Below are 115,343 nucleotides of genomic sequence, written 5' to 3'. Positions count from 1 at the left end.
CGTTGATTCATTGCGCCAAGCAGGCATGCCGGATGACGTGGTGAATCTGGTCTTCGGTGTACCGGTCCATATATCGCGGCATCTGCTCAGTTCACCAATCGTGAAGGTCTTGACTTTCACGGGTTCAACCGCAGTTGGAAAACAGCTGGCCAGGCTTGCCGCGAATAACTTGCAGCGTTGCATTCTTGAACTCGGTGGCCACTCGCCGGTCATTGTGTGCGAGGATGCCGACCTGGCAAAGGCCATACCGGCAATTTCAGAATACAAGTTCGAGTGCGCGGGCCAGAGCTGCAACGCGCCCAGCAGGATCCTCGTCGCTCGGCCCCTCTACGGGGAATTCCTGTCCCGGATGACGGAAGCGGTCCGCAAGATTAGGATCGGCGCGCCAGACGACCCTGCAACGGAGATGGGACCGATGGCAAACGCGCGGCGAATCGAGGCCATGCAGCGTCTGACCAAGGATGCGGTCGATCGCGGCGCCCGCGTCGAGACGGGTGGAACCCGCCTCGACGGACCGGGCTTTTACTGGCCGCCAACCATCCTCACGGGCGTGYCGAAGGATGCCAGAGTGCTTCATGAAGAGCCGTTCGGACCGATCCTCACCGTGGCTCCGTTCGATACGCTCGAAGAGGCCATCGAGGAAGCCAATGCCACCGATTACGGCCTGGCCGCGTATTTGTTCAGTGGCGCTGCCGAAGCGCAACAGAAGCTGATTAACGGCCTTTCGGCGGGCGCTGTCAGTGTGAATTACCTGAAAGGGGTTTCAGCGGATGCGCCTTATGGAGGCGTCAAACAGAGCGGCTATGGATATGAAGGCGGCGAGCAGGGGGTGCGGAGCTTCCAGATCCTGAAAATGGTCAACGGCCTCGGCTCATTTGGATGAGATCCGGTGGGAAATAGAACACGGACCATCGCCGGCAAAGACATCACAAGGAGCGTGGCAGACGCCCTTCAGTACATCTCGTACTACCATCCTCCAGATTATATCCGCTCTCTTTCGCAGGCCTACGCGCGCGAACAGAGTCCAGYGGCGAAGAATGCAATAGGGCAGATTCTGCTGAACTCCCGCATGGCGGCCTTCGGGCGGCGGCCGATCTGCCAGGACACCGGCTTTGTGGTGGCCTTCGCGAAGGTCGGCATGGACACCCGCATCAAATCAAGGGTCAGTTTCGCAGACCTCGTGAATGAGGGCGTCCGTCAGGCCTATCTCGACCCTGACAATCCCCTTCGGGCATCGATCGTTGCCGATCCGCTCGCCGGACGGGTCAACACCCGTGACAACACTCCAGCAGTCATCCACGTCGACCTTGTACAAGGGAACCAGATTGAGATCACCATCGCCGCAAAAGGCGGCGGATCGGAGAATAAGGCACGCTTTACCACCTTGAACCCCAGCGGCTCTGTTTCCGATTGGGTGATTGACAYGGTCTCGACGCTTGGCAGTGGGTGGTGTCCGCCCGGACTAATCTCCGTTGGCATCGGTGGTAGCGCTGAAAAGGCGATGCTGCTGRCCAAGGAAGCCATGAACCAGCCCATCGATATGGCGGAATTGATCGCCAGGGGCCCTTCAAGCGCGGAGGAGGCACTGCGGATTGAGCTTTATGAACGGATTAACGCGCTGGGCATCGGCGCCCAAGGCCTTGGTGGCCTGACGACAGTCGTCGATGTCAAGGTTGCGACCTATCCTACCCATGCGGCGTCCAAGCCCGTGGCGCTCATTCCGCAATGCGCCGCCAACCGGCACCTCAAGTTTACCTTGGATGGCTCTGGACCAATCAGGCTGGAGCCGCCCGATTTGTGCGAATGGMCAGAGATTGGAACTGACGAATTGAGTCCAGCCGGCGTACGAAGAGTCAACCTCGGCGCGTTGACGAAGGAAGAGACGGCATCGTGGCGCTGTGGTGAAACGCTCCTTCTGTCCGGAAAGATGCTGACAGGCCGTGACGCCGCCCACAAGCGAATGGTCGAGTTGATCGACGCCGGCAAGCCGCTTCCGTTCGATCTGCAGGGACGCGTTATCTACTATGTTGGACCCGTCCGCGCGGTGAGAGATGAGGTCGTCGGTCCGGCTGGCCCAACAACCTCCAGCCGCTTGGACGATTTTACGGACAAGGTGCTCGCGAAAACCGGGCTTTTCGCGATGGTGGGCAAAGCGGAGAGAGGACGGGCTGCCGTCGAGTCGATCGTAAGACACAAAACGCCATATCTCATCGCAGTGGGCGGGGCTGCTTACCTGATATCAAAATCAATCAAGTCAGCGCGGCTCATTGCCTTTCAGGATCTCGGCATGGAAGCAGTCTATGAATTCGAGGTGCAGGATATGCCCGTCATCATGGCTGTCGATGTTGAGGGAAACTCCATTCACACTTCCGGGCCTCTTGAGTGGCGCAAGCGCATGGCGGCCGACAGTATCGCACGCAATATCGGCGTTTGAGCCTTCCTGGCCTAGGCTCGGTTTGTTGGCATCATTTCCATGGTCGACGACGCGATTAGCTAGAAGCAGAAGGCTATGAACTCGAAACTCAATCCTATGCGCCTGGACGCCTGGGATCTCCGGATTCTTTCGGAGATTCAGTCGGACGGTCGGATTTCAAAAAGCGAGCTTGCGAAGCGCGTCCATCTTTCGGCGTCGGCCTGCTCGGAGCGGCTCCGTGCACTCGAAGCCGCAGGCATTATTGAAGGGTTTTACGCGCGGCTGAGTCCGGCTCTCGTCGGTGGCATGGTCTTTGTCATGGTGGAGGTCGTGTTGGATCGTCATCGCCTCGAGGACCAAAGACATTTCGAGACTGCGATCCAACAATTTCCGGAAATCCTGGATTGCTGGGCCATCGGGGGGCGGATCGATTATCTGATGCGCGTCGCAACCCTTTCCATGGCTACCTATCAGGATTTCATGGAGAGATTGCTGCAGGCAGGTCTAGGGATCGATCAATATTATAGCCTTGTCGTGACCAAACCCGTGAAATCCAATGCGCCGATTCCTTTGTCTTCGCTAACGCAACGGTAAACTCCCCAGGCCCTTGTTTCCACGGGATTGGATCTTCATTCCGCGAATTCCGTGGCTAAATACGCGCATTCCCGTGAAACACAAAGGGACGCTTCCCTTATAAGAGGCGGCTGGTCGGCGTCTCCTCAGTCGAACGCGGCAAGAGGATGATGCCGCCGAGCAACCCGGAAATCAAGCAACTGCGAGAGAAGGATCGAAGCCTATGGCTCCGAAAGAGAAGTTCAAATTCAAAATCGAAAACGAAAATTACGAGTGGGACAACCAGTTCATAACCGGCGCTGAAGTGCGAGGCTTAGGCCCTGGCATACCAGATAGCATGGATCTTTATGTGAAAAGGCCGGGCCAGCCCGGTCAGCCGGTTGGGCGCGGTGACTCAATCGATTTGCTGCCTCCGGGCATTGAAAAGTTCTACGCYCAGGACGCTAGTTCCGAAGCCGGAAATCAATAATGCCCCTGTTGTTCGATWCTGACTACGAGATACTTCACAAAGCTGGCGTGGAATTTGAGGAAGAAGACGGCGCCCGTTTTCTTATATTCAAGAATTTTCCGCTGCCGAAAGACATCTATATGGTAGATGAAAAGCCCGCCGATGCGGTCGATGTGTTGTATGTAATTCCGCAGAATTACAATAGCTCGGGCGGGGACATGTTCTGGGTTCACCCGCGCCTCTATCGGGCTGATGGAAAGCCAATACCAAATACTGGCGGGCCTCATCCCAATGAGGATTCGCGTACGCACAACGGCCTAGTGTTCTGTCGGTGGTCCAGGCACTGGCATAACAATCCTTGGAAACCAAAAGTCGACAACATCAAGACAATTATGGACCGGATCTCATGGGCGTTCAAGTACCCTGACGCGAGGCGCTCATGAACGGACATCGCATTTCAATTACCGGTTCTTTCGACGGCAGACTGAAGAGCTGGCTGACGGGGCATCTGGGCGGTCACGAACGGGGCGCTCTGGTTCTCTTTCGCAAGATGGACAGGACTGTATCGGGTCTGCCTGCGTCTACACGTTTTGTGGCCGTTGATGTGATTGAGATGGACGGTGACTGGGTGTTGGACAGCTCCCCGGTTCACTTGCGCATTAATCTGCGCAAGTTTCAGGATATCTACCTTCGTTGCGAGCAGGAACGGCTTGAGTTGGGATTCGCACATAGTCATCCAGGGGGGATGCTGGGTTTCTCCACGAAAGATGATCAGAACGAACAAAGCATTCTGAGGGGATACGCTGGCTGCAATGGCCCTGAAGTATCGCTTGTTGCGATGATTTTGGCCGACGGACAGTGGCGTGCAAGAGTTCGGCCGGGTGCGGCTCCTCAGTGCGTGACTGACGTCCGRCATGTCTGTGTGCTCGGGACGGAGTTCGCAGTTCACATCAACGAGACAGGCRACGCTGTGCCATCGGAACTRCTAAGGCGTCAAGAAGCTGCCTTTGGCGAACCATTCAACGAGAAGCTCAGATCGTTGCGCGTAGCAATCGTCGGAGGTGGCGGAACCGGGTCTTCAGTCGCCACTCTCGTCGCCCGCGCGGGTGTAGGCGAACTCATCGTTATTGATGGCGATTTGCTCGAAGAAACCAATCTCAACCGCGTCCGCGGATATCGCCGTTGCGATGTAGGCGAGAGCAAAGCGGCCACGTTAGCGCGATACATCCGCGATCTGGGCCTGATGCTGACGGTCGTTGCGATTGAGGCGTATGTGAACGAGTCTCCAGAAGCGGTCGATGCGATTTCCAGCGCCGACCTGGTGTTCGGCTGTACAGACGATGTCGCTGGAAGAGAAGTTCTCAATCAAGCAGTGTACTATTACTGCCAAGGGCTTATCGACTGCGGGCTCACCGGCAATATTGGTGTTGACCAGGAGCGTCAGCCGTACCTACGTGACCATAGAGGCCGGGTTAGCACAGTTCTTCCCGAATCTGGTGGGTGCTTAAGATGCCAAGGCGTCGTCACCGAGGAAAAGCTCAGTTACGAGAGTGCACTGAAGGCGCGTCCGAATTTGGTGGAGCTGGATCCAGAGACGCTCCGGGAAGAGTACTATCTGGTCGGGGGCGGGGAGCGGGCGCCCGGAGTCGGCCCCTTCACCAGCGCGACTGCCGACATGGCCGTCGCGGCATTGTTTGATCTGGTGCGCCCCTATCGGCAGCTTCCGAGCGACATTCGCCGCGACAATATATGGTACGACTTCGTGCATATGATAATTTACAGCAATATGCCCAAGGACAACACAGATTGTTTTTGCTGCGGTCCAAACGGTTTATTGCTCGAACCCGAGAATGGCTATCGGCTCAGAATGCCGTCACTCGGCCAGCTGTGTTGATTCACATGTGGTCTTGGYTGTTAAGATTCTTGCAGTGGGTAGAGGAAATCATTCTCGGCCCACGCAGTCCACAAACGTACGAGGACCGAAATCCTTCTGACGCACCACCCGCGGACATATTTTTCGCGCGCAGTGATGTGGTTGAAAAAACGCCTTCGAATGACACGGTTCGGCCGGGACAGTTCATCAGCGTCGTGCACAAAGGTCGACCATACTGGGCGCTCTTTAGGTGCCCCTGTGGGTGTGGCGATGTGATTTCGTTACCAACGCATCCGCCACATAACCCCAGGTGGCGCATTGAGGTGAGCGTGGAGGGCCGGCCAACGTTGCATCCCTCTGTTTGGAGAACCAAAGGATGTCTAAGCCATTTCTGGATTAGCGAGGGAAGGGTCTACTGGTGTGACGACACGGGAGCCGAGCCTCGGCGAGCCCGATCAGACCTATATGAAAGAAAAATTTAGAGCGCGTCCTGGAGCGACTGCGATGTGACGACGGCCATGCGGCGCTAGCGCGGTCACACTACTGCGGAAGAGAGCCGCAAGCTTAGGAGCTGCACCGCGGRCCAGAAGCGCCATGTCACCCCGRCCATCAAGGCCAGGTGCGGCGCCACTCGGCCATCGAGTCCGTGACCGGCCACATCAAGGCCGAGCACCGGACAGGCAGCAACTATCTTGCCGGCCCAGCCGGCTGGCCTTCAACGCCATTCTGGCCATAGCTGGCTATAATTTGTCCCTCGTGCTCTCAGGTGTTCATCGCGATGAGCATCCCCGTGGCCGCAATTGCGAATGCATTCCATTCGTCCCGACGAAAAGTTTGTGCGCTCGGCAACGAGAGCAATCTCGTAAGCTCGTAAGCCAACTGAGACAGTGCAGTAACGGGTACGCCAGCTACACGCAATGACGACTGGGCCAAGCTGCGTCCACCGGAAATTCGATGTTCGTGGCTCCCAGCCAAGGCCCAGAGCTCGCAACTTAGCAAAACTGTGCGTAGATTGTTGAACAGCGCCCGTCCGCTCCGCCACCAGACATTGCTTTGACCGGCACGAAGCGCATCGTGGTGGCGTCGCCGACCCGGCGTCGCGGTCGTCGTGCTTGTTCGCTTTCACATATGGCCGAACCTATTCCGACGACGCGAGGGACGCCATCGGGCAGATTCTGCTGAACTCCAGCACGGTGGTCTACGGACGGCGCATCTCGTACCACCATCTCCCGACCATATGCGGTATCTTCGCTGACATACGCGCGCGAACAGAACCCGGCAGCGCCCCCATGCAATAAAGGGCCGGTTTCGCTGATCTCGTTAATGAAGGCGTCCGTCAGCAAATCTCGACCAGCGTTCGCGTGACCAAACCTATGGATTTCAATTCACCAATTCCCATGCCCGCGCTAAGGCGACGGTAAACGTCGAGGTCGCGTCCCCACAGGTGGTGTAGCTGGGCGGTAGCGAAGCCGCTCGCGAGCGCGCCCTCAACAGCGCTGTAGCGAGCGAGCGGCGTAGCGGCGGTCATCGATGTTCCCCGGTAAGGTCGGGTTGCTGAGWCCAACCTGATTCGAAGGAACCACCGATGACCGACGACATGATGAACCTGCGCACGCTCGTGGAGAAGACCCCCGACGCCGATATCTTGCGCGAGATGATCGGCTTTGCCGCCGAGCGGCTGATGGAGTTGGAGGTGGGTGCCGCGACCGGCGCCGGCTATGGCGAGAAGAGCGCGCTGCGTTCCGCCCAGCGCAATGGCTACCGCGACAGGGACTGGGAGACGCGGGCCGGCACGGTCGAGCTGCGCATCCCCAAGCTGAGGAAGGGCTCCTACTTCCCCTCGTTCCTGGAGCCTCGCCGCATGGCCGAGAAGGCGCTGACGGCCGTCATCCAGGAAGCCTATATCCAAGGCATCTCGACCCGCTCGGTCGATGATCTGGTCAAGGCGATGGGCATGAGCGGCATCTCCAAGAGCCAGGTGTCGCGGCTGTGCGAAGAGATCGATGGCAAGGTCAAGGCCTTCCTCGAGCGGCCGATCGAGGGCGATTGGCCATACGTTTGGATCGATGCGACTTATCTCAAGGTGCGCCGCGGCGGCCGCATCGTCTCGGTCGCCGTCATCATCGCCGTGGGCGTCAACAGTGACGGTCGGCGCGAGGTGCTGGGCATGGAGGTTGGCACCTCCGAGGCTGAACCGATCTGGACGGAGTTCCTGCGCAAGCTCACCCGGCACGGCCTGCGCGGGGTCAAGCTCGTCGTCTCCGACGCCCATGAGGGCATCAAGGCGGCGGTCACGAAGGTGCTCTYAGCCACCTGGCAGCGCTGCCGGGTCCACTTCATGAGGAACGTGCTGGCGCATGCCGGCAAGAGCGGCCGCCGCGTCGTCTCGGCCTTCATCGCCACCGCCTTCGTCCAGGAGACGGCCGAAGCCGCAAGCGTGCAATGGCGCGCCGTGGCCGACCAGATCCGGCCCAAGGTGCCGAAGCTCGCCACCATCATGGACGAGGCCGAGTACGACGTGCTCGCCTACATGACTTTCCCGAAAGAGCACCGCGTCAAGCTTCACAGCATCAACCCGATCGAGCGTCTCAACGGCGAGATCAAGCGCAGGACCGAGGTCGTCGGCATCTTCCCCAATGATGAGGCCATCGTCCGTCTCGTTGGCGCGTTGCTGCTCGAGCAGAACGACGAATGGGCCGTGCAGCGCGCCAGATACATGACGCTGGAAACCATCAGCCAGATGAGCGATGATCCGCTCATCAGCCTGYCCGCAGTGRCGCGCTGATCATTCCGGCCCATGCCGGAGAGCACGGCGACCAATGCCGTCAGCTACACCACGCCAGTGGGCACGATCAACGCCGAGGGCTTGGTTTCCACGGCTTTTGATCGCGATTCCGCGAAATTCGCCGACGAATGATGTGCATTCCCGCGAAACTGGAGAGGCGTTTGCGGTATGGTAATTGCTAAGGAGGCGGCCTGCCGAGTGCCCTCCGCCAATCCATCGCGAGGAGATGACTATGCGGTTGAGCAATCTGGGAACGGAGCAACTCAGACAAARGGATCGAAGCTTCGTCTTTCATCCGTCTACGCATCTGGCCAAGCACAGCCGAGGCGAGACTCCAAATCGGATCATGGCCGGTGCAGAAGGCGTGTACATCTGGGATACCGAAGGCCGAAAGAGCCTCGACGGTTTCGGTGGGCTCTACTGCGTCAACATGGGATATGGCTGCACGGAAATTGCCGAGRCCATTGCCAGGCAGGCGCACGAATTGCCGTTCGCCCATGTCTATGCAAGWCAAGGAACAGAGCCAGTCGCCCTCTTGGCAGAGGCTGTGGTCGAGTATTTTGGTCAGAACATGCGAAGGGTCTTTTTCGGCCTCTCCGGTTCCGACGCCAACGAAACCAACATCAAGCTGGTCTGGTACTACAACAACATTCTAGGGCGTCCTGAAAAGAAGAAGATCATCTCGCGACATCGCGGTTATCACGGGTCTGGGCTGGTCACAGGGAGCCTGACGGGCCTTGCCTTCTTCCATAATTTCTTCGACCTGCCGTTGGATCTGGTGCGCCATACCACGACGCCGCACTATTATCGCCAGGCGCATGACGGCCAAAGTGAGGAGGCGTTCTCCCGCCGTTGTGCCGATGAACTTGAAGCCCTCATCCTCGCTGAAGGTCCGGAGACGGTTGCGGCTTTTATAGGCGAGCCGGTGCTTGGGACAGGTGGTATCGTCCCGCCTCCAAAGGGATATTGGACAGCCATTCAAGAGGTGCTGGATAAGTATGATATCCTTCTCATCGCCGATGAAGTGGTTTGCGRCTTCGCGCGAACCGGTGAGAAATTCGGTTCCCACCTCTATGGCATGCGGCCGGACTTCGTGACCATCGCCAAAGGGTTGAGTTCGGCCTACCTGCCCATCTCCGGATCAATCATTGGCGACCGCGTCTGGTCGGTCTTGGAACAAGGAACAGAGAAGCACGGCGCCCTCGGCCATGGCTGGACATATTCGGGTCACACGCTTTGCGCTGCGGCCGCGCTCGCCAATATTCGACTCMTAAAGGAAAGAAATATTCTGGAGCATGTACGCGATGTCGGACCATATTGGCATGYACGTATGAATGCCGAACTGGCGGGACACCCTATCGTCGGTGAGGTTCGTGGTGTCGGAATCCTCTCCGCCGTAGAGCTTATGCGAGATCCAAAGCAGAGGATACCGTTTGAATCCGATCTTCAGGTCGGCGTTCGCGCCGCCGCTGCTCTGTTCGAGAACGGTGTCATCGGTCGCGCCATGCCGCACGGCGATATCCTCGGCTTTGCCCCGCCTTTGATCATAACCCGGAAGGAGATCGACATAATCGCCGACGCAACTGCGAAATCGATCGAGACGACCTATCGCGCGCTGAAGGCCGAGAATGGGATATGAACAGAACGCTGACGGAAGCGAGCCCCGGCTTCGACGCCGTCTCGGGTAACCAATGTGGTGGTGCCTGGGATGAACTTTCCCACGGACCAGACATTTGACGTCAGGCTGGCATTAGAACTGGTCGCCCATTGATGTCCCATTGGTGAAGACGGGTTGATAGTGCATTTCACGCCGAGCCGACCGAAACTGCTAAACTTGAAGCCGTCAGATTCTAGAGCATGCTTCAGACTTCGATCGCAAGCGGTAACCAAATCAGTTCTRCCGCCGCTGTCCTGTTGCCCAACGACCGGGGCGTTTGTGCGGCGCGCCCTGYCGGTGTACCTCCCCGCCGGCAGGGCGCCTTTGTTGACCCGCTGTATCTGCGTGATTGTAGCGCGTCCGGCAATCGACAGTTCGAGAAGGAGGTCATCTGCATATCCGGATGGCACATCGAGCTTCGATATTTCCATTCACCATGGYAACCGCCCACAATGGCAGCTTCGGACCCGCGGCTTACGGCAGCCGGCGTCGAGGTCGCAGGCACCTCTTTTCATATGATCGAAGGTCGGGAGAGTAGTCACCGCGGTCAATTTTCTCCAGCGTCGAATATCTCGGGGCGAGCCTGCTCGCCGTGGCTGCTAATATAAGTCCCAGGTTTAATTGAAAACAGCCGCAGGAGAAAATGCAGCTCGTCTTCGAAACTTTGCTGGATCAGTTGTCTTTGAGCGTTGATGAAGTCGAATAACGCACTGACCAGCGCCGCCGGCGCCTTCGACATTCCCGCATTCGCCTATTTCTCTCTGGTGTCTGATCGCGTCACAAAACCCAGGCTGATATCGAACTATCATTCCGGCTGGACGTCGCACTACTTGCGCCACCAATATGAAAGGATCGACCCAGTCATAGAATGGGCAAGATGCAGCGAATGTCCCTTTCAGTGGGGACCGGGATTCGGCTATGCCGGCATTTCAACACGACAGCAACAGCATTTCGATGAGGCTGCCGAATTTGGCATCTGCTGCGGATTGACGATCCCACTTGTCGATCGCCGCGGCRGTGCCGCTGCCATGACCTTCGCGGCAGACAGGCTCGATCCGACCTTCCTGCGCACCGCCGAGCAATATGAACAGGCGCTCGAGATTATGGCGATGTGCTTTCACATCTCTGTTCGCCGCAAGCTTTCAGGTGGTCTGGCGGTGGATGGTGTTTCGCTGACGCCCCGTGAGTACGAATGCCTGCAATGGACGGCGAGGGGCAAGTCCGCCTGGGAGATCGGCTGCATCTTGGGGATCAAGGAGCGTACGGCCRCTTTCCATCTGGACAATGCCAAGAAGAAGCTCGGCGTGCGCACCAAAACTCAGGCGGTGACGCTCCTGGCCTCCTCACGATCATCAATCCTCTGAGGAACAGAATCCCTCTTTGATCTACCTGCGCAAAATGCACAGGCAGTTGCGGCATGAAGGTTCACCTCCAATGGCAGGCTCATACGTGTGAGGAGACCATCACGATTGAGCGTATTTGGCGCGCGAGAGCTTCAGAAAAATRCCCCTTCAGTGTCCTTGGCCTGTGATGTTGGCATAGGTGGCGCCGAGGATAACCGCGGCAAGGTCGCTATCGGGCCGGATGCAAACCCTTGTCTCCGCCACCACCGTCATGGCACAGGCGAAGRCTCTGTGGATATGCCGTCGTGCATCTTTGGTCCATTTATCGGCTGGATGATTGCTATTCAAACAATCAATTTTACCGACCTAACCAGATCCCATTAGAGGATCCTGAATTACAGCGCGTTGGGTATCCTCGTCGTGATTGGTGCGTCGACTGAGGCTGCCGGAGAGAAGTCGGCGACGGTATGTGCGGGATTGTTGGTATCGTTGGGCAACAGCCCGTGTCGGAGYGGCTGGTCGACGCCTTGAAGCGTCTGGAATATCGCGGCTATGATTCCGCCGGCGTTGCGACGATCACCGGGGGTGCCTTGCAGCGCAGGCGCGCTGAGGGCAAGCTCGTCAATCTCGAGACGAGGCTGAAGGCAGAGCCGCTGAACGGCACCATCGGCATCGCCCACACGCGCTGGGCAACCCACGGAGCTCCAACGGAAGGCAATGCGCACCCGCACTTTACCGGCGGTGTGGCCGTCGTGCATAACGGCATCATCGAGAATTTTGCCGAGCTGAAGGAGGAATTGACAGCGGCGGGAGCCGAGTTCCAGACCGACACCGACACGGAGGTCGTCGCGCATCTCGTGRCAAGACACCGCCAGGAGGGCATGGGGCGGGGCGAAGCGATGCATGCCATGCTGAAACGCATCAAGGGCGCCTACGCGCTCGCCATCCTTTTTGAGGATGATCAGTCGAGCATCATCGCAGCGCGCAACGGACCACCCCTGGCAATCGGCCACGGCGACGGCGAGATGTTTCTGGCATCCGACGCGATCGCGCTTGCCCCCTTCACGAATGAAGTCACCTATCTCATAGACGGCGATTGGGCCGTAATCGGCAAGGGGGGTGCCGATATCTTCGATTTCGACGGCTACCCCGTAGAGCGTCCGCGTCAGACCTCGATGGCCGCGGCTTATCTGGCCAACAAGGGCAAACATCGCCACTTCATGGAGAAAGAAATCTACGAACAGCCTGAGGCCATCGGCCATGTGCTCGCCCATTATGTCAGCTTGATAGAGAATCGCGCCGATGCAGTTCCTAGCTTCGATTTTGCCGGCATTCCGAGCCTGGCGATCTCTGCCTGCGGCACCRCCTACCTCGCCGGACTGATCGGAAAATACTGGTTCGAGCGCTATGCTCGCCTGCCAGTCGAAATCGACGTTGCGTCCGAATTTCGCTACCGCGAGATCCCGTTGTCGCCCCAGTCTGCTTCTCTTTTCATTTCGCAATCTGGYGAAACCGCCGATACGCTGGCCTCGCTGAGATACTGCAAGAAGCTTGGACTGAAAATTGGTGCGATCGTCAATGCCGCCGAATCGAGTATCGCTCGGGAGGCCGACGCGGTCTTCCCGATCCTTGCCGGCCCGGAGATGGGCGTCGCCTCCACCAAGGCCTTCACCTGCCAGCTCGCCGTTCTTGCCGCRCTTGCCGTCAGCGCCGCCCGGACCCGCGGAACGATAACCGAAAATGAGGTGCAGGCGCTGGTCCGGAGCCTTGCCGAAATGCCGCGCATTATGAGCCAGGTCCTGAACAGCGTCCAACCTAAGATAGAGCTTCTGGCGCGCGCATTATCCAAGTATCAAGACGTCCTCTATCTTGGCCGTGGCACCAGTTTCCCATTGGCGATGGAAGGTGCGCTCAAGCTCAAGGAGATTTCCTACATCCACGCCGAGGGCTATGCGGCGGGTGAATTGAAGCACGGTCCGATCGCATTGATAGACAAGAACATGCCGGTGATCGTCATCGCGCCATTTGATCGCTTTTTCAGCAAGACAGTCTCCAATATGGAGGAAGTGGCCGCCCGTGGAGGGCGGATTATCCTCATCACCGACGAAAAAGGAGCAACCGCATCGAAGCTCGACACGATGCACACGATCGTGCTGCCAGCTGTAGACGAGATTATCGCGCCGATGATATTCTCGCTGCCTCTACAGCTTCTTGCCTATCACACAGCGGTCTTCATGGGCACAGATGTCGACCAGCCGCGCAACCTCGCAAAATCAGTCACCGTCGAATGATTGCGATCATAGCCGTCCGTCGGAAATGCACTCCAAGTGACGAAGCGCGTCGCACCGGGACTTGGATTTCGACGAGATGCAGATCAGCGTACCCGGTAGGGGGATATATCTTCAGATCTATCGATTGTGGGCGACCCCACCGAATTCAGCCACGTGCGTTACTTGTCGGTGCCAAGTGCGCATGAGACCGAAAATAAAGGTGTTCGCGATCACCGAAAAGTGAAGTCGGATTGCCTGATGCCGCGCGCCTGGAGATCGCCGCGAGCGCCATGGCGCCAAACGATTGTTGTCCGGAAGATGGACTCRACAAGGAATGCCGGCCGTAGCATCCTGCTCAAGCGGYAAAGTCCGTCATCACCGGCGGGTCTAAGCACCACCATTTCAGCCTTCACGACCAGCGCCATTGAGCTCCGGGGATTTGGGCGCCAGYCCCTGGCACGCCCCTACAGCAGCCCGGCTTGCTCGGCCTCGCTGCGCAGGTTCTGGCGCGGGCGCGGGCCGATCTGCTGGATCACCAGCCCGGCGGCCAGCGAGCCGAGGTCGCCGCAATCCTTGAGGCTCCGTCCGGTCGTGTAGCCGTAAAGGAAGYCGGCGGCGTGGAGGTCGCCGGCACCGGTCGTGTCGACCAATTCCTTGATCTTTGTCGCCTGGATGGTGACGGTCTCGTCGCCGCGCACGATGACCGAGCCTTTTTCGGAACGGGTGACAGCGGCTATTTTGCAATCCTTGCGGATGGCGGCGAGCGCTTCCTCGAAGGAAGCGGTCTGGTAGAGCGACTTGATTTCGTGGCTGTTGGCAAAGACGATGTCGACGGTGCCCGAACGCATCAGCTCGAGGAATTCGTCGCGGTAGCGGTCGACGCAAAATGAATCCGACAGCGTCATCGACACTTCGCGGCCCGCCGCGTGCGCCAGCCTGGCCGTCTGGCGGATCGCTTCCTTGGCGCGCGGCGGATCCCACAGATAACCCTCGAAATAGGTCACCCTGGCGCCGGACGCCTTGTCGGCCTCGACATCCTCGGGACCAAGCTCGACGCAGGCGCCGAGATAGGTGTTCATCGAACGCTCGCCGTCCGGCGTCACGAAGATCATCGAGCGCGCCGTCGACGGCCGGCCTGTAAGCGGCCTGGTGTCGAAGGCCACGCCCTGGGCCTGGATGTCGTGCGTATAGATTTCGCCCAGAGCGTCGCTCGACACTTTGCCGAAGAAGGCGGCCCGTCCGCCGAGGCTGGCGACACCGGCGGCGGTGTTGCCGGCGCTGCCGCCGGAAGCCTCGATCGCCGGGCCCATGCGGCTGTAGAGCAGTTCGGCGCGTCTGGCGTCGATAAGGTTCATCACGYCCTTGATGATGCCGTTGGTCTCGAGAAAGGCCTCGTCGCACTGCGCGATGATGTCGACAATGGCATTGCCGATGCAAAGCACGTCATATTCCGGCATCAAAATCTCCGCCAACAACCCACCCGGCTATCTGGCATGCCGGCCGGGCGCGATCAGTTGGGATGGGCTTTCCGCATGCCAATCTATTCGGCACGAGTCTCGCGGCGCTGCGAGCCTTGCAACGCGCCGTAAATGGCCGCCTCTCCCAGCCAGCCTCAGGCTCTTCGCACGCGACGTGCTCATAGGTCGCGGCTTTGTGAGCGGAAATAAATGCACCCGGCTTGACCTCGCTGACCTCAAACAGCCTCTGGGATTCCTACCATTTTAGCGATTTGGTGTTGCAAAGCCTCTGTGAATTTTCTGGAAGGATCTGTTACAACGCTCAACCGAAACGCAACGCTATGCCGGAGAGGATCCGCAGCGGTAGCGGGTTGATGGTGCCCCGCGATGGGGCGGTGCAAAACGGCTATTTGACCGGTTTGCGCTCCGGCGTCTGGCTGGAGTTGATTAACCGGGTCATGAATAACAGGTGCCCACCTTGCCTTGTTAGACAGAGCGCGCGCAGYCCGAGGGGGATTGCTGGCTTGACGGTGCAGCGCCGGCAAAGTCACGCGACTGGCGCGACCATTTCCGGTCAATCTCGCCAACGCGGCAGCGCGATAGGAAAATTCCCTACTCTGCTGCCGCTCGGGCGCAACAGTCCTTGTTAGGGGGACGCTTGTCGGGCGTCTGTGGGATGTTCCAGATATGCACCATGGATGGCTTTTTGGCCTCGAACAGTCAGACACGAGCGTAAGCCTTCATTCGTCTAATCCCTGGCCTCCACAGCATTTCCGACTTTTGGTTTACGCCAGCGACGTCGATCGAATGGGAACATAATGTAATCCCGCACGGTCAGCGGCTCGGGCTGGTTTCGCATGCCAACCTCCGGCCACTCATTCTTTTTTGGCCAGTATGCCGTTAGAAAAACCGTATCCCAGAGGGTTGTGAAAAACCCATAGTTTCGGTGCCGGTGATCCGCTTCCATCGAGTGGTGGATGCRGTGGAATTTGTTGTCGCCAATGATATAGCGAAGCGGCCCAAGATTGATGCGGGTACTGGAGTGCGAAAGATGGGCCTGGAACGTAATCAGCGTCATGGCAACGATGGGCACCACGCCAGATTCAAAATGGATCACAGCGAGTGGCAGTGCTACCAGCGCCGCGTAAACGAGTGGTTCGGAGATGTGATGATTGCAATTCCATGCCGTCAATTCGCGGATCGAATGGTGCGTAGCGTGAAGCCGCCAGAGGAATGGAACAGCATGCTGAGCCCGGTGCATCCAATAGTAAAAGAAATCGCCAGCAATCGCGACTAAAACGCCGGAAAGGRCCGCCAATCCACTGCTGACGATTGCGTTGTCAGAGTGGAGCAACGTTGCGAAGTTGATCGTTACCAGCGGCTTTACTCCTAGCCACGCCAGACCAACAGCGAAGAAGTGCCAAACAAACGCACCCAATCCGAGCCGAATAAGCCAATTCCGCACGCCTCGAGCGTATGAGGCAAGACTGTATCGATAGRCCGGGAAGGTGAACTCCAGCGCGGCGCAGATGGTGGCGAAGACCACCACCAGCTCGAGCGAGTCCACGAAGATCTGCGATATATGATTAAAATCGAGAATTTGCATTTGTTTGCTCCGGCGAATCGTTCAAGCTGCGCGAGCTTCAGGTCGGAACATCGAGGCAGTCATTTTCGTCATCAGGGCGAATCCAATCGTTAGTAGATCTCCGGCAYGGCCCGATAAATTCGAGGTCGGCACCCGAATTTGTATCCGCGCAGAAAGTACCAATTGCACGAAGCGGTCATGCAACTTGCTTTTCGTGCGCATTCAGCGGTGATTATTGCGTCGGTACGCGGGGCATCGCGGGAGCGGACTATGCGGGGTTCTCCTGGATTGGTAAAATCGATTGTTTGGATGAGACGTATCCGTTTCCTAAATGATCGGAAAAGACCCTTGGGCGAGTTGGCTGCCCGAGGCGACAGACTATGCGTCAGTGTTGCGGCGGCAACTTGCCACGGCAAAGAGCGTTGCAAAAATCACCGTAAGCGTCACGAGCCCCGCACCGTTGAGTAGTTGGTCGACAGAGGCAGGTCAGATGCGGGCTGCATCGTGACGCTCACAAATCAGCAGCTCGGCGCGCAGGGTGTCGACGAGGATCATCGCGACTTGCCAGCGCATTGCTTTCGGGAAAATCCGCGTCGTGCGCGATGATTTCGACAATGGCTCGCCGATTTAAAGCAGGTCACAATTCACCATCGATGGCTTTCTTGGTCCGCCAACGGACCCCGGCTTTCTTCCATGYCGGCCGGCCGAAGTCTTGTCATAGACGGATGTTGCAGCGTCCTTTTGGCGCCGGATTTCAAGGTGCGGCGAGCCCTGCCTCGCGCCGCAAGTCGTCGGCTCTGTCAGTCCTCTCCCAGGTAAACTCGGGCTCTTCGCGACCGAAATGACCATAGGTCGCAGTCTTGCGGTAAATCGGGCGTAACAGATCAAGCATCTTGATAATGCCCTTCGGTTTGAGGTCGAACAACTCAGGAATGAGCTGCTCGATCCTTCTTTCCTCGACCCTTGCTGTCCCGAAAGTATTGACCATGACAGAAACCGGACTGGCCACGCCGATCGCGTAAGCAAGCTGCACCTCGCAGACGTCCGCGAGTCCGCTTGCCACTATATTCTTCGCGACATATCGGGCGGCATAGGCAGCCGAGCGGTCAACCTTGGATGGGTCCTTGCCTGAAAAGGCGCCGCCGCCGTGACGTCCCATTCCGCCATAGGAATCGACGATGATCTTACGTCCGGTAAGGCCGCAGTCGCCGCGGGGCCCGCCGACCACGAACCGCCCTGTTGGGTTGACCAGAATTCTGATGTCTTTCGTTTCCAGGTCGGTCGGCAGGACCGGCTTTATTATYTCCTCAATGACCCCCTCGCGAACCGTCTCTTGCGAAACCTGCTCATTGTGTTGCGTCGACACGACGATGGTATCCAGGGCGACGGGGCGCAATCCCTCATAACGCACGGAGACTTGGGATTTCACGTCAGGGCGCAACCAGCTTAGCTGTCCGGCCTTGCGGACATCCGCCTGTCTTTTCGTCAAGCCGTGGGCGAGTTGGATCGGCAACGGCATCAAAGTATCGGTCTCGCGGCATGCATAGCCGAACATGAGGCCCTGATCTCCCGCTCCCTGTTCGAGATCCTGCCCTCGACCCTCGTCAACCCCTTGGCTGATGTCGGGCGACTGCTCGGTGAKGGCATGAATGACGGAGCAACGCCGGCCGTCAAAGCCAACCGCCTCATCGTCGTATCCAATATCAACAATCGTATCACGAGCCACTTGGCCGTAGTCGACCGTCACATCGCTGGTAATCTCGCCAGCCAGAACGACGGTTCCTGTCTTCACCAAGGCTTCACATGTCTTCACCAGGGCTTCACAAGCCACGCGTGCCTTCGGATCGAAGCGCAAGACTGCGTCGAGAATTGCGTCCGAGATGTTGTCGGCGAGCTTATCCGGGTGTCCCGCGCCAACCGATTCGGAAGAGAAAACGAACTGCCTAGCCATGAAATGCCTCGCTTCGGGTGTTGGAGTTTGCATGGGCATTTTTCTTAGCCCGCTTTACCTGTCGGTGATGCCCGGGACCTCGAACGCAGCGCATAAGTCRGCGACGTCTTTTCGCACGCTGGCATGAACATCCGGATCGTTGGGCTGGCGACAGACCAGGTCAATAAAGGCAGCGATTTGCGCCATTTCCCCCTCGCGCATGCCCATTGACGTCACTGCTGGCGACCCCAAGCGAATTCCGCTTGTAACCGCCGGATCGCGCGGATCCCCCGGCACCATATTGAAGTTCGTAATGATGCCTGCCTTTGATAATCGCTCGGCATAGGCCTTGCCCGACAGTGGTCGATCGCGCAGGTCAAGGATGAGCATGTGATTGTCGGTCCCGCCGGTAACCAGGTCATAACCTCGCTCAAGCAGCGCCTGGGCCAGAGCCTTGGCGTTCTTGACGGTCTGTTGCCCGTAGACACGAAATGCCGGAGTCGCCGCTTCCTGTAAGGCGACTGCTAGCGCAGCGACAACATTCATATGTGGCCCGCCCTGCAGGTGAGGGAAGACCGCGCGATCAATCCGCCTGGCGAGATTGTATTTGCTTTTGGGATGACAGAGCGCCTGATAACGGTCCTCATTCTTCGACAAAATGAATCCACCGCGGGGGCCGCGGATCGACTTATGAGAGGTGCTGCTGACGACGTCGCAATGGCGCACGGGATTCGGATGAACTCCTGCCGCAATCAGGCCGCTGATGTGGGCAATGTCGGCCACGAGATAGGCGTTCGCCTCCAGAGCAATTTCTGCCATTGCCGCGTAGTCAAAGACACGCGGATAAGCAGTTCCGCCGATCCAAATGAGCCGCGGCCGTTCCCGCTTAGCTGTGTCGCGCAAGAGGTCATAGTCAATTTGCTGGGTCTTTTCGTRTAGCCCATAGGGGACTCGTCGGTAGTYGGTTCCGGAAAAGTTGATAGYCCAACCATGGGTCAGATGACCGCCTTCCGGAATGGGCAAGCCCATGACTTTGTCGCGGGGCTTCAAAAGCGCGCGATAGACAGCCTGATTGGCCGGCGAGCCGGAATAGGGCTGGACGTTGGCGTGCTCGCTTCCAAATAGCCTCTTCAAGCGCTCGATGGCGAGGTTCTCAAGCTCATCGACGATCTCGTTTCCCGCATAGTAGCGCGCACCGGGGTACCCCTCGGCGTACTTGTTTGTGAAAATCGACCCGGTCGCTTCGAGCACTGCCGAGGAGGCAAAGTTCTCAGAAGCGATTAGTTTGAGCGTCGTGCGCTCCTGTCGCTCTTGTCTCAAGAGCAGTTCGTGAACGCAGCTATCAACCGAGGCTAAGGAAGAGCGCCCATAAGAGTCCGGCTGCGCGATGGCGCGCTCGGTAGAGTTATCCATCATATGCTCGCGCTCCAATTGGGTCGATTTATTTTTCGATCAAGCAGGCTGTCCCCTTCGGCTGCTCGTTTTGTATCGCTTCGAGTCGTTGTAGGTCTCGTTCATGATGGCCATCGCAGTGGGGCAGGAGATCGACTAGCAATTGGACCAGACCGTCGTCCTTATCTCCTGTTTTGAGTTGGTAGGAGCGCCACGGGCGCTGTTCGTCGCAGCAAAGAAAGTCGGCTCTGGCGAGTAGCCGGACGTGTCGCACAACGCGATCGTGACGCAGATCCAAAATGTCTGCCAGCTCGCAAACTGTTAGATCCGCATGCGCGCAAAGGCCCAGGATTCGAAGACGATCAAAATGCGCTGCCGCCCGTAGGCGACTGACCAGTGTCATCATTGTTCTGCATCAAACCGCATGGAAAGAATGGACACTCGTTGCACTGAATTTGTCATTGGGCGTTCTCCGCAGACCAGCAACTTTCGAACCGAAATTGTCTCGCTGCTTATATCGCAGGCCGGACGCTTTCGACGGTCGCGTGGATGCGTACTTATTTCCACGCATGCAATTTTTTCGAACCGACAGTGATTGAGTTGGAGCAACCATGACGGGAGCTCTTCTTGCTATTGCCTTTAGTTCTAGATTTCGTGCGGTTCGGCGGTCGCAGAATAGGAAGGACCGCGGTTTTGAGTCCTCTGGCTGGCCTGATATGTTGAGATAAACCTACCATTCTTCGCGATTTCGGTTTGCTAAGAGTCTATGAATTTCTTTGAAGAAACTGTTGCAATGTCTGCTCCCCGAGATGCCGCTCAAGATGGGCCGACTCGCATGGTTTCAAACCAATGGGGCACCGTCGCCTGGTTTCAAACCAATGGGGCACCGTCGCATAGTTTCAAACCAATGGGGCAACATGGTAGGGATGGAAGAATGCCAATAACACCTTGCTTCGAAGCGCATCGATCGTGGTACGGGCCTGCGGCTTTTTGATTTTGAAGACGTGCTCGACAAGATCGGGCCAGCAGTCGCAACCGCGCTGAGATGAACGCATAAGGCGTGAAAGCGCTTGATGGTGGTGCCTTCGTTACGCTCCAGGCAGCGTGCCCATAGACGCCACTTCGACGACGTCAAGYAGAATTGCCAGCCCGACGCCGCATGCAGTCAGGATGAGGCCGGCCATGAAAATGCGGTTGGCCCGTTCGTAGACGTGGCGTCGCAGTGAACTCATGTCGAGCAACAGCGACAGCGCCCGCATCTGCGAGGCTATGCCGACCAGGATTGGGACCACTGCGAACAGGTCGTAAAGTCGCCACGGAACCGGGTTTGCCGCCCAATGTGTGACGAAACCCAGCGAAAACGCCAGCAATATGCCGACGACGGTGATCGTGCCGTTCCGGAATACGGTCTCGATCGGTTCTTCCTTGGGGTTGTGCTCGTCCAATTGTCTCTCTCTGCAGGTCTGCGCAGTCGTCGCTCAGGCGTGAACTTGAAACCTAGGTTCCTTCGAACGCTGGATTTTGCGACTTCGGGCTGGCGGCGTCATCGGGATCGATCAATGAGTCCACCTATTGATACGGGAAATGAGCAAAACTAAGTCGGCATGGGCGCAATGCTGACGAAGGGTGCCAGTTCCGAGCGGGCCGCTATTGGCGCGCGGTGCGGAGGGCAACGACAGTTCAGTCTGACGGTATCCTAGTCAGTGGCATTGAGGCCGACGAGGAAGCGGCAGGCGGCATCATACAGGATATGATCCGATTGGAAGTCCTGGGGYGTGGCCATCATTGATCAGGAGTGCCTGCCAACCTCGGTGCCAGCTCAGGAGCTCAATATACGCCCGCCACCTTGCTCAAATTCTGCGAACCTCAAGGATCGCCGCCACTTTTGTATCGTTTAGGACAGCGATTGCGGTCGGCTCCAAAACCGGCGTCGTATGGGCGCTGCCGTGAAGAACATTTGCCATAGGGCATCCTCAGCCTTACGACTGAGGTTTGACGATGCACCATCATGCTCGAGGACTGCACGTCTAGCTCCCGCCGCTTATTGTCGGCCGAACCGAGAATCATTCACCAATCGACGAACCAGAGCCACAAAAGCGGTCTGGATCCAGATGCTTTCGTCATGAGGCAACGGGCCGGCGACCGTAATCCTTCGAGGCGAAGCAGGGGCGACTATTGCGAGCMCGATCCTCACACGGGGTTCTTCGAAATCTTTTCGAAGACAAGAAGCTTGGCCTGGAGCACGGCTTTCTCRATCGAATCCCCGATCCCCAGATACGCCGCTATCGCGCTGGCCAGGATACAGCCAGTGCCGCGCATCGATCCGGCAAGCCTGGGCATGTCGAAGCGGATGGGTTCCCGGCCGCGGCTCAACAGGATATCYGTGGAGCTCGGCCCCTCCGCGTGGCCGCCCTTGATGAGCAGCGCCTGCGGCCCTTCCGCAAGCAATCGCCTTTGCTGCCGCAGCGCGTCATCGTCGCCCGCGGCCAATTCCGAGCCGGTCAGCACCGCCAGCTCAATGAGGTTGGGCGTGACCAAGCGGCAAAGCGRCATGAGATCACGCTTCATGACGTCGATCGCACTCGATTCCAGCAGCGGCCTGCCTGACGAGGAAGCCAGCACCGGATCGAGGATTGCCGGCGTGCGCGGATTTTCGCGCAGCACGGCGGCGACGGCAGCGATGATCTGCGCAGTTGCGAGCATGCCGATTTTGATGGCCGCCACCGCGTTGGCCTGCAACGCCGCCCGCATTTGATYGGCCACCAGGCCGGGTTGCATGTGACGGATATGCCCGACGGCGTGGTGCGTCTGCACCGTTACGGCGGTAACAGCAACGCAAGTGCGCAGGCCGATTGAAGAGATCGTTTCGATATCGCGCGCAATTCCGGCACCCCCGCTAGAATCCGATCCGCCAACGACAAGCACATTCAGGTTTTGACTCAGCGCCATTCCTCCGTCTTTTCGATCCATTGCGCGGTGCGCGCTTCGGGATCTGGGTTCAGCGTTATGTCCGTCACCACCGCCGCGCTGTCGGCTCCGGCCTCGAAAACACCATCAAGCCGCTCGGGATTGAGACCGCCGATGGCGACCAGCGGAATGGGTGCGACGGCGTCCTTCCAGGCGCGAACCCTTTCGAGCCCCTGCGGCGCCCATTTCATCTTCTTCAGGATGGTCGGATAGACGGGACCAAGCGCTACGTAGTCGGGCCTGGCTGCCAGCGCCGTTTCCAGTTCGGCATGATCGTGGGTGCTCAGTCCGAGCCTGATGCCGGCCGCTCGTATCTGCTGGAGGTTGGCGGTTTGCAGATCCTCCTGGCCGAGATGGACGAAGTCGCAGCGCTCCTCGATCGCGAGGTGCCAATGATCGTTGACGATGAGCTGGCAGTCATGTCGTGCGCACAAGGCCTTTGCCTTGCGGATTTCCGCCCGCAGCCTGTCCTCGCCCATGTCCTTGATGCGAAGCTGCACCAGCCTGACGCCGAGCGGCACCAGCCGCTCGATCCAGGCGGCGCTGTCGACGATCAGGTAGAAGGGATCGAGCTTCATGAAAATACCGCCTTGCCGATTGTAGGCGTCGATGGCACGGCGACGTYGCGCGGCTCGAGCAGCCCCGAACAGAAGGCTTCGCGACCGGCATCGACCGCCTTGCTGAAAGCCCGCGCCATGCCCACCGGATCGGCAGCCTTGGCGACCGCCGTGTTGAGGAGCACGGCGTCAAAGCCGAACTCCATGACGGTTGCCGCGTGCGACGGCCGTCCGAGCCCCGCATCGACGATCAGCGGAACGTCGGGGAAATGCCCGCGCAGCGCGCGCAGCGCCATGATGTTGATCGGTCCGAGCGCCGAACCGATCGGCGCGCACCACGGCATCAGGACCTTGCAGCCTGCCTCCAGCAGCCGCTCGGCGACGACGAGGTCGTCGGTGGTATAGGGGAATACGTCGAAACCGTCCTCGCTAAGGATGCGTGCGGCCTCGACCAAGCCGAACACGTCGGGCTGCAGCGTGTCGTGGTTGCCGATCACCTCGAGCTTGATCCAGGACGTGCCGAAGACCTCGCGCGCCATCTTTGCGGTCGTCACGGCTTCCTTGACCGAATGGCAGCCGGCGGTGTTGGGCAGCACCCTCACACCGAGCGAGCGGATCAGCGACCAGAATTGTTCGCCGCCCCTGCCGCCTGCCATTTCCCGGCGCAGCGAGGCGGTCACCACCGAGGTGCCCGATGCCTTGACCGCTTCGGCAAGGATCGCCGGCGAAGGATATTGGGCGGTGCCCAGCAGCAGGCGCGAGACAAGATTTGTCCCGAGAAGATCAAACATCGGCTAGCCTCCCTGCATGGGCGACAGGATTTCGATCCGGTCGCCCTCGCTCACCCGGCATTCCGCCCGTTCGGCCGCGGGCACGACGTCGCCGTTGAGCGCGGTGGCGAGCCAGCCGCCCTCGTAGTCAAGCTCCTTCAAAAGGGCGGCGAGCGTCGTCGCCTCCACCTCAAGCGCTTCACCATTGACGATCAGCTTCATTTTTAGACTCCAAGCCGACAGATCAATTGTCGGCAGATGCATTGAAGAGAAGGCTGGCAGCCTGCTGAGCCATAGCAGGTGAAAGCAGGAAACCGTGCCGGTAAAGACCGTTGATCGTGATCGTGCTGTCCTTCCAACGCTCCACCCGCGGCAGATTGTCGGGATAGGCGGGACGCACGCCCACTCCTGTCTCGACGATTTCAGCCTCGCCGAACGCCTGATGCAGTGCGTAGGCCGCGTTGAGGAGCTCCATCAGCGAACGGGCGGTGATCGGCCCATCGTGGTCGCTTTCGATCATGGTCGCACCGACCATGAAGTGATGATCGGCCCGCGGCACGATATAGATCGGATGGCGCGGATGGAGGAGACGCACGGGCCGGGCAAGCGAGACATCACGTGTGCGCAGGAGCAGCATTTCACCGCGCACGCCGCGCAGGTCGTCGTCGCTTCGCGCGATGCCCGTGCAGTCGATCACCTGATCGAAGTCGGAACAGGCAATTTCGCCTGCCTCGAGGAGAAATACGACGCCCATGGCGCGGAGCTTGCCGGCGAGGGCTTCGAGAACCCGCCGGGGATCGAGATGAGCTTCACCGGCAAAGAAGAGTCCCTGGCGGAAGCGGCCGGCAAGATCGGGTTCGAGGGTGGCAATCGCCTCTTCGTCGACGGACTGACAATTGCGCGTACGAGCCGCAAAGCGGGCAAGCTCGGAGGCGTCGCGCGCATGGGCGACAACGAGAGTGCCGGCCCTTGTCACGAGTCCGGGCAGTGCCCTTTCCCACCAGTCGGCCGAAGTTATGCCGAGCGTGACAACCGCCTCCTCGGCGCTTTCGCCTTCGCACCAGGGGGCGAGCATGCCGCCGGCGAGCCAGGAGGCATTGCCGCCTATCCGGCTGCGAATTTCGGCAACCGTGACCGACGCACCACGCGCGGCCAATTCATGGGCGGCGGTGAGGCCTGCCACACCGGCGCCTTTGACAAGGACGCGGCACATGGCTCAGTGCCTCTCCTGGTCTTTCTGCGCCAAAGCCTGTTCTTCCGCTCCGGGCGTTTCGACCGGCATGTAGAGATCGCCGCCTGCGCGATATTTCTGCGCCATTGCCGCCATCCCCTCCTTCTGCGCTTCCGCGCGAATGTCGTGGGRGATGYGCATGGAGCAGAATTTCGGCCCGCACATCGAGCAGAAATGGGCCAGCTTGTGCGCTTCCTTGGGCAAGGTCTCGTCGTGGAACGAGCGCGCCGTCTCGGGATCGAGCGACAGGTTGAACTGGTCTTCCCAACGGAACTCGAACCGTGCCCGCGAAAGCGCGTCGTCGCGGATTTTCGCCGCGGGATGCCCCTTGGCAAGATCCGCTGCGTGTGCAGCAATCTTGTACGTGATCACCCCGGTCTTGACGTCGTTTCGATCCGGCAGGCCGAGATGTTCCTTCGGCGTCACGTAGCAGAGCATGGCCGTGCCGAACCAGCCGATCATGGCCGCGCCGATGCCGGATGTGATGTGGTCATAGCCCGGCGCAATGTCCGTCGTCAGCGGCCCCAGCGTGTAGAAAGGCGCTTCGCCGCAGACGGCGAGCTGCTTGTCCATATTCTGTTTGATCTTGTGCATGGGCACATGGCCGGGGCCCTCGATCATCACCTGGCAGTCCTTTGCCCAGGCGATCTTCGTCAGTTCGCCAAGCGTCTCCAGTTCGGCGAATTGGGCCCGGTCATTGGCATCGGCGATCGAGCCGGGACGAAGGCCGTCACCGAGCGAGAAGGAGACGTCATAGGCTCTGGCGATATCGCAGATCTCCTCGAAATGCTCATAGAGGAAGCTTTCGCGGTGATGGTGCAGGCACCATTTCGCCATGATCGAGCCGCCGCGAGAGACGATGCCCGTGACCCGGTCGACGGTCAGCGGAATGTAATGCAACCGCACGCCGGCATGGATGGTGAAGTAGTCGACGCCCTGCTCGGCCTGTTCGACCAGCGTGTCGCGATAGACCTCCCAGCTCAGGTCCTCGGCAATGCCGCCGACCTTTTCCAGCGCCTGGTAAAGCGGCACCGTGCCGATCGGCACCGGGGCGTTGCGCACGATCCATTCGCGGATGTTGTGGATGTTGCGCCCCGTCGACAGATCCATGACGGTGTCGGCGCCCCATCGGATCGCCCAGACCATCTTTTCCACTTCTTCGGCCATCGAGGAGGTGACGGCGGAATTGCCGATGTTGGCGTTGATCTTCACCAGGAAATTGCGGCCGATGATCATCGGCTCGCTCTCGGGATGGTTGATGTTGGCGGGAATAATCGCACGGCCGCACGCTACCTCGTCGCGCACGAATTCCGGCGTGACGAAATCCGGGATCGATGCGCCGAACGCCTCGCCGTCCTGTTGCAGCGTGCCGCGCAGGATCTCGCGGCCGAGGTTTTCGCGGATGGCGACGAATTCCATCTCGGGGGTGATGATGCCCGCGCGCGCGTAGGCGAGCTGGGTGACGRCCTTGCCGGCTTTGGCCCTCAGTGGACGGTTGCGGATCGGAAATTCCCGCGTGAGACGCTCGCCTGCCGCAAATCCGTTGTCCTCCGGCCTGACATGGCGGCCGTCATAAGATTCGACATCGCCGCGCGCTGCGATCCAGTCCTGCCGAAGCCGGGCAAGACCCTTCTCGATATCGGTTCCGATCGCGGGGTCGGTATAGGGGCCTGACGGATCGTAGACCGTCACCGGCGGCTCGCCGGCAGTCGGGTGGACCGCGATCTCGCGCATCGGCACCCTGATCTGCGGATGAAGGATGCCGGATTTGTGGATCTTCCGCGAAGCCGGCAACGGCCCGGTCGACACGGTCGGGGTCAAGGCATTCATTTGAGGCTCCTTTGCTCGTTGCATTGGAGACCCAGTTCTGTGCCGGAAGGATGAAAAGACGCTTTTGGTCGACCTGCTTGAGACAGTCTTCGGGCATGAACGCCCGCAAAGCGCTTGCACCGTCCCTACGCCAGTATGAACTGGATCAGGTTCAACGGGTCACTGCGCCGCAAAGCCAGCAGTATCTCAGCCCCTTGCCGGGACTCCCCTGGTGAATGCTTGCGAATTGACCGGGCCAGCGCCGCTTTGTCAAGCGCCTTCAGGCAGCGGGCAGACCGCGGCGCTGATCGGCTGCTGATCAAACTGCGGGAAARGTTCGCGCATAAGGCGGCGACAAATCGCGCGCACGAGTAGAGGGCGGGGAAGGGATAAGAAGATTGTCAAATCACCGGACTGAAAGTTCGGTGCTTGCGATGATCACGCCTTCAATCGGCACCAAAGGTTTGCGCGTAGATCTCCTCGATCCGCTCTGCCTCGTCATTCGTCAGCGCGGCGAATTCCTTTTCGCGGGCGCGGTTCGATAGCTGGCCGCCGTTCTGGTAGAGGAAACGGAAGAGCAGATCGATCAGCCGCTCGGGCATGTCGATAAAGGCATCCCCATGTTGCCGGAACTGATCGTAGCGCTGCAGAACGCGGTTTCGTTGGGAAGATCCCGTTCGATGGTTCGTGGAACGCAGGCATAGAGGAATTCGGCGTGCGGGCGCCGCCGCCATGAAAATTGGGCTCTTCTCTCGAATTCCTGTTCAAACCGGCCAGGGATATGAAAAATGAACCTACTCCCTGAAAATTGATGCTCCAAGCCAGACTTTGCCGAAAATGGATTCTAGAACCTTCCTGAGATCTGCGTGTTTCGCCCGGGTCGCTGGCCAAGGAATGGAGCCTTTCGTTTGCCGACATCGAATTCGTGAATGCCAAGCCGGTCGGTTCGAGGCTCGGACTGGCGGTGCAGCCGAAGTTTTTCGCAGCCTTCGCATATTTCGCCACCTCGACGGCTGAGGTTCCCGGCAAAGCGGTTTCCTACCTGACTGACCGCCTAGCGTTGGCGAGACCGATTTTGACGGTCACGATTTTTCAGGGCGCTCGGGACGTCGCCATTGCCCGGAAATACTGCGTCATCTGGGTTGTCGGCGCATCTCGGTCGGGTCGGYCCGCAGGTGGATTTCCGTGCTTTGGAGGCTGGCGCGTCCGAGCCAGAGCGAGACCTTACGGACATCCCGGTCGCCTGCAGCGTGTGCATGGCACAGGTGTGTCTCCTATATCGATCGAGACATAGGAGACACAGCGCTGCCATGGAGTTGCTACAGGGGCGGGCGTCGATTGCTCTGTCATTGCCCTGTGGCTGGCGCCATAAGGCGATCGAAACGGCGCTGACGTATTTTCATGCACATCTTGAACTGAAGGAAWCCGCCCTCGCAAGCTGAGGCCGTACGAACGCGTCAAGGCCGAGCGATTTCGAGCAAACGACCGGCTTGCGGAATTCCTGTATGCCCTTTGAGAATGAGAACTGTGCCGAGTGTCGACCACCATTTCCCCGCTGGGACTGGCCGGGAGCGCGCGCGGACCGTCCCCATCAGAAGAGGCGCTCGGCATAGTTCGACGGTCGGCATAAATCTGCATTAGTGCCGTCGATCCTTAGCATATCTGACCAGCACGCTCGCCGCCATCGCGAAAGCAGACCCGGCCAAAAGACTATCGGCGCGGGAGAGGGGGCCCATAGGGAAAGCTGGTTTGAAGTTATTGGTTTTTACTAAGTATGGCTACGCAAATAGCGGAATTTGCAAACCTTGAGTTTGGTTTGAATATGTGCTATTTTACTAAGTATGATTAAGCAAAATGACGGAAAGCTAAACCAGCTAGAACGCACCTTACCCGAGGGCCTCATTGTCGATGCGGGCTGGATGGAGCGTCACGGCTATTCAACCAGCCTGCGCAGCCAATACGTCTCGGCGGGATGGCTGGTTCAGCCGGCGCGTGGCACCTACAAGCGGCCCCTTGGCGAATTGACCTGGGAAARGGTCATGGTATCTCTGCAAAAGCTGCTCGGAAGCGATCTGATCGTAGGCGGGCGCACCGCCCTAGATCTTCAGGGATTCAGCCACTACGTGTCAGCGTCCGGCCTCTCGAAGATACATCTATATGGCACCAAGGCGCCCCCCAGCTGGCTTGCAAAACTTCCCCTGAAAGAGACGTTCCGGTTTCATCGCTCACAGGTTCTGTTCAAATCGGCTACTGGCTCGATACGCGAGCTACCGGGATCGTCAGACTGGCCTATGAAAGTCTCGACGACCGAACGTGCGCTGCTCGAATTGCTGGACGAGTTGCCAAACCGCGAGAGCTTTCACCAAGTTGATATGCTCGTCGACGGCCTGCGTACATTAAGTCCGAAACGGCTCCAAAGCCTTCTTGCCGACTGCAAGAGCGTTAAGGTCAAGCGRCTATTTTTCTGGTTTGCCGAGCGGCACAATCATGTCTGGCTCAACCAGATAGATCGCGGTTCCCTCGATCTCGGCACGGGCAAACGTATGCTCGTCAAGGGCGGAAAGCTCGATCCGAAATATCTCATAACAATACCGGAGGATATCGGTGCCCCTGTCTGAACAATATCAGCGCCAGGTGGCACTGCTCGTCGAGGTCATGCCATTCGTGGCCGGTGAAAAAGAATTTGCCCTGAAAGGCGGAACAGCCATCAACCTTTTCGTGCGGGATATGCCGCGCCTGTCTGTTGATATCGATCTGACCTATCTGCCTGTCGCGCCAAGACCGGAGTCACTGGCTGCAATCGACGCTGCAATGAAACGCGTAGCGACAGCGATTCGCGCCGCGCTGCRCGGACTGCGGGTAACTGAAGTGGAGAATGTCCGCGAAAAGATCGTGACCAAGCTGACGGTTCAAAGACCCGATGCGCAGATTAAGATCGAAGTCACCCCGGTCTTGCGCGGCTGCGTCTTTGAACCAACCGTGCGCTCAGTATCACCCGCCGTGGAAGCCGCCTTCGGATATGCCGAAACACATGTCGTCTCATTTTCCGATCTCTACGCGGGCAAAATAATGGCGGCGCTCGACCGGCAGCACCCGCGTGATCTCTTCGATATTCGCGATCTGCTGGCAAACGAAGGGATCGATGATGATCTGCGCCGCGCCTTCGTTGTCTATCTCATCAGCCATGACAGGCCGATTTCAGAGGTCATTGTCCCGCGCCGCAAAGACATTGCGAAGGAGTTCGAGCAAGGGTTCGATGGCATGACGGCAGAGCCTGTGGCTCTTGTTGATTTGTTGACCGCACGCGAAATGTTAATCGCTACCGTAGTGGGAAGCATGCCAAAGGATCACAAAGACTTCCTAATTGGATTTAAGCGTGGCGAACCTGATTGGTCGCTGCTGAACGTGGACGGTGCTGAAGCGCTGCCAGCCGTGCGGTGGAAGCAGATGAATTTAGACAAGCTCCCGCATGAAGCCCGTGAGAAACTAGTGGCTCAACTCACGGCGGTGTTGAACCGTGGCTAGAGGCTGTTTGCGCCGGTTGATCGGATGGATGTGCATGACCGCGGAAAGAATCAAACCTCAGATGAAGGACAAGGAACTGACCGAGTTCGCGACACGGTTCCTCACCGCGTATGCCGCTTCCGCTCAGAGTGGTAATGGCGACCCTGCAAACTATGAAGGCAAATCGGCCTTATTCATTAGGTCCGAAGGTCCGGGTGGTATCGTCGAAATAACCGACGGGATTGCCCAGGCCCAGGGCGGCTTCGTCCACCGCGCCGCCACGTTACTAAAATCCAAGGCCGGTCACGAAAAGGCAATATCCGAGATTGGGATAGACCATGCACATGACTTTATCGCAGGGGATGGGCCGGTTCAGAATGCGGTAACCGCGATGATCAAGGCGGTGTTTGAACAGGCGGACGCTTCGTTCGAGTATTTGGCACCAAACTACCTGATAAAGCTGGACCCTGCGGCGGTATAAAAATGGCGCACCCGACAAGAAGTTGGGATCTCTGCCTTCGGAGGGCAACTTGGTTTCAGTAATGCTGGACGGGTCGGGATTCCCCACGGTCGAACGCCGCCATGCGGCGGATCGGTGACGAACCCACGTGCAACGACGTATCTGAGCCGACGGCGACGCTGGACTTCCTTGCAGGATCGACAGGCTCATGCATCCCGCGGTATGAGCGCCCGAGCATGAATGTCGCCCGCAGAATCGCCCCATGTCCGGATCTCGAACGTCATCCGRCCTGTGGTAGAGGCTTCCAATCTCGCCTTGCGGCGCTCAATTAAGCGGATGCAACTCTTCGTCCTTTAAAACGAGCGTTGGAAACGCAGGATGCCGCCGACGCTGTTGTTTTTGTCAGCGTTAGTCCAGTTCACGTTGGAAGGATCCACCATGCCGACCCCGAAGTCGCCGCAGTGGTCATAGTCGACCTCGGCAGTGACCGTGAAATCTGGAATGAGCGTATAGGCGACATTCATAGCGACACCATAGTTCTTGAGCTGATCACCCGAGACCTGAAGGTTGAACGAAGTCGTCTCGTTGAACTTGTAAGTGGCGCYGGCCCAGAAAGCCCAGTTGCCGCCCCAGGTTTTGTAGAAGCCGCGGCCGTGAGCGTCGATTGCGTTAGTGGAATCGTCGTTGAGCTTGCCATTGGAGCCGTAGCCGAACATTCCGAATAGCGACAGCTCGTTGGCGACATTGACGTCGACGCGGACTTTGCCGGCGACCGATCCGTAGTTGCTATCATAAGCAGCAACACCGGTGATCGCGCCCCACTGTTGCGTGTATTTCAGRCCGCCGACCACGTGCGGTACGTAGCTATCGATGGTGYCGGCCACGCCTTCGCCTTCTTCGAGCGAGACCACGGCCGAAAAGCCGTCACCGGCGTCAAAGTAGTACTGGATGACGTTGGTTTCGAGATCACCGTAGGGGACGAGCGTCTGATTGAGCACGTTGCCGGGATAGCCAATAAACATGTCGAAGGCGGACCAGTCCTTACCGATTCGAAGGTCGCCAAGCTGAACCCAGGCGAAAGTCAGGCTGAGATCTCTATTGGAGGCATAGTTTTGAGTACTGCCCGGATCCGAATAATCGTTGAGGTTACCAAAATCCATGTGGGTTTCGGTATAGGTCTTCAACGTGCCGAACTCGGTTTCCCGGTTCGTCCAGGTCTTCACCGTGAAGCGGGCATTCTTCTTCCAGGTTGCATTGGTGCTGCCGTCCTCGTGGTCGGTTGCCTTTRCCCCATCCAACGAGCCGACGTCACCCAAGGCGATGTCATAGCGGACATAGCCGCCGATGCGCAGGCAGGTTTCGGTGCCTGGGATATAGAAGAAGCCTGYGCCATAGACGTCGCAGATCTTGACGTATTCGCCCGCGTCTGGCTCGGCGTCGACGGCGCGGGCATCGGAAACGGCAATGAGGGTCGCAGCTGAGCCGAGAAGAAGACTCGTGAAGTTCATTTGATCTCCGTTCAAACATATAAAAGAGGAAGGACGTCGAAGAGCGGACCCTCCGCTTGTCCCTGCGATCTAAAAATGAGGCGCAATGCGCTGCGCCATCCGCAGCGCGACGAACCAGTCATGGCAACGGCCAAACAACAAAGGCGATGAAGCTAAATCATATTTAGCAAATAATATTGGCATTTATTAATATGTGAATTTCTGCAATACAGCACTGTGAATCCACCCTTTTTGAGYCAACCGCCAAAGTTAGATCCGCCAGTTGTGGGAGACCCTCACAACGACTTCCACAGTTGCATACGCAAGTGATGTGCCATCCTGGCGATGCAGCTGCGGCTTGACGCTCGATTTGCCGGCGGACCTTGGTTCGCGCTCCCTTCTCATTTTGCCTTGAGATCAAGCCGCGCACGAAAAACGCCAGGAGTTGGATGGTTCGCGTGTTCGATACGCGACAGGTATCGTTCAAAGGCGACAGCTTTTGTTTGTTGTGAGCTTCGATGAATGAGACATCATGCGGTGACACCGCTCGGTACGTCAGGTGGGTGCCGCACGACGTTGACATAATGGTCATGAGCGAGACTGGGCATGTGAACCTTGCGGTGAGGCCCAGGCCATAAGCGTCATTGCCGTTTTCTCGACTCAACTGAAGGCCAAGGACGAGGGGATCGAAAACGGTCTTGTTCGCATACGGGCGGCAGCACCGCTTCGCGGTACGCGGTTGCTGTCRCATTCGTTGCTTTTCTCGACCGRCTCGCCTTAACGAGGCATGAGTGCAGGGAACCAGYACGACTGCGAACGCCCGAGAACGGGCGCTGCCAACGTGTCGAGCGCCTTTGACCTCGCAGGGCAGGCGCTCTGCTTGGYTGCCCGTGTTACAATCCTTCGTCCGGCTACGGTGACTGGGTTTAAAGGCGTGTGCGTTTGCACACGAGCCTCACGGCTGCCGTACTCGTTCGCCGGACTCAGCCTGCTGCGAAATCGGCTGCGTTTGATCATCCAACAGGACTGCGATTGTCCAACGGCAACTTGGCGCTGGCGGTGCTTTCTCAGTTGAACTTGATGCTAGCCTGGCCGAACACGCCGTAGCGTTCAACCTCCCAATGCTGGATCGCCGGGCTACCACCGCCCGGCGTCTCCTCGAAATGAGCGGCGCCAATAGCTGACGCGCGCCAGTAGCGGCCGCCGAAGCCGATGTTGAACAAATCCGTGACTTTGTAGTTCAACATTGCCTCGAATTGGACGCCATTCCCGTTCCCGTCCTCGGGAATCGGATTGATCTCTGGGCGCAGATGGTGCTGATCCTTGCCGTCAAGCTGCGTGAACAGCACTGCGACGTCACCGGAAAGGCTGAGTCGTTCGGTGAGTTGCGTCTCCCCGGCCAGGCCGAGTCGCAGCGAATGCCAATCGTTATCCTGGCTGATGACGCCCAWATTGTTCGTAATGGCTGGTACGCAAATCCCCGGATTGGCCGCCTGCTGCGCGCAATGGATGGCATGGTAGCTCTCGTTCCAGAAATTGTATCCGACATAAGCACCCATGCGGTAGCGCGGCGTGTTCCAGAAATTATATCCGAGGTCGGCGGTGAAATACGTGATGCGACCGTTGTGCTGATCCGACAACGTGCTCGAATAGGATTTGATGGACAAAGAGGGGTGCACGAAATCTTCGTCGGTAAGAGAACCCTTGGGGATCCCGCCCGCACTGAGGAAGCCCTTGACGAAGATGCCAGTCGGATCGTGGGTCGCGTTGAGGAAGACTTCGCCCGATAGGGCATCGAGATCGTTGTATGTGAGCCGCGACACCATCTCCGCGCCGTCGACGTTGTAAAGTTCCTTCGATGCTTCGCCGTTACTGTACCAATAGCGTAGCCCGCCCTCGAATGAAAAGACCGGGGCCGCTGCGTCGGCTCGCACTGTCGGGTCGGCGAACACCGCGCCGTCGGCAGCGGCCGCACTCGCTGACAGACCGCAAAGCGCGACATAGGTTATAAGCACTCGCCGCATCGGCAGATTCTCCTTTGTGTTGATTTTCGGGTTGGTCGCGGACGTCCTAAAATTGGCTAGGTTGGACCGACTGCACAGTTGGTCTCCAGGCGAGAGGATGGTTGTGGCAAAGTGCCTGTGCAGCCCTTTGCCCGGCCATTGCTTGCAGTGCGGCCGCTTRCTTCTTCTGCATCGGGAGGTCCTACGGTACGGCCTGATCCCAGCAGGCAGCATGGTGCGAACATTGAAACACTCTCCGCGAGACGCGTTTAGCGACACTCGAAGCAACATGCGTGCCAAAGAAAACTCTTTAGACGCATGTCAATCGAGTGGCGCATGTCCGGCATTTGTCGCGCCTCGCACAATGTCAAAGCACCTGTCGCAAATTGTCGATGAGAGGCTTGCGGCATGAAAGCTCTTCAATTTCTGAGGAGCTTGTGACCTTCAAGGACAGCCTGTTCGACCGACCCGCGAATRCCACGCCGCCAGGTTCCCAAGGTCGGAGCCACGGCGCGGAAACCCCTCGCGTAAGTCCGGCGCCCCCACTGTGAAAACGCCCGCTGGGCGCGACCAGCGACCCCGGCTCGTTTGTCTGGATCGAACCGATGTGGTGTCGGCCGGGTCAGGTTCTGGTTCCGATTATTCGCGCGCAACGGAATCGTCCGTTGGCTTTTTGATCCGCATCAGTCCACGTCGGTCAGCATGCTTGAGCATGGCTGTTGCCACTCGCGTCGCCAACCGTGACTTCCGGCTCGCGAACGTCCGATGAGGCATCTCGCCCCTTCGGCGTGCTGACAGCTAATATATGAAGGAAATATCGACCGGTTCCCGTCAAATTCCTGCAAGGAATTCGACAAAAATGCCGACGCCGCTTTACCCACAAGGCGCGGAGAATTGGTAACTAATTGAAATTTAAGCCATCGCTGCATCTGGCATGACGTTTGCTCTCTGCCGTTTAACATGTGAAGACGTTATAAGAAATATAACGCGTGTTCGATTGGATTTTTATTGAATGTCACAAAAACAAACACGGAATGGAGCAGGACGATGGAAAGTGTCATAGCAACAGCAGCTTTTCTTATGGTGTCGACATTAGCGTTCGCATTTGATGTAAACGAAAACGATATGCTAAGTATTGATGCTCGCAGGGATACCAAGACGTATCCTTGCGGCCGCGAGAAGACACTTCCATCTGTTAAATGGGAAAGCGGATGCGTCTTCGTCGATGACTTGCCGCACGTTCAATCCGGCCTGCCTGTTGTGATGTACATCTGACAGCTATCCCGGCCCCAGACGCAATACGCRCCAAATACCCTTTTGCGCAGTGCCTAGCATGGTGCCGGCCCGAACCTTGGTCCAGCGCTTACGCGACAAACCTCGAGCGTCCCACCGGGAAAATCACCGGGRCCATGATGGTCGGAAATCCTGAGTCAGTCCATCTCTTGAAACGTGAAAGGAGCAAAACCAGTTCGGCACGCGCGCCATGCCGCAAAAGTCGCGCGAACCCAGGATGGCCCTGAGGGGCCGGGTCCGGGGAGTCTCTTGCAATCTGTTTGTCCAAAAGGAGAACGACATGAAGTTCCGTCCATTGCATGACCGCGTACTCGTCCGTCRCATCGAGGCCGGCGAAAAGACGGCCGGCGGCATCATCATCCCCGACACGGCCAAGGAAAAGCCGCAGGAAGGTGAAGTCATCGCCGTCGGCCCAGGCGCTCGCGATGAGAGCGGCAAGCTCACCCCCCTCGACGTGAAGGTYGACGACCGCATCCTGTTCGGCAAGTGGTCCGGCACCGACATCAAGCTCGACGGCGAAGACCTGCTCATCATGAAGGAAAGCGACATCTTGGGTGTGATCGAGGTTCCGGCCTCAGCCAGGCAAGCCGCGTGACCGAAACTGACCGACACAAACAGTCGACAAGAACTGCCTATTCACAGGAGTGAACCAATGGCTGCAAAGGAAGTGAAATTTCATTCTGATGCCCGCGAGCGAATGCTGCGCGGCGTCGACATTCTCGCCAATGCGGTGAAAGTGACGCTCGGTCCGAAGGGCCGCAACGTCGTCATCRACAAGTCGTTCGGCGCCCCGCGCATCACCAAGGACGGCGTCACCGTCGCCAAGGAGATCGAGCTCGAGGACAAATTCGAGAACATGGGCGCGCAGATGGTGCGCGAGGTCGCGTCCAAGACCAGCGACATCGCCGGCGAYGGCACCACCACCGCCACGGTGCTGGCGCAGTCGATCGTGACCGAGGGYGCCAAGGCAGTCGCGGCCGGCATGAACCCGATGGATTTGAAGCGCGGCATCGACAAGGCGGTGGATGCGGTGGTCGCCGAACTCAAGACCAACGCCCGCAAGATCACCAGAAACGACGAGATCGCCCAGGTCGGCACCATCTCGGCCAATGGCGATGCCGAGATCGGCCGCTTCCTGGCCGAGGCCATGGAAAAGGTCGGCAACGAAGGCGTCATCACCGTCGAGGAAGCCAAGACGGCCGAGACCGAGCTCGAAATCGTCGAAGGCATGCAGTTCGACCGCGGGTATCTCTCACCCTACTTCATCACCAACCAGGACAGGATGCGCGTCGAGCTCGAAGAGCCCTATGTGCTGATCCACGAGAAGAAGCTTTCCAACCTGCAGGCGCTGCTGCCGGTTCTGGAGGCCGTGGTCCAGTCGGGCAAGCCGCTGCTGATCATCGCCGAGGACGTCGAGGGCGAGGCTTTGGCCACGCTGGTGGTCAACAAGCTGCGCGGCGGGCTGAAGGTCGCCGCCGTCAAGGCTCCGGGCTTCGGCGACCGCCGCAAGGCCATGCTGGAGGACATCGCCATCCTCACCGGCGGCACGGYCATCAGCGAGGATCTCGGCATCAAGCTGGAGAATGTTACGCTGGAAATGCTCGGCCGCGCTCGCAAGGTGGAGATAGAGAAGGAAAACACCACCATTGTCGACGGTGCCGGCCATAAGGACGAAATCAACGGCCGCGTTGCTCAAATTAGGGCGCAGATCGAGGACACCACCTCCGACTATGACCGCGAGAAGCTGCAGGAGCGCCTGGCCAAACTCGCCGGCGGCGTCGCGGTGATCCGTGTCGGAGGATCGACCGAAGTCGAGGTCAAGGAGCGTAAGGACCGCGTCGACGACGCGCTGCACGCCACTCGCGCGGCGGTCGAGGAAGGTGTCTTGCCGGGTGGCGGCGTGGCACTACTCAGGGCAGCAAGGGCGCTCGACCATGTCGTTCTCGACAACCCCGACCAGAGGACCGGTGTCGAGATCGTGCGGCGCGCCATCGAAGCTCCCGCTCGCCAAATCGCCGAAAACAGCGGGGCGGAAGGCTCCATTATCGTGGGCAGGGTTCGCGAGAAGCCTGAGTTCGGCTATGGCTGGAACGCCCAGACCGGCGAGTATGGCGACCTCTTCGGCCAAGGCGTGATCGATCCCGCCAAGGTCGTTCGCACGGCGCTGCAGGACGCCGCTTCCGTAGCCGGCCTGCTCGTCACCACCGAGGCGATGGTGGCCGAGAAGCCGAAGAAGGAAATTCCCGCCCCGCCGATGCCAGGCGGYGGCGGCATGGATTTCTGACGAGGCCCACTTTCTTTCTTATCGTGGGAGAGGGCGACCTACCTTACCAATGGTCCATTCGCCCTCYTCCAGGCGTCGATTCCACCCTCGATATGGCAGGCTGATGCGAGGCCCTGATCCTGGGTGGCCTGCACCGCCATGGCAGAACGCTCGCCGAAGGCGCAGTAAAGCACAAGCCGCTTGCCGGTCGAACGGACGAGCTCGTGCAACACGCCGCCGGGAGCGATGTTTTCTTGCAGCCTCGGGTAAGGCACATGCAGCGACCCCGGAATAATGCCCTGGCGTTCGCGCTCGCAGCGCTCGCGCAGGTCGATCAGCGCGACATCCGGCTTGCCTGCCAATAACAAGGCTTCGTTGGCATTGGTCGCCMAGCCGCGCCGCGCGATCTCGTCCTGGTGAAGCCCGACCTTCATGTTGGCCGCCACGGCGACATCCATCATCTTCGGATTGGCGAGCTTCAAATTATTCATGATCTCGACATATTCGTCGACTGACTTCACCTGCAGGCGCGGGTTGAAGGCCTTCTCCTCGCCTATGGTCGAGACGGTATCGCCCTTGTAGTCATGCGCCGGGTAGACCAGCGTGGGGTCCGGCAGCTTGAGCAGGCGGCTGAAGATCGACTCGTACTGGTGGCGCGCATCGCCATTCGGGAAGTCGGTGCGGCCGGTGCCGCGGATCAGCAGTGTGTCGCCGGTGAACACCCGGTCGGGTAGGACGAAACTGTAGGAATCATCGGTGTGGCCGGGCGTGTAGACGACGTCGAGCACCAGCCCCTCGATGGTCAGCCTGGTCGCCGTCGGCAAGCCGCATCGATACCACGTCGGCCTTGGTCTGCTCGCCCATCACCGATGCATCGCGTTTTGTCGCGCTGCACRCCAAGGCCGGTGATGTGGTCGGCATGGAGATGCGTGTCCACCGCCTTGACCAGCCTCAGGTCGAGCTCACGCACGAGCTGGAATAGAATTCAACGCAGGGCGGCCGAGCCGGAAGGGCGCGTTGGATAACGCCAACAATGACGATGGCCAAGTGGGGAAGGCCGGCGGGGGGGCAGCGCCCTAGGCATGCRCATGAAGTTTCATTTAACTTCAAGGATGGTGTCCGGCTGGTTTTCATCTCTTCCAGCGATGAACTGCGCCACAGCCTTGACCTGAAGAGAACGGGCCTGCTGAGTTTGTCGGGTTCCGCGGGGCGTTGGCGCCCGGCGCTCACGGTGCGGCCGGCTCGAGGGCGCCGGCGAGACGGCGGAACAAATCGGCCTCGGGACAAGCGGYGGCCAGGGCCAGACGGATGCGCGAGACAGTTTCGGTGACGCGGGCGAGGCTGAGCCGCAAAGGCGAACACGGCATTGGAGAGCTGATGGGACTTCGGCACCGCGTCGCGCAGGGCGAGCATCAGCCAGAATGCGGYGGTGTGCAGGACGAGGCGAACCTGATTAGCGCTCGGCGAGCGGCAGGAGGTGCGGTCGGAGGCAAGCTGGCTCTTGTGCATCTTGATCCGGTTCTATGCCGGGCCGCGGGCGCAGTGCCGCCACTGGCCGTCCGGTCGGGTGCAGTAGACCTTGAGCGACGTCACCCCGTCGGAATGACCAAACACCAGCGCGATCGTCCCCACGTAAGCCGCAAATCCAGTTCACTCGCATCGATCCTGCTCGATGCGAGGTCGGGATAAATATTGGTCCCGGGTCATTTCATAGTATCGGCATAGCTTTCCTTCATACAATCGGTCTCCTCTATAACGCAACCCTATCTTCTTGGCCGCGCTCTCGGCTCGGGCGTTGCCTTGCTCAATAAACCCAATGATCTTTTCTTTCGTCGAGTTATGCAATGCATGCGCAATTGTGAAGTGCGCAGCCTCCGGTCCCAGACCCCGTCCCACCTTATCTTGAAAAAATACCCAGGCAAATTCGAGATCACCAGTGTCCTGGTAGTCGCAGAGGCCACAGCGCCCGATAAAAACCGGATCACCATCGAGCTTTTCATAGACCATCCAGTAGCCAAATCCGTTCTTGCGCCACTGCGCCAATAACCAGCCGAGCCACTTGTGCACCGCTTCGGCCGTCTGCGGCACATTTCTGTAGTTTAACTTCTGAACCAGCGGATCGTTGTGCAGCTTGATCAATTCCGCTTCATGTTCGGGTCGCGCAGAAGTGAGGATCAAACGTTCGGTCTGACATATAGTCATCGCTATTCTCCCTGGCCATACTATCGAACGAACGGGCCTGATTGGTTCAAGGAGAGGGCTGCTGGAAACCCATCTCGTTTTGATCTGCCGAGCCGAGTGACGGGACGAATGGACCCATGAAGGTGAACCGTTGACCCCAACAACCAACGGTAGGATGAGCATCGCGATCGCTAGCGGGAAACTTCAACCTGCAGCCGCCTACCATTGGAAACCACCTGCTAGTAGACGCCGTCTTAACCTTAGATTGTTGCATCAAGATCCGCCATGCGAGATAGTATCGGGTGCCTGCGAGTCGGAAGTGGCCACTTTGTCGAAACGTTGTAAAAGCGACACTGCGTATCTCTGGTTTTCCCCGGTCCAGTGCTGCACCGGTGCCAATCCATACTTAGCGAACATTCCATGAAAGTGCGGAAGATGCACTTTTCGCATGATTTCCGTCCGAATCAGCTCGCCTTCCTTTAGATGAAAGGAAAATTTCAGTTTTTCAAGATTGATAAACTGGTCCTGCATCGCCTCTAGATGGCCCTCCATGCGATGCAGGCGCTTATTATGAAATGCGATATGTCGAAACTTCAATAGATCGAAGTCTCCACCAAATCGCCAATTTAGGTGCCGAAGAACACACAGGTTTGCTAAAACTGCGCTCTGATTGTTATAGGCTGCCTCCAAGGTACCGGATTCCTTCTCTAAATCTATACCGAATAAGAAATAGTCGCCGTCCTGTAAACAGGCCTGGACCGACCMGAGGAGGTCATGCAATTCATCATCATACAAATTTCCGATCGAGGCCCCGAGAGAGATCAAAAGTTTTGGACCGGTGAGGGCGGCAGCTTGTTCCAGGCCGGTCTTGTAGGTTCCGAGGATCCCTGTGAAGTGCACATCCGTTGTCGCTGATAAAATGTTTTCAAATGCCCTCTCCAACATAGAGCGATTGATGTCGATGGCAGCGTAAGAAATTGGACCGAAGGCCTCCGCGTAAGCGTCCATCAGTAGGGTGGTCTTCTCCGCATTTCCAGATCCTAACTCGACAAGAGCAACATGGCCTGTGATATCCGCGATTGTCCTTGCATGCGTATGAAGTATGCTCCGCTCATCACGAGACAAATAATATGAGTCCTCCCGACAGAGGCGGTCGTAGAGCGCAAATCCGATATCATCATAGTAGTACATGGAACTTATGAAGCGCGGTGTTTCAGATAACGACGATACCAACACGTCGCCACGAAACATCGTTGCCTCTGAGACATCGGCGCCAACGATCTCATACCGATTGACTTTGGTGGGGTCGGGTTCGTCTGGAAGTGTGCGGAGCATGGATATAAACCCTCAAAAAATTGTGGCGCTCGAGATGCTGCTCTAGAAGGACCTGCCTATGTCAATACTCGTCCTTCAAAAGCTGTGCCAATACCACAGAGCGATTTTTTGCGGCGGGTCATCCATGTTATTCAATGGCTTAAGCTAACTATATCATAAGGATGGTCGGGCGCTACTGTGTCGCGACCTCGACAAAGWCGACAATAGGCGGTCGACTTTATGATGTTCTCAATTTGCTGATGGGGCGTCCAATCGCAGAGATAGCGGTGYAATCCCGCCAGTGGGGCTCACGGGCTTGTCGGCCGGTGAGCGCGCGCTTTTTGGAACGAGGGCGTTGATCCGCGTATTGGACAGATCTATTAAGTGAAAACGTTACATGGAGTTTTCAGATGTTGAACATTTGTAATTCTCGCGTAAGCATAATGCAAATAAAAATAACGGGAATGCGAGAGATTAATATGTTAAAGGCCTTCTGCGACGCGGCGAAGATGCGCGTCGTTACGGGCAATGGATAAAGATAATGTTGATACAGAATCACCCCAACTCCCTAGTCGTTTTTGAAAATCTCGAGTCGAACGTCCGATCGTATTCGCGATCATTTCCTGTAGTGTTCAGGAAAGCTGCCGGGGCTATTCTGGAGGACGAGGAGGGTCGGGAATTTGTCGACTTTCTCTCGGGAGCGGGAACTCTTAACTACGGCCACAACGATCCCGACTTCCTAAATGATGCCATTAAATACCTGAAATCCGGAGGAATCGTTCACGGCTTGGACATGGCTACCTCAGCCAAAAGAGAGTTTATGGAGTGTTTTGACGACATTATATTGCGCCCCCGTGGTCTGGCCTATAGATTTCAATTTCCAGGACCTACTGGCGCCAACGCCGTAGAAGCCGCTTTGAAGCTCGCACGCAAGGTCACTGGACGGAACAGTATAATTTCCTTTACCAACGGCTTTCATGGGGTAAGTTTGGGCGCCCTTTCGGTAACGGGTAACCGGTATTACAGAGATGTAAGCGGCCTTCCTCCAGCTGGCGTAGTATTCATGCCTTATGACGGCTATTGGGGAACCGATAWCGACACATCKGRCTATCTAGATAGAGTGCTCGCTGATGCAAGCAGTGGCGTCGATCTGCCCGCAGCCGTTATTTTGGAGACAGTCCAAGGTGAGGGCGGCATACGTCCTGCTAGTAGAGGTTGGCTTGAGTCGATCGAGCAACTTTGCAGAAAATACGACATCCTTCTGATTATTGACGACATTCAGGCAGGTTGCGGACGAACAGGCGGGTTCTTCAGCTTCGAGTTTGCTGAATTGAGGCCAGACATGGTTTTGTTGTCCAAGTCGCTTAGCGGCTGCGGGTTGCCGCTCTCTCTTTTGCTCCTCAAGCCTGAACTAGATGCTTGGCGGCCGGGCGAACACAATGGAACTTTCAGAGGCAACAACCTTGCGCTGGTAATGGCAACCGCCGCCCTTCAAAAGCATTGGATAAATGAAAAGCTGTCCAACGATGTAACGGAAAGAGCGCGCATCCTGAGCGACCGCCTGCGGGATTTGGCTCAAAGCACCGAAGATCACAACTTTTCCGTGCGTGGACGGGGCATGATGTTAGGGCTTGATTGCCACGCCGGGAAACTTGCCGAGAAGATCGCCCGCAGCGCCTTTGAAGGTGGCCTTGTGGTAGAACGATGCGGCGCAGAGGACGAGGTTATCAAACTGCTCCCCCCGTTAACCATCGATAAACAGGCGCTTCAACGGGGTCTGGACATTCTGGATGCGTCTGTGCGCTCAAACGCTTAGCTCTGCCTTGTCTCGGGAGCGCAGAGCTTTCATTTCCAAGGCCGTGGTCCATCCCCCGGGTTCGCCATACGACTCGGAAACTTTTCTTGACATCATATTTCGGAAGCTGCATCATACCTGTATACAGGTCACGTGCTCCTTACTGTCTTAAGCGGAGCCGTCGGCGCCTTGTTTCTCGCGATCTGCGTCAGAAGGCGTCTGCCAGGCCAAGTGGAGAGGAATAGGCGCCTAATGAAAATCAATCGCATATCGGTCTACGAAGTCGTAGCGCCGTTTCCTCAGGGCTACAGCCTATCGCGAGGCAGGACTTGGACGTCCTTTGACAACACGATGGTTAAAATCGAGACCGATGCAGGCCTCGTGGGGTGGGGTGAAGTCCAGACGGTCGGGGCAAATTACTTGCCCGCGTTTGGTAAGGGTGCGGTTGCTGCGATCGGTGTGCTTGCTCCGCATTTGATTGGCGAGACCCCCCTTCAGCTCGATCGCATCAATCATCTAATGGATAACACTCTCTATGGCCACCCATATGCCAAGTCGCCACTCGATATGGCTTGCTGGGACATTCTCGGTAGGGCCACAGGAATGCCACTTTGCGAGCTCTTGGGCGGAAGGTTCGATGGAGGCCTTGACCTGATGGCCTGTCCGTATTTCGGGTCACAGGAAGAAATGTTGGCTCTGACAGAAGAGCTTCGGGCGCAGGGTTATCGGCGGCTTTCCGTGAAACTGGGTGGCGACGTAGCCGAGGACGTCGCCAGACTGCGTGGCATCCTCACACTGGCCAAGCCGGGCGAAGAGTATTATGCGGATTGCAATCGCGGTTGGACGCGTGATCAAGCACTTCGTGTGCTTCGCCAGATCCGAGATCTTGATGTCTACATCGAGCAGYCGTGCGCGACGTATGAAGAATGCCTCGCGGTCAGGCAGCGGACGGACCATCCGATAATTCTCGACGAGATTGTTGATTCACCCGAAATGGTGATGAGGATCATCTGYGACGACGCCGCCGATCTGCTGAACATAAAGATTTCTCGCGTCGGGGGCCTGACGAAGGCGCGTCGCGCCCGTGATATGTGCGTTACCGCACGACTGCCCATGAGCCTCCAGGATGTCGGTGGAGGTGGTATTGTCCAAGCTGCGATCTTCCATTTTGCACAGTCAGTGCCTCAGGAGCTTCGACACTCGGTGTTCGATCCATTGAGCGTGAATTTCGAACCACTAACCGATGCGCCTATTTTGATCGAACGCGGAGCGACCGTAACGGCGTCGGACAAGCCGGGCCTCGGCCAGGAGGTCTTGGAAGACCGCCTCGGGGATCCGGTTGCTGTGTACGGTACGACGTAGGAAAGCGGCTATCGCGCTGGCACATGACGTTCAGGGTCCGACCAGCGCATTCTCAAAACTGCGAATAACAGTGGGACATTGTGATGCCTGCATTCACAACGGAAGAATATCGCGCTCGGGTCGCCGGCCTTCGACGCAAAATGGCAGCGCGTGGAATGGATGCGCTACTTGTCCTTGAAGAAGCCAACTTAAACTACCTGACCGGTTATGCGGGCTATTCAGCCTATGTGCCRCAGGCCGCTCTGGTTCTGCAGGATGATGAGGATCCCTGGCTCATAATGCGGGAGTTGGATATTCACGGTGCCTCTGTCGAGACATACCTGCCAGAATCGCGAATTCTCAGCTATGCGGAAAAGTTCATCGGATCGAAGACACTGTCCGCATGGCAGCCTATTGGGGAGTATGTCCGAGAACGTGTCAAATCCAACCGCATCGGGCTTGAGATTTCGGGGGTGATGACCCGAACGCTGGGCGTGAAAGAATATGCTGTTCTAAGCAAGACCTTGGGCGTGGATGAGTTCATCGATGYGGACGGATTGGTCTCGAGCTTGAAGGCGATCAAATCGCCAGCTGAAATAAAATATATGGAGCAGGCTGKCAAAATCGCTGACCGGGCGATGCTGGAGGCTAAGAAACACATCGCGGTAGGAGTCCGCGAATGTGATGTCGCGGCAGCAGTTCAGCATGCGCTTACAAGCGGAACGCCTGAGATACCAGGCGGCCATGGTCCCATCTCAATGCCGAACATGGCCATCGGCTGGCCRGCAAATATGTGCCACAGCAAATGGGGCGATGGCGCCTATAAGATGAACACCCAAACCAATTTCGAGATGGGCGCCTTCCGTCATCGGTACGTCGCTGYTGTGTCTCGCAGCATCTTTCTAGGTGAGCCTACAGCTCGATCGCGCCACGTCCATCAAGCGTGTTTTGACGGATGGCACGCTGCATTTGAAACATTGCGGCCGGGTGTAAGAAGCACAGATGTAGAGCAAGCTTTTCGACGCGCCTTCGGACCCTATGGTGTCCGTAAAGAGTCCCGGATGGGTTACTCAATAGGGCTCGACTGGGTGGACGGCGGACCGAGCTTTCTTGAAGGCGATGAGACCGAAATCCAGKAGAATATGACCTTCCATATGCTGATTGGGATTTGGGAGAAAACGGATGGCTATATCTTCAGCGAGACAGTCCATGTGGGCAAGGACGGCGGGAGATCGTTCAGTAGCCTCTCGCGAGACATGTTCGTCAATCGGTAAACATACGGTGGATCGATGGCCCCGCAAGAACTGCCATAGGAAACCAGAGACGAACCGCTGTTGACGAGCGCGTCTACAGAGCCGAAGTCATCCTTGGCCATCTTGATGCTTCCGGTAGCAATCGACATGTCTGCCGGGAAATAGATGATTGTTCACTGCGGGTGCAAAGCCTACCCAAATGGGCGAGACCGGTAGACATTTGCGGGGGAGGCTTGCGTCTTTTGGCCTCAGGGAAGGGCGCCCGCACCAGGATATTTTCGAATGCTCGGATTGGAGCAGTCTCGGCTGGTGCAAGCCGGAGGATACATTGTCTCATCTCGTGGCGGATGGCCACGGGATGGGTAGTGGATATGGATCAGTCGCTTCTGATTTTGATGCAGGTTAAGCAGTGTTGCCATTTAGGAAACATGCCTGGTTACATTGTCATGTGTTGGTGCAGCTAGCGTGCTCCGCGAGGGGTTCCGTGCACAGGGGAGGATTCAAATGAAGATGATAATAACGGGTTTTGTGGCGGGCATTGCGCTTTTCGGGATGGCTAACTCGTCATCAGCAGCCGGTCCACTGAAAGACCGCATCGCTTCGGGCCAGCCTATTCGTATCGGGTACTCCAATGAAGTGCCATCGGCGTATACGGCGGAGGACGGAAAGCCTACGGGCTGGGTTAACGACATCACGCTCGCTGTCCTCAAAAAGATGGGCTATGCAAAGATCGAGCCGGTCGAGACAGAGTGGGGCGGCCTCATACCCGGTTTGAATGCGGGGCGCTTCGACATCATTACCGGGGGCATGTTCATCCTGGCGTCGCGCTGCTCGAACGTCGCGTTCTCCGAGCCGATCTATCGGATGGGAGACGCTTTCCTCGTTCCCGTGGGTAACCCGAAACGGCTCCTCAATTATGAAAACATTCGTGACGCCGGCGCCATCATGGTCACTGGAGCTGGCTATGCCAACATTGCGAACGCAAAGGCTTCAGGCGTGGACGCGACGAAAATCATGGAGGTGCCAGGACCCACCGAAATTCTTGCTGCCATGCAGGCCGAGCGTGCAGATGTCGGGGCAGGTACTCCGGTTATGGTGAAAAAACTGGCCGATAGCAGCGGCGGCAAGCTTGAGGCAACCAATTCCGCGGCGATGCCGAAAAACACGTTCAATTGGGGCGCCCTCGCCTTCACTAAGGCGGATCAGGATTTCGTAGACGAGTTCAATAAGGCACTGAAGGAATATGTGGGCTCGGAGGAGATGCTGACCGCGGTCGCAAAATACGGCTACAACAAGGACTGGCTGCCCGGCGATGCAAAGACCGAATGGATCTGCGCGAACCGATAGATCATAGGGTGGCGGGCCGAGCTTCGCTGGCCCTATATCTGCAGGTTCGTATTTTCTCCAAACTGGGCAAAGACCACGGCATGTCCTATTTCGAATTCATCGCGAAATATGGGGACAGGATTCTTAGCGGCACCTTGGTTTCCATGATGCTGACCATCCTGGCTGYGATCTTGGCGATCGCGATCGCGGTCGCGGCCGGGCTGATGCGAATGTCACCAAATCCGCTGGTCCGCGGAATCGCCACCCTCTACATAGAAATATTCCGCGGCACCTCGCTGCTTGTCCAGCTCTATTGGATCTTCTTTGTGCTGCCGCTCTTCGGTATTACGCTCGAAAAATTTACCGCCGGATTCATCGCCGTCGGCATGAATCTCGGCGCCTATGGGTCAGAGGTGGTGCGCGGCGCGATCCTTTCTGTACCGCGTGGCCAATGGGAAGCTGCGCTTGCGCTCAACATGTCTTCGGGCAAGCGCATGCTACGCGTTATTCTGCCGCAAGCCTTACTAATAATGCTGCCGCCTTGGGGCAATCTGCTGATCGAGCTCCTAAAAGGCACTGCCTTGGTCGCGCTCATCGCCGTCGCCGATTTGACGTTTCAGGCCAAGCAAATCAACGCTACGACCTACCTGTCAGCGCAGAGTTTCGGTACCGCGCTCATCGTCTACTATATTGTCGCTCGCTTCGTCATCACTCCCTCCATGCGATGGTTGGAAGGTTACATGAAGCGTAAGATGGGCAGGGCGTGACACTGTTGAACTGGCGATGGGATTTTACCTGGGAAATTCTGCCCCGCTTGCTGCTGGCCACCGGTAAGACCCTCATTGCGGCCGGGCTGGGCTATGCCATCGCCATCGTCCTCGGTCTTGTGTTAGCGCTGGCACAGCGAACCCCTTACCGGGCGTTGACGATGATCGTGCGAGAAATTGTGGAGTTTATCCGCTCGACGCCACTCGTACTGCAGGTCTTCTTCGTCTTCTATGTGGCGCCACAATTCGGGGTGAGGCTTTCACCTTGGATGGCCGGCATGATTGCCATTGGYCTGCATTACGCATCTTACCTTTCAGAGGTCTATCGCGGCGGGCTAGACAGCGTGCCAAAAGGCCAGTGGGAGGCGGCAATCTCGCTCAACCTGTCGACCTCGCGAACCTATTTTCGAGTCATAGTTCCGCAAGCACTGCCTCCCTCCTTTGCCGGCATGGGAAACTATTTGGTCGGTATCTTCAAGGACACGCCAATCCTGTCGGTAATCGGAGTGGCCGAACTTATGCACGCAGCGAACTCCGTCGGCGCTGAGACTTATCGGTTCCTCGAACCATACACGCTGGTCGGGATCATCTTTTTGGGCATTTCACTGCCCGCTGCCGGCGGCTTTCGCGTGTTCGAGAGCTGGATGCGCAGAAAGCTGGGGATGAGCTGATGACCACCGAAGATCTGTTGACCTTTCCGCTCGCGCTCCAAGGCGACCACGTGCCGATGGTGAGTTTTCGGCAGGTTTCCAAATCCTACGGTAGTCTGACGGTCCTGGATTCCTTGGACCTCGATGTCGCCGAAGGCGAAATGGTCACGATCATTGGGCCGTCCGGCTCAGGAAAAACGACCGTCCTGAGAATGCTGATGACGCTGGAGACTATCGATGGAGGGGTCATCTACATCGACGGYCGGCCGCTGACCCACATGCCCAAAGGCATCGGACTTGTCGCCGCTAACAGCCGCCACCTGCRCAAGATGCGCTCGAACATCGGGATGTGCTTTCAGCATTTCAATCTCTTTCCGCACATGACTGCTCTGGAAAACTGCATGGAAGGTCCGGTGAACGTACTCGGCTTGTCCAAAAAGGAGGYGCGTGAGCGCTCGGAGCAACTGCTAGCGATGGTGGGCATGGTCGACAAGCGCCACCAGCATCCTTCCTGCCTCTCTGGTGGTCAGCAGCAGCGCGTGGCAATCGCGCGCGCGCTCGCCATGCGGCCGAAGGTGATGCTGTTCGACGAGGTAACCTCAGCTCTCGACCCGGAGGTGATCGGCGAGGTCACGAACGTGATCCGTAAGCTCGTGGCAGAGCACAATCTCACAATGCTCATAGTCACCCATCAGATGGGTTTTGCCAAGGRCATCTCCGACCGCGTATGCTTCTTCTATGGTGGGCGGATCGAGGAGCAGGGCACGCCCGAAGAGCTATTCGGCAATCCGAAGCGGGAGCGTACGCAGCAGTTCCTGYGGGCGGTAAAGGAGGCGGTTTGAAGCCCGTAGAGTGGGTACCGTTTCCTTGTCACGGTTTTCTCACATGCGGCTGTCTGCGCAATCCCGGCGCCGCCGAACGCATTCGGCGCCCACCCTGATACAGCTAACCTCTAGTAGCTCTTTCAGATAGGAAGCCATTATGTCACGCAAGAAGACCGCTGTTGTCACCGGATCGAACTCAGGGATCGGCCTTGCAATCGCCAAAGCGTTCGCCGCAGAACGATGGAGAGTGGTTGTGAACTCTTTTTGCGACGCCCCGCACGATCACGCGATCGCTGAGAGCATCGCGAAGGAGCATGCTGCGGAGGTGTGGCGACGGCAGCAGAGAGATTTGGGTCGGTGGATGTACTCGTGAACAATGCTGGCATCCAACACGTCGCGCCGGTTGAAGAGTTTCCCGCCTGAGATGTGGGATGCGGTCATCGCGACCAACCTGAGCGCAGCGTTCCACACCACCTCGGCGGCAATCCCGCTGATGAGAAAGCACGGCTGGGGCCGTATTGTGAACATCGCGTCCGCACACGRCTTAGTCGCCTCGCCGTTTAAGTCGGCGTATGTCGCGGCGAAGCATGGCGTTTTGGGGATGACGAAGACAGTGGCTCTCGAAATTGCGACAGCAGGTATTACTTGCAATGCCATTTGCCCGGCTTATGTGTTGACTTCCTTGATCGAGGCTCAGATCCCAGATCAAATGAAAGGTCACAACATGGATCGCGAGGCTGTGATCCGCGAGGTGATGCTCAGAAAGCAACCGACGAAGCAGTTTATCACCGTAGATCAGGTGGCGGCAGCCACACTGTTCCTTTGTTCAGACGCCGGCGCTCTTTCGATCGACGGCGGATGGACTGCCGAGTGATCGTTTGACCTCGCCGCTCCCGCTGCTGGTTGCGCTAACGGAGCGATCTGYCGCAAAACCTCTGACCAGGCGTTCCAGCCACTCGCGAGGCAGCTGTTTCGCTATGCCACTGTTGCCCTGCTCGGCCGCGGGATCGCTCGGCCCAGCCCGGAGTTAGTCGCTTGAGATATAGCGGCTAACCTTCTTCAGCATCAAGCGCAGGTACGTCGCCCTCACTTTGCCAAACGTGCCGACGTCACTTGAGGCAAGCGCGTCTGATAAGCCTTTCAGTTCTTCCAAGGTTTCCCCTATCACGCCGTCCCAATCGAGATTCGGCAAGAAACTGCACCAGATCCGGGCGACTTGATAGTAGAGCAGGTCCGTCATCTCGCGCGCCGGCTTGCTCCCGATCAGATCGCAGATCAATGCTTCCAAGTCGTTGGAGAGGTTCGCATAGCCATCGATGTTCTTCTTTTCGCGCAGGTCCCTGGCTCTCTCAATCATTTCATCAAGCTTCTTGCGATGCCTGTCCGTGACCCAGTTAGGGGATAACGATCCCATGGTCTCTGCAAGAAGGATCCGCAGATCATAAATGTCTTTGAATGTCTTCATGTCGATGTCGGTGACGCGCGTGCCGACCCCGTTCCGGATCTCAACAAGCCCTTCATAACTGAGCTGCTGGAGAACCCGCCGCAGTGGCGTCCGACTGACACCGAACTCGTTCGCCAGTTGCATCTCATTGATCATCATACCGGGCGGATAGTGCAGCATGCCGATTCGCTGCCGAATGCTCTCATACATATATCGCAGGCGTTGATCGGCACTTGGTTTATCAGGTTTATTCATCGCTTCCATTAACTCCGTCTTTCTCTGGTATCGTCCGCGTGCACGCAACCCCGCACCGCAATCTGCCTTGACACATCCCTCCAAGCTGCATTATAGCTGTATATAGATTGCGCTGCGCTAGTTCAAAAACAAAAATACGCAGGCAGCCTGGGGAACCGCAAGGGCGGACTGTTGGATCGCCAGATAGGGAGGAATCAAATGTCGAAATTCTCAAGACGGGACTTTATCAAGACCGGCGTCGCTGGCGGCGCGGCGCTAGCAGTCACACAACTGCCAGCACCGTTTGTTGGAAAGGCGCGTGCCGCCGACACGCTTTCCGTTGTCGAGTGGGGACCGCCGGTTATCAGCCACTCGAAGGCGATTGCGGCAGAATGGGGTAAGGCTTCCGTCGACTGGACGCTGCATGCTGGCGGAGGCGCTACCATCCTGCCAAAGATCAAGGCAGCATGGCCTAATCCGCCTTATGATCTAGTCGACAACTGGAGCCCTGTTTTCCTTTCGATGATCCGTGAAGACTGGTTGGAGACGGTCACCCTCAAAGACTGCCCCAACCTGGCGGACGTTCCCGAAAAGCTGATCCCCAAGGACGCAAACGGTAACTGGAAAGCTATTCCTCGCGGATCGAGTGGTGGGTTTTTCCTCTCCACGGAAAAATGCCCCATTGAAATCAAGTCCATCCAGGATTTGTTGAAGCCGGAGTTGAAAGGGCAGATTCTCTGGCCTAATCCCTCGCTATTCACGAACATGCAGGTCGTGTTCCTGGCGATGGCCAGAGGTGGCGACCAGTTCAATCTGGAGCCCGGATGGGAGTTCCTCAAGGAACTCGCGAAGTCCGGCAATATCGGTCGTGTGTCGGCGACCACTGCGGACATCATCACCTCGCTCGATACCGGTGAAACGACGGTGACTTTCGCCGACCAAGGGCTATACTCAGCGATCAAGGGGGTGAAAGCATTCCCGTTGACCAAGACGAACAAGGACCTAAAAACCTTCATGTACGTGTCTGGTTGGGTAGTCCTAAAGAGTTCGAAGAACAAAAAGCTGGCGTTTGACTTGGCGAATTACATGATCAGTAAGGATGCGAGCGAGCGCTATTCCAAGGAAGTCGGCGAAGTGCCTGTCAACAAGAAGGCCGAGACCAAATCCCTAGATCACCTTCGTTTCTCTCCTGAGGAGGTCGAGGAATTCGTCGTTGTCCCAGACTTCGACCACCTCGGCAAGGAACTTGATAGCTGGAACAAGCGCTGGGAGCAGGAGATTGTTCCGCTTCTGTAACATCGCACCGAGAATATGTTGAGCTATCGAGCTGGGCCGGGCGTAGATTGYGCCCGGCGTGCTTGTTGTGTTTTTCCTTCTGGAACCGCCAATGTCGACGACAAAACGAACCGTGCTGCTGCTGTTGCCCGGATTCGCACTTTTTCTGGCCTTTCTCGCCTTGCCGCTCGCCAACGTTGTCGACGAGAGCTTCCGGTTCTTCGAGCCTGGCCGGATCGGTTCCGCCAAAGATGCCCCCTACACTCTGCTTAACTACGCTGAAATCTTGGAGCCAGCCTATCTTAGGTATTTTGCAGAGACATTCAGGTTCGGCGTCCTATCTTCACTTATCGCCATAGTGGTATCCTTCCCGATCGCTTACTCAGTGGCAAGGCAACGTTCGCCCTGGTTGCGGAAACTTGCCATCGGCTTCTTCGTTGGGATGATGTTTTTGAGTACGTTAGTGCGCGTCTATGCCCTGYAGCTGACATTCGGTTCAACCGGGTATGCTCACTTCCTAGCAGGCGTACTTAATGTATCACCAAACAGTCGCTTCTATACCGAATTGATTGTCGTTTTTGGTCTTCTTCACTACCTGATACCGATTTCGGTCATTACATTGCTGGGAACTATCCAGAATCTCAACCCGCGGCTGATTGAGGCGTCGCAGGTACTCGGCGCGTCCCGGTTACGATCRCATCTTTCGATCACCTTGCCGCTCTGTGTGCCAGGATTGCTATCGGCATTCCTCATCTGCTTCACGCTATGCCTCAGCGCATTTGTTATCCCGATGGTTCTCGGGAAAGGCAAAGTGCTGTTCGTTTCCAATCTAATATACGCCCGTTTTAGCGAGATTGCGGATTACCCAAGCGGATCCGCCGTCGCGATCACGATGCTTATCATCGCATTGATTGYGATCTACGGGATCACGTGGCTGGTGGCGAAGGGCTTTTCCAATCAAGATCGGKGGCGATCATCGTGAAGCGCTACATCGATAACGCCGCAGATTGGCTAAGCGTCATCAACGTTGCGGTTTTGCTGGTATTTCTCGTTGTACCAATCGTCGTAATGATTGGAATGTCGTTCGATGGGCGCGAATATATGGGTGGATTCCCCCCCTCGCAATTTTCTGTTCGTTGGTATGTGAGTTTCTTCTCGGACGCTTACTACCTGCGCGGCCTCTCGACCAGCCTTCTTCTGGCAGTGATCRCAACGGTGGTCTCGACAACCGCCGGCGTCAGCGCTGCTCTGGCCCTTGATCGCTACAGTGGTCCGGGGAAACAAGCGCTCGAATCGCTCTTTATCTCGCCGCTCGTTGTACCTGCCGTGGTGATCGGCTTCGCGCTCCTGCTGTTTTTCGCTATGATCGGCATCTCTGACGGCTTTACGCGTTTGGTCGGCGGGCACATCATAATCACGTTCCCGTATACAGTCCGCACGACGCTCGCAGGTTTAGTGGGAATCCGGAAGACCCTGACCGAGGCCGCCATGAGCCTTGGCGCCAACGAACGCCAGGCGTTCTGGGATGTTACCTTTCCGCTCGCGCGAACCGGCATTGTTGCGGGCGCRGTCTTTGCCTTCGCCTTCTCCATGGACGACGTAGCCGTCAGTTTATTTCTTACTTCGCCAGACTCGTACACATTGCCGGTCGCGATGGTGAGCATGATGCGGACGAACTTTGATCTGACGATTGCTGCGGCTGCGGTCGTGCTGATGATATTTACCTTCACCCTCATCCTCATCCTGGATTGGACGATCGGCCTCGACCGTTTGATCGGTAAGGGTGTTTTCAGGTCATAGGGAGTCAATCTTTGTAATGCGTGTCCTTGAACTTTCACATGMCACCAAGCGCTACGGAGCCTTCGTTGCTGTCGAAGACGTCTCGTTCACCGTCGAGAAGGGGCAGATTCTATCGCTGCTCGGTCCCAGCGGATGCGGCAAGACAACGACTTTGCRGTTGATTTCCGGGTTTGAGGACGCAAACGAGGGCGCTGTACTGTTCTCCGGTGTCGATATGAAAGGCCGCAGGCCTTACGAACGCAATGTTGGCCTCCTCTTCCAGGACTACGCCTTATTTCCGCATATGACGGTTGCCGAAAMCGTCTCGTACGGGCTGAGGCGGCGGAATTTTGATAAGGGAAAGATACCTGTTCGAGTCGCCGAGATGTTGGCCTTGGTCAAGTTGAAGGGTTTTGACGACCGGCGGCCCAACCAATTAAGTGGCGGTCAGCAACAACGCGTGGCGCTTGCCCGCGCATTGGCTACAAACCCTGAGGTGGTTCTGCTCGACGAACCTCTGTCGGYCCTCGACGCGAAACTCCGTCACGAATTGCGGTTTGAGTTGAAAGCGATTCTCTCCGCGGTGAACGCTACCACCATCGTCGTCACTCATGACCAGGAGGAGGCCATGAGTCTAGGCGATAGCGTCATTGTTATGAGCGCGGGAAAGATCATGCAGCAAGGGGCGCCGACAGAAATCTATGCCGATCCAAAGACGCGTTTCGTCGCCGAGTTCATTGGCCGCTCCAATTGGTTCACGGGGGAACTCCGCAACAGCACGAACGGAGTGGCTGAACTGAAGGCTGCCGGCGGCATTCGAATGTTCGTTCGGATGCCTGAGAGCAGCCCGAACCTGGGTGCGTTTGATGTCTGCGTACGGCCCGAACGCATTCGAATTGGTGCTGATATTCAATCGTCTGGCGACGCTCCGATGAACCAGATGCGCGGCACGATCCGTGATGTAGCGCACCTTGGGGCCGATCTTCATTTGCTGGTCGAAATCCCGGGCGGTCAGCTGCTTACTGTCACTGAGAAGTACATCGGGCAGAGCTTTGAGCGGGCTGGCCAGGAAGTCTCAATAACTTTCTTTCCACAGGACTGCGTCGTGGTGCCAAGCGGATCATAACAAGCTGATCGCCGCAAAAGTGATGAACGATTGACTGGATTCAATGCAATGACCTCTGTGCATGATCGCATTTTCGCCGCAGTTGACCGAAACTTCGAAAACCAGATCCATTTTCTTGAAGAGCTTATCCGCTTTCGCTCGTTACGCACTCAGGAGACTGAAGCGCAGGACTTCATCGAGACCGCGCYGAAAAAGCGGGGCTACGCCGTGAGCCGCTTCCGGACCGACGCGGAAAGAGTTGGAAGCCACCCCGCGTTCTCGCCCGCTACTGTCGATTATAGCGCGAGTTGGAACGTGGTGGGATGCCGGTACGCAGACGATAGGGCCGGCCGGTCGCTGGCTTTTAACTCGCATGTAGACGTCGTCCCGGCGGCAAGCCCACACCGCTGGAGTTGCCCGCCGTTCACGCCAGTGCGCGAGGGAGACTGGTTGTACGGTCGAGGCGCCGGCGATATGAAGGCGGGCCTCGTTGCTTCCATTTTTGCCCTCGACGCTATTTCCGACGCTGGGTTGCAACTCTGYAGTGACGTGCAAATCCAGTCGGTTGTTGAAGAAGAGATCACCGGAAACGGCGCCGCCACCGCCTTCGTCAATGGTTACGTCGCTGACGCGATACTCAGTCCGGAACCAACTGACGAGCAGCTCGTACGGGCAAATGCTGGTGTGATCAAGTTTCGCCTGTCGACAAGGGGTCGTCCGGCTCATCCTCGCGAACCGCAGGCAGGCCAGAGCGCCATCGAGTTGATCATCCGGCTAGTCGGGCATTTGCGGGAGTTGGAGCGCCGATGGATCGAGGAAGGGCGCACGAAGGAGTGGTTCAAGGATCTTCCAAATCCGGTCGCTTTGACGTTCGGAACGATAACCGGCGGAGACTGGATCGCTTCCATTCCTAGCGATTGCTCCGTCGAAGGAAGGATTGGCTTCTATCCTGGTGACGATCCCAGGCATCGCGCCGATCAATTTGAAAACTTCCTTGACGAAATTCGTGCCGCCGATCCTGTGTTGTCAGGTGAGGGGCTCGTCACTCTGGAGTGGATCGGCTGCATGCACGGCGGCTACGAGCTGCCGGAAGGAACAAGTGCGGAGGCCTGCCTCCGCACCGCTCACGCTTTGAATAATGAGAACGCAAACTTAAAGTCCATCGCGATGGCGTGTTACCTAGATGCTGCTGTTTTCGCAGTTCACGGTAAAATTCCGTCCCTTGTTTATGGGCCCATTGCGGAGAATATTCATGGTATTAACGAGCGAGTGAGCCTCTCCTCTATCCGTCGTGTCACCAAGACGATTGCGTTGTTCGCGGCGGAGTGGTGCGGGACGCGCGAGGGGTAAGCTTTGTTGTGACTGGCGCACCGACGTCTTGATCGTCAATGAAGCAAAAAGAGATCTGGAGGGGCTGCGCTCCATTTTTGCTTACTGCGACGCCGAGGAGAATCCTGGCCTAGGCGGGAAGCGGCCGGAAACTCAATTCGGGTGCTRCCAAATCACAGATGTCCGCCATGCRCACCAACGATATCGGTGTGTGAACGCGCCCTGCACGTTCTCGATCTCCAAGCCCTCGAGGAGGGCTCCGAAGTGCTAACAACTGAGGAGTCGCATGAGTCAGTATTCGGTCCTTTCAATCTTGCGCCATGGCTTGACCGGCAACAAGCACTGGCCACGGGCGTGGCGGGACCCTGCGCCGAAACCAAGTTACGACGTGGTCATTGTTGGCGGCGGTGGCCATGGCTTGGCGACAGCCTACTATCTGGCCAAGGAGCATGGGATACGCAACGTGGCCGTCCTCGAAAAAGGGTGGCTCGGCGGCGGCAACACGGGCCGCAACACCACCATTGTCCGTTCCAACTATATGATGCCTGGCAACACTATCTTCTATGAGCGGTCTATGCAGCTATGGGGGAATCTCAGCCAAGAGTTGAACTACAATGTCATGATGTCGCGGCGGGGATACTATTTCGTCTTCCATTCGCCGGGACAGGGGGAGGTTCTGCGGCGCCGCGCCAATGTCATGCGCGCCAATGGTATTGACGCTGAATTCTTGGACCGCGCTGAAACAATGAGGCGGCTACCCATGCTCGACTACTCAGCCACCGCGCGGTTTCCGATTTACGGCTCATTCTCGCAACCCCGAGCTGGCACAGCGCGTCACGACGCGGTCGCGTGGGGGTTCGCACGTGCGGCCGACAAGCAAGGTGTCGATATCATCCAGCAGTGCGAGGTGATGGGCTATATCTGGGACAAGGACAAAATAGTCGGCGTCGAGACAACGCGTGGTCCGATCCGGGCAAACAAAGTGGCGCTGGCAGTTGCCGGTCACACCAGCCATTTGGCGGCGAAGGCCGGGCTTCGTCTGCCCATCGAAACGCATGTTCTTCAGGCGTATGTCACCGAGCCACTGAAGCCACTGGTCRATCATGTGATTATCTATGGGGGCGCGCATTTCTATATCAGTCAATCTGACAAGGGGGGCTTGGTGCTCGGCGGCGATCTCGACGGCTTCAACTCCTATGCTCAGCGTGGCGGTCTGCCTACCGTCGAACACACGCTTCAAAGCGCTAAAGCCCTTATGCCATCGATCTCTCGCTTGCGTCTGCTGCGCCAATGGGCTGGAGCGATGGATATGACGATGGATGGCTCGCCGATCATCGGCAAGATGCCAATCGAGGGGCTCTGGTTGAATGGCGGCTGGTGCTATGGCGGCTTCAAGGCCATACCCGCCTCCGGTTACTGCTTCGCCTGGACGCTCGCGAAGGGCGAGCCCCATCCCGACAATGCTGAATTCACTCTGCAGCGTTTCGAGCGTGGCTACCAAATCGACGAGTCGGGTGCTGGGCCAGACCCGAAGGCTCATTGAGGTTCGATTATGTTGAGAATCCCTTGCCCTGTTTGCGGGTTGCGAGATGAAACCGAATTCACCTACGGCGCCGATGYGACCCTGCGCCGTCCAGATATGGAGGAAACCGATCCTGGGGTCTGGCACGACTACGTATTCATTCGCGACAATCCGCAAGGTCGGCACAAGGAATATTGGCACCATGTCAGCGGGTGCCGGCAATGGATCCTCGTCGAACGCGACACGCTCACGCACGAGATCTTTGGTTCGTCCCTGGTCCGCGAGGTAGCAGCATGACGGCGCGCAGGCTGCTGGGCGGCGGGCGTATAGACCGCTCGCGTCAGATCACCGTCCAATTCGATGGCCGTTCTTTTCTCGCTCATCCCGGTGACACACTGGCTTCGGCTTTGTTGGCGGGTGGTCAGAAGATCCTCGGGCGCAGTTTCAAATATCATCGRCCGCGCGGCCTTGTCGCGGCCGGTGTGGAAGAGACCAACGCCCTTGTCCACCTGCGCGACGGGGAGYGGCATGAGCCCAATGCCCAGGCAACAATGGTGGAAGCCTTCGACGGTCTAAGATCGACTCCACAGAACGCCTGGCCAAGTCTGCAATTCGATTTTKGAGCTATAAACGGGCTGCTGTCCCGCTTCTTCGGAGCGGGCTTTTACTACAAGACTTTTWTCGGCCCCTTCAGCGGAACAAAGTTCTGGATGTTCTGCGAGGGCTTCATTCGCCAGGCGGCCGGCATGGGCCGGGCGACGACGCTCGCTGATCCCGACCAGTATGAGAAGATCAACGCATTCTGTGATGTCCTGATCGTTGGAGCAGGCCCGGCCGGGATTGCTGCGGCTCTCGCGGCCGGTCGCAAGGGCGACAATGTCATATTGGTAGAACAGGACCGTGACCTCGGCGGATCGCTCCTCAGTGAACCGGTGGGTTCGCCCTCCGACGGCTGRCTTGCTCAAGCGCGGGCGGAGCTTGACGATCTGCCCAACATTCGCGTTCTAACCCGCACCACGGCTTTTGGTGCATATGATTGTGAGGTGTTCGGCCTGGTGGAGAGGGTTCAGGACCACGTGCTAGCGCCTGAGCGGGGAAAGCCTAGACAACGCTATTGGGTGGTGCGAACGAGCCGGGCCGTTCTGGCGACCGGAGCTATCGAACGTCCCATGGTATTCGCTGGCAATGACATGCCAGGTGTTATGCTCACGTCAGCCGTTCGTAGTTATCTAAACCGGTATGCTGTCCTTGCTGGCGAACGGATTGTCGTGGCAACGAACAACGACAGCGCCTACACCGCAGCCGTCGAACTCGCAAAATCGGGTGCCAAGGTTACTATCTGCGACATCCGGAAGGAAATCCCGGCACAACTTGGCGCAAATGCCAAGAGTGCAGGCATTGACTTGCGGCCAGCCCATGCAGTCCTGAAGGTGACAGGTTGCAAAGGAGTGAAGGCTGCATACCTCGTACCAGTCAGTTCGCAAGGTAAAGCGACGGGCGGAAGTGTGCGGGTTGCTTGCGATATTGTCGCAATGTCCGGTGGTTGGGCTCCGACGCTGCATTTGTGGAGCCAGCGCTTTGGAAAGCCGATATACAGCGAGGGGTTGGACACCTTTCTGCCACTGGCGGAAAAAGGGGCCTTCACATGCGTCGRCTCGCTCGTCGGCTCCGCATCRCTCAGAGATGCTCTTCAGCAGGGCCACAAAGCTGGCGGAGGCACCGGGAAGGAACCCGCGCTATTTGGACACGCCGATTTCTGGGGCCGTAACCTCCTGCCGGTGACAGTTGTCACCAAGGCCGACGGCGGCACCCCGGGTAAGGCATTCGTGGATTTTCAGCATGATGTGAAGCTGGCGGATATTGATCAGGCCTACCGTGAGGGCTACGTCTCGATCGAACACCTCAAGCGCTATACGACTTCCGGTATGGCAGCGGACCAGGGTAAGACTTCGAACCTGAACGCCCTTGCTCGGATGGCCGAATTGCGTGGTTTGGCCATTCCCAACGTCGGCACCACCACTTTCCGTCCGCCCTATACCCCCGTTACGATAGGCGCCATTGTCGCCCACGATCACGGGCTTCATCTTCGTCCAACCCGGCTTTCCACCATCCACGATTGGCACACCGAAAACGGCGCCGAAATGATGGATGCGGGGCTATGGTTGCGACCCTGGTACTATCCAGAAAATGGTGAAAGCATCACCGAGGCCTATGTTCGTGAAGCTATTCACGTTCGCGAACACGTGGGTATCGTCGATGTGTCAACACTTGGCAAGATCGCGGTCCAGGGCCCGGATGCCGCGGAATTCCTCAACCGCGTTTATGTGAATGGCTTCAAGACGCTTCCTGTCGGTCGGCTGCGCTATGGCATCATGCTGCGGGAGGACRGCTTCGTCTTTGACGATGGCGCRACCGCCCGGATAGGCGAGTACGACTATTTCATGTCGACCACGACGGCCAATGCCGCCAAGGTGCTTGCGCGGGCCGAATACCTCCTCCAGACCGCTTGGCGCGATCTCAAGGTGCATGTCACGTCAGTCACTGATCAGTGGGCGGCGATTGCCGTGGCCGGCCCCAAATCCCGGCGCGTTTTGACGGATGTGACAAGTGCAGACCTGAGCAGGGAGGTGCTGCCCAACAACCATTTCACCTACGTCACAATTGGCGATGTGCCTTGTCGCCTGCATCGCATGAGCTTTTCAGGCGAGCTTGYCTACGAAATCTACATCCCTGCGAAATCCGGACGCAAAGTTTGGGAAGCTTTGATCGCTGCGGGGCCACCCCACAATCTGAAGCCGTACGGCCTTGAGGCCATGGGTGCATTACGCATTGAGAAGGGGCACATCGCTGGCTCCGAAATTGAAGGCCGCACGACCATGAAGGATCTGGGCCTGGAGGGTTTCGCATCCAGCAAGAAGCCGTTTGTCGGCTCTGTGCTGCGCAAGCGCCCGGTTCTCGAAGACCCGAAGCGTCCGTCCCTGGTTGGGCTGGAGATCATCGGCAATCAAGGCGCAACGGCAGGGTCGCTCCTCTTCGCAATGAACGCTCCAGCCAAGGGCCATGGCGAGGGCTGGGTCTCGTCGACGACTTATTCCCCTGCCTTGAAGAAGAACATCGCGCTGGCGCTGCTGTCGCGCGGGCCAGAACGTTTCGGCGAGACGATCCAGGTGGTCGATTTCGTGGGAAATCAAACACTGCACGCGAAAGTCGTCTCGCACCATTTCTTTGATCCTGAAGGACATCGCCAGAATGGCTAAGAAACATCCTTCGCCGATCCGCGGCACCACGACCGACGGTCTGGCCGTCACTATCACGGAAACGGAGCTGGGTCATTTGACCCAGCTTGCTGGTTGGGAAGGTTTCGACAGAACAGCGGATCAGGCGCTCCGAACTCAAGGGCTGACCTTGCCAAGTGATTTCCGTTCCTCGGTCCGGCGCGGGCCGGCGACCCTATGGYGCACCGCGCCCGACCGGGTGCTGATCAGATCCGAAACCCCTCTTCGTCGTGTCGAAACCGCAGTCAACCTGGCCATCCTCGATCTTTCTGATTCGCGTGTGTGCCTGACGCTCGAAGGACCCGGTGCCAGCGGGCTCCTCAGTCGCGTCGCCGCTCTCGACTTCGGCGATGCAGCCTTTCTCGTCGGGCAGTTTGCGCAAACCGCCATTCACCAGGTCAGCGTACTTATCGACCGGCAAGGCATCGACCAGTTCACCCTGCTTATACCGACGACGTTTGCAATGGCGCTAACCAGCTTCTTGGCAGATCATCTCACGGCTGAACTGGTATCCAAACCGATGAACCGGTAAAATTGTAGATATAAGAGGGATACACCTCTGGAGTCCTGTATTTATCCTGTATGCGAATGGCTTTCCGCGTCCCGTCAGACTTGGACGGAAATTGTTCTATCCAAAGCGCTTCACACAACGTGTCTGGTGAAATGGCAGAAGATCGTCAAAATCGCCCCGGAGATCGAGTACATGCGGGCTGCGGAGAAGATCGCGACAGCTATGCATCAGCGCGTGATCGAAGTGCTTCGACCCGGAGTGAAGCAGTCAGAAGTGGTTGCAGAAATCTATGACACCGCCACACGTGGTGTTGACGGCATCTGGGGCGACTACTCCGCAGCCGTTCCCATGATCGGAGCGGGGATCGATGCCTCCGCACCCCGTCTGACATGGTCCGATCGTGAGCTTCGTTCTGGTGGAAGCATTTTCTTTGAACTGGCTAGCGTGCACAAGCTTTACCATTACCCGCTCTCGCGCACCTTTTATCTTGGCAAGCCGGACCAAAAGTTCGCTGATGCGGAAAAGGTCGTGCTCGAAGGAATGGGGGCCGGCCTGAAAAAGGCCCTGCCCGGGAACGTTTGCGAGGACGTCGCGCAATCCTATTACGGCGTTATCGAGCGCCATGGGCAGAGGAAGCCAAGCCGCACCGGCTACTCGATCGGCCTTGCCTATCCGCCGGATTGGGGCGAGAATTCAGCGAGCTGCGACCGCACCGAGTCGCGGCTAGGCATGACCTTCCATTTCATGTCGGGCCTTTGGTTTGGTGACTGGGCCACCGAGATCACCGAGAGCATCCTTATCCGCGACGGCCAGAGTGCTTGGCGAACTCGCGTCAATTGATTGTGATTGAATGATGAGCGCAACCAGAAACAAAGACCTTGGAAGTCATGGGTTCCATTTGCCCGAAGGGAGCGAGCAGCAAATTCTCGCTCTGCGACACTACATGCACGAAAACCCGGAACTTTCGAATGAAGAACATAAGACACAGGCGAAAATCGCCGAGTTCCTCGGCCACGCAGGGCTCCGAGATCCCCACGTGTTTCACAACACGGGTCTTTTCATCGACATCGTCGGTGAGGGCAACGGGATCCCGCTGAACGTCGTGGTTCGAGGGGACATTGACGCGCTGCCGATCGAAGAGGAAAGGCCGGATCTTCCCTTTCGTTCGCGTGTTCCCGGAAAAATGCATGCGTGCGGTCACGACGCGCATGCATCGATCGCGCTAGGCGTGGTATTGGCGGCTCTTGCCCATCGCCAGCACTTCGCAGGCAAGGTGCGGGTCGTTTTCCAGCCTGCCGAGGAGGCAGAGCCTCTCGGTGGACGGTCGGTCGCTGAACAGGGTCTCCTGGAAGGATTCGACTGCGCCGTTGGCATGYATGTGAACCCGGAAATACCGTCCGGAAAATTTTCGGTCCTGACTGGTCCGGTGACGAAGTCTGCCGATGAATTCCAGGTCACTTTCACAGGCAAGAAAAGCCACGCAGCATGGCCGGAGTTAGGTGTTGATGCGATTGCGATCGCCTCGACGTTCGTCACGGAAGTGCAAAAGTTGATATCGCGAGAGAGCCATGCGGACGAGGCTCCAGTGATCTCCATAGGCCGGTTCCACGGTGGCGAGGCGACGAACATTGTTTGTGATCGCGTCGTCATCGATGGCACGCTGCGCAGCCGATCGCCTGAAGCGCGTCACAGACTTCGCGTGCGCCTTCAGGAGCTCGCAGAGCAAATCGCCACGATGCACCGCGGCCAAGCCGAGCTCAAATTGGTTCCCGGAGAGCCCGCAGTCGTCAATAACCCGGACATTAGCCTGCGGGCAAGGGAGGGGATCTCTGTGCTATATGGAACGAATTCGCTCGTCCCCACGAGACCGCTCGCAGGGGCAGATGATTTCGGATTCTACGCCGAGAAACTGCCGTCAGTTTATTTCTGGTTCGGCTGCCACAATGAAGCTTTGGGAAACAGAACCCATGTTCACACCMCGGAGTTCGGGGTTTCCGATGACGACGTGCTGCGCGCCGCGCGCGCCGCTTGGGCGATCGTCAGAACCCTTCAGCAGTCAGCGAAGGAGGGTGCCCTGTCATGAACACCGCAAGGATAACGCACGTTGAGYCTGCACTTGATGCCGGCATGGCAGACCAAGTCGTCACCGGTTTGATCGCTCTTTCGACTGATGTGGTCACGGAGTACGAGCTGCGAAAATTGCTGCCCTCGGATGGAGCCGGTACATCGGCAACTCGGATACCGACTGACCATGCCCGCTTCTTTGAGTAAGGCGGCATTATAGCATTATGGAGGCAGCTACAGCTGTAAATTCCAATGAATCCCAAGCTCTCTTCATTCCCTGCACCGGGCTAAGGACCTCTATGATCATTGATACCTTGAGGCGCGGATAGGAAAACCGGTGATCACGGCCCACCAGGCCATGCTTTAGGATGCGATCAAGCTCGGCGGCTTTAAGCAGCCGTTGGTGCCGTTAATAGGTTTCGGAAAGCTCTTCGCTTTCCAGCTTTGAGCGACCTTGGCCTACAGCTAACATCTAGAATGGGGAGGCGCAGAACGCTGCTTCGCCTGTTGTTCTAAGCATGCGCTGTCGAGGCTCTCGAACCTTTGCACAAGGTCGCTTGCCACAACTTTGCTGGGTGCTTWCGGAGTTTCAGCCCATCGTAAAAACAAGCGACTTGAGTAGAAAAGCCAGTGTTGCGGCGCCCCAAAGATCACAGCCTTCCCGGTTTGTCTATGCACGCCGTGCTGCCATCACCTGTCGATCTGTCGCAATCGATCCTTCATCCAAATTCATAGAATCTTTACGATCGAAAATAAGCTGACGATGGTAAGTTCAGTTCGGGCACTGGTAACTGGTAAGCACGAACTATCACGCAAGCCGCGTTGCTGAGGGTCCAGCTAGCGGGCTTTGCCACCGCTGGTGATCAAAACTTTGCACCTGAGCCCATGGGGAGTCTATGTGGAACAGAACGCCCCGATCCTCGGCTCAAGCCCCTTTCAAGTCACCAACCGCCAGGTCCTTGCGATCGCCATACCCATGACGCTTGCATACCTCACTACTCCGTTACTGGGCCTCGTCGACACGGCCATCATCGGCCGATTCGGCGATGCTTCATTGCTTGGCGGCCTTGCGGCCGGAGCTATGGTTTTCAATGTCGTCTTTACGACCTTCAATTTCCTGCGCTCCAGTACAACTGGGCTCGTCGCCCAGGCATTCGGGAGGCACGATGCCACCGAAGAGCGGGCGGTCTTCTGGCGAGCGTTTGTGATTGCAGCTATGTCCGGCTTGGCTCTCGTCGCGCTTACGCCACTGATTGTCACAATCGGCAATGGTTCATCGGCGCGGAACCAGGTGTGACCGCTGCGATGGAAAACTATATCCGCATTCGCCTTGTCTCCGCGCCCGCCGCACTCATCAATTATGCGATGCTGGGATATTTCCTGGGGCGCGGCGAGGCGGGCCGGGGACTTTTCTTGCAACTCGTCCTGAACGGGCTGAATATTGGGTTGTCCAATTTTCTAGGCCTCTATCTCGGCTGGGGCGTTGCAGGTGTCGCCTGGGCGGCGGTGTGCGGCGAAGCCGCAGCGATGATCGCTGGCATGGCAATCCTCCTTGGGCGCTTTCGTGCAATGCCGAAAATGTCGCGCCAGCCTGTCTTCAATGTAGCGGAGATGAGCCGGATGCTTCATCTTAGTAGCGATATCATGATCCGCTGCTTCGTGATGATGGGGGCATACATAGTCTTTACGCGGCAGGGGGCGCAACTGGGCACCTTGGTTCTTGCCGCGAACGCAGTGTTGATGCAATTGTACTTGGTCACAGCCTATTTCCTCGACGGGTTTGGGGCCGCCGCGGAGCAACTCGTTGGCCGTGCCATTGGGGCCAGCTATCGGCCGGCGTTCTTCCGGGCCGTTAGGTTGACCGCCGGCTGGGGGCTCGGGTTCGCTGGGTGTGCCAGCGTCTTGCTTCTCGCTTCCGGCGAACAGCTCGTGGGCATCATAGCGCGGGCGGTAGACGTACGCACTGAGGCGGTCTCCTATCTTCCTTGGGCAGCATTCGCGGTACTGAGCGGTGCGCCGGCATTTCAGATGGAAGGTATTTTCATTGGTGCCACCTGGTCGCGCGACATACGCAATACGATGCTTTTAGCGTTCGCGGCGTTCGTCGCTGCTGTGTTCCGGTTGGGAGAGATGTACGGCAACCATGGGCTCTGGGCTGCGCTTCACATTTTTCTGCTCGTGAGAGGGACAAGCCTGCTGTCAATCATGSGTCGCCGCGTCCGCACCGCGTTCCGGGAATGAAGCCAAACGGCTGGCGGCAAGGTCGTTGTGAGCGGGTTACTGCGGCGTCCTTTGGTGTGCCGCAACGCGTGCTGACGATTCCCACAAAACGTGCGCACATTGAGGTGATGCRCCACCTCAGACGCAGAAGTGGACGCAATCAGYCGCACCGTACCTTCATTGAGGCCCGTCTGCGTGAAACACCGCATCTGCCGGGCGGCGGCGGCATGGATTTCTGACGAGGCCCCTTTCTTTCTTGTCGTGGGAGAGGGCGGAGCTACCTTACCAATGGTCCATTCGCCCTCYTCCAGGCGTCGATTCCACCCTCGATATGGCAGGCTGATGTGAGGCCCTGATCCTGGGCGGCCTGCACCGCCATGGCAGAACGCTCGCCGAAGGCGMAGTAAAGCACAAGCCGCTTGCCGGTCGAACGGACGAGCTCGTGCAACAGGCCGCCGGGAGCGATGTTTTCTTGCAGCCTCGGGTAAGGCACATGCAGTGACCCCGCAATAATGCCTTGGCGTTCGCGCTCGGAGCGCTCGCGCAGGTCGATCAGCGCGACATCCGGCTTGCCGGCCAGCGCCAACGCTTCGCTGGCGTTGGCCGCCCAGCCCCGCCGCGCGATCTCGTCCTGCTGCAGTCCGACCTTCAYGTTGGCCGGCACGGCGACATCCATCATCTTCGGATTGGCGAGCTTCAAACTATTCATGATCTCGACATATTCGTCCACTGACTTCACCTGCAGGCGCGGGTTGAAGGCCTTCTCCTCGCCTATGGTCGAGACAGTGTCGCCCTTGTAGTCATGCGCCGGGTAGACCAGCGTGGGGTCCGGCAGCCTGAGCAGGCGGCCGAAGATCGACTCATACTGGTGCCGCRCATCGCCATTCGGGAAGTCGGTGCGGCCGGTGCCGCGGATCAGCAGTGTGTCGCCGGTGAACACCCGGTCGGGTAGGACGAAGCTGTAGGAATCATCGGTGTGGCCGGGCGTGTAGACGACGTCGAGCACCAGCCCCTCGATGGTCAGCCTGTCGCCGTCGRCAAGCCGCATCGATACCACGTCGGCCTTGGTCTGCTCGCCCATCACCGTGATGCATCGCGTTTTGTCGCGCAGYAAGCCAAGGCCGGTGATGTGGTCGGCATGGAGATGCGTGTCCACCGCCTTGACCAGCCTCAGGTCAAGCTCACGCACGAGCCGGAGATAGCGGTCGACCTTGTCCAGAACCGGATCGATGATCAATGCCTCGCCGCCTTGGCGACTGGCGAGCAGGTAGGAATAGGTGCTCGAAAAGGAATCGAACAGCTGACGGAAGATCATGAATTGCTCCATATCATCTGGTCGCGATCTTTTTTTGCGGCTTGCATGCGGCTCTACCGCTACCTCGAGGCGCCGCACCCTCAGCGCTCGCCGATAAGGATGGCCTCGAGGTTCGTCATAGCCCCCCTTACGGCGGGTCACGACACTACCTCGTGGACGGGGACGGCAAACAGCGCGTCGGCTCACGCGTGCATCAAAGACAAGTCACGCCCGGGAAACCAGCGCAGGAATCGCCAAAGCTTCATTGGCCTCATCATGCATCGAGAAACTGTAACGGCCAGATGCGTCAAGATCGACCGAGTAGCTCAGGCGCTCGCTTATGTGGTTGTCCTGGTCGAACGTGACGATCCGCGGCTTCAGCGCTGTGATATGCGCTTCGTTCAGGTAGATGGAGTTGCACACGATGATCGGGTCGCCTGCCTGGCAGGTGCGGGCGGCAGCACCATTGAGGATGCAGCATCGTGATCCGCGCTCGCCGAGAATGACATAGGTCGAAATCCGCGCGCCGGAATTCTTGTTCCATATTTCCACGAATTCCATGGGCAGGATCCCGGCTGCCTCGCAGTGGTCAGGATCGAGCGTTATCGACCCATGGTAGTTGAGATTTGCCTCGGTGACGTGGATGCCGTGAAGCTTGCCGGCGACTAGTTTTCGCATTGGTCTGTTGTCCTTTTTTCGTCTCGCCTGAACGGTGTTGATGTCTTGTCGGCGGCCGACGCGCGGCTAAATTCCAACCACAAGCGCCCCGCCGCTGAGACCGGCACCCGCCGCCGCCAGAAGGATTTTCTCGCCCGGCCGGAGTGGCTGCGACCGATTGACGAGCGACAACGAGAGAGGGATCGTTGCGGCCGAAGAGTTGCCGTATACGGCGATCCTCTTGACGATTGCCTGGTCCGCAATGCCGAGGTTTCGGCCGACAGCATCGAAAATGCGGGCGTTGGCTTGATGCGGGACGAACCGGTCGATGTCTTGCGGCCGCATTCCAGCTATCGCGAGCGCGTCTCTTGAACATGACGTCATCATCTCCACGGCCTTGGCGAACACTTCGCGGCCATTGATGATCGTCATGCGGGTCTGCGCGAGATCGAGGTCGTTTTGAAAAGGCGTGTTGCTTCCTCCGGCGGGGATCTGGATCAATCCGTAGCGCGAACCGTCCGAATCCACCGAAGCGCCGAGAATGCCTTGTTCGGCATCCTCGCTGGGACCGATCACGACTGCGCCGGCGGCATCAGCAAACAGCACGGCGCTGGCGCGCTCGGCCGGGTTGATGCGACGGCTCAGAATGTTGGCGGCAATGACAAGGGCGGGTCGACCGTGCAGGCGGGTGAACCCGTCGGCGAACATCAGCGCATAGATGAAACCGGCGCAGGCGCCGGTCAGGTCGATGGCGCCGGCGCGGCCGAGGCCGAGCCGGTGCGCAACCAGCGGCGCGCTCGGCGGCAGGAGATGGTCTGGGGTTGACGTGGCGAGCAACAGAAGACCGATTCCGCTCCGATCGATACCCGCATTTGCCAGCGCCATGTCGCCGGCCCGCGCGGCAAGGCCCGAGAGCGTGTCTTCATCAGTCGCCCAGAAGCGCGAGYGAATTCCTGTGCGCCGTTCGATCCAGCCTGGCTCGAGGCCGAGATTGTTCTCGATCTCGGCGTTCTCAACCTTGCGCCCAGGCACATGGTGGCCAAACCCGAGGATGCGCGACGACCTGCTCATKGTTTGGATCCGAAGCGTTCGCCGGCCTCCTCGATGGCGTCATAAAGCCGATCGAGCTCGGCGCCGGTTACGCAATAGGGTGGGAGCAGATAGAGGACATTGCCGAGCGGGCGCATCAGCAATCCCTGCTCGAGGAAGAATGCCCGCAGCTTTGGACCGATCTCGGCCAGATAGCCGGGGGATGCGGTACCCAGATCGAGCGCAGCGATCGTGCCGGTGATCCGGCGGTCGGTGAAGCAGAGATTGTCGTGAAAGCGCTGAAGGCCAGCGGCCTGCAGCGCGGCGAGCGCCGCGATCCGTTCGATAACGGGCTCGTCGTGCCAGATCTCGACGTTTGCGAGTGCCGCCGCGCAGGCAATCGGATTGGCCGTATAGGAGCTCGAATGAAAGAAGGTCTTCTTCCGGTCGAGCGAATAATGGGCCTGGAAGATGGCGTCGGTCGCCAGCGTCGCGGCAAGCGGAATGGTGCCGCCGGTCAGGCCCTTCGAGGTGCAAAGGATGTCGGGCGAGATATTCGCCTGCTCGCAGGCAAACATGGTTCCGGTGCGTCCCCAGCCCRTCATCACTTCGTCGGCAATCAAGAGCATGCCCGAAGCCTCGGCGATCCTCTTCAACTCAGCCAAAACCCAGGGCGGATACATCAGCATGCCGCCGGCGCCGAGCACCAGCGGCTCGACAATCAGCGCAGCTGCGCGCCGGTCGCGAGAGACGACCTCGAACCGATCCAATGTTTGCTGCTCGCGTCTTGCGGCCGGGAAGGGGATGGTGTCGACTTCGAACAGCAAGGGTTCGTAGGCGGCGTTGAACACTCCGCGCGCGCCGACGCTCATCGCGCCGATCGTGTCGCCATGGTAGCTGTGCTCCATGACGACGATGCGCGAGCGCGGCGCGCCGATATTGCGGAAATAACCGAGCGCCATCTTCAGCGCGACCTCGACCGAGGTCGAGCCGCTGTCGGAATAAAACACCCAGTCGAGTCCCGGCGGCGCGAGATCCACCAAGGCTCTGGCGAGGCGTTCGGCCGGCTCGTGCGTGAAGCCGGCGAAGATGATCTGGTCGAGGCTTGCAGCAGTCGTCTCGATCGCCTTGACGATGCGCGGATGGCGATGACCATGGGTGACGACCCACCACGACGAAATAGCGTCGAGGATGCGCGTGCCATCGGYCCTGTGGAGATAAGCGCCTTCAGTCCGGACAATTTTGGGGATCGCCGGCTCGAGCGCGTGCTGGGTGAAAGGATGCCAGACGCGGGACTGCGACATCATTGACCCCATGCAATCGGCGAGAGATCGAAGCCCGAAACCATCGCTTTCCTCAGGGTTTTAGATGTCAGTGGATCAAGGTAGGGCAGCCTGCCAAGCTGCCGCACATTTCCAAATTCCGCGATCGTCCTTTGGCTATCCGCCATTTCTCCGCCGATGAAGGCGACGCCGATGAGGGGGATGGCACGGGCCCTGAGCGCTTCGATCGACAACAATGTGTGATTGATGGTGCCGAGCCCGGTGCGCGCGCAAAGAATGACCGGCAGTTGCCATTCCCGGAATATGTCGATGAATTTTGTCTGCCGATTGAGCGGCACCATCACTCCGCCAGCGCCTTCGATGATGAGCGGGCCTGGCAACTCCGGCAGCGAGAGCTTTGCCGCCTCGATTGCGACGCCATCGATTTCGGCCGAACGATGCGGCGATAGTGGCGTCTTCAGACGATAGACTTCGGGTAGGACGCGCCCGGCCGGCAGTCCGGAGAGCCGGGTAACGGCCTCGCTGTCGGTCTCCTCGTCGAGGCCCGATTGCACCGGTTTCCAGTAGAAGCCGTCGAGCAGGCCGACGAGGCCCGCCGAAAACACCGTCTTGCCGATGCCGGTATCCGTTCCGGTGATGACTATGCCTCTGCTGATGTCGCTTCGGGTCATGTCACCTTTGGTCATTCTGGGCCAACGCCTCGACAAGCGCATCGATCACGGCGGATATGGCGGCTTTATCGACGTTGAGCGTCAGCGATATGCGCAGGCGCRACGTCCCTTCCGGCACAGTCGGCGGACGAATGCCGCGTATGTCGAAGCCGCGGGCCTRCAGTGCCGCCGCCACCGCCATGGTGCGCCGGTTGTCGCCGATGATGATTGGCTGGATCTGCGAGCCGCTGGGCGCTGCGCCGAGGCGCTCTGCCAGCTGGCGGCCCGCAAATGCAATAATTTCATGCAACCGGAGACGACGCGCTGGTTCATCGGACAATATCGCGAGCGCCTCGCGCGCGGCCACGGCCATCAGCGGCGATGGCGCAGTGCCATAGATGAACGGACGGCAGCGGTTGACGAGATAGTCGCACAGTGTCCTTGGGCCTGTGACGAGGGCGCCAGATGCGCCGAGCGCCTTGCCGCATGTATGCAGCACGAGGACGTTGTCGCGCCCCTCGAAAGCGACGGCAAGGCCGCGGCCGTCCGGTCCCCAGGCGCCGGTAGCGTGCGCCTCGTCGACAACGATGAACGCTTCGTGCCGGTCGGCCAGCGCCACAAGACTCTCCAAAGGCGCGCAGTCCCCACCCATGCTGTAGAGGCTTTCGACCGCGATCCAGACGCGCCCCATGCCGCCTTCAGTGCGCCAGCGCCCGATAGCGTCCTCGACGGCGTCGACGTCGTTGTGCGCGGCCAGAACGAACTCCGCGCGTCCGGCGCGCGCACCCTCGTGCATGCTGGCATGGGCGAACTCGTCGAGGACGAGTAGGTCGCCCTTCTGCGGCAGCGTCGTCAGAATAGCGAAATTGGCGATGTAGCCGCCGCCGAAGAAAAGCGCGCGCTCGGCCCCGAAAAACGCCGCAGCGTGAGCTTCCAATTGCTCATGCTCCGGCGCGTTGCCGCGCAGCAGCCGCGATCCTGTTGCGCCGACCGGCGTGCCCCGCGCGATCGCAGCCACAACCGCGTCGCCAAGCCTCTTGCAGGCGGCAAGCCCGAGATAGTCGTTCGATGAGAAGTCGAGCCCGGCGCGCGGCGCAAGCCGTCGCAGCCGGTCCTTGCGCGCCAGTCCCTGCAAGGTCGCCTCGTAGCGGGCAAACAGTGCCTCGTTCACTGCGCCTCCAGTTCCATCGGCTCGATGCCCAGACGCCGAAAGAGCAGCGTATCCCTGTCCTGGCCGGGATTGCCCGCCGTCAGCAGCGTGTCGCCGACGAAGATCGAATTGGCGCCGGCAAAAAAGCACAGTGCCTGCATCTCGTCGGTCATGGCGGTGCGGCCGGCCGAAAGGCGGACATACGATTTCGGCATCATGATGCGGGCGAGCGCAATCATGCGCACGAACTCGATCGGCTCGATAGGGCTGGCGTCGGCAAGCGGGGTGCCAGCGATCGGGACGAGCATGTTGATTGGAACGCTGTCGGGCGGCTCCGGGAGGTTGGCTAAAGTCACCARCATGCCGATGCGATCCACCGGCTCTTCGCCCATTCCAACAATCCCGCCGCAGCAGACCTTGATGCCGGATTGGCGAACGTTCTCGAGCGTATCCAGCCGATCGGCAAAGCTGCGCGTGCTGATGACCTCGCCGTAGTAGCGCTCCGACGTGTCGATGTTGTGGTTGTAGTAGTCGAGCCCCGCCTGCTTCAATCGAGCGGCCTGTTCGAGATCGACCATGCCGAGYGTCATGCAGGTCTCCATGCCGAGCGCCTTCACGCCCTCGACCATGGCGACCACCGCATCCATGTCGCGCTCCTTGGGGCTGCGCCAGGCAGCACCCATGCAATAGCGGGTGGCGCCCGCGTCACGCGCCTTCCTGGCCTCGGCAATGACGCGCTGAACTTCCATCAGCTTCGAGGCCTTGAGGCCGGACTGGTGATGCGCGGACTGGCTGCAATAGCCGCAATCCTCGGGGCAGCCGCCGGTCTTGATCGACAGCAGGCGCGACAGCTGCACCCGGTTGGGATCAAAATTCTCGCGATGGATCGTCTGCGCCCGGAAGAGCAGGTCGTTGAAGGGCAGGTCGTAGACTGCCTGGGCTTCCTCTTGCGTCCAGGGCGGAAGCGCCCAACCGAGAGGGTCCGATGTCAAGTCCGGGCCAAGTTCCGCGTTCATTCCACCTCCATCAGCAAAAAACGTTTGGCTAATCAGCCAAGAAAGCGGACTTCGGAGCCCGTCATGATCTGCCCACCAGCGCCGGCACGCATAGTACGTCGTTGGATTCATTAAGTATGGAAAAGCTGTAGTCTCCGCCTGCATCGCGCTCGACCGAATAAGTCAGTCGGTCGACGATCCGATTATCCTTGTCGAAGGTCARCACACGCGGTTTGAGCGCGGTGAGCTCCCTCTCGTGCACATAGACCGAATTGCAGATGATGACCTGGTCGCCTGGCTGGCAGGTGCGGGCCGCGGCGCCGTTWAGGATGCAACAGCGCGACCCGCGCTCACCGAGGATGACATAGGTCGAGATCCGCGCGCCCGAATTCTTGTTCCAGATCTCGACGAATTCCATCGGCAGCATGCCTGCCTCCTCGCAATGGTCGGGRTCGAGCGTGATCGAGCCGTGATAGTCGAGATTGGCCTCGGTGACGTGGATGCCGTGCAGCTTGCCGGCAACGATTTTGCGCATCCCTTCCTCCAAAACGACGTCGATCCGGTGCCCCGGTGCCTCGCGTTCTCGGCGCCTATCGCGTGCTTTCTTCGGCTTGAGCGCAAGAATGCTCCCTTCTGATCGCGTCGCAGGATTCGGTGAAGGCGACATCCAACAGGCAACTGAGTGCTTCCAGTCCATGAGAGGCAGCCATCTGGCGCAGCTCGTCGAGCCGGCAGATGATAAARCCAAGTGCTTCCACGCGGTCCTTTGTTTGCCCCTGGCCCGTCGGTTTCTCCTCCCCGCTAGAACTATGCAGTGCGCCAAGGAGCTGGCTTGGGTCGGCGGACGGGGAGGTGGTGGCGCGAGTTAGCCTGCGGCCAAAGGAGTTCCTGCGGTCCCGGTTCATGCCCTCTCCCTCAGTTCAGATGCCTGCGGCAGTTCCGGTCCGCGGGCATATCCAGGCCAATGTCGAGAATGGGAGCGCTATGGGTAAGCCAGCCGACCGAGATCAGATCGACGCCGGTCGCCGCGATTGCGGGAGCCGTCTTCGGTGTCACCCGACCCGACGCCTCGGTGATCGCTCGCCCTCCGACCATCGCCACGGCCTGGGTAAGGTCATCGAGCGACATGTTGTCCAGGAGCACCGCGTCAACGCTCGCCTGCAGCGCCATCTCCAACTGATCCAGCGTGTCGACCTCCACCTCGATCTTGATCATGTGGCCTACCGCACGACGCGCTCGCTCGATTGCGGTGCGGATGTCGCCGGCAATGGCAATATGGTTGTCCTTGATGAGCACGGCGTCGTCGAGCGCGAAGCGGTGATTGGCGCCGCCGCCGGCGCGCACGGCATATTTTTCAAGGGCACGCAGGCCTGGCGTTGTTTTTCGCGTGCATACGATCTTGGTGCTATGGCCGCGTACCGCGTTTACAAGCGAGGCCGTCGCCGTTGCGATGYCACTCAGCTTGCATAAGAAATTGAGCGCGGTCCGCTCGGCCGTCAGCAGGCTTCGCGCCGACCCGCTTACGACCGCGATGGTCTCTCCGGCGGAAACCTTGCCGCCCTCTGGGCAGCGCAACTGCATGCTGATCCCGGGATCGACGAGGAGGAACGCGAACATCACCAGATCGAGCCCGGCGACAACGCCGGCCTGCCGGGCATTCAACGCGAGCGTCGCCTTGCAATCGGCGGGGATGATGRCATCGCTGGTGATGTCGCCGGCTCTTCCCAGATCTTCCAGCAAGGCAGYGCGGACGATCGGCTCCATGACAATCTGGGGAAGTGGTGCAAGGGAGCTCATATCAGCAACTCCGTTCGGATCTCTGCCAGCTGAGCGCAACGGCATGCTCAAACGCAGTGCAAAGCGTCAGTCGCGACGGCAGGGCCTCGGGATTGCGGCCCAGAAAATCGGACCGAAAGTGCGAGCCGCGGCTTTCTTCGCGCCGAAATGCCGCGATCGCGATCAACAACGCCACCAGAGCCGGGTCGGCCGCGGCCGTTTCGCCGACCGCGATCGTCAGAAGGGTGGTGATCGCCTCGCCAAGCGCTTTGCCATTGCGAAAGATCCCGAGCGCATTCGAGACAAGTTGGCGGACAGGTGAAGGGTCGGGTCGCACAGACACAGTTGCGGGAAGCCTCGGCCACTGCCAGCCGGCGCTGGTGCCGGCCACGCTTGCCGCCACCCAGGCGGCTGTTGTAACCGCTTCGGCCAGCGAGTTGCTGGCGAGTCGGTTGGCGCCATGCAGTCCCGTGTGAGCCACTTCGCCGCACGCCCATAGGCCCGAGACGGAACTGCGCCCTTCCGTGTCAACGGCCACGCCGCCCATGTGATAGTGCGCCGCAGGGCGCACGGGAATAGGCTCCACGGCCGGGTCGATGCCAGCCTGCTTGCACGCCGCATCGATCGCGGGAAAGCGTTTTGCGAATTTCTGCCCGAGGCATCGACGGGCATCGAGGTAGACGCGATGGCCAGCGGCGAGTTGATTGGCGATCGCCCGCGCAACCACGTCACGCGATGCGAATTCAGCGCCGGGGGTCGCGGCAAGAAAGCGGTGACCATATTCGTCGACCAGCACTGCGCCTTCGCCCCRCACGGCTTCGCTTATCAGCGGCATTGGCCGGCGCTGCGTGTCGAGCGCTGTCGGGTGGAACTGCACGAATTCCAGGTCGGCGAGCTCTGCGCCGGCACAGGCGGCCAGCGCCAGCCCGTGGCCAAACGAAGAAAGCGGGTTGGTCGTGTCGCAAAACAGGCCACCTATGCCGCCGGTCGCCAACACTACGCGGCGGGTGGGCAATGCGAACGCGCAGCTCTCAAGCACAGCCAGCACGCCAACGGTGCAGCCCTCGGCGACCACCAGGCGAAGGGCTGTTATCCCTTCCATGATTGTGATCGAACGGGTGCGCCGCGCCACGGCAAGCAGCGCATGAAATAACTGATGGCCTGTGGCGTCAGCGGCATGGACGACCCGGCGCYGTGAATGGGCTGCCTCGAGGCCCAGCCGCAGTTTCCCATCCAATGYGCGGTCGAAGGGAGCACCAAGACGAATGAGGTTCTCGACGGCGTGAGGGACGGCCTCRACCACTCGCCTGGCTATTTCTTCGTTGCAAAGCCCATCGCCAGCGGCAAGTGTATCGGCGAGGTGCAGGTCAGGGCTGTCGTCCTCGCCCAAGCTTGCCGCAAGCCCACCCTGCGCGAGTGTGCTCGAGGCATCCGTACCAAGTGGCGTCCTGGAAAGGAGGACGACTGGTTGTGGCGCCAAATGCAGTGCCGTCATCAGTCCGGCCAGGCCAGCGCCGATGATGACCGGCGCCCCGCCAATGTCATGGACGTAGGTGGTCATACGAAGAGCATGCGCTCGACGGCCCAGCGTGCCCGTTCAGCAACACAGGGATCAATCGTGACGATGTGTCGGTTCTCCTCGAGCGCACTGCGGATATTGGCGAGCGTGATCCGCTTCATATGCGGGCACAAATTGCAGGGCCGGATGAACTCGACATCTGGGTGCGCTAACGCGACGTTGTCACTCATCGAGCATTCCGTCATCAGCACGACACGTGGCGGCTTTTGCGTTTCGACATAGTCGGACATGGCTGCGGTCGAGCCGGAAAAATCGGCTTCGGCCACCACATCGGGCGGGCATTCGGGATGGGCCAGCACCGTCACGCCGGGGTGGTTTTCGCGCAACTCGCGGATATCGGCCGGCGTAAAGCGCTCATGCACCTCGCAATGGCCTTGCCAGGCGATTATCTCGACGTCGGTCTGGGCGGCGATATTGTGGGCCAGATATTCGTCCGGCAACATAATCACCCGGGGGACGCCAAGGGATTCGATGATCGCCTTGGCGTTGCCTGATGTACAGCAGATGTCGGATTCGGCTTTCACTTCGGCCGACGTGTTGACATAGGTGACGATCGGCACGCCGGGATAACGCTGGCGCATCAAGCGCACGTCCTGTGCGGTGATCGATTCCGCCAGCGAGCAGCCTGCGCCGAGATCCGGAATGAGCACCGTCTTGTTCGGATTGAGGAGCTTGGCCGTTTCGGCCATGAAATGCACGCCGGCCAACACAATGACTTGCGCCTCGACCGTCATAGCCTTGCGAGCCAACGCCAAGCTGTCGCCGACGATATCGGCCACGCAGTGGAAGATTTCGGGTGTTTGATAGTTGTGGGCCAGGATGACGGCATTTYGCTCGCGCTTGAGCGCCAAAATGGCCTCGATGTCATCGCTGAACGCTGCCCATTCCCCTGGTGGGATGACGCGCCAGACGCGCCGATAAAGAGACGCGGCTGAAGGTAACGCCCCGCTCATCGGCCCCTCCAATTATAATCCATCTGACTATAACGGATATATATCTATGCCGACTATAAGCGTGTCAACCCCGCGCGACGGGCAATTTTGTGCCGACTATGGGCGTCTCGTCCAGGACAGCGTGGCGGAAGCGATAGAGCCTTKCCGGTCGCCCGCCCGTATCGACAGAAATCTCGCCGGTCTCCTCAACCAGTTCCTGCTGCTCTATGAGGCGACGAAAGTTCGGCTTGTTGATCAGCCTGCCGGCGAGCGCTTCGACGGTTCGTTGCAGCTGTAGCAAAGTGAATGACTGCGGCATCAGCTCAAAGACGACCGGCCGGTATTTGATCTTGGAGCGCAGTCGCGCAATGCCGGTCGCCACGATGCGACGGTGATCGGCGACCATGGATTTGCTGGGCACCAGCGAAGGCCGCGTCGCGTCGCGCGCGCTTCCGGCCTCTTGGACCAGACCTGCTTCGTAGATTAACTCATAGCGCTGAAGCGCGAGTTCCTCATTCCAATRGCGGCCGTCGAAGCCGAAGGCTGTCGCTGTCCGCTGTCGACGTTCGCGTCTCGTCGCCGCGTCGCCGGCGCCGTCTGCCCATTCAATCAGTCGCGGCCGCAGGACGTCCAACTCTATCGGCGGCGTGCCGGAGCGGTGGTCCTCCCATGGAAAATATTCATACCAACTTCGCCAGCCGCATTTTGGCGAGCTCGCCACCTGTTCCTTGCGCGTGAGCGCGAGATAGCTGATGGAGATAGCGCGCTGCCGGCGCCCGGAGCCGATGCGGTCTCGATCGGCGAAGGTGTAGAGCTGCTCAATATAGCCCAGCGGATGGCCGGTCTGCTGCTCCACCCATCCCCTCAACCCGGATTGCAGCGATCGGTGCTCAAGCGCAAATGGTCCGGAAGGTAGCGTATCCGCTTGCCCGATGGTGAGGACACAGGGTTCATTTTCGTTTACAGCGACGACAAAGGCGATCAGGTCCACTGTGACTTCGTCGGCCTTTACGGCCGCTCGATCTTTCTTGGTTCCTTTTGCCTGTTTGTCCATGGTGGCGAAAGCGGTTGGTAGGCCGGGTGCCTTAATCGATTTAATTTAAACGCAGCTGTCTGCACGTCAACACCGCGCAGCTCCACGCTTTTTTAGCTCTTCGCATTTGCACAAGAACGTGCCAAACGCGACACCTGCGGTGGGTGACGTCGGGGAAGGAAGGCATGCATTGAGCACAGCAGGTGATTCGAGGGCGATTACACCGCCCGATATTCGGGCCCGTAAGGGTGGCGTCCCCCTGGTGTGCCTGACGGCCTATACGACGCCGATTGCAAGACTGGTCGATCGACATTGCGACATCGTTCTTGTCGGCGACAGCGTGGGCATGGTGCTGCACGGCCTGCCGTCGACGCTCGGCGTCACCCTCGACATGATGATCATGCATGCCAAGGCCGTGCGCGGTGGCCTGGAGAAGGCGCTGATGGTCGTTGACCTGCCGTTCGGCTCTTATGAGGAAAGTCCCGAGCAGGCGTTCCGCAACGCGGCTCGTTTAATGGCTGAGACCGGCTGCGCGGCTGTCAAGTTGGAGGGCGGCGAGGCGATGGCCGCTACTATCCAATTCCTCGGTGCTCGTGGCATCCCTGTCATGGCTCATATCGGCCTGACGCCGCAGGCAGTCAACGCTTTCGGCGGCTACCGCGTGCAGGGCAGGGGAGAGGACGCCGAGCGGATCAGGCGCGACGCGATATCGGTCGCGCAAGCCGGGGCCTTTTCGGTCGTGCTTGAAAAGGTGCCAGAGCAGCTCGCGCGCCGCATCACCAGCGAGATTGGCATCCCAACCATCGGCATCGGCGCCTCACCGGCCTGCGACGGCCAGATCCTGGTGAGTGACGACATGCTCGGCCTGTTTTCCCCATTCAGGCCGAAATTCGTCAAGCGCTACGCAGAACTCGGTGACCAGGCCGGCGCCGCGACCGCGGCCTATGCGGATGAGGTGCGCAAGCGGCGCTTCCCTGCTGCCGAGCACGTCTTTGCCGATGCGCCCAAAGATGCTGACGCTGACGCGACAGGAAGCGGAGGAGCCGCATGAGCGTGCCGCCGCGAAAGGCGTGTCGAAGAATACTGGGCTGATCGGGTGGCCAATCTTCGCAATCGGGTGCGGCACGCGATCCATCATTGCCGCCACCTAATGGGCGGTGGCTCAGAGAGATCCTGATGTTTGGTGAGGGAAGCAGTATCTAACTGCGTTTCCTGATGAGGGAAATTGTGCGTTGCACAAAACTTGACGCGTGGCTAGCGTTCTTCCGCTGCGGGAATCGGGTTTGGGTAATACGTGACGAAGCAGTGAGAACCAATGCTTCGTCGAAAGTGCATTCATACCTGAGGATCCTGATGACCGTTACGAATACCGACAAAGCCGTCGCTACAAATCTCGAAGCAATCGCACGAAACGGCAGTATGCTACGTCGCATGGCCGTGCGCATTCCGACATATCTGTCGGATCTTCGCGAGAATCCAGCGTGGCTGCCGATGTTCGTGCTCGCCCGCACTATGCCGGCACGGAGAATGCACTGGCTTGGTGCAAAGCCTGTTCGAGCGTCGCAGAAAGGGCGCGAAACAATGTTTGTCGGCGTCAATCGCCGGGACGTTGTCGATGCGCTGCAGTCGGATGGGCYTTTTTCCGGACTCGTCTTGCCCAAATTTATCCATGAGGAGATTGCAGCTTTCGTGCGATGCACACCTTGCTTTGGAAATTTCGATCGCCGTTTCGAATTCATGCCGACGGAGCATGCACAGGCTGAAGCTCGGTTCGGCCGTCCCTTGCTCAGCGGCCACTATTTCGAGCGCATTCTCGGCTGCAAGGCGGCAGTTGCCATCCAAAACGATCCGTTGCTCATGGATATCGCTCAACACTATCTGGGCGGCCAGGCGAAACTGATCACCACGCGCGTTTGGTGGAGCTTCCCCACCACCCAGGCCTCCGACGCAGACAAGAACCTGGCATCACTCGGCAAATACCACTTCGATCTTGATGACTGGCGGATGTTGAAGTTCTTCTTTTACCTACTGCCGGTAGACGAGGGCACCGGCCCGCATGTCTACGTCCGCGGCAGTCACAAGCGACGCGCGCTCAAGCATCAACTGACGCTTCTCGTCGGCCATCCCGCAGAAGAGGTACTGGGCGTCTATGGCGAGCAAAGCGCCGTGACACTTACCGGAGAGGCAGGGCTTGGTTTCGTCGAGGATCCGTTCGGCTTCCACATGGGCACCGTACCGGCGCACAGCCCGAGGCTGATGATGGAAGTCGGCTTCGGCGTTTCGCCGCCCTCGCGGCGACGCTTCCACGGCGAACCGGTTATTCGCTGATTTAGGCCAAGTCCCGAAACAGCTTTCCCAACCGAAGATCATTGTCTGGCAGGCAATAAGCAATGGCGCCACCCCGGAAACAACCAGCGTCCACGGTCGGGCGTTTTCCGCCACATGGTGCCATTGCAATCCTGCCATCACCGAAGCCCGAGAAAGGAGACGAGTGGTAATATGTCCCGGCGCCAACGGCGCTATACCCCGCCGAAGGCCCTGACCGGGATAGTTCGGCTGCCAAGGTTTCAACTTCGCATTCCAGGATCGCGGCTAGCATCAGCCGAGAAATGGGGCCGTGGCCGTTTTCGGGTAGTATTCAGAAACTCTAAGCGGCCTACATGCGTTGGGCGGCAATAGTCTTGACCCTTCGCAACGCCCCGCCGATTGCCTATGCATCGGAGTGAACTTTTTCAAGAATTCTATGGCTCTGACGCAGGCATCCGGCGACCCGCCGGGCGGCCGACCGGCTCGGGTCGCTTCAGCCGCCAATCAAGCCAAACAGGGCCACGAGCTGGGGTATTGATGTTCAACTCACTTGCAAATTCTCCACTCGTGACGCAACGCCCATCATCTCGGCCTCCTCAAGAATTCCCACAGGCAGGGACAATGATTTCACGATGCGATCCCGATAGCCCTTGTTGTACCTTAAGCCCGACTCGATGTTTTGGATTTCCTCAGTGGCTAACCCGCTCGTCACCGCCACGTCTTCGATCGAATATCCAAGGTGTTCACGATAAGCGCGAATGACGTGCACCCCCTCTGACATAGCCACCAAAACCGGCTCGGGAATGCGTGAGTCCTTCATAGAAACCTCCAAGAAGACTAGGGGCGCCGGATGATCGGGAGGCTCCTTCCCGATCTGCCCCTCCCAGACGCGCAATTCTCAAGGAGGACTCACGTATCCGGTGCTAAAGCTGGTCACAGCGTTTTGTGAGGGTCCGATTAACGACAATCTGTGTTCAGGTCCAGACACCCTGGGGGTCAGGATCAAGCCGGCCAGGGACGAATCCGCCGATTTGTGGTCGCTGCTCACAACCCTCTTGGTGGCATGCCAATTGCATAGTCACAGCCATGATACGCATCCCGACATTGCCGTCGCGCAGGTAACCCAGGAGTTCACATAACGTTCGTCCGAACGCAATCTGCTGCGCATCCCGTGGGACGCCCAGCTCCGTTGGATGTTGCTGCGCTTGGCAGACAGGATCGCTATCCCGCAGATCGCTTTCAGGCTGTCAGCTAGGGCTGCCATGACGATTCCCGTAAAACAAACATTCAGGAGAACTCATGAATCGACCATATGAATATCTGCTTCGCCGGCTCTCCCGGCGGGAAATAACACCAGATCCTCTTCAAATCCGTGTTGATCAAAAAGGAAAACGAAAAATGCCTACCTCAAAAGAAGACAATGTAGGGCTCTTGAGGCTCCTCAAATTGTGGTCTAACTGGCCGCGAACGATACTTGCTGCCACGGCCTTGGCCATTATAATGACCGCTCCAGCTACAGCAGTCCCCCAAGGCGCTGACAAGCACAAGTCCGAACATAGCTTGGTCGTTGAAGGCTGGCTGAGTTGTATACTTGGGGCATTGTGCATTGACGATCCAGAGGTCCTCGATCACCGGCGGTCACYTGGCCCGCTTGATGCACGGYGATGAGCTTTCGGCGGCCTGAGGTGGCGCTCTGGTCGCCATTGCGGTACGTTTTGCCGCCCCGTCGGGCGCCGGGGTTGATCCGCCGGTGATGGCAGGCGGGGCTTTGCGGCGCGTTCGTTTCGGGGTTCCCCTCGTTTATGTCGCGAGTTGAAGGATGCGACTGAGGACGATGCGCAGGATGCGCCGGTCCGCGCAGAATGCCGGCAGGTGCAGGCGGGGATTTGGGTCTTCGTTTCGACCACACGCGCGGCGATCATGATGAGGCGCAAACGCAGCGTGTCGAGTCGGACGACGGCAGAGCTCGTTTCGGCATCGCGGCGCGCAAGCCCCGCATAAGCCAGTTGGCGCCGGCATGCAGGAACAGCCGGAACTGGTTAGCCGTCGCTCTTGAGGAGGATGTGCGGTGGCCAGTGAGATGCGTCTTCCAGGACTTGATGTGGTTTTCGGCCGCGCCGCGCCGRCAGTATTCGCCATTGTTGGCCGACGGCACGCCGCCGTCGAAACGGGCAATCACGGACTTGCCTGTGACAGATGACAAACCGCTCAGATGCGGTAGGAGTGGGGTCTCCGGAAATAATTAGAATTGGCGTAAGCGACCAATCCCACAGCGTTTCAACGGCTTTCACCACCTCCGCCAACCCTTATGAATCAGGCTGGCTGATCGRCAAATGTCCGGCCTCCCGCAAGGCGCCTAGGAAGAGAGTGGCATGGTCGTCGACACTAATCTTTGCCTGCATCGACAGGGGCATGCCGGTCCAATTCTCCAGTGGCGCGGTCAAAGCCGAGAAAGTCCCGCCGACAATGCAATGGCGAATACCCACGCCTCGTATGTCCAAAGCCAGCACGCCCGTCCGGTCACTTGGATATCGGATGGCCGCGATCCGCTGGACCGCCGCGTCACCGTCCACCCGCACGTCGAAAAGTAGGAGACCGCGGCTCCTGGCGGCTATCGCCGCAGCCTTTTCAGTGAAGCCTATGGAGAGCGCGCCGACACTTTCGACCGCCATCTGGAATACCAGCGAATCCAGTTCATCCGCAGCCATGGGAGCAATTGCGCGCAACACCGGGGTAATTGCAACGACGCACACGGCTTGTTCACAGATGTCGGCCCACRCCCGACCCATTTGGTTTGGGTGACGCTCGGCCCTTGRCCCGCGTGTGCTCCGATTCGAACCAGYCTTGGGCGGAAGGCGCGGGAAGGTAATGACGTTGGCCTTCCGCTCGAGACCCATAACTCGGTTCCTTAGGTCCTCGAAGCTCCGCCACCTGGCGCTTGATTGAAGCGTCGAGAAGCTTGTTTCTGAAGCTCCGGCCTCTTTCAGAGTCTATTTTGTTATGCCTGGATCTTGGACATGCAGTGAGGTGGGCCGTCTATCAGTTTCGTGTTTCTTGCAGGCTCAGCCCGCTTGAGCACAGCGGCACGTCAGCGCATCAAATTCGTCCTCAGTTCACAAACGAGGCTCCCTGGGGTACTGGGAGAGCAGAGAAATCTCCGGTCGCAGCCTACCCGGTCAAAACAGGAAACCCCAACGATGAAGACTCTCGTCGTCTGCTCCGGCGGATTGGACTCCATTTCCCTTGCTCACAAAGTGGCAGCGGAGCACGAACTCGCCGGCCTGCTATCCTTCGATTACGGCCAAAGGCACAGCAAGGAATTGGACTTCGCCAGCCTTTGCGCGGAGCGTCTGAACGTCCCGCACAGCATCATCGACATCTGCGAAATCGGCCGCGGCCTTTCCGGCTCCGCGCTTACCGACAATGTGGAGGTACCCGATGGGCACTACGCCGAAGACATGATGAAGGTCACGGTGGTGCCCAATCGGAACGCCATCATGTTGGCCATCGCCTTCGGCTTCGCTGCCGCGCGCAAGTCGGAAGCGGTGGCGACGGCCGTGCATGGTGGCGATCACTTCATCTATCCGGACTGCCGACCAGCCTTCATCGACGCCTTCCAGATGATGCAAGACCGCGCGCTCGAAGGCTACGCGAATATTCGACTCTATACGCCTTATGTGAATCTCACAAAGGCGGACATAATTGAGGATGGAGCCCGCCACGGCACGCCATTTGCGGAGACCTGGTCCTGCTACAAGGGCGGCAAGCGTCACTGTGGACGGTGCGGGACGTGCGTCGAGCGGCGCGAGGCGTTTCATCTCTGTGGCCACCCAGATCCCACCGACTACGAGGACGCCGACTTCTGGCTGGACGCGTTGCGCAGGAGGGGGGTGTAATGTTCCGCATCACCAAGGAATTCCACTTTTCAGCCTCTCATCAACTCACGTCCCTGCCGCCTGACCACCAGTGCGCGCGCCTGCACGGGCATAACTACATCGTCGAAGTGGAGCTATCGGGCAAGGAACTGAACGAGCACGGCTTTGTCCGCGACTATCACGATTTGGCACCGCTCAAACGTTATATCGACGATAAATTCGACCACCGACATCTCAATGACGTGCTGGGGCATGAAAAGGTTACCGCGGAATGTCTGGCCAGACACTTTTATGAATGGTGCAAGGCACGCTTGCCCGAAACCACGGCCGTGCGGGTTAGCGAGACGCCGAAAACATGGGCCGAATGCCGGCCATGACCGATACGCATCCCGCAATCCGCGTGAGTGAGATTTTCGGGCCGACGATCCAGGGCGAGGGCGTGCTCATCGGTCTGYCGACGGTCTTCGTCAGAACCGGCGGGTGTGATTATCGCTGTTCCTGGTGYGACAGTCTGCATGCGGTCGACAGGCAATTCCGGGATGAATGGCAGATGAYGTCCTGCGACGCCGTGTGGCAAAAGATTGTCGCGCTTTCCGGCGGCCGCCCGTTGATGGTTTCGCTGTCAGGCGGCAATCCGGCTATCCAGCCTTTCGGTGCTCTCATCAAACGAGGCCATGACGAGGGCTACCGATTTGCTCTGGAAACCCAAGGTTCCGTGGTCCGGGAATGGTTCGCCGAACTTGACGTGCTGGTCCTTAGCCCAAAGCCGCCGTCAAGTGAAATGAGGACCGATTGGGCTATTATCGAGGCATGCTTCCAGGCGGCGCAGGACAAGCCGCAAGTCGTGCTGAAGCTCGTTGTTTTCGACGAAAATGACTATGCCTTTGCGAAAGAGGCCGCGGCGAGATTTCCGCGACTTCCAGTCTATCTGCAACCCGGCAATCACACGCCGCCACACCCCGGAAATGAAGACGCTCCTGTCGACGTTGATGGAATAATGAAACGCATGGAGTGGCTGGTAGACAGCGTAACCGGCGACAGGTGGTTCGAAGCCCGCGTGTTACCACAGCTGCACGTTATGCTCTGGGGCAACAAACGAGGCGTTTAGCCAGCACTCGCCGGGGCGACAGCCTTCGRCATCCCATAGCAAGAAATCGACAATCAAGATGCCGATCGCAGCCTCGTAAAGAGCTTGCGTCGATGGCTTTCCTGTCGCTGCCAGGCAGCATGTAGGCCCAGAGCGACACTCCACCCTGACCGTCGGCCCTTCTGTCGAATAGGCACGCGCCAGCGGCCAGTGCAGAAACCTGCATAAGCAAGATATGCAGGATCCTGCGCGTTTCTCGCGTCGCCGCAGTTTTGGCGCGACGCTTGCTGCGACGTTGTCGCGTTCGACTGAGGCGCCGCGATGAGAGGCCAGGCTGCTATATGCAGCCACATGAACCCTCGCAATTTCCCGTGCTGCGGAAATGGCTAGCAATCGATCAAACGCGATTGACGCGAATTTTACGATCAAAATGCTCAAACTGCAGCTGAGTGCCTGGCCGTTCCACCCTCGAAATATTTGTCGAACTTCGCCGCAATGCTCCTTACGAACGGGCGATTTTCCGCCGGCACGACGAATCGGTCGCCTTGGAGTTCGAGCAGTCGAGCAGGATCATTAAGGGCTATGGAGCTTGCCTGACGGAGGAGCTTCTGGCCGGCTTTCCCGAAGCTCTCCACCAAGTCGATCGCCGAGAAGGCGAAATCGCACATCAGTCGCTCAATGATCCAGCCCCGGACGCGATCGTCGTCGGAAAATGCTATGCCGCGGACGGCGGCCAGCTTCCCGTCTTCCGTCATGCTCCGGTATTCGCCGGTCGAAGGCATGTTCTGCACATAGCCTTGACGAAACCGGCCGATGGACGAAGAGCCAAGTCCAATCAACGTCTCGCAGCGATCCTCGGTGTAACCCTGAAAATTGCGATGCAATTCTCCCGCGCGGGCCGCTATCGCCAACGCATCGCCCGGCCTTGCGAAATGGTCGAGCCCGATTGATTCGTATCCATTGTCCTCGATCGCTCGCGCAGCAAGTTGCGATTGCGCAAACCGCTCCGTCGGACCGGGGAGCCATGCCTCGTCGATCATCGTCTGATGTTTCTTGAACCAGGGCACGTGAGCATAGCCGAACAGGGCGATCCTGTCCGGTTCCTGGGTCAGCGCCTGCGCCACGGTGGAACGCACGCTCTCGCTGGTTTGATGCGGCAGGCCATAGAGCAGATCAAGGTTCACGGAATCTACTCCCCGGGAGCGAACGCCATCGACGACTGCCTTGGTCTGCAACAAACTTTGCTCGCGGTTGATCGCTCTTTGCACTTTCGGATCGAAGTCCTGCACGCCGAGGCTCGCCCTGGTCATGCCGATTTCGGCAAGCGCGTCGAGGCGGACTCCGTCCATATCGTTCGGATCGATCTCGACGCTGATTTTGGCATCATCGAGAAAATCAAAATTGTCTCGCAGCGCCGTCCCCAATGTCACCAGATGCTGCGGCTTCAGCATGGTCGGCGAACCGCCCCCGAAATGAACCGCGCGAACTCGGCCCTTGCCGCTGACAAGGCTGCCAACCGTCGCGATCTCTGCATACAACGACTGCAAATAGGYGGCGACCGGCGCATAGTGACGTGTATGTTTGGTATGGCACGCRCAAAACCAGCAGAGCCTGTCGCAATAGGGAATATGCAGGTAAAGCGATAGCTCCCCGCCGCCTTCGAGTGCCTCCARCCAGCCGCGATAAACGACCGCATCGATACCTTGATGGAAATGCGGTGTGCTGGGGTAACTGGTATAGCGCGGGACATTCTCACCAAGTCTGGCAGCAAGTTCCGATCGCATGTCGTGGTCAACCTGTTTGAGTCGCCAACTGTGGACGCACAGATGAGCCAAAGCACTGATTTCGGTCAGCCTCCAGCATGACAAACTGCCGCAAGGATTTTTCTACCGTCGATGGTTATCGTGCCGGCGCTTGGGACCGGGAGGGCGATCAGATCGGGAGAGCGATCAATGACACTACGGCAYGGTCTTCACAGTTCCGGCATCCCCGTCTATTGCCTGTCTTGYCAGGCACGGCACCGTGGCCTCTGCAGCGCACTCGATCCAGATCGTTTGGCCAAGCTCGCCAAGACTTCGTCACGGCACAGGGTCGAACGGGGCATCGAACTGATTGGCGATGCCGAGACCCTCAACAGCTATTCGAACGTGCTTTYGGGCGTGGTGAAGCTGACGAAGAGCCTCTCGGACGGCCGCCAGCAAATCGTCGGTCTCCGGTTCGCGCCGGATTTTCTGGGACAGCCCTTCGAGGCGAAAAGCGCGATCCATGCCGAAGCGGCAACGACTGTCTCGATATGCTCGTTTCCGAAAGCGGYAATCGAAAAGATGATGAAGCAATCACCGGAGCTCGARCATCGCCTGCTCAAGCAGACGCTGAAAGAGCTCGACGAAGCACGCGAATGGATGGTGACTCTGGGCTGCAAGACCGCGCCTGAGAAGGTAGCGAGCTTTCTTCTCATGATCGCCCGCAACATCGATTCCAGTGTTGGCCCGGCGGCCAGCTCGRCGTGCTTCGATCTGCCGCTGACGCGCGCCGRCATCTCTGATTTCCTTGGAATTACAAATGAGACGGTGAGCCGTCAGCTGACCAGACTGAGAATGGACGGCGTGATCCGGATCGAGAACAGCCGCCGTGTCACGGTAGACGACATGAGCCGGCTGGAACAACGTTGCGGTGGGCGGTGGCCGAGGCGCAACCGCTCCATTTACGAGACCTGAGCCGCTCTTGCCTCGCTTGCCTGGCCCGGGAAATGGCAGGATCGCGTTCGAGCGCGATGCGTCAACGCAAGCCTTCTAAAAAGTGGCATAGCATCTATCGAACCGAGAATCCGTTGTGGCCGCTGCTGATGCTGAGATAGGCCACAGTTTCGTGGCCAAGATGTTTGCCGATGAACTCGCCGGTTATCGGGTCGTCGATGCCGAAGAACTGCTTGACCGACCACGCGAGGAACGGTTGCCAGCTGTTGCCGGGGGYACTGCTCCAGCAGCGACATGACTTTCCTGCAGGAAAAACCAACGCCGRACCCAGCGCTCGCATAKGTGCCGATCGCCGCGCGGAATTCCGGAAACGGGGCGAGGTTCAGGAATTCATCGAGAATGAAGAGCGCCGAGATGTCYGGCGTCCTGCGGTTCCTCTCCATGGCATCAAGCGCGCCCGCCCTTGAGGAGGATGCGCAACCACGGGGAGTAGGGCTCCATCTTGCCGAGCGGCATGTCGATGTAGACCGTTATCGGCCGATTCTTGAGGTCCGCGAAGTCGCTCCCCTTCAAACTCTCCTGGAGTTCGTCGTCGCGTCAAAGGGCGACCTTGCTTGCCAGCGTCGCCTCCAAAGTCTGGCGGCCACGATCCCGAGCTTTCTCAAGCACCGCATAACCGGCTTCCGCCGCCAGCGGGAGTGGGGCAACTTCTTTGCAACGGCCTACAGATAGCGGCCCTTCTGGGAAGCCGACTGGCACACGGCAGTCATCGTCTGCCGCTGAGCCGGCGCCATGTRCTTGACGTACAATATCACCGCCGTGAGGAACCCTGCGGCATCGTCGTTGATCGGTGACGCGTTCGGGTCGCGGGGAAACATCTGCTCTGCCAGTGAACGGGCATCGGCTAACGTGCGGACCTGCGCCAGGGGATTGTAGCGATGCTTTGCCCTCCCGAGCAGTCGAAGGACGCAATGGATAGATTTCGTGCCCAATCGATTTGCCCCACCGCGACGTCATTTTCGTAGTGCTCACCCTTAGGGTCAATCACTACGCAGCTGCCTCAGTTGCCAGAAGATGTAAGAAACTTCTGTATCCTAAATATTGTCTGGCGTATTAGATTTCTCTAATGGCCGGTTCGGCCTAGGCCAGCCGAACTGGTGGCTCCAAAGCTCTGGCTGCCATGGCTGCAGCTGTACAATTTCTTCAGCGAAAGCACAAAAATGGCAATGACTTTCTGCCGTCGCGCCTCTTTACTTACTACTACGCGCGGTTCATAGAGCACCGGGTTCCGGTCGATTTGTCGATTTCGGCGCACAGCTTAGGAACGGCATGTGGCTCGTCACCGAGATGGGTGTCCGCCTAAGGATGACTGGCCATTCTCCGGCCCATGACCCGGAAACACGTGTTTTCCTACCGGATCAAGGGCCACAACGGAGCCGCCAACCGAAATTGTGAAAGAGGCACTGATTTTCAAAGCATTTCAACGCCTCGGTTCGTGACCGTTCCTTGACCGTGCTCAAGGGACATTTGGCGATGGGCTATCCGTTTCTGTTCGGATTTTCCGTCTATTCGAACTTCGATCGTAAGAGCACCTTCCTCCCGGTGCCGGACCGAATGACTCGCCTTTGGTTGAGGGCCGCGCGGTCCTCGCAGTCGGATACGATGACGATAAGCAGTGCGAGCCGAATCCCACTTGCCAGCCAAGTGCGAAGTTCGGCACGCTACTTGATGTTCGCGATCTAGTGTGCAAGGCGTTGTTTAGCGGGAAATTATTGTTGCTCGGGCTGGGGGGGCAAAATCATTCGATGGAACAGGCTTTAACAAGACCGCCGACTCGTCTCAAATGCTGCGGGTCTCTGCGCAGAAGGCAGGAACAATTTAGCTGTTAGCGGTTAGCGGTGCGCCTTTTCGCACCATGCGATCATGGTTTAGGATGGTGCGTAACACCAAGGTCGGCATTTCGCCCGGCCAAGTTTATCCAGAGGACGGCGATGGCCAAGGACGATCACCCCAAGTTTTCAATCAACATAGACGGCGTGCATTTCGAGGTACAAAAGGAAAGCATTACAGGGGCTGAACTGAAGCAGATTGCCGGCAAGGACGCGCAATATCAATTATTCCTGGAAGGTCACGGTCACGACAGCGACCGTCAGATAGGTGATACCGAGGCGGTGACGTTAAAAAACGGCATGCATTTTTACACTGTTCCTCCGGCGACCTTCGGTTGATGTCGATCATAGAGCGGCATTTCGAGGCCTTCGTCGGCCGGTACGCTGGCGTCACCATGGAGCCGCAGGCCGGGGGCACAGTCGTGGTAAGCGTCCCGGCCGTTGCTTTGCCCCCGGGTTGGAATCGGACCGCGGTCGCGGTAAAATTCATACTGCCTGCGGGTTATCCGCAAGCAGCTCCCGACTGTTTCTGGACCGAGCCGGCCCTGGCGCTTGAACATGGCGGCGCGCCGCAGAACACTGGACAGCAGGCTGCGCCTGGTATCCCGCCTGGCTGGCTCTGGTTCTCTTGGCATCCTGCGACGTGGCAACCAAACAGCGACAACATGTTCACCTATCTGAACGTCATTCGTCGCCGGCTTGGCGAGGTGCGATGAACAGGCTCGTTTTTCGCGTTGGCGAATGGACAGCCCTTCGCGATGCTCTGYTTAAAGACGCGCCCCTCGAGGCGGCGGCAGCTCTGCTCGTTGCCCAAGGGCATTTCGACGGCGGCATGCGCCTTGTGGTGCGCGAGGTCGTTCACCCGGCGGCCGAGGACTATGTCCGTCGCAGTAATATCGAAGCCAGCCTGCAGCCGGCCTTCGTTGCAAACATGCTGAAGCGCGCTCGGATGGAGGGCATTGGCCTTATCCTCGCGCACTCGCACCCGCGGCAGCGCAACCTTGCTTTTTCTCCGGTGGACGATGCTGCGCAGGTCGTTCTCGCACCGGTTCAGCATTTTCGTGCGCCCAAGGGCCCGCATGGCTTCCTTGTCGTCGGGCCAAGAGGGTTTCGCACGCGCTTATTCGATGCGGCTGGGCAGACGACTCTGGAGATCGAGCGCGTGCAGGAGGTTGGCGCGACACTGCACACTTATGACCGCGACGGYGTCGACGCGGGTGAGCCGATGCCCGAGATTTTCGATCGCAATGTACGTGCCTTTGGYGCGGCAGGGCAGCGGCTGCTGAATGGCATGACAGTTGGGGTGGTTGGTGTCGGCGGTACCGGGTCCGTCGTGGTCGAGGAACTTGCTCGCCTCGGCACCGGTCGCTTGATCTTGATTGATCCGGAGTCGGTCGAGGAAACCAACTTGAACCGCTTGATTGGCGCTGAAGAAGGCGATGTGGGCCTGCGCAAGGTTGCGGTGGCTGAAAAAGCGGCCAAGCGCGCTCGCCGCGATATAAGAGTCGATGGGTATGCCGAGACGGTAGTCGCAGAGGCCACGACACGTCGGCTTCTCGACTGCGACTTCGTCATGTGCTGTACGGACTCCCATGGAAGCCGCGCCGTGCTTAACCAGTTGGCCTATCAATATCGTTTGCCGATGATCGACGTGGGCGTGCGCATCGATGCCAAGGACAGCTTGGTTACCAACATGTCCACACGCGTGCAAATGTTGGCCGAAACGCTGGCCTGCCTGAACTGTCACCCATTGCTCGATCCTGTCGCTATACGCCGCGACTTGCTCGCCGACCAGACCAGTGATCCGTATTTCGTGGGTCATTTCGAACCCCAACCGGCGGTCATATCGCTTAATGYGGCTACCTCCTCAATGGCGGTGTCCATGTTGTTGTCGGCGAGCACTGGTTTTCCAGGTCAGGCCCGGCACCTAGTCGGGAGGCCGATCGACGGTGCGGTACGTCCCATCAAATCGACGCCGGATCCGACCTGTATCGTCTGTGCTGCCGGCAATGCCCTCGCCATGGCGGACTCATGGCCGATGATCTGGCGACGGCATGAAGGCTGATGCGCGCGCCATCGTGTTGGTTGAGGGCGGCGAGGCGCCGCCAGCAGCGTTCATCGCACGCCAGCTTCATCTGAAGACCTATCGAGCACCGTCCGATTTGGCCGACGAAGGTGTGCGGGCATTGCTGGTATTGGCCCAGGATCTTTCCCGTCCTGACAGCTTGCGTCAGTTGGTGAAGCGCCTGCTGCCACTCGCCCAGGCCGCCCAGCGCGGCATATTGATCGTCGTGGTTGCATTGCCCGGTCAAGAGGCAGCGGCGCTCGGTGCCGCGAAGTCCGGAACAGGGGTTCTGGCGCAATGGGACAAAAAGCCCGGTGTTATACTCAGCCAGCTTGCCGTTCTATCCGATTGGGAAAAGATTGCTGAGGCCTGTGCACGCTGCCGTTGCGGGCCTTCGRCCAATTTGAGCCTGCTGGTTCTGGATAGCGATGGGGGCCCGTTGGAAGAGACCCTCGACCCGGAAGTCGATCTCCTGATGCGCCGCGCCTTTCATGACTTTGCAGCCATCAGGATTTCCAGCGAAAACGGAGGGAAATCCCGGGCGTCGGTGTGGAAAGTCGAAACGGAAGGCTACGGCCTGTTGACACCGTTCATCGTCAAGTGCGGCCCGGCAGCACAGATCGAGGAGCAGATCAACACCTACCGCGATGTCGTTGCCGATCGAGTGCCCTTCAGGGGGTGTGCGCCGCTTTGCCTCGACCGCTGTGTTCTTGGGGCTACATTGCAACTTTCCGTGTCCCGGTTCGTCGAACATGCGGATCGGCTTGACGCCGTGGTCACACAGAGAGACGTACGCCCGGTCATCGAGGCGATATACGACCGCGTTTTGCGCCGATGGCGAGAGGAGCCGGAAGTGAAGACGTTGTCGCTTCTGCCGGAATTCCTGCCGCGTCCGCGCCAGACAGCTTACGAGCCAGGACTTTTCCGGACCTATCGGAGACTGGGAAGGGTCGGTTTCAAGGGCCCTTCGCCAAAGGCATTCTTCAACCGCCTAGGATCCATCCCAGCCGGTCTGCACGCGGTCTRCCGCGCCCATGATGATTTAAACCTGCGCAATGTTTTCGTATGCGAAGGGCTTTCTGATGCTGTGTTGATCGATTTCACGCGCGCCGCGCGTAGGCCCTTATCTCACGATGTCGCCCGACTGGATGTCGGACTGGCTTTTGATGACCAGCTTCAAGATGCGCAGCAGATACCTGATAATGTCCTCGAGGACTTCTATAGCGGCGATTTGTTCGCGGTATCCATCAGTCACATGCTGGAGGGCCATTCTGCACAGCATCGCCTTGAAGCTATCGTTACTCTGCGAACGACGATCCTCAGGGAAGGCCGTGCCGTCTCCTTGGATGTGCGGCGTGAATACTCTATCGCTGTCTGCGCCGGTCTGCTCTATTTCGCCAAAGGAAAAGGCCCTAATGCCGCGCGCGCATATCAATGCGCAGCCAATCTCCTGACGCAGGTGACGAATCCGTCTCTCTGGTGAGGGATACAAGATTAAGTCGGTAATTATGAAGACGCGAGAGATCCACCAGAAAGGCGTCGTCGAACGCCAGGCCGAAGCGGTTGAACTGGTCAAGAAACCGGGAGATGTAGCCATCGTTGAGCGCGGCGTGGTGCGATCCTTGGTTATGCGCTGCCCCGATGGCTGTGGCGATATCCTGACCGTCAATTTGGACGGCCGCGCCGGGCCTGCGTGGCGCCTGTACAATGGCAAAGATGGTTTGACGATCTTCCCTTCGGTATGGCGTGACACAGGCTGCGGCGCGCATTTCATCGTCTGGGACGACGTTATCCATTGGACCAACGACGCCTGGATAGTCCGGCGCGACCCTATTCTTGAGCGGGCTGTCGAAGCCAAGCTGACTCACGACTTTATTTCCTATGTGGACCTGGCCACGACGCTCGGCGAAGTCCCCTGGGCTGTCCTCGACGCTTGTCGAAGTTTGGCTAGCACCGGCGCCGCGGTCGAGGACCGAGATAAACGCCGGCCTTGGTTCAAGCTGTCCGGTCAGGACGGACCAACGAAGGAGGAGTTGATTCCGCCCGAAAGGGCGTGAGCCGGATCGTTCCCGTGTGGACGATGGGCAAGGCGATCTCGTTAGCAGGYACGATCCTGGGRCGAACTCTCTCAAGGTCGTTCRACAGATTAACACGCCTCACTCCGCTGACCCCATATGTGACGGCACGCTTATCGCAAGATTGTTGAGTAGTGATTAATCGGATCGCTTGAGATCATATGTCGGGCCTTTGCGTCCCGCGTCTCGGATCGATCGATCACACCAACTGCTCATTCTCTCGCAAGTTCCGGCACCAGCTCAGCACGTCAGCAAGGTAACAGTAGAGATGTTCCCCGTATCTGGCCGCTTTCTATGCCGCGCGCGCCAAGGCTGGCGGCATAGGCTCCGCTCTGTAGATATCGCCGTTCGTCATTACCTTCCAGGCGATGCGCGCGATATTGTTCGCTAGCCCCACGGCAGCCAGTTTCGGCGGCTTGTTCTTGAGTAGGCCGGCGAGCCAGGGTGAGACGGCGCCTCGGCCGCGTCGGAAATGCCTGATAGCGATAGCCCCGGCCACCAGCACGCTGCGCAAGGTTTCGTCGCCGGCGCGCGTGAGCACGCCGAGCAGAAGGAGCTTGACCTCAACAACCCAATCAGAGAAGCCTGCTAGAGCTCATTTGCTCCCAGCCGGAACCGGTCACCGAATTCACTTGGYGGATGCTAGCCACCCCTCATGATTGTCGTCCTGCCCATGCCGCTGTCGCCGTAGATGGCGACGCCCGCGGCATGCGGCCTGTCATCCCATCCTGCCAAGGGAAAGATCGTCGAGATCCTCTTCGATCACCCCGGCCGCGTAAAGCTGGTCGAGCAGGTCGGCGACTGCAAGGGCRCTCGCTCCGTCCGTTGCGACCCGCATAATCAGCTCCGAGGCTGTATAGTTGCCGGACGCGATTATTTGGCCAACGGAAATCGGAACGAGCTCGTCGAGCACCCAATGCTCAGTATTGCGTGAGCGGAGACGGAAGTGCCGGTTCTCTGCCTCGTATTGCAGGTCTTGGCGGAAGCGGATCGGCAGGTTGGGAGGTGGGCTTTCGAGCATATGCTTGTCAACGATGCTCTCGAGCCCTTCCCGGAACTCGTCAGGTGTCCTGAAGAAACGTTGAGCCACGATCCGGTACCCGAGAGGCCAGCGGTCGCTACCCGGTACCGGCGCCACCAGTTGCAAACGCCCCTTCCGCATATTTACGAGGAAGCCGGAAACACAGGCGATTGTCGTGGGATAGCCCTCCGGCAAGAGGGTTGCTTCATCTTTGTTGGTTGCCTTGAGCTGCTCCTTTCGCTCTCGCGCGCGCCCGGTAACAGCCTTTGCGGTCGGCCCATCCTTGCCCTGCAGGATGAGTTCGACCCCCATCAGGTCCTCGGGCGAAAACGCCGCGTGAATCTGATCGAGATGTTTCGTGCTTAGTACCGAAAAACGATTTGGCACGCGACCGTAACGTTCGAACAGTTCGAGCACGCGCCTAGTGAGTGCTTGATCCTTTAGCGGGGCGGCCGTCGTCGTTTGTGGCAATTCGCCCGTGATTTGATAGAAGTCAAACAGAAAACGGTCGTAGTCCGGGTTATCGATTGGGTCTGTAGCCCAGTAGCAGAAGCCAGTGCGGACCGCCGGACCAAACATATCGCTCGCGGCACCGACCACGCCGCGCCAAAGCTCAGCATGCTCCTCACTATATTCATAATAACCCTTGAAGCGGTCCGCCGAGAGGCCGCAGAACCAGCAACCGACGGTGYAGCCTTCACTGAGCTCGAATGCGATGGTGTGGTGCGCGATCGACGTCCCCAATTCGCCCAATTCGTCGTTACAGCGCCGGATCTGGCGCTCGCGCCAGGCATGAAAGCGAGGGTTAATCGTCGACATTTCGCCTTGGCGGCGCACGAGGTCTCGATGGCGCAACATCTCGCGCATATACTCATCCCACATCATAGCTAGCGGCCACGGGGCAGACTCCGATTTGAAGCGGTACTTCACGTAGTCACCGCACCAGAGCGGCAGTATCTGCATTGGGTCAACTTCGATCCCGTAGGACGCGGTCACTATTCGAGGGTTGTCGACGTTCTCCGAAAGCGCCGTACGGAACTTCCTATCACCGGCCAGCCGCTCCATGAAGCGTTTGATGTGTGACAACGTGCGCCGTTCCTCCGGCGTGCGCCGGTCAAAAACTTGCCGCCAGCCGTCGCTGCGAGCGTGCTGGCGAGCCGCTGAAGCGGCCCCTTGTCGGCTTGATGGCATAATCTCATGCTCGACGAGGTTTGCTTTCATGTTCTCTTCAGGCTCRTCCAAGCCAAAGCTGCCAGAACTAAATTTCATCAACTGGCGACCGCAATAGCAATTACAATAACGATGACGACCGCGACGGTTGCGGCCTTTTCCCCGACTTGCAGGGGGCTCATGGATAAATGCGGATCTGAATTAGCCAACGCGACCGTATGTACAAGGCCGGTCGAAACAATCGAACCACGATTGCGGCAAGCAATCGAGCGCAGCTTCTTACTTAACCTTCCTTGGCTTTTCGCACGTATATGACTTCTAACCTCGTCAAGCGTGATGTCGTAGCCGAGGCCCTTTCCAACCGCTACAATCGATGCAAGCCCTCCAGCGCGTGGTTTGAGGTTTGCGAGCGGACTGCTTTTTGCTCCAAGATCGTTGATGAATCGCTCTACTTCAGTTCGCTGCATGCTATTCGCCTTTTGCTTAATGTGGGCAAGCTCTCCATCTCGCCCTCACAAGCGATCGGATGCTGCTCTGACCAAGCAAGCGCCGTACCAACTCAAAAATTGCTGATTTAGCGTGTTGTCGGACCGCACCGCATCGTCGACTTGCTGACCCTCGGAACGACAATTTGGCAGATTTGTTACAAAGTTCTCGGTAACCGGGCGGGCAACGTACCGCTGCGCCTCAACAACCTCGTCGCCGATCGGCGGCAATCCAATGTCGGTTAAGCACCCTCCCAACCATGTCGAGGTGAGGCCGATCAGGGGCCGTCGATCTCGAGCAGAGTTGTAAAGACGTAGATCACGCCGACCCGCTTTATGCCGAAAGTTTTAACACCGGTTTGTGAGGAATTGTCGCCGCTTGCCGAATTGCCAGGRCCAAGCGCGTGCCAAGCGATCGAGCTGCGCCACCAAACGTCCATTTTTTCGCAGCCGGTTCACACCATACGTGTCCTGCGGTGCGGAGACGTCCGCCGCCTGGCTCAGATGACTCTTGGACTGAACGAATCCGTTAACGCACCTGGAAACTGGAGAGAGCGGATTGCATCGAGTGATACCACTTTGGGATTTGCGAGATCTGCGTGCTCGAGCGCAGACAGTGTTCGCGTGCGGTTCTGGCCATCTCCTCGAAATCACTATAACCGACCGCAAGGCGATGCATCATTTCTGCAGCTTTATCCTCGATGTCCGGCTCGTGGAGGACAACGCCATTAAGCCCATTTACGACCTGCCTCTTGAGACCAAAGGCGGACGACACTACGACGGGTTTGCCTCGGAACAGAGCCTCTGTTGCCGTAAGGCCGAAGCCCTCTTCGCGAGATAGAGCAAATACTCCATGGGCGTTCTGTTGCAGCCGGCCGACGATTTCCGCGTTTGCGTCGTGGTCCTTCATCGAGATACAGACCAGATACACCCGCCGCTRCACTTCCTCTGATAATTGAGTGCATAATAGGACGCATTTCTCGAAATACTCCCGTCCTTCAGGATCGTCGGCAACATCCAAAGGATCCGGTCCCGCGATCACCAGGCGTGTATCGTAGGCTTCCGCGAGCGCCGTTTTCACAAAGCGATCGTAAGCGGCGATAATCCGGTCAATACCTTTCAGTCCATCCCACCTGGATACATGAAGGAAATACCGTGAGCCGAGAATGTCCTGAAGGGAAGGGGTGGGCTCGAATTCTTGGCTGTTGAACGAAACCAAATGGTCTAGCGCCTGGCCCGCTGGCCCTTCATAATTACGGTTTTTGCTTGAAAATGGGCTGATGGATGGCGGGATGATATCTATGGGCAGATCAGTATCAAAGGCATATTCCTTGTCGCTTAGGACAATGCGTTGGAATTGACGGAGGTATTCACCGAAGAATTCCCAGATTTTGTCGACCGTCGGGGTGCGCTTCGGATATCCGATGTGGCATCGCCAGATAGCCGGGTGYGGATGAGATTCAAGGAACTTCGCGGCTGCAACAAGAGGCTGYGGATCGTGAATTACCAAAAAGTCATCTGGCCTGATGATCCTTTCCAGCTCCGCAGCGCCTCTCTGCGATGCCTCAAGATAATGCGGGAGCAGATCATTCACGCCTGCCACCTTGACGTCGTGAAGAGAATTATGAAGCGCTTTGGTGAATTGAAAAAATTGTTCTTCCTTCGGCTTAAAGATGAGCCAACGCACATCAAAACCAAGCTCCCGAAGCAGGCAAATGTGGTGTGGAAGCATTTCGGCCACCCCGCCGCCGAATGCGGTGGAATTTATGTGCCAAATACAGCGGCTGCCGATCATGTTACGAGCTTCTCCGGACGAACGAAATAGTTCGTCGAGGAGTTCCTCATAATGGTTTCGCTCCGCCACGTAATGGGCAAGTACCGAGCCTTCTACCAGCACCTCATCAAAAAGTGAGGTGCGGGGTTTCGTTGATACTTTCATTCGTGGCCCCTCCCTTAGGTCTGTGGAGCAGGTTCAACTCAGCTGGTTTGAAAGGAAGCCTCGCCAAAGTTCTCTATCCAATCCCTTGTGTCAGGATGATCTCTGGCATTGGGGCCGACGCCGACGCAGTCGCAGCCTGCCGCGATCGCCGCTTCAATTCCGGTGGGGGAATCCTCAAAAACCAAGCATCTTTTGCCTGCGATGCCCAGCATTCTCAACAGCGTTTGATAGGGTTGCGGATACGGCTTTCCCTGACTGACGTCCTCGGCTGCAATCATGATCCGCGGCCAGGAGAGTCCAGCCGCCTCAAGGCGGGCAAGGGCCGAAACCCGTGCCGAAGAGGTGACAATAGATCGCCTTTCTGCTGGGATAGAGCTATAGAACTCTACGGCGCCCTCGATCGGTTGCAACAGTCCCATCGCTTGAACTTCGTAACCCGCAATGCGATTTGCCTCGCGTTCTGGCGAGAGATCGGGCGCGATCGCCGCCACCAAATCGACGTCGCGGCGGGCGGCCGACATTYGCACCGCGTTATCCGGAGAGATCCGTTCCTCCCGTGCCCATCGACGGAGTGCGCTTTCGACCACAGCCTCCGAATCTACAAGGGTTCCGTCCAGATCGAAGGCTACGTGATCATAGTCGTCGAGGTGAACATTAACGGTTGCGGTTTTCCTGCGATTTTTCAAGGCTTTCCACCCCATATCAGCCCCAATGATGCTTATTGGAAAGRCCGGCTCTTTCTGTGGTGTGAAATGCCTCCGCGCACTATTCGACCAGGGGTTGGGTCAGTGACCTGTGCAGTCATGTCTTCGTCCCAACGGTGCGCCGGCTGCAAAGCGGCAAAAAAATRCACCGTCCATGGAGCCAGGACCGAGCATCTAATTTGCGCCTTTACCGAGTGACATCGCCATTCGCCTGGCGTTGGCCATGATTGTGTGGGTCGGATTGCTGTTCCCGGCGAAGTTCATAACGGAGCCATCCATCACGTGGATGTTGGTCAACCCATGGACCTTGCCGCAGCTGTCCACGACCGAGTTCCTCGGATCACTACCGGCGCGCATCGTGCCGTGCAGGTGGGAGCTGCCTTTTCCCGGAAAATATGGCTCTCGCTCGATGCGGAATGCGCCAAGGTGGCGCAGAATTTCATCCGCGCGGTCGGCGAGAAAATTCCTTCGTGCACGGTCATTTTCCGAGCTTCGGTATTCAAAACGGATATAAGGGGTACCGTACTGGTCAGCGGCCTCGTCAAGCGCGACGCGGTTATGCGACCATGGCTCTTCTCCGGCTATGTAGTGCAGGCGCACGACGCCTACGTTCTCATTCGGCGAAGCGAAATTCGCTTCATAAATGAGCCCACCAAATTTGCATGGCGCGCCGTTATGTTCGTAGAACTCATCGGTATAAACGGTCGAATGCGGTCCCCAGTGGGGAGCAAATGCATCGGAGCCCCGATCGGCTCGCTGCATGTAGCCGACGGAGTAGCCACCAATCTTGAACGAGAGGCCGCGTCCAACGAGGCCGGAGTCGTTTCCTATTCCCTTTGGAGCATGGTCACCCTTCGACCTGAGCATCAATGCCGCTGTTTGTATCGCGTTTGCGCAGACGATTACCCTTTCAACTGGGATACGGATCAGTTCCGATGAGAGCGGCACATAGCACTCAAGAGCTCCAGCCCGACCGTCGTTCTGCATTTGGATCCGGTTGACGAAACAGCCGTATAGAACCGAGATTGACCCTGGCAGGGCGGAGTCATCCAAAATGTTTCTTGCAAGCACTGATGCTCTCGCATCCGTAGGGCACGCGAGTTCATCGCAAGCCGAACAATTGATGCATCCCTTGTTGGTCCCTGGCGGCCTGATTGCTAGTGGGATGGTTTTTGATCTTATGCCGAGTTCCTGCATTGCATTGGATATCATCAGCCCACGCGGACTGGGTGGATACGATGGAAACCCATTCGCGCCACTGATCTCCAAGAGATGCTCGATCTCCAAATWGTAGGGTTCGAGCTCCTCGAGGGTAATCGGCCAGTCAATCGCCATGTCAGTCGTAAGATATTGGGAAGCTGACAGATCTGCTTGTCGGTATCTGAACGTTATCGCGTTATAGAAACCCATCCCCCCGCCGACGCAGCACGCTGTCCAGGGGTTGCCATCGGCCTGGCCATTGGAAGTGAGTGCCTTGCTGTAGGCCTCTTGATGAGGCCCGAGCATGGCGCCAGGACAAGCCGGGCCTCCATATTCCAGGACGRCCACATGGCACCCCTTTTCCGCAAGTGTCCGGGCGACGATCGATCCAGATGGCCCGGAGCCGACAACAACCGCATCGAAGTTTGTGTAATTACACGCGTGCGCTGCAATGTGTCTGATGTCCGTCACGGGTAACAGTCTCCTGTGAGGTTTGTGGTAGCAGGCCAGCGGGCGATGTTCGCGATTGACATGAGGAGGAGCTTTATACCGGACGCGTAGTGGGGGGCAGCGATGCCCGCCGGACCGGTGGCTGGGTGGCGACAATTGACGAAAAGGCCGTCGTGTGTGGATGCCTTCAGAAGACCAGCGGCGGCGGCATTGGTGGGGTGACCATGAAACGTCTTCTCCTTTTCAGTGACGTGTTGCGGATGGCAGCGCATTTACTGTGCCAACGAGAAACCGTTTTAACTCAATCCGATGCTTGTACTCTGGTAGTCGCATTTCCAACATTGTCGGACATTGGACAGTGCCAAACGCCAAGCGCTCGCGGTCTCGATCCGCCGTCAAGAATCATGGACGCCGCAGTCTCAGCCTTCGTTCTGACACTCGTGTTCCTCCCCTTTTAGCGTAACCGTCTACTGGACGGTGAGCCGGCGGTCGCTGGCGCCAACCGAAGTAAGGCGACAGGAGAGCGGATTGCGCGATGGCGGTAATCTCTCGCTCAATGGCTTGAGCGGCCTCACGGCGGAACTGTCCCCCTCGCGGATCCCGCCGAACGGCTTCTCGAGCGCCTGGAAGGCCCCTCGATGCCGAAAGAGAGTCCGCCGCGACAGTGTACATGAACTGCGCTCGCCGATCATAGGCTCGCTCGCTCAGATTCAGAGGTTATTGTCCGAAGTTCGCCAGGGATTGGCCAGAACGGCTGATTGCGGCGTCTTTGTGCTCGAGGCCACCCGGGCGCTGGCCGCACGCCTGRCCGAGGGCGAACGGCCGCGGACCCAGCCGCTGCACCTCGACCCCCTCGTCGCCGACCGGCAGGCCCTGCAGCATCGCCTCGGCGCTTATATCGACTCGGGTCAACGAAGCTTGCCACGACGGCTCGCCGACACTCCGGTTCGGCTCATCAGCGGGGAGCGGCGTCACGATCGTCACAGCGATGTTTTAGGCAACCCGTCGCAGGCAGCGCGCCGGGCGGCATAGACGAATCAAGTGCGCGGTCCCGGAATTGGTGGTTCGAGTTGTTCGGTTCATCCGCTTGCTAGGTGTGGCTCAGTTCGCTCTGGACAGGAGGGTGTTGCCCGAGGTGGGACGGAGCGAACCGAGCCACAGGTCGGCGATACGTGTCCAGGCAGATGATGGCAAGCGTAAAACGGTTTCATTTGTGATGGAATTCGAAGTGCCGTAATTGCGGACAGCGCTTTCATAATATTAGACTGCGCTAATTGTTTAGTTAATTGGAGGGTGTTCGCGGCTTACTTTCCACGGCCAGCTCATCATGATCGACTCCTGTGTCAGCGTTCGCCAACATGCGGCCATGGCAAAAAGCGGATGACGACGATGATTGCATGTTCCCGCGGCGGGCTCACGACCAAGATCACGCGCTCGTCGATGCAAAGGCCGACCATTCGATCTCGTCCTGACTGCCTGGCACGCRCATGACCGCAAGCCTGCCATGTGCAGCGCTCTCATCCGTCAGCTTGTCGAAAGCTAAGCCCCATAGAATCAATCCGCCAGGCCGGCTTGAGCGGCTCGGAACACGCAAAGGAGATTCGGATGGATCAATCCGTCCCGCGTCTCAGATTTCGCCCGCACAGACGACGCAGCCTTGCAACAGCAGCAGACCGGGCAGGCGAGTGTTCAGGAGCATCTGAACGCCTTGCAGCCGGGCCAGCATCGGCAAGCCGTTCCAAACAGCCGGCTTGCCCGGCGGCGGACCGGCTCACATGGCGGTTGGATCGAGGGTGCTCCCCAAAGCGTGAACCTTCCACGTCGCAGACGCGTATCGACCTGCGCTCAATCAACAGGCGATTTGACCGGCACGCGCCATACGGGGTCYGCCGAGGCAGGCACCAAGCTGCCGTCGTGCAAGCGCAGCCGCAAGCGCGGTCGCGAGCATCCCGGACGAGGCGCTCTTTGTCGCCTACCGCGCGTGGGCTGCAGCCAAGCTGAGCGAGAGTTCGATTGCGCGCGACATAAATAACGGCGCTGCGCAAGTTCAGCCCATGGCTTGACGAGAAGCACCGGGCGTTCRCGAACTTAAGGGCAACCCGGCGGGCGACCACAGCAGCCTAACCGCCTCATGTCCGCCTGCATACTGTTTACGAGCAACGCTAATGTACCGAAAAGCCGTAACCAAGCGCTGGCCCGACCGCTAAATTGAGGCGAGTGATCCGCTCTGCAACTCGGGGCGAGTCATGTACCGGGGTTTCGGATTGGCATCGGTCGTCGCGGAATTGTAAGGGTGGAGCGCTAATCAGAATCGCACGAAGCGCCTGCATTCGATTTTAAGGAAGCTCCTATGCCATTTAGCGGGGAAGTGTTCACTCCCGAGGAAGTCGCGCTGCTTGGCCGCGTGTTTGACCGTACCGGCGTTCCTGCCGAATCCAGAACTGACCGGGAACARCGGGCGCTCAACATCATCTTTCATTATCGAGCCGGCGTCACCGATGAGGCGGAACTCGAGCAATTGGCGAACAAGGATAGCTTAGCGCGCCAACCGCCAGCCATGGAATCGCCGCCAGATTAGGCCCATTCGTACTGCCGCCCAGGCTGCCCGGCACCATACGCGTCTCGCGCGGCTTCGGAGCCGCTCCTTGCCATCGCTCGAATGGGGCTTTGGCGTCAGTCCAAGCCAGGCGGCGAAGTGGCGGTCCACCGTATGGATGAAGTAGAAGCGCAGCGCCGCACGATGCCTGTTCATGGCCTGGATCTGAATGCCGTCATCTTCCTGCCCGACCTGGAACCGGCGCAGATCGTCCGCTGTCGCCGTGTCCGGCGACCGGCCAAGAGGGTCGTGAACCGTCCGACATCGCGGAGGTGGTTGCGCTGCGTCTCCTGGCTGAACTGGCGCGAGATCATGTCGTCGATCAACCGCTGCTGCAGCGGACCGGCCGCAAGGCGTCTGGCCTGCTACCCGTAAGCACCGCCAAAGCAGCTCCGGTTCGGAGGGGCAGTATCCATTTGGTGGTACTCTCGCCTCGATCTAGGTTGGCACGGTGACCCAACCGACGCTGCGGAAAGGTGGAGAGACCGTGTCCGCTACCGCCGGCCAAATACATGAGCGAAACCGCACCAGCATGCTGTCCCCCCGGCGTGAACGGAAACGTGCCGAACCACCACTCCCTTACAATCGCATCGGCTAAGGCTGGGGAGTGAAACCCGACAATGTCCGACAACCGACATGGTCGGTTTGGGTGCGGATGCGTTGCCCGAAAGTAATTTCTGCTTGGCACGTTCCATGCTTACCCGATCTGTCGAACGCGTGGCACACCAAGGAGCAAAACAGATTCATGACGATGTTCGCTGCAAACCCCGGCGGCTGGGTTTCCAAGACCCTGCTGGTAACCATCTTAGTCTTCACGGGGATCAGGTCGCCAATGGCCGGCGAATGGTCGTCATCCGAATTCCTGCTCCGCAATGGCATGGAAGTGGTCGTCATTCCTGACCATCGCGCGCCAGTCGTCACCCACATGGTCTGGTACAAGGTCGGCAGTGCCGACGAGCCGCCCGGCAAATCCGGCATCGCCCATTTCTTCGAGCATCTGATGTTCAAGGCAACCGCGAATCACACTGCCGGCGAGCTTGATCGCACGGTGTCCGAGATCGGCGGCTCCAAGAATGCCTTTACCTACTATGACTACACCGCTTTCCACGAGACGGTGCCGCCCTCGGCGCTCGAGCAGATGATGGGTTTTGAGGCCGACCRCATGCGCAACCTCATCCTCACCGATGAYGTCGTCAAGACCGAGCGCGACGTGATCCTGGAGGAGCGCCGCTCGCGCATCGACAATAATCCGCAGGCGGTGCTCGAAGAGGAGGTCGATGCCACACTCTGGCAGAATCAGCCCTACCGAATTTCGGTAATCGGCTGGATGCAGGAGATGGAACAGCTGAACCGAGAGGACGCGAAGGCGTTTTACGACGTCTACTACCACCCAAACAACGCGGTTCTGGTGGTGGCGGGCGATGTCGATCCCGACGCAGTGAAGGCAATGGYCGAAAGGACCTACGGCAAGATCGTGCGCGGACCGGATCTGCCGCCGCGCATCCGCCCGATCGAACCGGAGCAGAACACCAAACGCATCGTCACGCTCACCGATGCGCGCGTGTCGGTGCCGAGCTTTTCGACGCAATGGGTTGTGCCATCCTATCATACGGCCAAGCCCGGCGAGGCCGAGGCGCTCGATCTTCTGGCCGAGATCCTGGGYGGCGACCATCACAGCCGCCTCTATCAGCAGCTCGTCGTCAAGCAGGGTATCGCTTCCACTGCCGGCGCCTATTTCCAGAGCACCATGCTCGACAACACCAACTTCACCGTCTATGGCGCGCCGCGCGGCGATGCCAAGCTTGCCGATGTCGAGGCGGCCGTAGACGCCGAGATCGCCCGCATCGTCAAGGACGGCGTGACCGGCGACGAGTTGGAGCGCGCCAAGACGCGCTATGTCCGCTCGATGATCTTTGCCCGCGACAAGCAGAAAGACATGRCCAACATGTATGGCTCGACGCTCGCCAGCGGCGGCAACGTGAAGGACGTCGAGGAAAGGCCCGAGCGCGTCCGCAAGGTCACCGCGGAGCAGGTGAAGCTAGTGRCCGCCCGCTACCTGGTGCTCGACCATTCGACCACCGGCTATCTCTTGCCGCAGCAACAGGTGGGGAATTGATGATGACCCTTGCCCTTGAACGGATGAGCAGTGTTCCTTCCCCTGAAAAGCGAGAAGGAAAGGTCTGCCGCGCCATCGCCACCGTGTGCTTTGCCCTGTTCTTCCTGCAGCTGCCGGCGCTTGAAGCGCGCGCCGAGATGAACTTCCAGGAGGTCAAGTCGAAGAAGGGCGTCACCGCCTGGCTAGTGGAGGACCATTCGATACCGCTGATCGCCCTCCGCTTCGTTTTCGATAGCGGCAGCGCCCAGGACCCCGCCGGCAAGGAGGGTCTGGTCAATCTGATGACCGGCCTGTTCGACGAAGGCGCCGGCGACCTAGACAGCGACGCCTTCCAGCAGAAGCTCGACGATGCCGGCGCCGAAATGAGTTTTCAGGCAGCGTGCGATGGCACCTACGGCTCGATGCGCATGCTGTCGGAGGAGAAAGACGAGGCCTTCGAGCTGCTGCAGCTGGCGGTCAACAGCCCGCGCTTCGACCAGGCGCCGATCGACCGCATCCGCAGCCAGATTCTCTCCGGCATCCTCGCCAACGAGCGCGATCCCAACACGGTGGCGCAGCAGCGTTGGCTACGCGCCATCTATGGCCAGCATCCCTATGCGCGGCCGGGCGAGGGCACCAAGGAAAGCTTGGCCACCATAACCGCCTCCGACATCAAGACTTTCCGCAAGGCCAGTTTCGCCCGCCGCGGCCTGCATGTGGCTGTTGTCGGCGACATCGACGCTGCGACACTGAGCGGCAAGCTGGACGAAGTATTCGGGGACCTGCCGCAGRTGGATACGCTCGCCCCCGTGGCCGACGTCACGCCCAGGCTCGGCCAGCAGTTGGAGGTGAATTACGACCTGCCGCAGACCTCGCTGCAGCTCGCCTGGCCCGGCGTGAAGCCCAGCTCACCCGACTTCTACGCCGCCGTGCTGATGAACGAGATCCTCGGCGGCTCGCCGTTCACCTCGCGGCTCTTCGAAGAAGTGCGCGAGAAACGCGGTCTCGCCTACGGCGTCAGCTCCCGTCTGATCGACCATGAGCATTCCCATGCGCTGGTGGTGGCGACTGCGACACGCTCCGACCGCGCCGCCGAGACGCTTGCCATCGTGCGCAAGGTAGTGAAGGAGATGGCCGAGAAGGGGCCGACCGAGGAGGAGCTCGCGGCGACTAAGAAATACCTGATCGGCTCGTTTGCGATTAACCACCTCAAGTCTTCAGATTCGATTGCGGCGACACTGGTCGGGCTGCAGCGCGACAATTTCGCCATGGATTATATCAAAAATCGCGCTGCGCTGATCGAAGCAGTATCTCTAGAGGATGTCAGGACGGAGGCTAGGAAGCTTCTGTCGGCCGACCCGACCGTCATGATCGTCGGGCCACCGCTCACCGATATTAAAGGATGAGCGGCAGCTTCCATGCTGGTTAGCAAGGCACCGAATCGCTTGAGCTTGCATCGCCTATTTCCTCGCGCTAATGCCACCGCCTTTCTGTCTAGGCGTAGCTTAAAAGAAATTGCGGCGCACGCGATCCTCGCGGCCCGCAAAGATAAGTCGAGTTGTGGCGTCTGGAGCTGACGCTCCGACATCGTAGATCGGCCACTTCCGATTGCTTAAAACCGAGGCACAGCCGTTCCGACGTCGGCTTGCCACGCAGCATTGACTGACTTTGAGCACAGAGCGCTGATTCCAGCGTCGCCTCGTCGGCTGGTGTCGTCCCGCACCCTGGCGTTGGGCCGATCCGGCGCCAGACTGCAGGACTTCCCCAGGCTGCCGGAATGGGCCAGGCTGCCGGACCGGGCGCTGCAGCGCATCGGCTGGCGCTCGGCGCAACGCAATGGCTCGAAGACGACCATATCGCGGCCGATTACGCTGCGCATGGCGGGGAACTGCACAGGGCCAATTCCGACATCGCCGCCCGGACCCGCTTGGTGGAGCCTCCAGTGGCCCGTCCCTTGCGCCTGGCCTTGGACGCTGCCGATGCGGCGGACGCTTTGCGCGGCGTTCTTGGCGACGGCAGGGCCGATTTCGTCTTCCTTCCCGTCAACAATGCTTGAGGCCACTCGGGCGCTGGCCGCACGCCTGGCCGAKGGCGAACGGCCCTGATCCAGCTGCTGCACCTCGACACCTTCGTCGCCGACCGGCAGGCCCTGCAGCAATCGCCTGGGCGCTTATATCGACGGGTCAACGAGGCATGCCGCGACTGCTGGCCCGGCCGCTCTTTGCCCCGCCCCGCTGATGAGCCGAACCGGAGTGTCGGCGAGTCCGCAGCGGCGGGGCACGGGTCGACCATCCTCGTAGCAATGATTTTTTTGTGATCGCCTCCATGAATGAGGGGCGTCTTCCCACGGTGGCACGCTCCCAGCGTCCCAAATGCCTTGGATGGTCCATCTTTATTTACAGTGGTCGAGAACACGTCCACCAGCCTTGCGCTCCAAAGAAAACACGGCTATATATCTGGATATAGAACGGAGGCACGCGATGAGCAACGCTGCGCAGAAGAGAGCCCTCGAAAACTACCGGTCCCGCCTGACCGAGCGAGGTATCGCGCGGTTCGAAATCCAGGCGCTCGACGCCGACCGCGATCTACTCCGATCCCTTGCCCGGAAATTGACGGAGGAAGGTCCAGAAGCCGGGCAGCTTCGCCGGACCATACAGAAGGCGGTGGCGGGGGAGCCTCCGAAAGCTGGGGGCATTCTCGCGGCTTTACGTCGCTCACCTCTTGTTGGCGCGGATCTCGACCTCAGCCGGCCGCAAGAAGAGGGGCGTAAGGTCGAGCTTTGACCCGCTACCTTCTTGATACCAACATCATTAGCAACGTAATTAAGCCAAAGCCGTCGCACTCGCTGCTATCATGGATGGGCGCGCAGAAAGACGACGACCTCTTCATTGCTTCGCTTACCGTGGCCGAAATCCGTCTAGGCATCTTGGAGAAACCGAAAGGCAGGAAGCGGAGCACCCTTGAAGCTTGGTTCGCCGGCCCCGAAGGCCCGCAAGCGCTGTTCGCCGGTCGCGTCCTGCCGTTTGACGAGAAAGCTGGCCTCGTCTGGGCCAGTCTTATGGCTGGTGGGAAGGCGAAGGGACGCCCCAGAAGCGCGCTCGACACCATCATCGCTGCGATCGCCGAGGCCAATCACTGCGTCGTCGTGACAAACAATGAAAAGGACTTCGAGGATGTTCAGATCATCAATCCGCTCCGCAGCTCTGGGAGTTAGGAGGTATACAGGCGATTCACTTTACCTTGAGGATTTCAGCGGCACCGAGTTCGAACACCTCGTGCTACCATCTTTGCGATGGCTGGACTGATCTCGCTTGCTTCGGCCGGACCGGGGGCGACCAAGGGCGCGACATCATCGGCACACGTCCGTTTGAGGACGAGCCGGACGAACGCACTGTCATTCAAGCGTCAATCGCGGCAGCCTGACTCAAGCAAARGCCGAGAAGGAAAGGGGAAACGGATAGGGTGGGGCGGAACATCGGCGGGTCTGTGGCGGGCCTGTAGTGACTCGACATTGCTAAGGATCAGACTTGGGGAGAGCCTTTACTCCCGCACCGTGTGCGACAKGGCATGATCTCGCTTGGATGCACCAGTCGCTTCAAGATCCCTATCTACCACGCGATAGTTCGGTTCGAGCCCGCCGGCGCCTATCATCGACGACCTGTTCCGTTGCGCCTGCTTGAGCGTTGCCCTCCGAAGGCGAAGGTCACAAGTTCGAATCTTGTCGGGTGCGCCATTTTTATAAGGTGAAACAGGCGATTAGCAAGGCCTCTTTTCCGCGAAAGCGGGAGGGAAACACGTCAYGGAAGCACCACGGAAGCAGTCGGACGTGTGTTCGGGGTTACCCTAAGAGGATCACTGTCGAGTCATCGCCCGTTGCCCGCCAGTGTACCAGTGGTTGCGGCGGGGCCATGGTGTATCTCGGYGTTCTGGTCTGAGTAGCGGGTCTGGCCGCTGTGGCTTTTCCTGCGGGCGGTATTTGCCCGCGTTGCCGCCAGCGTCCAGTGTCTTTCAGCCCGTATTCGGCATCGCCGCCGCGTACCGGCTGAGGCATAGATAAGATTGCTATAGCTCACATTTTTCGCTATTACGAGTTATAGAAAGGCGCTCTATAGCTCATGGCATGGAATTGGGAGCAGGCCGACTGGCCGCATTTTACCTACGACAAGATGGCACTGGACCCGCTGGAAAGCGAGTTCCTATTGYGATCGGGCGAGTTCCTGGGCGTGTTTCGCCATGTCGGCCCCGATGACCGCGACCAGATACGCATCGATCTAATCAGCGAAGAGGCCTTGAAGACATCGGAGATCGAGGGGGRGTATCTCAACCGGGCAAGCCTGCAATCATCCTTGCGGCAGCAGCTTGGGCTCGGAGGCGAGAACAGGCGCATCCCGCCCGCCGAGCGGGGCATCGCCCAAATGATGGCCGACGTGTATCTGCATTTTGCCAACCCGCTTTCGCACCGCACGCTCTATGCTTGGCACAAGATGGTGATGTCCGGCGAGCGGCGCATCGGGACGATCGGCAACTATCGCCAGCATGCCGATGCCATGCAGATCGTCTCTAACCGGCTGGACAAACCCAAAGTGCATTTCGAGGCGCCGCCCTCATTGCGCGTGAGAGCCGAGATGGAGGCCTTTACCATTTGGTTCAACGATACCGCGCCCAAGGGCAAGACTCCGCTTCCCGCGCTCACACGCGCTGGTATCGCGCACCTTTATTTCGAGAGCATCCATCCGTTCGAAGACGGCAACGGCCGCATAGGACGTGCCCTTTGCGAAAAGGCGCTGGCGCAAAATCTGGGCGAGCCGAGCCTTATCGCCCTGGCCTACACGATCGAGCGTCGCCGCAAGGCCTATTACGATCGTTTGGAGGCCAGCAACAAAAACAACGCAATCACCGATTGGCTGATCTACTTCGCCAGCACGATCCTAGAAGCGCAGCGCGTAACGCTCGCCCGCGTCGAATTCTCCGTTGCCAAGGCCAAGTTCTACGAGCACCACCGGGGTCAGTTCAACGAACGCCAGGAAAAAGCCGTCGCCCGGATGTTCCGGGAAGGTATCTACGGCTTTAAAGGAGGCCTCAGCGCCGAGAATTATATCGCCATCACTCAGGCATCCCGCGCCACGGCAACAAGGGACTTGCAGGACTTGGTGGCTAAAGGTGCGCTAACAAAAACCGGTGAACTCCGGCACACACGTTATACGCTGAATATTCGCGATGATCGCGCGTAAGTCCCATCAGCGAATGAAGAGGAAGACTGTTGAAGAACCTGCTTGCCTCAATATCGGCGAATGGCGAGCAGCTACCCGGCAGGAAGTAGTGGAATGGATTACGCGCGAAAGGAAATCTAAGAAAAAGAAAGGCGGCGCCATTCTCGCGGTTCGGTCGCGGCTCAGGCCGGTAGATATCTACTGTTATCTGAAGGCTCGCTTTGGCGAACCGAACGGTTTTCAAAACTTCCTGCGCAAGGATGATAGCGATAACTGGATACACTGGGACTACAACCTCAAGGCCGGCCAGACCGACGTGTATATCTGCGGCATGTCGCGCGAAGTTCATATCATGGTCGGCGATGCGCTCACGCACAAGCAGTGGCGGGACCTGATTGTCGGCATCAGAAATGATTATGCGAGAATCGGCCYGCAGAAATCCGCGGTGCTGCAAAGCCTGGAAAAATTCRTCGTCTTTCAGAATAAGTTCGTCAGTATCGCAGGCCTGTGCGCCGATTTGCACGCAGCCATTCTTGATGCTCCGGCAAAGACGGCTTTTCCGAAAAGATCGCCGACTGCCAAATCGCGGCTGAAAACTTTAGAAAGAGCCATGCAAGGCGTATCCGCACGCGCAAACGATCTCTTTGGCAACTGTCTAAAGCTCCACCTTCTGATGCCGGTTATGGCCGAGGCCTTCATCAATATGGTGATCCTCATGTTCACGCGCGATGAAATCCGAAACGCCCCGGAAGCCTATCAGGCCTTTATAYGGGCCAAGATCCCTGACCGCCTCGCGCTGCTCAGCCAGCATTGCGATGGCTTTGCACGCGATGTCGACAAAAGCACCAACGCTTATGCGCATTTCATGCGCGTAATCGACAAGAGAAATTTCGCATTGCACGGTAATGTCGATCCTATCCGCGAGCAGATCGAGGTGGTCTATTTCGACGGCAGGCGCCCGCTCTTCAATACGCCGGGAAACCATGTCGAAAGGTTCTTCGAGCATCTCGAAGCGATTCATCGGCCCGAAGAGGTCGTGTCGGATTACGAGGCCGTTCACGCATTTCTGTGGGAAATTTCGGAATGCCTGAAGCCTCGCACGGAGGCGTTCTTCAAGCAGGTCATTGAGGATGCATATCCCGGGTTCGAAGTGCATAAGAAACGGGCTACCCGTATCCTGCCCGACCATGTGATGATGGGTATGATGCCAAGTATGCTCTACGACGACGACCTCGATGTTAAGTGGTGAGCGAGGAGAGCGTATTCTTTGGCCCAATAGCCCGAACCTGACACAAGAATTAGCGCGACATGACAAACATGATTGGAACGCCCAGGGCGACCAAAGACGCGCTCTCTCCAAAATATATTCGACGACTTGCGTCTTCTCGCGCAGATCGCCGGGGCCTTGCATGATATTTCTGCCATCATGTATCGCGATTGGATCGTTGCTATTGACTTGCGAGAAGGCAAGGTCGCCGACGATCCAGAAATGCGCCCCAACCTCCGCCATCGGTCTCAGTTCTTCCGCTTCCTGAAAGCGGACAGGTAACTTCGTTAGTTTGGAGGTGGCGACAGGGCCAAAAGCGAACGTTCATCAGCGCTCTGAATCGATGACTTGACCGGGATCGGGCGAACGGCCCGAGATAGCTCAGGCCGTTCGCTTCAGTCGACATGGACACGATCGCAAGACTGTTGAGCGAAAGCGGCTTCAAGATCGGCGACAGTGGCGCTGTCGGGGTCAAGAATCTGAATTATGTCCGGGCCATAGCGGCTTGATCGCCGTGCAGGTGTGCACTCTCGCCTCGATCAGCCCGCGCCTTCGCCTGCGCCGACCAGCGCCGGCGTGGGCGCTGCGGCTCGCCTCCAGGCGGTTCGGAACCGACTCAAGGACATGAAAACTTCTATCAGCAGTCATAGGCGCAGACATAGAAATTGACACCGTAAGCGAGTGCTCCTTGCAAATGTGTTGAACGTAAACTACGTTATGTTCAACACAGGAGGTTGGCATGGGTGCTCAAATCCATACTGCTGCAGACAGCGAAGCAAAGGTCGCGCTGACCCGTAACAAGCTCGTCCTTGAGCAGGCGAGGGCCATTGGTCTGCTCGGCTCTGCTAAGAACACGCGTTTGTCGGGGCGTGTATCGTCGGACCTGATCGCCGCGGCCAAGAAGCACGCCCACGTCACTTCGGACACCGAGTTGTTGGAGCTTGCGCTGTCGCGCCTGGCGCTGGAGGACGATTTCGGGGCTCGTCTCGTCAAGCGCAAAGGCAGTATTCCCTCGGATATCGACCTTGGGATTTGATCTTTCCGAAACTCTGCGAGCACTCAAGCCCCAGAAACGCCAGGGAACGCTCGCGCGCCGGGCGGATGACGATCTGCCATGGAGYGACGACGAACCGATTATCGGCGGTCCATTGTTTCTGGACACCACCGTCTATCTGGATGTTCTGCAGGGTCGATCGCYGGCAGGGGTGGATACGCTTTTAACGTATAGGCTATGCCACCATTCGGCGGTGAGCCTTTCCGAGTTGACACACGTGTTCGGCCGACTTGATCCGAAGCATACCTCTACGAAGGCTGTTCTGGAAACGATCCAAGCCACGATCGCGGACGTACCGGAGCACAGACTTCATGCCCCAGATACTGCCATTTGGGGGCAAGCCGGCATCCTCGCTGGTCTGCTCTTCCGAATGAGCAATTTGCCAAAGGGCGAAGGTCACGAACGCAAGTTCCTCAACGACGCTCTGGTTTTCCTGCAGGCACGGCAACTGGGTGCAAGCGTACTCACGGGAAACATCCGGGATTTCGACTTTCTTTCCCAACTCGTTCCGACAGGGCGCATTGTTCTGTACCGCACCCCAACGTCGCGATCCGTATGAATTGGGGATGGTTCAGATCGTTCTAGATGACACCAGTACGGCGCATTGCCGCCATTCCAAATGGTTGGAAACGGTCAAGTCGAGCCACCTCCGATGGAAAACGTCCCCTATTGCCACCCAAAGACGTGAAGCTGCCATTCGGTTTTCGGCCCGTCTCGGTCGTTCGGCGGGCAACCGTTGAGATCGCGCTCCTTCGATCGTCGAAGCCGTTGCGACCGTCGCGCTGCACCAGGCGCTCTCCTTAATCGCACAGGAGGGCGGGCTTTGCGCTGATCGCCTTTTCGAAGCGTAATGCTCGGTTGGTCCGCTTTCCGCTTTGGGAAAGGGCGATTACATAGAGCTGCTGCGCGGCATGGCTTCGGCGGACAATCGGCTGCTGGAGCAGGCGCCGGATGGTACGACCATGCTAGGGAAATCGGGGAGCAGCCTACGGCTGGCCGCGACTTTTACGCCGTGTTTTCGACGGACGAGGAGTGGCGGATCGTCTGCGGCGGGCGCACCCTTGGCGCCATCCCGATCTCGAAACCGGCCGCCGTCGAAGTCGTGATCGCGTTCGCGGGACAGYGCTGGCGCATCGCCGTTCAGGCTCCTATCCGCCCTTGATCGTTGATCTTCCTGATCGATCCAAGGTCTTGCGATTTGTCCTTTTTGYTGCGCCTATCCCCAAGTCAGGTGTTAACTGTCTTGCGCAGACCAACGCTGCAACCGATACGAAGGAGAATTCATGGCCACCGGGACTGTAAAATGGTTCAACAGCACGAAGGGTTACGGATTTATCCAGCCCGATGGAGGTGGCGCTGATGTGTTCGTTCACATTTCCGCCGTGGAGCGTGCGGGTCTTTCGACACTCGTTGATGGGCAAAAGGTCAAATACGAGATCGAGCAGGACCGCCGCACCGGGAAATCCTCAGCCGGCAGTCTCAGCAAAGCAAGCTGACTGGC

General features: G+C 58.5%; 100 protein-coding genes, 8 pseudogenes and 1 riboswitch (1 of these 109 running past the window's edge). Of the genes and pseudogenes, 64 read left to right on the top strand and 44 right to left on the bottom strand.

The features are described from left to right. The 7 genes from LCM4576_RS12085 to LCM4576_RS37720 form a co-directional block, all read left to right on the top strand. Positions 1–883, top strand: the 3' portion of a protein-coding gene (locus LCM4576_RS12085; protein WP_071032298.1) for an NAD-dependent succinate-semialdehyde dehydrogenase. It extends 551 nt beyond the left edge of the window; 883 of the gene's 1,434 nt are visible here — the last part of the coding sequence; its start codon lies beyond the left edge, outside the window; it ends in the stop codon at positions 881–883. A gap of 6 nt (positions 884–889) precedes the next feature. Continuing rightward, positions 890–2,434: a fumarate hydratase gene (locus tag LCM4576_RS12080; protein ID WP_071032297.1), complete on the top strand. Its 1,545-nt coding sequence runs from the start codon at positions 890–892 to the stop codon at positions 2,432–2,434. A 75-nt stretch (positions 2,435–2,509) separates the two neighbouring features. Then, positions 2,510–3,007, top strand: a complete 498-nt coding sequence (locus LCM4576_RS12075; protein ID WP_042646726.1) for an Lrp/AsnC family transcriptional regulator — start codon at positions 2,510–2,512, stop codon at positions 3,005–3,007. A 202-nt stretch (positions 3,008–3,209) separates the two neighbouring features. After that, entirely contained in the window at positions 3,210–3,455 is a 246-nt protein-coding gene (locus LCM4576_RS12070) for a multiubiquitin domain-containing protein (protein WP_042646724.1), read from the top strand. After that, entirely contained in the window at positions 3,455–3,877 is a 423-nt protein-coding gene (locus LCM4576_RS34675) for an E2/UBC family protein (protein WP_083361377.1), read from the top strand. Before LCM4576_RS12070 ends, LCM4576_RS34675 begins: the two co-directional genes overlap by 1 nt. Continuing rightward, positions 3,874–5,328 carry a ThiF family adenylyltransferase gene (locus LCM4576_RS12060; protein WP_071032295.1) on the top strand — a complete coding sequence of 485 codons (1,455 nt, stop codon included), beginning with the start codon at positions 3,874–3,876 and terminating at the stop codon, positions 5,326–5,328. The genes LCM4576_RS34675 and LCM4576_RS12060 overlap by 4 nt, the downstream gene beginning before the upstream one ends. Positions 5,329–5,333: 5 nt before the next feature. After that, positions 5,334–5,789, top strand: coding sequence for a DUF6527 family protein (locus LCM4576_RS37720; RefSeq protein WP_407067372.1), 456 nt, complete (start codon positions 5,334–5,336; stop codon positions 5,787–5,789). 854 nt (positions 5,790–6,643) lie between these two features. Here LCM4576_RS37720 and LCM4576_RS12055 read toward each other — a convergent pair. Next, positions 6,644–6,835: a hypothetical protein gene (locus LCM4576_RS12055; protein WP_042646718.1), complete on the bottom strand. Its 192-nt coding sequence runs from the start codon at positions 6,833–6,835 to the stop codon at positions 6,644–6,646. A 57-nt stretch (positions 6,836–6,892) separates the two neighbouring features. Here LCM4576_RS12055 and LCM4576_RS12050 point away from each other — a divergent pair, with 57 nt between their 5' ends. The 4 genes and pseudogenes from LCM4576_RS12050 to glmS all read left to right on the top strand — a co-directional run bounded on the left by LCM4576_RS12050 (position 6,893) and on the right by glmS (position 13,383). Then, positions 6,893–8,092 carry an IS256 family transposase gene (locus LCM4576_RS12050; protein ID WP_071032294.1) on the top strand — a complete coding sequence of 400 codons (1,200 nt, stop codon included), beginning with the start codon at positions 6,893–6,895 and terminating at the stop codon, positions 8,090–8,092. Positions 8,093–8,324: 232 nt separating this feature from the next. Continuing rightward, positions 8,325–9,731: an aminotransferase gene (locus tag LCM4576_RS12045; protein ID WP_071032336.1), complete on the top strand. Its 1,407-nt coding sequence runs from the start codon at positions 8,325–8,327 to the stop codon at positions 9,729–9,731. Positions 9,732–10,392: 661 nt separating this feature from the next. Beyond that, positions 10,393–11,113, top strand: a pseudogene (locus tag LCM4576_RS12040) (LuxR family transcriptional regulator). Positions 11,114–11,559: 446 nt separating this feature from the next. After that, positions 11,560–13,383 carry a glutamine--fructose-6-phosphate transaminase (isomerizing) gene (gene glmS / locus LCM4576_RS12035; RefSeq protein WP_071032293.1) on the top strand — a complete coding sequence of 608 codons (1,824 nt, stop codon included), beginning with the start codon at positions 11,560–11,562 and terminating at the stop codon, positions 13,381–13,383. Between the two features lie 443 nt (positions 13,384–13,826). On the opposite strand, the gene LCM4576_RS12025 is transcribed toward glmS, so the two are convergent. The 13 genes from LCM4576_RS12025 to LCM4576_RS36280 all read right to left on the bottom strand — a co-directional run bounded on the left by LCM4576_RS12025 (position 13,827) and on the right by LCM4576_RS36280 (position 27,794). Continuing rightward, entirely contained in the window at positions 13,827–14,819 is a 993-nt protein-coding gene (locus tag LCM4576_RS12025; RefSeq protein WP_071032291.1) for an adenosine kinase, read from the bottom strand. Between the two features lie 748 nt (positions 14,820–15,567). After that, positions 15,568–16,425 (bottom strand): sterol desaturase family protein, encoded by an 858-nt coding sequence (locus tag LCM4576_RS12020; RefSeq protein WP_071032290.1) that lies wholly within the window; start codon positions 16,423–16,425, stop codon positions 15,568–15,570. Between the two features lie 465 nt (positions 16,426–16,890). Beyond that, positions 16,891–17,019 (bottom strand): hypothetical protein, encoded by a 129-nt coding sequence (locus LCM4576_RS37500; RefSeq protein ID WP_274534962.1) that lies wholly within the window; start codon positions 17,017–17,019, stop codon positions 16,891–16,893. Between the two features lie 139 nt (positions 17,020–17,158). Then, entirely contained in the window at positions 17,159–18,355 is a 1,197-nt protein-coding gene (metK, locus tag LCM4576_RS12015; RefSeq protein WP_071032289.1) for a methionine adenosyltransferase, read from the bottom strand. A 54-nt stretch (positions 18,356–18,409) separates the two neighbouring features. Beyond that, entirely contained in the window at positions 18,410–19,747 is a 1,338-nt protein-coding gene (glyA, locus tag LCM4576_RS12010; RefSeq protein WP_071032335.1) for a serine hydroxymethyltransferase, read from the bottom strand. 1,067 nt (positions 19,748–20,814) lie between these two features. Beyond that, positions 20,815–21,171 carry a hypothetical protein gene (locus LCM4576_RS12005; protein WP_042646654.1) on the bottom strand — a complete coding sequence of 119 codons (357 nt, stop codon included), beginning with the start codon at positions 21,169–21,171 and terminating at the stop codon, positions 20,815–20,817. 745 nt (positions 21,172–21,916) lie between these two features. Continuing rightward, positions 21,917–22,675, bottom strand: coding sequence for a hydroxymethylpyrimidine/phosphomethylpyrimidine kinase (locus LCM4576_RS12000; protein WP_071032288.1), 759 nt, complete (start codon positions 22,673–22,675; stop codon positions 21,917–21,919). Continuing rightward, positions 22,666–23,271 (bottom strand): thiamine phosphate synthase, encoded by a 606-nt coding sequence (locus LCM4576_RS11995; RefSeq protein ID WP_042646650.1) that lies wholly within the window; start codon positions 23,269–23,271, stop codon positions 22,666–22,668. Before LCM4576_RS11995 ends, LCM4576_RS12000 begins: the two co-directional genes overlap by 10 nt. After that, entirely contained in the window at positions 23,268–24,041 is a 774-nt protein-coding gene (locus tag LCM4576_RS11990) for a thiazole synthase (RefSeq protein ID WP_071032287.1), read from the bottom strand. Before LCM4576_RS11990 ends, LCM4576_RS11995 begins: the two co-directional genes overlap by 4 nt. A gap of 3 nt (positions 24,042–24,044) precedes the next feature. Further along, complete coding sequence (thiS, locus tag LCM4576_RS11985) at positions 24,045–24,242, bottom strand: sulfur carrier protein ThiS (RefSeq protein WP_042646647.1); 198 nt, start codon at positions 24,240–24,242, stop codon at positions 24,045–24,047. 22 nt (positions 24,243–24,264) lie between these two features. After that, positions 24,265–25,233, bottom strand: a complete 969-nt coding sequence (gene thiO / locus LCM4576_RS11980) for a glycine oxidase ThiO (protein WP_042646645.1) — start codon at positions 25,231–25,233, stop codon at positions 24,265–24,267. Positions 25,234–25,236: 3 nt separating this feature from the next. After that, positions 25,237–27,081: a phosphomethylpyrimidine synthase ThiC gene (gene thiC / locus LCM4576_RS11975; protein ID WP_071032286.1), complete on the bottom strand. Its 1,845-nt coding sequence runs from the start codon at positions 27,079–27,081 to the stop codon at positions 25,237–25,239. A 104-nt stretch (positions 27,082–27,185) separates the two neighbouring features. Then, positions 27,186–27,301: riboswitch (TPP riboswitch) on the bottom strand. A gap of 205 nt (positions 27,302–27,506) precedes the next feature. Beyond that, entirely contained in the window at positions 27,507–27,794 is a 288-nt protein-coding gene (locus LCM4576_RS36280; protein WP_131803243.1) for a hypothetical protein, read from the bottom strand. A gap of 1,107 nt (positions 27,795–28,901) precedes the next feature. On the opposite strand from LCM4576_RS36280, the gene LCM4576_RS11970 reads away from it, so the two are divergent. Genes LCM4576_RS11970 through LCM4576_RS11960 form a run of 3 tightly spaced genes read left to right on the top strand, consistent with a single transcriptional unit; the run spans position 28,902 to position 31,045 of the window. Beyond that, on the top strand, positions 28,902–29,678 hold the full coding sequence (locus tag LCM4576_RS11970; protein WP_071032285.1) for a type IV toxin-antitoxin system AbiEi family antitoxin domain-containing protein: 777 nt from the start codon (positions 28,902–28,904) through the stop codon (positions 29,676–29,678). After that, the gene (locus LCM4576_RS11965; protein ID WP_198540234.1) at positions 29,665–30,585 is read left to right on the top strand and encodes a nucleotidyl transferase AbiEii/AbiGii toxin family protein; all 921 of its coding nucleotides are present in this window, start codon (positions 29,665–29,667) and stop codon (positions 30,583–30,585) included. Before LCM4576_RS11970 ends, LCM4576_RS11965 begins: the two co-directional genes overlap by 14 nt. 34 nt (positions 30,586–30,619) lie before the next feature. Further along, positions 30,620–31,045, top strand: coding sequence for a hypothetical protein (locus LCM4576_RS11960; RefSeq protein WP_131803242.1), 426 nt, complete (start codon positions 30,620–30,622; stop codon positions 31,043–31,045). 332 nt (positions 31,046–31,377) lie between these two features. Here LCM4576_RS11960 and LCM4576_RS11955 read toward each other — a convergent pair whose 3' ends face one another. Together LCM4576_RS11955 and LCM4576_RS11950 are read right to left on the bottom strand one after the other, a co-directional pair. Next, positions 31,378–32,532 carry a porin gene (locus tag LCM4576_RS11955; protein WP_071032284.1) on the bottom strand — a complete coding sequence of 385 codons (1,155 nt, stop codon included), beginning with the start codon at positions 32,530–32,532 and terminating at the stop codon, positions 31,378–31,380. 1,046 nt (positions 32,533–33,578) lie between these two features. Then, entirely contained in the window at positions 33,579–34,535 is a 957-nt protein-coding gene (locus LCM4576_RS11950; RefSeq protein ID WP_071032283.1) for an omptin family outer membrane protease, read from the bottom strand. 1,026 nt (positions 34,536–35,561) lie between these two features. On the opposite strand from LCM4576_RS11950, the gene LCM4576_RS36275 reads away from it, so the two are divergent. From LCM4576_RS36275 to groL, 3 genes are all read left to right on the top strand, one after another. Then, complete coding sequence (locus LCM4576_RS36275) at positions 35,562–35,789, top strand: hypothetical protein (protein ID WP_131614343.1); 228 nt, start codon at positions 35,562–35,564, stop codon at positions 35,787–35,789. Positions 35,790–36,087: 298 nt separating this feature from the next. Next, positions 36,088–36,402: a co-chaperone GroES gene (locus LCM4576_RS11945; RefSeq protein ID WP_071032282.1), complete on the top strand. Its 315-nt coding sequence runs from the start codon at positions 36,088–36,090 to the stop codon at positions 36,400–36,402. 57 nt (positions 36,403–36,459) lie between these two features. Further along, positions 36,460–38,091, top strand: a complete 1,632-nt coding sequence (gene groL / locus LCM4576_RS11940; RefSeq protein ID WP_071032281.1) for a chaperonin GroEL — start codon at positions 36,460–36,462, stop codon at positions 38,089–38,091. A 38-nt stretch (positions 38,092–38,129) separates the two neighbouring features. Here groL and LCM4576_RS11935 read toward each other — a convergent pair. From LCM4576_RS11935 to LCM4576_RS11925, 4 genes and pseudogenes are all read right to left on the bottom strand, one after another. Next, positions 38,130–39,046 (bottom strand): annotated as a pseudogene (locus LCM4576_RS11935) (rhodanese-like domain-containing protein); the annotation flags it as partial. Positions 39,047–39,296: 250 nt separating this feature from the next. Then, positions 39,297–39,615 (bottom strand): annotated as a pseudogene (locus tag LCM4576_RS34655) (transposase); the annotation flags it as partial. 105 nt (positions 39,616–39,720) lie between these two features. Then, on the bottom strand, positions 39,721–40,272 hold the full coding sequence (locus tag LCM4576_RS11930) for a GNAT family N-acetyltransferase (protein ID WP_042646633.1): 552 nt from the start codon (positions 40,270–40,272) through the stop codon (positions 39,721–39,723). Between the two features lie 252 nt (positions 40,273–40,524). Continuing rightward, positions 40,525–41,586: an L-histidine N(alpha)-methyltransferase gene (locus LCM4576_RS11925; RefSeq protein WP_071032280.1), complete on the bottom strand. Its 1,062-nt coding sequence runs from the start codon at positions 41,584–41,586 to the stop codon at positions 40,525–40,527. 520 nt (positions 41,587–42,106) lie between these two features. Here LCM4576_RS11925 and ectB point away from each other — a divergent pair. The 10 genes and pseudogenes from ectB (at position 42,107) to LCM4576_RS11885 (ending at position 50,395) form a co-directional block, all read left to right on the top strand. Further along, on the top strand, positions 42,107–43,381 hold the full coding sequence (ectB, locus tag LCM4576_RS11920; protein WP_071032279.1) for a diaminobutyrate--2-oxoglutarate transaminase: 1,275 nt from the start codon (positions 42,107–42,109) through the stop codon (positions 43,379–43,381). Between the two features lie 231 nt (positions 43,382–43,612). Continuing rightward, positions 43,613–44,722, top strand: coding sequence for a mandelate racemase/muconate lactonizing enzyme family protein (locus tag LCM4576_RS11915; protein ID WP_071032333.1), 1,110 nt, complete (start codon positions 43,613–43,615; stop codon positions 44,720–44,722). A gap of 83 nt (positions 44,723–44,805) precedes the next feature. Then, the gene (locus tag LCM4576_RS11910; RefSeq protein ID WP_083361375.1) at positions 44,806–45,975 is read left to right on the top strand and encodes a Xaa-Pro peptidase family protein; all 1,170 of its coding nucleotides are present in this window, start codon (positions 44,806–44,808) and stop codon (positions 45,973–45,975) included. A gap of 483 nt (positions 45,976–46,458) precedes the next feature. Further along, entirely contained in the window at positions 46,459–47,301 is an 843-nt protein-coding gene (gene ehuB, locus LCM4576_RS11905; protein WP_042646627.1) for an ectoine/hydroxyectoine ABC transporter substrate-binding protein EhuB, read from the top strand. 80 nt (positions 47,302–47,381) lie between these two features. After that, positions 47,382–48,047 carry an ectoine/hydroxyectoine ABC transporter permease subunit EhuC gene (ehuC, locus tag LCM4576_RS11900; protein WP_071032277.1) on the top strand — a complete coding sequence of 222 codons (666 nt, stop codon included), beginning with the start codon at positions 47,382–47,384 and terminating at the stop codon, positions 48,045–48,047. Further along, a complete protein-coding gene (gene ehuD / locus LCM4576_RS11895) occupies positions 48,044–48,718 on the top strand; it encodes an ectoine/hydroxyectoine ABC transporter permease subunit EhuD (protein ID WP_407067371.1) in 675 nt (224 codons plus the stop codon). Before ehuC ends, ehuD begins: the two co-directional genes overlap by 4 nt. Beyond that, positions 48,718–49,539: an ectoine/hydroxyectoine ABC transporter ATP-binding protein EhuA gene (ehuA, locus tag LCM4576_RS11890; RefSeq protein ID WP_071032276.1), complete on the top strand. Its 822-nt coding sequence runs from the start codon at positions 48,718–48,720 to the stop codon at positions 49,537–49,539. The genes ehuD and ehuA overlap by 1 nt, the downstream gene beginning before the upstream one ends. A 139-nt stretch (positions 49,540–49,678) precedes the next feature. Next, positions 49,679–49,783: pseudogene (locus tag LCM4576_RS37715) on the top strand (SDR family NAD(P)-dependent oxidoreductase); the annotation flags it as partial. Between the two features lie 65 nt (positions 49,784–49,848). Further along, the gene (locus LCM4576_RS37710) at positions 49,849–49,944 is read left to right on the top strand and encodes an SDR family NAD(P)-dependent oxidoreductase (protein WP_407067370.1); all 96 of its coding nucleotides are present in this window, start codon (positions 49,849–49,851) and stop codon (positions 49,942–49,944) included. After that, complete coding sequence (locus tag LCM4576_RS11885) at positions 49,901–50,395, top strand: SDR family oxidoreductase (protein WP_407067375.1); 495 nt, start codon at positions 49,901–49,903, stop codon at positions 50,393–50,395. Before LCM4576_RS37710 ends, LCM4576_RS11885 begins: the two co-directional genes overlap by 44 nt. 153 nt (positions 50,396–50,548) lie before the next feature. Here the strand turns inward: LCM4576_RS11885 and LCM4576_RS11880 are convergent, their stop codons facing one another. After that, complete coding sequence (locus LCM4576_RS11880) at positions 50,549–51,229, bottom strand: GntR family transcriptional regulator (protein ID WP_128371623.1); 681 nt, start codon at positions 51,227–51,229, stop codon at positions 50,549–50,551. A 189-nt stretch (positions 51,230–51,418) separates the two neighbouring features. On the opposite strand from LCM4576_RS11880, the gene LCM4576_RS11875 reads away from it, so the two are divergent. From LCM4576_RS11875 to LCM4576_RS11815, 12 genes and pseudogenes are all read left to right on the top strand, one after another. Then, positions 51,419–52,495, top strand: a complete 1,077-nt coding sequence (locus LCM4576_RS11875) for a substrate-binding domain-containing protein (protein WP_050070893.1) — start codon at positions 51,419–51,421, stop codon at positions 52,493–52,495. 91 nt (positions 52,496–52,586) lie between these two features. Then, positions 52,587–53,456, top strand: a complete 870-nt coding sequence (locus LCM4576_RS11870) for an ABC transporter permease (protein ID WP_131803240.1) — start codon at positions 52,587–52,589, stop codon at positions 53,454–53,456. Continuing rightward, entirely contained in the window at positions 53,453–54,274 is an 822-nt protein-coding gene (locus tag LCM4576_RS11865; protein ID WP_116397924.1) for an ABC transporter permease, read from the top strand. Before LCM4576_RS11870 ends, LCM4576_RS11865 begins: the two co-directional genes overlap by 4 nt. 16 nt (positions 54,275–54,290) lie before the next feature. Next, positions 54,291–55,379, top strand: coding sequence for an ABC transporter ATP-binding protein (locus tag LCM4576_RS11860; RefSeq protein WP_071032273.1), 1,089 nt, complete (start codon positions 54,291–54,293; stop codon positions 55,377–55,379). A 48-nt stretch (positions 55,380–55,427) separates the two neighbouring features. Beyond that, on the top strand, positions 55,428–56,708 hold the full coding sequence (locus LCM4576_RS11855) for an ArgE/DapE family deacylase (protein WP_071032272.1): 1,281 nt from the start codon (positions 55,428–55,430) through the stop codon (positions 56,706–56,708). A gap of 265 nt (positions 56,709–56,973) precedes the next feature. Next, on the top strand, positions 56,974–58,230 hold the full coding sequence (locus LCM4576_RS11850; RefSeq protein ID WP_071032271.1) for a sarcosine oxidase subunit beta family protein: 1,257 nt from the start codon (positions 56,974–56,976) through the stop codon (positions 58,228–58,230). Positions 58,231–58,239: 9 nt separating this feature from the next. Further along, entirely contained in the window at positions 58,240–58,506 is a 267-nt protein-coding gene (locus LCM4576_RS11845; protein WP_071032270.1) for a sarcosine oxidase subunit delta, read from the top strand. Further along, positions 58,503–61,466, top strand: coding sequence for a sarcosine oxidase subunit alpha family protein (locus LCM4576_RS11840; RefSeq protein ID WP_071032269.1), 2,964 nt, complete (start codon positions 58,503–58,505; stop codon positions 61,464–61,466). Before LCM4576_RS11845 ends, LCM4576_RS11840 begins: the two co-directional genes overlap by 4 nt. Next, on the top strand, positions 61,459–62,016 hold the full coding sequence (locus LCM4576_RS11835) for a sarcosine oxidase subunit gamma (protein WP_071032268.1): 558 nt from the start codon (positions 61,459–61,461) through the stop codon (positions 62,014–62,016). Before LCM4576_RS11840 ends, LCM4576_RS11835 begins: the two co-directional genes overlap by 8 nt. Positions 62,017–62,142: 126 nt before the next feature. Further along, the gene (locus LCM4576_RS11830; protein WP_050070891.1) at positions 62,143–62,835 is read left to right on the top strand and encodes a M24 family metallopeptidase; all 693 of its coding nucleotides are present in this window, start codon (positions 62,143–62,145) and stop codon (positions 62,833–62,835) included. Between the two features lie 13 nt (positions 62,836–62,848). Further along, entirely contained in the window at positions 62,849–64,078 is a 1,230-nt protein-coding gene (locus tag LCM4576_RS11825) for a M20 family metallopeptidase (RefSeq protein ID WP_071032331.1), read from the top strand. A gap of 879 nt (positions 64,079–64,957) precedes the next feature. Beyond that, positions 64,958–66,300 (top strand): annotated as a pseudogene (locus LCM4576_RS11815) (MATE family efflux transporter). A gap of 256 nt (positions 66,301–66,556) precedes the next feature. On the opposite strand, the gene LCM4576_RS11810 reads toward LCM4576_RS11815, so the two are convergent. The 12 genes from LCM4576_RS11810 to LCM4576_RS11750 form a co-directional block, all read right to left on the bottom strand. Beyond that, positions 66,557–67,594, bottom strand: a complete 1,038-nt coding sequence (locus LCM4576_RS11810) for an MBL fold metallo-hydrolase (RefSeq protein ID WP_071032330.1) — start codon at positions 67,592–67,594, stop codon at positions 66,557–66,559. 204 nt (positions 67,595–67,798) lie between these two features. Beyond that, positions 67,799–68,251: an aspartate 1-decarboxylase gene (panD, locus tag LCM4576_RS11805; RefSeq protein ID WP_042646611.1), complete on the bottom strand. Its 453-nt coding sequence runs from the start codon at positions 68,249–68,251 to the stop codon at positions 67,799–67,801. Between the two features lie 66 nt (positions 68,252–68,317). Further along, positions 68,318–69,301 carry a beta-ketoacyl-ACP synthase III gene (locus tag LCM4576_RS11800; protein ID WP_071032266.1) on the bottom strand — a complete coding sequence of 328 codons (984 nt, stop codon included), beginning with the start codon at positions 69,299–69,301 and terminating at the stop codon, positions 68,318–68,320. Continuing rightward, complete coding sequence (locus LCM4576_RS11795; RefSeq protein ID WP_071032329.1) at positions 69,298–70,563, bottom strand: adenosylmethionine--8-amino-7-oxononanoate transaminase; 1,266 nt, start codon at positions 70,561–70,563, stop codon at positions 69,298–69,300. The genes LCM4576_RS11800 and LCM4576_RS11795 overlap by 4 nt, the downstream gene beginning before the upstream one ends. Next, complete coding sequence (gene bioD / locus LCM4576_RS11790) at positions 70,563–71,198, bottom strand: dethiobiotin synthase (protein WP_042646678.1); 636 nt, start codon at positions 71,196–71,198, stop codon at positions 70,563–70,565. Before bioD ends, LCM4576_RS11795 begins: the two co-directional genes overlap by 1 nt. A gap of 16 nt (positions 71,199–71,214) precedes the next feature. After that, positions 71,215–72,363: an 8-amino-7-oxononanoate synthase gene (locus LCM4576_RS11785; protein ID WP_071032265.1), complete on the bottom strand. Its 1,149-nt coding sequence runs from the start codon at positions 72,361–72,363 to the stop codon at positions 71,215–71,217. Continuing rightward, the gene (bioB, locus tag LCM4576_RS11780; protein ID WP_042646605.1) at positions 72,360–73,358 is read right to left on the bottom strand and encodes a biotin synthase BioB; all 999 of its coding nucleotides are present in this window, start codon (positions 73,356–73,358) and stop codon (positions 72,360–72,362) included. Before bioB ends, LCM4576_RS11785 begins: the two co-directional genes overlap by 4 nt. Before the next feature lie 61 nt (positions 73,359–73,419). After that, positions 73,420–73,872, bottom strand: a complete 453-nt coding sequence (panD, locus tag LCM4576_RS11775) for an aspartate 1-decarboxylase (protein WP_042646603.1) — start codon at positions 73,870–73,872, stop codon at positions 73,420–73,422. Positions 73,873–74,252: 380 nt separating this feature from the next. Continuing rightward, positions 74,253–75,134, bottom strand: coding sequence for a carboxylating nicotinate-nucleotide diphosphorylase (gene nadC / locus LCM4576_RS11765; protein WP_071032264.1), 882 nt, complete (start codon positions 75,132–75,134; stop codon positions 74,253–74,255). 1 nt (position 75,135) lies between these two features. Next, positions 75,136–76,674 (bottom strand): L-aspartate oxidase, encoded by a 1,539-nt coding sequence (locus tag LCM4576_RS11760; RefSeq protein WP_071032263.1) that lies wholly within the window; start codon positions 76,672–76,674, stop codon positions 75,136–75,138. Continuing rightward, the gene (gene nadA / locus LCM4576_RS11755; protein WP_071032262.1) at positions 76,671–77,645 is read right to left on the bottom strand and encodes a quinolinate synthase NadA; all 975 of its coding nucleotides are present in this window, start codon (positions 77,643–77,645) and stop codon (positions 76,671–76,673) included. Before nadA ends, LCM4576_RS11760 begins: the two co-directional genes overlap by 4 nt. Before the next feature lie 64 nt (positions 77,646–77,709). Continuing rightward, positions 77,710–78,678 carry an NrtR DNA-binding winged helix domain-containing protein gene (locus tag LCM4576_RS11750; protein ID WP_071032261.1) on the bottom strand — a complete coding sequence of 323 codons (969 nt, stop codon included), beginning with the start codon at positions 78,676–78,678 and terminating at the stop codon, positions 77,710–77,712. 169 nt (positions 78,679–78,847) lie between these two features. On the opposite strand from LCM4576_RS11750, the gene panB reads away from it, so the two are divergent. Together panB and LCM4576_RS11740 are read left to right on the top strand one after the other, a co-directional pair. Beyond that, entirely contained in the window at positions 78,848–79,708 is an 861-nt protein-coding gene (gene panB, locus LCM4576_RS11745; protein ID WP_042646597.1) for a 3-methyl-2-oxobutanoate hydroxymethyltransferase, read from the top strand. A 302-nt stretch (positions 79,709–80,010) separates the two neighbouring features. Then, positions 80,011–80,985, top strand: a complete 975-nt coding sequence (locus LCM4576_RS11740) for a hypothetical protein (RefSeq protein ID WP_071032260.1) — start codon at positions 80,011–80,013, stop codon at positions 80,983–80,985. A 520-nt stretch (positions 80,986–81,505) separates the two neighbouring features. On the opposite strand, the gene LCM4576_RS11735 is transcribed toward LCM4576_RS11740, so the two are convergent. The 3 genes and pseudogenes from LCM4576_RS11735 to LCM4576_RS11725 all read right to left on the bottom strand — a co-directional run bounded on the left by LCM4576_RS11735 (position 81,506) and on the right by LCM4576_RS11725 (position 83,672). Further along, positions 81,506–81,784 (bottom strand): helix-turn-helix transcriptional regulator, encoded by a 279-nt coding sequence (locus tag LCM4576_RS11735; protein ID WP_042646676.1) that lies wholly within the window; start codon positions 81,782–81,784, stop codon positions 81,506–81,508. Between the two features lie 1,063 nt (positions 81,785–82,847). Next, positions 82,848–83,095, bottom strand: a pseudogene (locus LCM4576_RS34650) (transposase); the annotation flags it as partial. A gap of 175 nt (positions 83,096–83,270) precedes the next feature. Then, positions 83,271–83,672: a hypothetical protein gene (locus LCM4576_RS11725; protein ID WP_071032259.1), complete on the bottom strand. Its 402-nt coding sequence runs from the start codon at positions 83,670–83,672 to the stop codon at positions 83,271–83,273. 489 nt (positions 83,673–84,161) lie between these two features. Here LCM4576_RS11725 and queC point away from each other — a divergent pair, with 489 nt between their 5' ends. From queC to queE, 3 genes are read left to right on the top strand one after another with little or no spacing between them, the layout of a single operon-like run. Further along, a complete protein-coding gene (gene queC / locus LCM4576_RS11720) occupies positions 84,162–84,860 on the top strand; it encodes a 7-cyano-7-deazaguanine synthase QueC (protein ID WP_042646591.1) in 699 nt (232 codons plus the stop codon). Further along, a complete protein-coding gene (gene queD, locus LCM4576_RS11715; RefSeq protein ID WP_041003134.1) occupies positions 84,860–85,216 on the top strand; it encodes a 6-carboxytetrahydropterin synthase QueD in 357 nt (118 codons plus the stop codon). The genes queC and queD overlap by 1 nt, the downstream gene beginning before the upstream one ends. After that, a complete protein-coding gene (queE, locus tag LCM4576_RS11710; protein WP_071032328.1) occupies positions 85,213–85,947 on the top strand; it encodes a 7-carboxy-7-deazaguanine synthase QueE in 735 nt (244 codons plus the stop codon). The genes queD and queE overlap by 4 nt, the downstream gene beginning before the upstream one ends. A 413-nt stretch (positions 85,948–86,360) precedes the next feature. Here queE and hemN read toward each other — a convergent pair whose 3' ends face one another. After that, positions 86,361–87,710 carry an oxygen-independent coproporphyrinogen III oxidase gene (gene hemN / locus LCM4576_RS11705; protein WP_071032258.1) on the bottom strand — a complete coding sequence of 450 codons (1,350 nt, stop codon included), beginning with the start codon at positions 87,708–87,710 and terminating at the stop codon, positions 86,361–86,363. 168 nt (positions 87,711–87,878) lie between these two features. Between hemN and LCM4576_RS11700 the strand changes: the two genes are divergently transcribed. The 7 genes from LCM4576_RS11700 to LCM4576_RS11655 all read left to right on the top strand — a co-directional run bounded on the left by LCM4576_RS11700 (position 87,879) and on the right by LCM4576_RS11655 (position 94,633). Next, positions 87,879–88,643, top strand: coding sequence for a Crp/Fnr family transcriptional regulator (locus LCM4576_RS11700; RefSeq protein WP_071032257.1), 765 nt, complete (start codon positions 87,879–87,881; stop codon positions 88,641–88,643). Between the two features lie 378 nt (positions 88,644–89,021). Further along, complete coding sequence (locus tag LCM4576_RS11690) at positions 89,022–89,354, top strand: hypothetical protein (protein WP_050070889.1); 333 nt, start codon at positions 89,022–89,024, stop codon at positions 89,352–89,354. A 1,259-nt stretch (positions 89,355–90,613) separates the two neighbouring features. Then, positions 90,614–90,850, top strand: a complete 237-nt coding sequence (locus LCM4576_RS11675) for a multiubiquitin domain-containing protein (RefSeq protein WP_042646589.1) — start codon at positions 90,614–90,616, stop codon at positions 90,848–90,850. After that, a complete protein-coding gene (locus LCM4576_RS11670) occupies positions 90,850–91,227 on the top strand; it encodes an E2/UBC family protein (protein WP_042646587.1) in 378 nt (125 codons plus the stop codon). The genes LCM4576_RS11675 and LCM4576_RS11670 overlap by 1 nt, the downstream gene beginning before the upstream one ends. Then, positions 91,224–92,576, top strand: coding sequence for a ThiF family adenylyltransferase (locus LCM4576_RS11665; protein WP_071032253.1), 1,353 nt, complete (start codon positions 91,224–91,226; stop codon positions 92,574–92,576). Before LCM4576_RS11670 ends, LCM4576_RS11665 begins: the two co-directional genes overlap by 4 nt. Further along, positions 92,566–94,059, top strand: a complete 1,494-nt coding sequence (locus LCM4576_RS11660; protein WP_071032252.1) for a lipopolysaccharide kinase InaA family protein — start codon at positions 92,566–92,568, stop codon at positions 94,057–94,059. Before LCM4576_RS11665 ends, LCM4576_RS11660 begins: the two co-directional genes overlap by 11 nt. 25 nt (positions 94,060–94,084) lie before the next feature. Continuing rightward, a complete protein-coding gene (locus LCM4576_RS11655) occupies positions 94,085–94,633 on the top strand; it encodes a DUF6527 family protein (protein WP_050070887.1) in 549 nt (182 codons plus the stop codon). 310 nt (positions 94,634–94,943) lie between these two features. Here LCM4576_RS11655 and LCM4576_RS11650 read toward each other — a convergent pair. From LCM4576_RS11650 to LCM4576_RS11630, 6 genes and pseudogenes are all read right to left on the bottom strand, one after another. Continuing rightward, positions 94,944–95,198 (bottom strand): annotated as a pseudogene (locus LCM4576_RS11650) (IS110 family transposase); the annotation flags it as partial. 171 nt (positions 95,199–95,369) lie between these two features. Further along, entirely contained in the window at positions 95,370–96,893 is a 1,524-nt protein-coding gene (locus LCM4576_RS11645) for a radical SAM family RiPP maturation amino acid epimerase (RefSeq protein WP_116397927.1), read from the bottom strand. A gap of 47 nt (positions 96,894–96,940) precedes the next feature. Further along, positions 96,941–97,309: a hypothetical protein gene (locus LCM4576_RS36270; protein WP_131614341.1), complete on the bottom strand. Its 369-nt coding sequence runs from the start codon at positions 97,307–97,309 to the stop codon at positions 96,941–96,943. Between the two features lie 547 nt (positions 97,310–97,856). Beyond that, on the bottom strand, positions 97,857–99,266 hold the full coding sequence (locus LCM4576_RS11640; protein ID WP_071032251.1) for a glycosyltransferase: 1,410 nt from the start codon (positions 99,264–99,266) through the stop codon (positions 97,857–97,859). A 38-nt stretch (positions 99,267–99,304) separates the two neighbouring features. Continuing rightward, positions 99,305–99,952 carry an HAD-IA family hydrolase gene (locus tag LCM4576_RS11635; protein ID WP_244510783.1) on the bottom strand — a complete coding sequence of 216 codons (648 nt, stop codon included), beginning with the start codon at positions 99,950–99,952 and terminating at the stop codon, positions 99,305–99,307. Between the two features lie 192 nt (positions 99,953–100,144). Next, entirely contained in the window at positions 100,145–101,305 is a 1,161-nt protein-coding gene (locus tag LCM4576_RS11630; protein WP_407067374.1) for a GMC oxidoreductase, read from the bottom strand. Between the two features lie 843 nt (positions 101,306–102,148). On the opposite strand from LCM4576_RS11630, the gene LCM4576_RS34645 reads away from it, so the two are divergent. Beyond that, positions 102,149–102,652: a hypothetical protein gene (locus tag LCM4576_RS34645; RefSeq protein WP_131803239.1), complete on the top strand. Its 504-nt coding sequence runs from the start codon at positions 102,149–102,151 to the stop codon at positions 102,650–102,652. Positions 102,653–103,970: 1,318 nt separating this feature from the next. Next, positions 103,971–104,198 carry a hypothetical protein gene (locus tag LCM4576_RS34640; RefSeq protein ID WP_040972798.1) on the top strand — a complete coding sequence of 76 codons (228 nt, stop codon included), beginning with the start codon at positions 103,971–103,973 and terminating at the stop codon, positions 104,196–104,198. On the opposite strand, the pseudogene LCM4576_RS35735 reads toward LCM4576_RS34640, so the two are convergent. Then, positions 104,157–104,321 (bottom strand): annotated as a pseudogene (locus tag LCM4576_RS35735) (transposase); the annotation flags it as partial. The gene LCM4576_RS34640 and the pseudogene LCM4576_RS35735 sit on opposite strands and share 42 nt — an antisense overlap. A gap of 9 nt (positions 104,322–104,330) precedes the next feature. On the opposite strand from LCM4576_RS35735, the gene LCM4576_RS36800 reads away from it, so the two are divergent. The 11 genes from LCM4576_RS36800 (at position 104,331) to LCM4576_RS11565 (ending at position 115,338) form a co-directional block, all read left to right on the top strand. Further along, complete coding sequence (locus LCM4576_RS36800) at positions 104,331–104,591, top strand: hypothetical protein (protein WP_198540238.1); 261 nt, start codon at positions 104,331–104,333, stop codon at positions 104,589–104,591. A 457-nt stretch (positions 104,592–105,048) separates the two neighbouring features. After that, a complete protein-coding gene (locus LCM4576_RS11610) occupies positions 105,049–106,332 on the top strand; it encodes a pitrilysin family protein (protein WP_244510790.1) in 1,284 nt (427 codons plus the stop codon). Further along, positions 106,332–107,717 carry a pitrilysin family protein gene (locus tag LCM4576_RS11605; protein ID WP_071032246.1) on the top strand — a complete coding sequence of 462 codons (1,386 nt, stop codon included), beginning with the start codon at positions 106,332–106,334 and terminating at the stop codon, positions 107,715–107,717. Before LCM4576_RS11610 ends, LCM4576_RS11605 begins: the two co-directional genes overlap by 1 nt. Before the next feature lie 371 nt (positions 107,718–108,088). Further along, positions 108,089–108,367, top strand: a complete 279-nt coding sequence (locus tag LCM4576_RS11600) for a hypothetical protein (RefSeq protein ID WP_071032245.1) — start codon at positions 108,089–108,091, stop codon at positions 108,365–108,367. 424 nt (positions 108,368–108,791) lie between these two features. Beyond that, positions 108,792–109,094 carry a hypothetical protein gene (locus LCM4576_RS11595; RefSeq protein ID WP_040972818.1) on the top strand — a complete coding sequence of 101 codons (303 nt, stop codon included), beginning with the start codon at positions 108,792–108,794 and terminating at the stop codon, positions 109,092–109,094. Beyond that, positions 109,091–109,525 (top strand): PIN domain-containing protein, encoded by a 435-nt coding sequence (locus LCM4576_RS11590; protein WP_041005642.1) that lies wholly within the window; start codon positions 109,091–109,093, stop codon positions 109,523–109,525. The genes LCM4576_RS11595 and LCM4576_RS11590 overlap by 4 nt, the downstream gene beginning before the upstream one ends. Positions 109,526–110,426: 901 nt before the next feature. Next, positions 110,427–111,542, top strand: coding sequence for a Fic family protein (locus tag LCM4576_RS11585; RefSeq protein ID WP_071032244.1), 1,116 nt, complete (start codon positions 110,427–110,429; stop codon positions 111,540–111,542). Next, a complete protein-coding gene (locus LCM4576_RS11580; RefSeq protein ID WP_131803238.1) occupies positions 111,529–112,770 on the top strand; it encodes a hypothetical protein in 1,242 nt (413 codons plus the stop codon). Before LCM4576_RS11585 ends, LCM4576_RS11580 begins: the two co-directional genes overlap by 14 nt. 757 nt (positions 112,771–113,527) lie before the next feature. Then, positions 113,528–113,824 (top strand): hypothetical protein, encoded by a 297-nt coding sequence (locus LCM4576_RS11575; RefSeq protein WP_042646561.1) that lies wholly within the window; start codon positions 113,528–113,530, stop codon positions 113,822–113,824. Continuing rightward, positions 113,814–114,401: a type II toxin-antitoxin system VapC family toxin gene (locus LCM4576_RS34625; RefSeq protein WP_083361372.1), complete on the top strand. Its 588-nt coding sequence runs from the start codon at positions 113,814–113,816 to the stop codon at positions 114,399–114,401. The genes LCM4576_RS11575 and LCM4576_RS34625 overlap by 11 nt, the downstream gene beginning before the upstream one ends. Before the next feature lie 724 nt (positions 114,402–115,125). Next, the gene (locus LCM4576_RS11565) at positions 115,126–115,338 is read left to right on the top strand and encodes a cold-shock protein (protein WP_041005646.1); all 213 of its coding nucleotides are present in this window, start codon (positions 115,126–115,128) and stop codon (positions 115,336–115,338) included. Positions 115,339–115,343: the final 5 nt, after the last annotated feature.

It is taken from the genome of Mesorhizobium sp. LCM 4576 (assembly GCF_001854815.1).
Lineage (GTDB): Bacteria > Pseudomonadota > Alphaproteobacteria > Rhizobiales > Rhizobiaceae > Mesorhizobium > Mesorhizobium plurifarium.
Note: the sequence above shows the minus strand (reverse complement) of the source record. Positions and strands in the feature narration are given on the sequence as shown.

What these genes read in the sequence shown, in the direction of transcription:
- LCM4576_RS12075 (WP_042646726.1), top strand. Translation starts at nt 2,510, where the DNA reads ATGAACTCGAAACTCAATCCTATGCGCCTGGACGCCTGGGATCTCCGG.
- LCM4576_RS12055 (WP_042646718.1), bottom strand. Translation starts at nt 6,835, where the DNA reads ATGACCGCCGCTACGCCGCTCGCTCGCTACAGCGCTGTTGAGGGCGCG.
- LCM4576_RS11995 (WP_042646650.1), bottom strand. Translation starts at nt 23,271, where the DNA reads ATGAAGCTCGATCCCTTCTACCTGATCGTCGACAGCGCCGCCTGGATC.
- thiS (WP_042646647.1), bottom strand. Translation starts at nt 24,242, where the DNA reads ATGAAGCTGATCGTCAATGGTGAAGCGCTTGAGGTGGAGGCGACGACG.
- thiO (WP_042646645.1), bottom strand. Translation starts at nt 25,233, where the DNA reads ATGTGCCGCGTCCTTGTCAAAGGCGCCGGTGTGGCAGGCCTCACCGCC.
- LCM4576_RS36280 (WP_131803243.1), bottom strand. Translation starts at nt 27,794, where the DNA reads ATGGCGGCGGCGCCCGCACGCCGAATTCCTCTATGCCTGCGTTCCACG.
- LCM4576_RS11960 (WP_131803242.1), top strand. Translation starts at nt 30,620, where the DNA reads ATGACCGCGGAAAGAATCAAACCTCAGATGAAGGACAAGGAACTGACC.
- LCM4576_RS36275 (WP_131614343.1), top strand. Translation starts at nt 35,562, where the DNA reads ATGGAAAGTGTCATAGCAACAGCAGCTTTTCTTATGGTGTCGACATTA.
- LCM4576_RS11930 (WP_042646633.1), bottom strand. Translation starts at nt 40,272, where the DNA reads ATGACTATATGTCAGACCGAACGTTTGATCCTCACTTCTGCGCGACCC.
- ehuB (WP_042646627.1), top strand. Translation starts at nt 46,459, where the DNA reads ATGAAGATGATAATAACGGGTTTTGTGGCGGGCATTGCGCTTTTCGGG.
- LCM4576_RS11880 (WP_128371623.1), bottom strand. Translation starts at nt 51,229, where the DNA reads ATGGAAGCGATGAATAAACCTGATAAACCAAGTGCCGATCAACGCCTG.
- LCM4576_RS11875 (WP_050070893.1), top strand. Translation starts at nt 51,419, where the DNA reads ATGTCGAAATTCTCAAGACGGGACTTTATCAAGACCGGCGTCGCTGGC.
- panD (WP_042646611.1), bottom strand. Translation starts at nt 68,251, where the DNA reads ATGCGAAAACTAGTCGCCGGCAAGCTTCACGGCATCCACGTCACCGAG.
- LCM4576_RS11735 (WP_042646676.1), bottom strand. Translation starts at nt 81,784, where the DNA reads ATGAAGGACTCACGCATTCCCGAGCCGGTTTTGGTGGCTATGTCAGAG.
- queC (WP_042646591.1), top strand. Translation starts at nt 84,162, where the DNA reads ATGAAGACTCTCGTCGTCTGCTCCGGCGGATTGGACTCCATTTCCCTT.
- queD (WP_041003134.1), top strand. Translation starts at nt 84,860, where the DNA reads ATGTTCCGCATCACCAAGGAATTCCACTTTTCAGCCTCTCATCAACTC.
- LCM4576_RS11675 (WP_042646589.1), top strand. Translation starts at nt 90,614, where the DNA reads ATGGCCAAGGACGATCACCCCAAGTTTTCAATCAACATAGACGGCGTG.
- LCM4576_RS11670 (WP_042646587.1), top strand. Translation starts at nt 90,850, where the DNA reads ATGTCGATCATAGAGCGGCATTTCGAGGCCTTCGTCGGCCGGTACGCT.
- LCM4576_RS11655 (WP_050070887.1), top strand. Translation starts at nt 94,085, where the DNA reads ATGAAGACGCGAGAGATCCACCAGAAAGGCGTCGTCGAACGCCAGGCC.
- LCM4576_RS36270 (WP_131614341.1), bottom strand. Translation starts at nt 97,309, where the DNA reads ATGCAGCGAACTGAAGTAGAGCGATTCATCAACGATCTTGGAGCAAAA.
- LCM4576_RS36800 (WP_198540238.1), top strand. Translation starts at nt 104,331, where the DNA reads ATGGATGAAGTAGAAGCGCAGCGCCGCACGATGCCTGTTCATGGCCTG.
- LCM4576_RS11600 (WP_071032245.1), top strand. Translation starts at nt 108,089, where the DNA reads ATGGGCCAGGCTGCCGGACCGGGCGCTGCAGCGCATCGGCTGGCGCTC.
- LCM4576_RS11595 (WP_040972818.1), top strand. Translation starts at nt 108,792, where the DNA reads ATGAGCAACGCTGCGCAGAAGAGAGCCCTCGAAAACTACCGGTCCCGC.
- LCM4576_RS11575 (WP_042646561.1), top strand. Translation starts at nt 113,528, where the DNA reads ATGGGTGCTCAAATCCATACTGCTGCAGACAGCGAAGCAAAGGTCGCG.
- LCM4576_RS11565 (WP_041005646.1), top strand. Translation starts at nt 115,126, where the DNA reads ATGGCCACCGGGACTGTAAAATGGTTCAACAGCACGAAGGGTTACGGA.